Source organism: Streptomyces sp. NPDC001415 (assembly GCF_053597395.1).
In genome coordinates, this window is the sequence record NZ_JBSFIE010000013.1 from 1 (window position 1) to 111,246 (window position 111,246).

General features: G+C 70.4%; 104 protein-coding genes, 4 pseudogenes and 1 riboswitch (1 of these 109 only partly in view). Of the genes and pseudogenes, 56 read left to right on the forward strand and 52 right to left on the reverse strand.

The annotated features are described in order from the left end of the window. Positions 1–66: 66 nt before the first annotated feature. Complete coding sequence (locus ACWC2B_RS19090; protein ID WP_450717972.1) at positions 67–558, forward strand: winged helix-turn-helix transcriptional regulator; 492 nt, start codon at positions 67–69, stop codon at positions 556–558. A 39-nt stretch (positions 559–597) separates the two neighbouring features. Here ACWC2B_RS19090 and ACWC2B_RS19095 read toward each other — a convergent pair whose 3' ends face one another. After that, complete coding sequence (locus tag ACWC2B_RS19095; protein ID WP_450717974.1) at positions 598–1,743, reverse strand: FAD-dependent oxidoreductase; 1,146 nt, start codon at positions 1,741–1,743, stop codon at positions 598–600. A gap of 257 nt (positions 1,744–2,000) precedes the next feature. Between ACWC2B_RS19095 and ACWC2B_RS19100 the strand changes: the two genes are divergently transcribed. The 6 genes from ACWC2B_RS19100 (at position 2,001) to ACWC2B_RS19125 (ending at position 10,169) form a co-directional block, all read left to right on the forward strand. Continuing rightward, on the forward strand, positions 2,001–3,272 hold the full coding sequence (locus ACWC2B_RS19100) for a phenylacetate--CoA ligase family protein (RefSeq protein ID WP_450717976.1): 1,272 nt from the start codon (positions 2,001–2,003) through the stop codon (positions 3,270–3,272). Then, positions 3,269–4,573 carry an MFS transporter gene (locus tag ACWC2B_RS19105; RefSeq protein WP_450717978.1) on the forward strand — a complete coding sequence of 435 codons (1,305 nt, stop codon included), beginning with the start codon at positions 3,269–3,271 and terminating at the stop codon, positions 4,571–4,573. Before ACWC2B_RS19100 ends, ACWC2B_RS19105 begins: the two co-directional genes overlap by 4 nt. Continuing rightward, positions 4,570–5,706 (forward strand): N-acetyltransferase family protein, encoded by a 1,137-nt coding sequence (locus ACWC2B_RS19110; RefSeq protein ID WP_450717980.1) that lies wholly within the window; start codon positions 4,570–4,572, stop codon positions 5,704–5,706. Before ACWC2B_RS19105 ends, ACWC2B_RS19110 begins: the two co-directional genes overlap by 4 nt. Further along, a complete protein-coding gene (locus tag ACWC2B_RS19115) occupies positions 5,703–6,860 on the forward strand; it encodes a LuxE/PaaK family acyltransferase (protein WP_450717982.1) in 1,158 nt (385 codons plus the stop codon). The genes ACWC2B_RS19110 and ACWC2B_RS19115 overlap by 4 nt, the downstream gene beginning before the upstream one ends. After that, on the forward strand, positions 6,857–9,388 hold the full coding sequence (locus ACWC2B_RS19120) for an acyl-CoA reductase (protein ID WP_450717984.1): 2,532 nt from the start codon (positions 6,857–6,859) through the stop codon (positions 9,386–9,388). The genes ACWC2B_RS19115 and ACWC2B_RS19120 overlap by 4 nt, the downstream gene beginning before the upstream one ends. 475 nt (positions 9,389–9,863) lie before the next feature. Beyond that, entirely contained in the window at positions 9,864–10,169 is a 306-nt protein-coding gene (locus tag ACWC2B_RS19125; protein WP_450717986.1) for a hypothetical protein, read from the forward strand. Positions 10,170–10,671: 502 nt separating this feature from the next. Here the strand turns inward: ACWC2B_RS19125 and ACWC2B_RS19130 are convergent. Both ACWC2B_RS19130 and ACWC2B_RS19135 read right to left on the reverse strand, forming a co-directional pair. Beyond that, the gene (locus tag ACWC2B_RS19130; RefSeq protein ID WP_450717988.1) at positions 10,672–11,658 is read right to left on the reverse strand and encodes an MsnO8 family LLM class oxidoreductase; all 987 of its coding nucleotides are present in this window, start codon (positions 11,656–11,658) and stop codon (positions 10,672–10,674) included. Between the two features lie 314 nt (positions 11,659–11,972). Beyond that, positions 11,973–12,344, reverse strand: coding sequence for an STAS domain-containing protein (locus ACWC2B_RS19135; protein ID WP_450717990.1), 372 nt, complete (start codon positions 12,342–12,344; stop codon positions 11,973–11,975). Positions 12,345–13,026: 682 nt separating this feature from the next. On the opposite strand from ACWC2B_RS19135, the gene ACWC2B_RS19140 reads away from it, so the two are divergent. The 3 genes from ACWC2B_RS19140 to ACWC2B_RS19150 all read left to right on the forward strand — a co-directional run bounded on the left by ACWC2B_RS19140 (position 13,027) and on the right by ACWC2B_RS19150 (position 19,225). After that, entirely contained in the window at positions 13,027–16,971 is a 3,945-nt protein-coding gene (locus tag ACWC2B_RS19140; protein ID WP_450717992.1) for a type I polyketide synthase, read from the forward strand. Positions 16,972–17,039: 68 nt separating this feature from the next. Continuing rightward, positions 17,040–18,467 carry a coproporphyrinogen-III oxidase family protein gene (locus tag ACWC2B_RS19145; RefSeq protein ID WP_450717994.1) on the forward strand — a complete coding sequence of 476 codons (1,428 nt, stop codon included), beginning with the start codon at positions 17,040–17,042 and terminating at the stop codon, positions 18,465–18,467. Continuing rightward, positions 18,464–19,225 (forward strand): SDR family oxidoreductase, encoded by a 762-nt coding sequence (locus ACWC2B_RS19150; protein WP_450717996.1) that lies wholly within the window; start codon positions 18,464–18,466, stop codon positions 19,223–19,225. Before ACWC2B_RS19145 ends, ACWC2B_RS19150 begins: the two co-directional genes overlap by 4 nt. Before the next feature lie 36 nt (positions 19,226–19,261). Here ACWC2B_RS19150 and ACWC2B_RS19155 read toward each other — a convergent pair whose 3' ends face one another. Next, the gene (locus ACWC2B_RS19155; protein ID WP_450717998.1) at positions 19,262–20,161 is read right to left on the reverse strand and encodes an acyl-CoA thioesterase; all 900 of its coding nucleotides are present in this window, start codon (positions 20,159–20,161) and stop codon (positions 19,262–19,264) included. A 162-nt stretch (positions 20,162–20,323) separates the two neighbouring features. On the opposite strand from ACWC2B_RS19155, the gene ACWC2B_RS19160 reads away from it, so the two are divergent. Then, entirely contained in the window at positions 20,324–22,516 is a 2,193-nt protein-coding gene (locus ACWC2B_RS19160; RefSeq protein ID WP_450718000.1) for an MMPL family transporter, read from the forward strand. Between the two features lie 44 nt (positions 22,517–22,560). Here the strand turns inward: ACWC2B_RS19160 and ACWC2B_RS19165 are convergent, their stop codons facing one another. Further along, positions 22,561–22,917: a DUF3040 domain-containing protein gene (locus ACWC2B_RS19165; protein WP_450718002.1), complete on the reverse strand. Its 357-nt coding sequence runs from the start codon at positions 22,915–22,917 to the stop codon at positions 22,561–22,563. A gap of 115 nt (positions 22,918–23,032) precedes the next feature. After that, entirely contained in the window at positions 23,033–24,031 is a 999-nt protein-coding gene (locus ACWC2B_RS19170) for a zinc-dependent alcohol dehydrogenase family protein (protein WP_450718278.1), read from the reverse strand. Between the two features lie 128 nt (positions 24,032–24,159). Here ACWC2B_RS19170 and ACWC2B_RS19175 point away from each other — a divergent pair, with 128 nt between their 5' ends. Next, positions 24,160–24,477 (forward strand): hypothetical protein, encoded by a 318-nt coding sequence (locus tag ACWC2B_RS19175; RefSeq protein WP_450718004.1) that lies wholly within the window; start codon positions 24,160–24,162, stop codon positions 24,475–24,477. 524 nt (positions 24,478–25,001) lie between these two features. Here ACWC2B_RS19175 and ACWC2B_RS19180 read toward each other — a convergent pair. From ACWC2B_RS19180 to ACWC2B_RS19190, 3 genes and pseudogenes are all read right to left on the reverse strand, one after another. Next, positions 25,002–26,054, reverse strand: coding sequence for a bifunctional UDP-4-keto-pentose/UDP-xylose synthase (locus tag ACWC2B_RS19180; protein ID WP_450718006.1), 1,053 nt, complete (start codon positions 26,052–26,054; stop codon positions 25,002–25,004). Further along, positions 26,051–26,998, reverse strand: a complete 948-nt coding sequence (locus tag ACWC2B_RS19185) for a formyltransferase family protein (protein WP_450718008.1) — start codon at positions 26,996–26,998, stop codon at positions 26,051–26,053. The genes ACWC2B_RS19180 and ACWC2B_RS19185 overlap by 4 nt, the downstream gene beginning before the upstream one ends. Positions 26,999–27,102: 104 nt before the next feature. Then, a pseudogene (locus ACWC2B_RS19190) lies at positions 27,103–28,178 on the reverse strand (aminotransferase class I/II-fold pyridoxal phosphate-dependent enzyme); the annotation flags it as partial. Positions 28,179–28,223: 45 nt separating this feature from the next. On the opposite strand from ACWC2B_RS19190, the gene ACWC2B_RS19195 reads away from it, so the two are divergent. Genes ACWC2B_RS19195 through ACWC2B_RS19205 form a run of 3 tightly spaced genes read left to right on the forward strand, consistent with a single transcriptional unit; the run spans position 28,224 to position 28,930 of the window. Then, entirely contained in the window at positions 28,224–28,505 is a 282-nt protein-coding gene (locus tag ACWC2B_RS19195) for an alpha-hydroxy-acid oxidizing protein (RefSeq protein WP_450718280.1), read from the forward strand. After that, complete coding sequence (locus tag ACWC2B_RS19200) at positions 28,502–28,702, forward strand: hypothetical protein (protein ID WP_450718010.1); 201 nt, start codon at positions 28,502–28,504, stop codon at positions 28,700–28,702. The genes ACWC2B_RS19195 and ACWC2B_RS19200 overlap by 4 nt, the downstream gene beginning before the upstream one ends. 42 nt (positions 28,703–28,744) lie before the next feature. Beyond that, positions 28,745–28,930, forward strand: a complete 186-nt coding sequence (locus ACWC2B_RS19205) for a hypothetical protein (protein ID WP_450718012.1) — start codon at positions 28,745–28,747, stop codon at positions 28,928–28,930. A 154-nt stretch (positions 28,931–29,084) separates the two neighbouring features. Here the strand turns inward: ACWC2B_RS19205 and ACWC2B_RS19210 are convergent, their stop codons facing one another. From ACWC2B_RS19210 to ACWC2B_RS19225, 4 genes are all read right to left on the reverse strand, one after another. Continuing rightward, a complete protein-coding gene (locus ACWC2B_RS19210) occupies positions 29,085–29,396 on the reverse strand; it encodes a tetratricopeptide repeat protein (RefSeq protein ID WP_450718014.1) in 312 nt (103 codons plus the stop codon). Between the two features lie 43 nt (positions 29,397–29,439). Then, positions 29,440–30,939: an ATP-binding protein gene (locus tag ACWC2B_RS19215; protein WP_450718016.1), complete on the reverse strand. Its 1,500-nt coding sequence runs from the start codon at positions 30,937–30,939 to the stop codon at positions 29,440–29,442. Between the two features lie 1,009 nt (positions 30,940–31,948). Then, a complete protein-coding gene (locus ACWC2B_RS19220; RefSeq protein WP_450718018.1) occupies positions 31,949–32,632 on the reverse strand; it encodes a response regulator in 684 nt (227 codons plus the stop codon). Beyond that, positions 32,629–33,840 carry a sensor histidine kinase gene (locus ACWC2B_RS19225; RefSeq protein WP_450718020.1) on the reverse strand — a complete coding sequence of 404 codons (1,212 nt, stop codon included), beginning with the start codon at positions 33,838–33,840 and terminating at the stop codon, positions 32,629–32,631. The genes ACWC2B_RS19220 and ACWC2B_RS19225 overlap by 4 nt, the downstream gene beginning before the upstream one ends. Before the next feature lie 142 nt (positions 33,841–33,982). Here ACWC2B_RS19225 and ACWC2B_RS19230 point away from each other — a divergent pair, with 142 nt between their 5' ends. Continuing rightward, positions 33,983–35,176, forward strand: a complete 1,194-nt coding sequence (locus ACWC2B_RS19230; protein ID WP_450718022.1) for an alpha/beta hydrolase family protein — start codon at positions 33,983–33,985, stop codon at positions 35,174–35,176. An 18-nt stretch (positions 35,177–35,194) separates the two neighbouring features. Here ACWC2B_RS19230 and ACWC2B_RS19235 read toward each other — a convergent pair whose 3' ends face one another. From ACWC2B_RS19235 to ACWC2B_RS19245, 3 genes are all read right to left on the reverse strand, one after another. Then, entirely contained in the window at positions 35,195–35,407 is a 213-nt protein-coding gene (locus ACWC2B_RS19235; protein WP_450718024.1) for a hypothetical protein, read from the reverse strand. Positions 35,408–35,756: 349 nt separating this feature from the next. Continuing rightward, positions 35,757–36,845 carry a CU044_5270 family protein gene (locus ACWC2B_RS19240; RefSeq protein WP_450718026.1) on the reverse strand — a complete coding sequence of 363 codons (1,089 nt, stop codon included), beginning with the start codon at positions 36,843–36,845 and terminating at the stop codon, positions 35,757–35,759. Beyond that, on the reverse strand, positions 36,842–37,471 hold the full coding sequence (locus ACWC2B_RS19245; RefSeq protein WP_450718028.1) for an RNA polymerase sigma factor: 630 nt from the start codon (positions 37,469–37,471) through the stop codon (positions 36,842–36,844). The genes ACWC2B_RS19240 and ACWC2B_RS19245 overlap by 4 nt, the downstream gene beginning before the upstream one ends. Positions 37,472–37,969: 498 nt before the next feature. Between ACWC2B_RS19245 and ACWC2B_RS19250 the strand changes: the two genes are divergently transcribed. Continuing rightward, positions 37,970–38,665 (forward strand): DUF899 domain-containing protein, encoded by a 696-nt coding sequence (locus tag ACWC2B_RS19250; RefSeq protein ID WP_450718030.1) that lies wholly within the window; start codon positions 37,970–37,972, stop codon positions 38,663–38,665. A 35-nt stretch (positions 38,666–38,700) separates the two neighbouring features. Here the strand turns inward: ACWC2B_RS19250 and ACWC2B_RS19255 are convergent, their stop codons facing one another. Continuing rightward, positions 38,701–39,054, reverse strand: coding sequence for a VOC family protein (locus tag ACWC2B_RS19255; protein WP_450718032.1), 354 nt, complete (start codon positions 39,052–39,054; stop codon positions 38,701–38,703). A gap of 455 nt (positions 39,055–39,509) precedes the next feature. On the opposite strand from ACWC2B_RS19255, the gene ACWC2B_RS19260 reads away from it, so the two are divergent. Continuing rightward, positions 39,510–40,649 (forward strand): MFS transporter, encoded by a 1,140-nt coding sequence (locus tag ACWC2B_RS19260; RefSeq protein WP_450718282.1) that lies wholly within the window; start codon positions 39,510–39,512, stop codon positions 40,647–40,649. Positions 40,650–40,729: 80 nt separating this feature from the next. Here ACWC2B_RS19260 and ACWC2B_RS19265 read toward each other — a convergent pair whose 3' ends face one another. Further along, complete coding sequence (locus ACWC2B_RS19265; protein WP_450718034.1) at positions 40,730–42,304, reverse strand: nitrilase-related carbon-nitrogen hydrolase; 1,575 nt, start codon at positions 42,302–42,304, stop codon at positions 40,730–40,732. Positions 42,305–42,444: 140 nt separating this feature from the next. Between ACWC2B_RS19265 and ACWC2B_RS19270 the strand changes: the two genes are divergently transcribed. Beyond that, positions 42,445–43,701 carry a sensor histidine kinase gene (locus tag ACWC2B_RS19270; protein ID WP_450718036.1) on the forward strand — a complete coding sequence of 419 codons (1,257 nt, stop codon included), beginning with the start codon at positions 42,445–42,447 and terminating at the stop codon, positions 43,699–43,701. Beyond that, positions 43,698–44,441 (forward strand): response regulator, encoded by a 744-nt coding sequence (locus ACWC2B_RS19275; RefSeq protein WP_450718038.1) that lies wholly within the window; start codon positions 43,698–43,700, stop codon positions 44,439–44,441. Before ACWC2B_RS19270 ends, ACWC2B_RS19275 begins: the two co-directional genes overlap by 4 nt. Positions 44,442–44,576: 135 nt before the next feature. Here the strand turns inward: ACWC2B_RS19275 and ACWC2B_RS19280 are convergent, their stop codons facing one another. The 3 genes from ACWC2B_RS19280 to ACWC2B_RS19290 form a co-directional block, all read right to left on the reverse strand. Continuing rightward, positions 44,577–46,631, reverse strand: a complete 2,055-nt coding sequence (locus ACWC2B_RS19280; protein WP_450718040.1) for a HelD family protein — start codon at positions 46,629–46,631, stop codon at positions 44,577–44,579. Positions 46,632–46,707: 76 nt separating this feature from the next. Further along, on the reverse strand, positions 46,708–47,337 hold the full coding sequence (locus ACWC2B_RS19285; protein WP_450718042.1) for a TetR/AcrR family transcriptional regulator: 630 nt from the start codon (positions 47,335–47,337) through the stop codon (positions 46,708–46,710). Positions 47,338–47,576: 239 nt separating this feature from the next. Next, positions 47,577–47,807 (reverse strand): chaplin, encoded by a 231-nt coding sequence (locus ACWC2B_RS19290; protein WP_450718044.1) that lies wholly within the window; start codon positions 47,805–47,807, stop codon positions 47,577–47,579. Between the two features lie 309 nt (positions 47,808–48,116). Between ACWC2B_RS19290 and ACWC2B_RS19295 the strand changes: the two are divergent. After that, positions 48,117–48,315: pseudogene (locus ACWC2B_RS19295) on the forward strand (2-phosphosulfolactate phosphatase); the annotation flags it as partial. Between the two features lie 73 nt (positions 48,316–48,388). On the opposite strand, the pseudogene ACWC2B_RS19300 reads toward ACWC2B_RS19295, so the two are convergent. The 3 genes and pseudogenes from ACWC2B_RS19300 to ACWC2B_RS19310 form a co-directional block, all read right to left on the reverse strand. After that, a pseudogene (locus ACWC2B_RS19300) lies at positions 48,389–48,637 on the reverse strand (bifunctional 5,10-methylene-tetrahydrofolate dehydrogenase/5,10-methylene-tetrahydrofolate cyclohydrolase); the annotation flags it as partial. Beyond that, positions 48,608–48,698, reverse strand: a riboswitch (ZMP/ZTP riboswitch). Its footprint overlaps the pseudogene before it by 30 nt. Before the next feature lie 38 nt (positions 48,699–48,736). Next, positions 48,737–49,111: a toxin Doc gene (locus ACWC2B_RS19305; protein ID WP_114034648.1), complete on the reverse strand. Its 375-nt coding sequence runs from the start codon at positions 49,109–49,111 to the stop codon at positions 48,737–48,739. Beyond that, complete coding sequence (locus ACWC2B_RS19310) at positions 49,111–49,350, reverse strand: hypothetical protein (protein WP_450718047.1); 240 nt, start codon at positions 49,348–49,350, stop codon at positions 49,111–49,113. The genes ACWC2B_RS19305 and ACWC2B_RS19310 overlap by 1 nt, the downstream gene beginning before the upstream one ends. Positions 49,351–49,550: 200 nt before the next feature. On the opposite strand from ACWC2B_RS19310, the gene ACWC2B_RS19315 reads away from it, so the two are divergent. Continuing rightward, positions 49,551–50,057 carry a carboxymuconolactone decarboxylase family protein gene (locus tag ACWC2B_RS19315; RefSeq protein ID WP_450718049.1) on the forward strand — a complete coding sequence of 169 codons (507 nt, stop codon included), beginning with the start codon at positions 49,551–49,553 and terminating at the stop codon, positions 50,055–50,057. Here ACWC2B_RS19315 and ACWC2B_RS19320 read toward each other — a convergent pair. From ACWC2B_RS19320 to ACWC2B_RS19330, 3 genes are all read right to left on the reverse strand, one after another. Then, on the reverse strand, positions 50,038–50,571 hold the full coding sequence (locus tag ACWC2B_RS19320; RefSeq protein ID WP_450718284.1) for a PPOX class F420-dependent oxidoreductase: 534 nt from the start codon (positions 50,569–50,571) through the stop codon (positions 50,038–50,040). The two genes, ACWC2B_RS19315 and ACWC2B_RS19320, sit on opposite strands and share 20 nt — an antisense overlap. An 80-nt stretch (positions 50,572–50,651) precedes the next feature. Next, positions 50,652–52,139, reverse strand: a complete 1,488-nt coding sequence (locus tag ACWC2B_RS19325; RefSeq protein WP_450718051.1) for a DHA2 family efflux MFS transporter permease subunit — start codon at positions 52,137–52,139, stop codon at positions 50,652–50,654. A gap of 99 nt (positions 52,140–52,238) precedes the next feature. Continuing rightward, complete coding sequence (locus ACWC2B_RS19330) at positions 52,239–52,727, reverse strand: MarR family winged helix-turn-helix transcriptional regulator (protein ID WP_450718053.1); 489 nt, start codon at positions 52,725–52,727, stop codon at positions 52,239–52,241. 176 nt (positions 52,728–52,903) lie between these two features. Between ACWC2B_RS19330 and ACWC2B_RS19335 the strand changes: the two genes are divergently transcribed. Beyond that, complete coding sequence (locus ACWC2B_RS19335) at positions 52,904–53,464, forward strand: N-acetyltransferase family protein (protein WP_450718055.1); 561 nt, start codon at positions 52,904–52,906, stop codon at positions 53,462–53,464. On the opposite strand, the gene ACWC2B_RS19340 is transcribed toward ACWC2B_RS19335, so the two are convergent. Beyond that, the gene (locus tag ACWC2B_RS19340; RefSeq protein ID WP_450718057.1) at positions 53,456–54,055 is read right to left on the reverse strand and encodes a TetR/AcrR family transcriptional regulator; all 600 of its coding nucleotides are present in this window, start codon (positions 54,053–54,055) and stop codon (positions 53,456–53,458) included. The genes ACWC2B_RS19335 and ACWC2B_RS19340 overlap by 9 nt on opposite strands. Before the next feature lie 95 nt (positions 54,056–54,150). On the opposite strand from ACWC2B_RS19340, the gene ACWC2B_RS19345 reads away from it, so the two are divergent. The 7 genes from ACWC2B_RS19345 to ACWC2B_RS19375 all read left to right on the forward strand — a co-directional run bounded on the left by ACWC2B_RS19345 (position 54,151) and on the right by ACWC2B_RS19375 (position 60,905). Next, on the forward strand, positions 54,151–54,870 hold the full coding sequence (locus ACWC2B_RS19345) for an SDR family NAD(P)-dependent oxidoreductase (protein WP_450718059.1): 720 nt from the start codon (positions 54,151–54,153) through the stop codon (positions 54,868–54,870). Between the two features lie 131 nt (positions 54,871–55,001). Next, complete coding sequence (locus tag ACWC2B_RS19350) at positions 55,002–55,481, forward strand: diadenosine tetraphosphate hydrolase (RefSeq protein ID WP_450718061.1); 480 nt, start codon at positions 55,002–55,004, stop codon at positions 55,479–55,481. A 118-nt stretch (positions 55,482–55,599) separates the two neighbouring features. After that, a complete protein-coding gene (locus ACWC2B_RS19355; RefSeq protein WP_450718063.1) occupies positions 55,600–56,256 on the forward strand; it encodes a maleylpyruvate isomerase N-terminal domain-containing protein in 657 nt (218 codons plus the stop codon). Positions 56,257–56,916: 660 nt separating this feature from the next. Beyond that, positions 56,917–57,810 (forward strand): HalD/BesD family halogenase, encoded by an 894-nt coding sequence (locus ACWC2B_RS19360; RefSeq protein ID WP_450718065.1) that lies wholly within the window; start codon positions 56,917–56,919, stop codon positions 57,808–57,810. Further along, positions 57,750–59,114: an APC family permease gene (locus tag ACWC2B_RS19365; protein ID WP_450718067.1), complete on the forward strand. Its 1,365-nt coding sequence runs from the start codon at positions 57,750–57,752 to the stop codon at positions 59,112–59,114. Before ACWC2B_RS19360 ends, ACWC2B_RS19365 begins: the two co-directional genes overlap by 61 nt. A gap of 4 nt (positions 59,115–59,118) precedes the next feature. Continuing rightward, positions 59,119–60,126: an ornithine carbamoyltransferase gene (locus ACWC2B_RS19370; protein ID WP_450718069.1), complete on the forward strand. Its 1,008-nt coding sequence runs from the start codon at positions 59,119–59,121 to the stop codon at positions 60,124–60,126. Further along, positions 60,123–60,905 carry an SDR family NAD(P)-dependent oxidoreductase gene (locus tag ACWC2B_RS19375; RefSeq protein ID WP_450718071.1) on the forward strand — a complete coding sequence of 261 codons (783 nt, stop codon included), beginning with the start codon at positions 60,123–60,125 and terminating at the stop codon, positions 60,903–60,905. Before ACWC2B_RS19370 ends, ACWC2B_RS19375 begins: the two co-directional genes overlap by 4 nt. Before the next feature lie 84 nt (positions 60,906–60,989). On the opposite strand, the gene ACWC2B_RS19380 is transcribed toward ACWC2B_RS19375, so the two are convergent. Continuing rightward, entirely contained in the window at positions 60,990–61,868 is an 879-nt protein-coding gene (locus ACWC2B_RS19380; RefSeq protein WP_450718073.1) for an arylamine N-acetyltransferase family protein, read from the reverse strand. A gap of 167 nt (positions 61,869–62,035) precedes the next feature. Here ACWC2B_RS19380 and ACWC2B_RS19385 point away from each other — a divergent pair, with 167 nt between their 5' ends. The 3 genes from ACWC2B_RS19385 (at position 62,036) to ACWC2B_RS19395 (ending at position 64,703) form a co-directional block, all read left to right on the forward strand. Continuing rightward, entirely contained in the window at positions 62,036–62,680 is a 645-nt protein-coding gene (locus tag ACWC2B_RS19385; protein ID WP_450718075.1) for a hypothetical protein, read from the forward strand. A 297-nt stretch (positions 62,681–62,977) separates the two neighbouring features. Next, a complete protein-coding gene (locus ACWC2B_RS19390; RefSeq protein ID WP_450718077.1) occupies positions 62,978–64,315 on the forward strand; it encodes an efflux RND transporter periplasmic adaptor subunit in 1,338 nt (445 codons plus the stop codon). A gap of 91 nt (positions 64,316–64,406) precedes the next feature. Continuing rightward, entirely contained in the window at positions 64,407–64,703 is a 297-nt protein-coding gene (locus tag ACWC2B_RS19395; protein WP_450718079.1) for a hypothetical protein, read from the forward strand. Positions 64,704–64,785: 82 nt separating this feature from the next. Here the strand turns inward: ACWC2B_RS19395 and nadE are convergent, their stop codons facing one another. After that, the gene (gene nadE / locus ACWC2B_RS19400; protein ID WP_450718081.1) at positions 64,786–65,616 is read right to left on the reverse strand and encodes an ammonia-dependent NAD(+) synthetase; all 831 of its coding nucleotides are present in this window, start codon (positions 65,614–65,616) and stop codon (positions 64,786–64,788) included. Between the two features lie 123 nt (positions 65,617–65,739). Beyond that, the gene (locus ACWC2B_RS19405; RefSeq protein WP_450718083.1) at positions 65,740–66,309 is read right to left on the reverse strand and encodes a PadR family transcriptional regulator; all 570 of its coding nucleotides are present in this window, start codon (positions 66,307–66,309) and stop codon (positions 65,740–65,742) included. An 85-nt stretch (positions 66,310–66,394) separates the two neighbouring features. Here ACWC2B_RS19405 and ACWC2B_RS19410 point away from each other — a divergent pair, with 85 nt between their 5' ends. The 3 genes from ACWC2B_RS19410 to ACWC2B_RS19420 all read left to right on the forward strand — a co-directional run bounded on the left by ACWC2B_RS19410 (position 66,395) and on the right by ACWC2B_RS19420 (position 68,562). Continuing rightward, positions 66,395–66,832, forward strand: a complete 438-nt coding sequence (locus ACWC2B_RS19410) for a nuclear transport factor 2 family protein (protein ID WP_450718085.1) — start codon at positions 66,395–66,397, stop codon at positions 66,830–66,832. A 228-nt stretch (positions 66,833–67,060) separates the two neighbouring features. Continuing rightward, positions 67,061–67,570, forward strand: coding sequence for a (2Fe-2S)-binding protein (locus ACWC2B_RS19415; protein ID WP_450718087.1), 510 nt, complete (start codon positions 67,061–67,063; stop codon positions 67,568–67,570). Beyond that, complete coding sequence (locus ACWC2B_RS19420; RefSeq protein ID WP_450718089.1) at positions 67,567–68,562, forward strand: FAD binding domain-containing protein; 996 nt, start codon at positions 67,567–67,569, stop codon at positions 68,560–68,562. Before ACWC2B_RS19415 ends, ACWC2B_RS19420 begins: the two co-directional genes overlap by 4 nt. A gap of 156 nt (positions 68,563–68,718) precedes the next feature. Here ACWC2B_RS19420 and ACWC2B_RS19425 read toward each other — a convergent pair whose 3' ends face one another. The 4 genes from ACWC2B_RS19425 to ACWC2B_RS19440 form a co-directional block, all read right to left on the reverse strand. Continuing rightward, the gene (locus tag ACWC2B_RS19425) at positions 68,719–69,795 is read right to left on the reverse strand and encodes a hypothetical protein (RefSeq protein WP_450718091.1); all 1,077 of its coding nucleotides are present in this window, start codon (positions 69,793–69,795) and stop codon (positions 68,719–68,721) included. Positions 69,796–69,804: 9 nt separating this feature from the next. Next, positions 69,805–71,397 carry a M48 family metalloprotease gene (locus ACWC2B_RS19430; protein WP_450718093.1) on the reverse strand — a complete coding sequence of 531 codons (1,593 nt, stop codon included), beginning with the start codon at positions 71,395–71,397 and terminating at the stop codon, positions 69,805–69,807. A 140-nt stretch (positions 71,398–71,537) separates the two neighbouring features. Continuing rightward, entirely contained in the window at positions 71,538–72,116 is a 579-nt protein-coding gene (locus ACWC2B_RS19435) for a hypothetical protein (RefSeq protein WP_450718095.1), read from the reverse strand. 73 nt (positions 72,117–72,189) lie between these two features. Then, the gene (locus ACWC2B_RS19440) at positions 72,190–72,405 is read right to left on the reverse strand and encodes a hypothetical protein (protein ID WP_450718097.1); all 216 of its coding nucleotides are present in this window, start codon (positions 72,403–72,405) and stop codon (positions 72,190–72,192) included. Positions 72,406–72,791: 386 nt separating this feature from the next. On the opposite strand from ACWC2B_RS19440, the gene ACWC2B_RS19445 reads away from it, so the two are divergent. From ACWC2B_RS19445 to ACWC2B_RS19465, 5 genes are all read left to right on the forward strand, one after another. After that, positions 72,792–73,604, forward strand: coding sequence for a class I SAM-dependent methyltransferase (locus ACWC2B_RS19445; RefSeq protein WP_450718099.1), 813 nt, complete (start codon positions 72,792–72,794; stop codon positions 73,602–73,604). A gap of 149 nt (positions 73,605–73,753) precedes the next feature. Beyond that, positions 73,754–75,301: an MFS transporter gene (locus ACWC2B_RS19450; protein WP_450718101.1), complete on the forward strand. Its 1,548-nt coding sequence runs from the start codon at positions 73,754–73,756 to the stop codon at positions 75,299–75,301. Positions 75,302–75,563: 262 nt separating this feature from the next. Then, positions 75,564–76,922: a cytochrome P450 gene (locus ACWC2B_RS19455; protein ID WP_450718103.1), complete on the forward strand. Its 1,359-nt coding sequence runs from the start codon at positions 75,564–75,566 to the stop codon at positions 76,920–76,922. Positions 76,923–77,160: 238 nt separating this feature from the next. Further along, positions 77,161–78,534 (forward strand): FtsW/RodA/SpoVE family cell cycle protein, encoded by a 1,374-nt coding sequence (locus ACWC2B_RS19460; RefSeq protein WP_450718286.1) that lies wholly within the window; start codon positions 77,161–77,163, stop codon positions 78,532–78,534. A 133-nt stretch (positions 78,535–78,667) separates the two neighbouring features. Beyond that, the gene (locus ACWC2B_RS19465) at positions 78,668–79,330 is read left to right on the forward strand and encodes a hypothetical protein (protein ID WP_450718105.1); all 663 of its coding nucleotides are present in this window, start codon (positions 78,668–78,670) and stop codon (positions 79,328–79,330) included. A gap of 36 nt (positions 79,331–79,366) precedes the next feature. Here ACWC2B_RS19465 and ACWC2B_RS19470 read toward each other — a convergent pair whose 3' ends face one another. Both ACWC2B_RS19470 and ACWC2B_RS19475 read right to left on the reverse strand, forming a co-directional pair. Beyond that, complete coding sequence (locus ACWC2B_RS19470) at positions 79,367–80,566, reverse strand: cytochrome P450 family protein (protein ID WP_450718107.1); 1,200 nt, start codon at positions 80,564–80,566, stop codon at positions 79,367–79,369. Then, on the reverse strand, positions 80,559–81,617 hold the full coding sequence (locus ACWC2B_RS19475; RefSeq protein ID WP_450718109.1) for a cytochrome P450: 1,059 nt from the start codon (positions 81,615–81,617) through the stop codon (positions 80,559–80,561). The genes ACWC2B_RS19470 and ACWC2B_RS19475 overlap by 8 nt, the downstream gene beginning before the upstream one ends. A 704-nt stretch (positions 81,618–82,321) precedes the next feature. Between ACWC2B_RS19475 and ACWC2B_RS19480 the strand changes: the two genes are divergently transcribed. Together ACWC2B_RS19480 and ACWC2B_RS19485 are read left to right on the forward strand one after the other, a co-directional pair. After that, complete coding sequence (locus ACWC2B_RS19480) at positions 82,322–82,711, forward strand: nuclear transport factor 2 family protein (protein ID WP_450718113.1); 390 nt, start codon at positions 82,322–82,324, stop codon at positions 82,709–82,711. A gap of 43 nt (positions 82,712–82,754) precedes the next feature. Beyond that, on the forward strand, positions 82,755–83,186 hold the full coding sequence (locus ACWC2B_RS19485; protein WP_450718115.1) for a hypothetical protein: 432 nt from the start codon (positions 82,755–82,757) through the stop codon (positions 83,184–83,186). Positions 83,187–83,236: 50 nt separating this feature from the next. Here the strand turns inward: ACWC2B_RS19485 and ACWC2B_RS19490 are convergent, their stop codons facing one another. The 3 genes from ACWC2B_RS19490 to ACWC2B_RS19500 form a co-directional block, all read right to left on the reverse strand. Beyond that, the gene (locus ACWC2B_RS19490) at positions 83,237–84,226 is read right to left on the reverse strand and encodes an alpha/beta hydrolase (RefSeq protein ID WP_450718117.1); all 990 of its coding nucleotides are present in this window, start codon (positions 84,224–84,226) and stop codon (positions 83,237–83,239) included. Between the two features lie 209 nt (positions 84,227–84,435). Continuing rightward, the gene (locus ACWC2B_RS19495; protein WP_450718119.1) at positions 84,436–85,911 is read right to left on the reverse strand and encodes a condensation domain-containing protein; all 1,476 of its coding nucleotides are present in this window, start codon (positions 85,909–85,911) and stop codon (positions 84,436–84,438) included. Positions 85,912–86,431: 520 nt separating this feature from the next. Next, positions 86,432–86,821: a hypothetical protein gene (locus tag ACWC2B_RS19500; protein WP_450718121.1), complete on the reverse strand. Its 390-nt coding sequence runs from the start codon at positions 86,819–86,821 to the stop codon at positions 86,432–86,434. Between the two features lie 181 nt (positions 86,822–87,002). Here ACWC2B_RS19500 and ACWC2B_RS19505 point away from each other — a divergent pair, with 181 nt between their 5' ends. Continuing rightward, on the forward strand, positions 87,003–87,506 hold the full coding sequence (locus tag ACWC2B_RS19505) for an NUDIX hydrolase (protein WP_450718123.1): 504 nt from the start codon (positions 87,003–87,005) through the stop codon (positions 87,504–87,506). A 10-nt stretch (positions 87,507–87,516) separates the two neighbouring features. On the opposite strand, the gene ACWC2B_RS19510 is transcribed toward ACWC2B_RS19505, so the two are convergent. The 3 genes from ACWC2B_RS19510 to ACWC2B_RS19520 all read right to left on the reverse strand — a co-directional run bounded on the left by ACWC2B_RS19510 (position 87,517) and on the right by ACWC2B_RS19520 (position 89,054). Next, positions 87,517–87,804, reverse strand: coding sequence for a hypothetical protein (locus ACWC2B_RS19510; RefSeq protein WP_450718125.1), 288 nt, complete (start codon positions 87,802–87,804; stop codon positions 87,517–87,519). 120 nt (positions 87,805–87,924) lie between these two features. Continuing rightward, positions 87,925–88,422 carry a hypothetical protein gene (locus ACWC2B_RS19515; protein ID WP_450718127.1) on the reverse strand — a complete coding sequence of 166 codons (498 nt, stop codon included), beginning with the start codon at positions 88,420–88,422 and terminating at the stop codon, positions 87,925–87,927. Further along, positions 88,419–89,054 carry a hypothetical protein gene (locus ACWC2B_RS19520; protein ID WP_450718129.1) on the reverse strand — a complete coding sequence of 212 codons (636 nt, stop codon included), beginning with the start codon at positions 89,052–89,054 and terminating at the stop codon, positions 88,419–88,421. The genes ACWC2B_RS19515 and ACWC2B_RS19520 overlap by 4 nt, the downstream gene beginning before the upstream one ends. A 279-nt stretch (positions 89,055–89,333) precedes the next feature. On the opposite strand from ACWC2B_RS19520, the gene ACWC2B_RS19525 reads away from it, so the two are divergent. Next, the gene (locus ACWC2B_RS19525) at positions 89,334–89,588 is read left to right on the forward strand and encodes a chaplin (protein WP_450718288.1); all 255 of its coding nucleotides are present in this window, start codon (positions 89,334–89,336) and stop codon (positions 89,586–89,588) included. 178 nt (positions 89,589–89,766) lie between these two features. Further along, positions 89,767–89,906, forward strand: a pseudogene (locus ACWC2B_RS19530) (alpha/beta fold hydrolase); the annotation flags it as partial. 252 nt (positions 89,907–90,158) lie between these two features. Here ACWC2B_RS19530 and ACWC2B_RS19535 read toward each other — a convergent pair. Further along, positions 90,159–91,409, reverse strand: coding sequence for a lanthionine synthetase C family protein (locus ACWC2B_RS19535; RefSeq protein ID WP_450718131.1), 1,251 nt, complete (start codon positions 91,407–91,409; stop codon positions 90,159–90,161). Then, positions 91,406–94,363, reverse strand: a complete 2,958-nt coding sequence (locus ACWC2B_RS19540) for a lantibiotic dehydratase (protein WP_450718290.1) — start codon at positions 94,361–94,363, stop codon at positions 91,406–91,408. The genes ACWC2B_RS19535 and ACWC2B_RS19540 overlap by 4 nt, the downstream gene beginning before the upstream one ends. 367 nt (positions 94,364–94,730) lie before the next feature. On the opposite strand from ACWC2B_RS19540, the gene ACWC2B_RS19545 reads away from it, so the two are divergent. Beyond that, positions 94,731–94,862, forward strand: coding sequence for a hypothetical protein (locus tag ACWC2B_RS19545; RefSeq protein WP_264197750.1), 132 nt, complete (start codon positions 94,731–94,733; stop codon positions 94,860–94,862). Positions 94,863–94,972: 110 nt separating this feature from the next. Here the strand turns inward: ACWC2B_RS19545 and ACWC2B_RS19550 are convergent, their stop codons facing one another. Further along, positions 94,973–95,872 carry a JmjC domain-containing protein gene (locus ACWC2B_RS19550; protein WP_450718133.1) on the reverse strand — a complete coding sequence of 300 codons (900 nt, stop codon included), beginning with the start codon at positions 95,870–95,872 and terminating at the stop codon, positions 94,973–94,975. A 226-nt stretch (positions 95,873–96,098) separates the two neighbouring features. Between ACWC2B_RS19550 and ACWC2B_RS19555 the strand changes: the two genes are divergently transcribed. After that, the gene (locus ACWC2B_RS19555) at positions 96,099–97,982 is read left to right on the forward strand and encodes an ABC transporter ATP-binding protein (protein WP_450718135.1); all 1,884 of its coding nucleotides are present in this window, start codon (positions 96,099–96,101) and stop codon (positions 97,980–97,982) included. Between the two features lie 26 nt (positions 97,983–98,008). On the opposite strand, the gene ACWC2B_RS19560 is transcribed toward ACWC2B_RS19555, so the two are convergent. Then, positions 98,009–98,614 carry a TetR/AcrR family transcriptional regulator gene (locus ACWC2B_RS19560; protein WP_450718137.1) on the reverse strand — a complete coding sequence of 202 codons (606 nt, stop codon included), beginning with the start codon at positions 98,612–98,614 and terminating at the stop codon, positions 98,009–98,011. Positions 98,615–98,703: 89 nt separating this feature from the next. Here ACWC2B_RS19560 and ACWC2B_RS19565 point away from each other — a divergent pair, with 89 nt between their 5' ends. The 3 genes from ACWC2B_RS19565 (at position 98,704) to ACWC2B_RS19575 (ending at position 101,535) form a co-directional block, all read left to right on the forward strand. Further along, the gene (locus ACWC2B_RS19565; protein WP_450718139.1) at positions 98,704–99,141 is read left to right on the forward strand and encodes a DUF4345 domain-containing protein; all 438 of its coding nucleotides are present in this window, start codon (positions 98,704–98,706) and stop codon (positions 99,139–99,141) included. 204 nt (positions 99,142–99,345) lie between these two features. Next, entirely contained in the window at positions 99,346–100,458 is a 1,113-nt protein-coding gene (locus ACWC2B_RS19570; protein WP_450718141.1) for an alpha/beta hydrolase, read from the forward strand. A 111-nt stretch (positions 100,459–100,569) separates the two neighbouring features. Continuing rightward, on the forward strand, positions 100,570–101,535 hold the full coding sequence (locus ACWC2B_RS19575) for an aldo/keto reductase (protein WP_450718143.1): 966 nt from the start codon (positions 100,570–100,572) through the stop codon (positions 101,533–101,535). Positions 101,536–101,597: 62 nt separating this feature from the next. On the opposite strand, the gene ACWC2B_RS19580 is transcribed toward ACWC2B_RS19575, so the two are convergent. Both ACWC2B_RS19580 and ACWC2B_RS19585 read right to left on the reverse strand, forming a co-directional pair. Beyond that, positions 101,598–101,861: a DUF6225 family protein gene (locus ACWC2B_RS19580; RefSeq protein ID WP_450718145.1), complete on the reverse strand. Its 264-nt coding sequence runs from the start codon at positions 101,859–101,861 to the stop codon at positions 101,598–101,600. Positions 101,862–101,955: 94 nt separating this feature from the next. Continuing rightward, positions 101,956–102,642, reverse strand: coding sequence for a peptidylprolyl isomerase (locus ACWC2B_RS19585; RefSeq protein ID WP_450718147.1), 687 nt, complete (start codon positions 102,640–102,642; stop codon positions 101,956–101,958). A gap of 205 nt (positions 102,643–102,847) precedes the next feature. Between ACWC2B_RS19585 and ACWC2B_RS19590 the strand changes: the two genes are divergently transcribed. After that, the gene (locus ACWC2B_RS19590) at positions 102,848–103,243 is read left to right on the forward strand and encodes an SH3 domain-containing protein (protein ID WP_450718149.1); all 396 of its coding nucleotides are present in this window, start codon (positions 102,848–102,850) and stop codon (positions 103,241–103,243) included. A 316-nt stretch (positions 103,244–103,559) separates the two neighbouring features. Continuing rightward, positions 103,560–104,156 (forward strand): DUF2867 domain-containing protein, encoded by a 597-nt coding sequence (locus tag ACWC2B_RS19595; RefSeq protein ID WP_450718151.1) that lies wholly within the window; start codon positions 103,560–103,562, stop codon positions 104,154–104,156. Positions 104,157–104,183: 27 nt separating this feature from the next. On the opposite strand, the gene ACWC2B_RS19600 is transcribed toward ACWC2B_RS19595, so the two are convergent. Next, positions 104,184–105,029, reverse strand: coding sequence for a class I SAM-dependent methyltransferase (locus ACWC2B_RS19600; RefSeq protein ID WP_450718153.1), 846 nt, complete (start codon positions 105,027–105,029; stop codon positions 104,184–104,186). 245 nt (positions 105,030–105,274) lie between these two features. On the opposite strand from ACWC2B_RS19600, the gene ACWC2B_RS19605 reads away from it, so the two are divergent. From ACWC2B_RS19605 to ACWC2B_RS19615, 3 genes are all read left to right on the forward strand, one after another. Beyond that, on the forward strand, positions 105,275–105,928 hold the full coding sequence (locus tag ACWC2B_RS19605) for a TetR/AcrR family transcriptional regulator (RefSeq protein WP_450718155.1): 654 nt from the start codon (positions 105,275–105,277) through the stop codon (positions 105,926–105,928). Positions 105,929–106,112: 184 nt separating this feature from the next. Beyond that, on the forward strand, positions 106,113–107,840 hold the full coding sequence (locus ACWC2B_RS19610; protein WP_450718157.1) for a TIGR03767 family metallophosphoesterase: 1,728 nt from the start codon (positions 106,113–106,115) through the stop codon (positions 107,838–107,840). Between the two features lie 517 nt (positions 107,841–108,357). Continuing rightward, the gene (locus ACWC2B_RS19615; protein WP_450718159.1) at positions 108,358–109,128 is read left to right on the forward strand and encodes a polysaccharide deacetylase family protein; all 771 of its coding nucleotides are present in this window, start codon (positions 108,358–108,360) and stop codon (positions 109,126–109,128) included. Between the two features lie 38 nt (positions 109,129–109,166). On the opposite strand, the gene ACWC2B_RS19620 is transcribed toward ACWC2B_RS19615, so the two are convergent. Then, positions 109,167–110,504, reverse strand: a complete 1,338-nt coding sequence (locus ACWC2B_RS19620) for an RICIN domain-containing protein (protein ID WP_450718161.1) — start codon at positions 110,502–110,504, stop codon at positions 109,167–109,169. A gap of 34 nt (positions 110,505–110,538) precedes the next feature. Beyond that, on the reverse strand, positions 110,539–111,246 hold the 3' portion of the coding sequence (locus ACWC2B_RS19625) for an alpha-L-fucosidase (protein WP_450718163.1). The gene runs 1,272 nt beyond the window's last position; only the last 708 of its 1,980 coding nucleotides appear in the window; its start codon lies beyond the right edge, outside the window; the stop codon is at positions 110,539–110,541.

The window sequence follows — 111,246 nt, forward strand, 5'->3', positions numbered from 1 at the left end:
CCAAACGATAGGTAGCTGTCCGGCCGCTTCCTAGACGGCACTTTCAGGGAAGGTGGTGAGCCCCGGGTGACCACCCGAGGAGACCGGGACGCCGGTCGCGGGGTACGCGGCGATCTGTTCGATCCCTGGTGTCCGACGCGGCAGTTGCTGGACCGCATCGGTACGAAGTGGACGTCCATGGCCGTCAAGACGCTCGCCGATGCCGCACCGGACGAGGTGCGCTTCGCTGAGTTGAAACGCCGGATGCCCGGCGTCTCGCAGAAGATGCTGTCCGTGACGCTGCGAAGCCTGACCCGCGACGGGCTGGTGTCACGCCGGGTCGAACCGACCGTGCCGCCGCGGGTCTTCTACCGACTCACCGAACTCGGCCTGTCCCTGGAAGTCGCGCTTGCGGGGCTGCGGACCTGGGCGGAGGAACACATGGCCGAGATCGACCGCGCCCACCAAGCCGCCGACCACGAGATCCACGAGGGACAGGCAGCCGATTCCGCGCTCAGTACTGGTGGCTCGGATACACGAGGCGCGGCACGAGGTATGGGACCTTCATGCGGGGTCTGACGGCGCGCTTGCCCCCGCTGGATGAGGTCTCCGGGGCTGTCAGATTGCCGCCTGGTCCTGGTCGGTGAAGAAGTTGATCACGTCCTGGGGCGTGGGGTTGTGGGCCACTTCGGCGGCGGCCGCGGCGCTGCGGGGGAACAGCGCTTGTTCGTACGAGGCGAGGGCGGTCTCGATGTCATCGGGGTGTGTGGCGAGGGCTTTTGCGAGTTCGGCGCCGTCCTGCATGGCCAGGTTGGCGCCTTCACCGTTGGGGGTCGAAAGATGGGCGGCGTCGCCGAGCAGGGTCACTCCCCGTACCCGGTCCCAGCGGTGCCCGACCGGCAGGGCGTGGAGGGGGCGCAGGACCGGCGGGGTCTGGCCGGCGGTGATCAGGGCGGTGAGTTCCGGTGCCCAGCCGTCGTACTCCTCGGCGATCCGCTCGGCGGCTGCGGCGGCGTCGGTGAAATCGATGGTGGTGAACCAGTTCTGCGGTTTGGCCAGGGTGGTGTAGGTGCGGAGGAGCCCGCTCTTTTCTCGGTGCGCCACGAGCCACTTCCCGTTCGCGTCCGGGTCGAGCGCGATGAGTGTTCCGCCGCCGACGGCTTTCGCGGTGGCCGGGTGCCGGGTGTCGGCGTCGTGCAGGCAGGTCTCGACGAAGGACCGGCCGACGTATTCGGGTACGGCATCGGAGAGCAGCGGTCGGACGCGTGACCATGCGCCGTCCGCGCCGACCAGAAGGCTCGTGATGGCGGTGGCGCCGCCCGCGAAGGTCACCTCGTGGCGGCCCTCCGTGCGGGCGCGGATGCCAGTGGCCTTGTGGCCCCACCGGACGGTGCCGTCGGGGAGTGCGTTCAGCAGGATCTGTCGCAGCTCGCCGCGCTGTACCTCGGGGCTTTCGCCCGTGCCGTCGTCGGCCTTGTCCAACAGGACGGTTCCGTTGTGGTCCATGAGCCGTATCGCTTGGCGGCCCTCCAGAATGAGGCCGCGGAACTCCTCCGTCAGACCGGCTGTCCTGAGGGCGAGTTGGCCGTTGTGGTGGTGGATGTCGAGCATCCCGCCCTGCGAACGCGCGGTCGGGGAGGGATCGGCCTCGTAGACCGTGACCGGGATGCCGTGGAGGTGCAGGACGCGGGCCAGTGCCCTGCCCTGGGGCGCGGGGTCGTTGACAGGTGAACCTTCGGAAGCTTTCCGTACATGCGATTCCACCCGCGTATCGAAGGGCATAACTTCCGGCCACTAGGAGCACCAAAGGCCACACTCGATTTGATCCGGTGTCAACTGTGTTCCATGATGTGGACGAGCGTCCGGCGGGGGGCCTGCGCTGCCCGGGTGTGTGAAGTGTGCACACCCGGAGGGAAGTTGAACGGTGAAGCAGGTGGGTCCGGGGGAACCCCGGCCTGTTGGCTCGCCCACGCCTGCCCCGCCTCTCTTTTTTTCTTCACCTCTCTTTAGGAAAACGCCGCATGCCCGTCCATCAGGTTTCGGACCTCATACGTTTCGCCCGTGACCATTCCCCTTTCTACGCGGATCTCTACGCGGACCTGCCGCCCGAGGTCGACCACCTCACCGACCTTCCGGTGGTGGACCAGAGCGAGTTCTGGGCCGCCAACACCCTGCGCGACAACCGTGTCCTGACCGCTCCTCTCGGGGAGGCTGTCGTGTTCAAGACCGGTGGCACCACGGGCGCGCCGAAGTTCTCCTGCTACACCCGGGAGGAATGGCGGGAGTTCGTGACCGCGTTCGGCGCCGGGCTCGTCGACGCGGGTCTGCGTCCCGGACACCGGGTGGCTGATCTCTTCTACGCCGGTGAGCTCTACGCCAGCTTCCTGTTCATCCTGGACTCGCTCGCACACGCCCCCGTCGCCAACGTTCGGCTGCCCATCGGCGGCGGCGCTCCGCTGGAGTCGACGGTCCCCACCCTTGAGGACTTCGCCGCACAGGTCGTGGCGGGCACCCCGACCACCCTGTGCCGCCTCGCCGAGCACTTGATCTCGCTCGATCGTCAACTGCCCGCCGTGGAGCTGCTGTTCTTCGGTGGTGAAGCCCTCTTCGACGACCAGCGCCGCCTGCTCACGGCCGCCTTCCCCAACGCCGAACCCCGCTCGCTCGGCTACGCCAGCGTCGACGGCGGCCTCCTCGGCCGGCCGGTGCCCGGCCCGGACCCGCGCACCCACCGCACGTTCGCCCCGCACACCGTCGTCGAGATCCTCGACGAGACGACCGGCGAGCCGATCCGCGAGACCGGCCGGGCCGGACGCGTTGTCGTCACCCAGCTCTTCCGACGCCTCATGCCGGTCATCCGCTACCCCGCCGGCGACCGCGCTGAGTGGACCGACGTCGAAGGTGGCGTCTTCCGCATCCTCGGCCGCGCCGAGGAAGGCGTGCGCGTGGGCCCCGTGTCGCTGTACTCGCAGGACGCCCAGGCCGCCGTCGCCGAGGCCGACACCGAGGGCCGCGTCATGGGCATGCAGCTCGTCGTACGCCGCTGGGAAGGCCGCGACGGACTCGTGCTGCGCCTGGCCACCGCACCGGGCGACGACGACCCTGCCGGTCTCGAAGTCCTCGCCAAGGCAGTCGTCACCGAGCTCAACAACGCCCGCCCCCTCTACCCCGACAGCGTCGCCGCCGGATTCGTCCACCCGCTGTGCGTCGAATGGGCGCGCCACCGCGACCTGGTGGTCAACCCGCGCTCCGGCAAGCTCGTCCGCGTGATCGACGAGAGGCCGACCGCATGACCGCCCCCACGCCCTTCGACCGCCGCCTCCCGCTCGTCCTGCGCAACCGCACCTTCGGGGCCGTATGGCTGGGGCAGGTGTTCACCCAGGCCGCGGTGCGTATGTTCCAGGTGGGTATCTCCTGGTGGCTCATCGCCTACGCCGCGACCGGCGCCGGCGGCCTCGCGTCCGGGCTGTTCATGATGGTCAGCACGCTGCCCGCCGTGGCTCTCGCGCCCCTGGTCGCCCGCACCATCGCCCGCTTCGCCCACCGCTCGCTGCTGCGCGCGGCGGCAGGGGGTGCGGGAGCGGTCGCGACCGTCCTGGCCGTCTGGGCCTGCACGAGTGACCTGCCCGTCGCGGCGGCGTACGCGGCGACCCTCGCCCTCGCCACCTGCCAGGCGTTCTTCGACCCCTGCCTGACCACCTCCGTGCCCGAGCTCGTGGACGACGAGGACATCGAGGCCGCGACCGGCTTCGAACTCTCCACCCAGTCCCTGGCGAGCCTCGGCGGAGCACTGCTCGGCGCCCTCATCGTGGACAAGGCGGGCGTGGCCGGTCTCGCCGTCGGCTGCGCCGCCGCCTACGCGGCCGCCGCACTCCTCATCGCCGCCGCCCGCTTCCGTACGGCCGATGACACCGCCGACGCGGAAGGGGACGCGACCGAGGGAGAGGTGCCACAGCGGACGCTGCGTCAGATCCTGGGCGCGCTGCCCTACGTACGCGCCATCCTGCTCTGCTTCGCCGCCGCCAACCTCTTCACCACCGCCGTGTTCGTCGTGATGCCGCTGTACACCGCCTCGGTCCTGCGCGGCGACGGCAGCACGGTCGCGCTCCTGGAGGCGTCGCTCGGCGCGGGCACTCTCATCGGCTCGTTCACCGGCGCACGCGTGCCGGGCCGACCCACCGCGGTCGGCTCCGCCTGCCTCGCCACGATGGCCGTCGCGCTCGCCGTGCCGGGTCTGGTCGCCGCGCGGCCCGTCATCGCGGGCTCCCTGCTGGTGACCGGCTGGTGCGTGGGTGTGATCGGTGTCCGCTTCGTGGCCCTGTTCCAGCGGCTCGTTCCGGCCGCCGACAAGCCCGCGTTCTTCGCCGTCATGCAGGCCGTCCTCGGCGCGACCTTCCCGGTCGCCTCGCTGCTCTTCGGCCTCCTCGGCGACCATCTGTCCGCCCAGACGCTGTGCCTGATCCAGGCCGCCGGGCTTGTGCCCGCAGCCGCGTTCCTGGGTCTGCTGGGCGACCGGACGAAGGCGGCAGACGAATCTGACGACTCGTCAACTCCCGCCGCTTCGGAGCCCGTCACCGCCGGAGGCGCGCGATGACCGCCACGATCGAGCAGGCGACTCCCGCCGACGTCGCCGACCTGCGCCATCTCTACTACGCCGTGTACGGGCCGCACTACCCCACGGCCCTCGGCACCGATCCCGCCGAGATGTCCCGGCTCATCCAGGACCCGCACACCCTCTGGCTCGTCGCCCGCTGCGCCCGCACCGGGGCACTCGCCGGATCGGCCGCGGTCCACGGCGAGCCCGGCAGTCGCATCGGCCGGCTCGAAGGGCTCGCCGTCCACCCGGACCAGCGCGGCTCGGGGCTCGCCGGGCAGCTCACCGAAGCCCTGTGCGCCCGCACCCTGGGCGCGGGAAAGCTCGACTCGGTGTACGCCACGGTCCGTACGGTCAGCACCGGACCGCAGCGCGTCGTGACCCGCAACGGCTTCCGCCCGATGGGCATCCTGCCCAACGCCGTGGATCTCAACAGCCGCGAAAGCCTCGCACTCTACGCGCGTCACTCGTCTGGGGTCCTCGACCGCCGCGTCCCCGTCTCCGAGGTGCCCGCCTCACTCGCGCGCCTGCTGCGTACGGTCGGGGGGAGCCTCGGCATCAGCTACGCGGACACCCGGCCCACCGCGCCGCAGCCCGTGGCCGCCGGGGCCGCGCCGGCTCCGCTGGAGATCATCGAGGCACCGGCGTTCGTCCGCCGCCGCTTCCACGAGCGCTTCCCCGAACCCGGGCGCTGGTTCTACCCCCTGCACACCCCCAACGTCCTGCTCACCCCCGCCGACGGCGGCTTCGAGGTGTACGCGTACCTCAACCGCACCGGTGGGTATTGCGCGCTGGTCACCGCCCACCCCGACCCGGCGTTCGCCGCGGGCTGGCTGGAGTCGGTCACCCGAACCCTCACCCGGGCCGGCGCAGGCTACGTCGAGGCGCTGGTGCCGCTGGAACACCACGCCGCGCTCTCGACGTTCGGCGCCCAGGGCTTCATCGCCGGGGCGCTGTATCCCGCGATGCGCCGGGACGACGACGGCTTCCACGACTACGTGGTGATGTCCCGTACCACCGAGCACATCGACTTCCACGGTGTGGTCGTCGACGCACCGCTCCAGCCCTTCCTCGATTCCTATGTGTCGGCCTGGGCGTCGGCCCATCTGCCCTCCCGTGAGGTTGCCTCATGACCCCCTCGAACCCCCATCTCGCGCCCGTCGACGTGCCGGACGCCGCGGCCCTGGGCCAGGTGCAGCGGCTCTGCGACCTGACCGAGCCATACGTCCGCGGGCCCGCCGAGGACAAGCTGTTCGCCGCCGCCATGGCGGAGTCCAACGCCTGGCACCGCGAGCGGTCCCCGTTCTTCCGGAGCCTGTACGACGGTGAGCGCCAGGACACCCCGTACGACGCGCCCCTGGTGCACGCGAACTTCTTCAAGCGCCATGAGGTCCTGTCCATCCCCCGGGACGACGTCCATCTGCATCTGACCTCCTCCGGCACCACCGGGCAGAAGTCGCAGATGTTCTTCGACGAGTGGACCATCCGGTCCGCCCAGCGCATGGTCGCCCGCATCTTCGAGCGCAACGGCTGGATCACCCCGGACCGGCCGGTCAACTACCTGCTCTACAGCTACCAACCTGCCCGCGACCTCAAGCTGGGCACCGCGTTCACCGACAACTACCTGTGCGACTTCGCACCGGCCCGCCAGGTCGAATACGCTCTGCGCGCCACCGGCAACGGGCACGAGTTCGACCCCTTCGGCTGTGTCGCCGCGCTGCGCCGCTTCGCCGAGGACGACGCGCCCGTACGCATCCTCGGTTTCCCCGCGTTCCTCTGGTTCACGCTTGAGCGGATGCGCGCGATGGGTCTGCCGCCGCTCCAACTGCCCGAGGACTCCCTGGTCATCCTCGGCGGCGGCTGGAAGGGCCACACCGACCAGCAGATCGGCAAGGCCGAGCTGTACGCCCGGGTCACCGAGCAACTGGGCATTCCCTCCGAACGGATCCGCGACACCTTCGGCTCGGTCGAGCACTGCATCCCGTACATCGAGTGCTCGCACCACAACCTGCACGCGCCGGTCTGGTCGCGCGTCTTCATCCGCTCCACGCGCTCCCTCGAACCCCTCGGGTACGGCGAGCGCGGCTATCTGCACCTGGTGTCTCCGTACATCACGTCGGTACCGGCGCAGAGCGTCGTGATGGGCGACCTCGCTTCTCTGCACCCGGGTGAGGAGTGCGGCTGCGAGCTGGACACCGACTGGTTCACCATCCACGGCCGTGCCGGGGTGAGCCGCAACAAGAGCTGTGCCGTGGCCGCCGCCGAACTGATGAAGGGAATGTCATGACCGAGGCAGAGACCGTGATGGACCGCGTGATGAACCACCACTACTGGCAGGGCACCTTCATCGGCGACGACGAGGCCGCCCGGCGCCTGGCCGCGCTGCCCGCCACCGTCGAGGCCGCGCTCGCCACCCCGCTGGACACCGAGACCGTCCTGGCCGCCTGCGACGCGCTGGCGGGCGCCCTGCGCGACGCCGACCACCCCGTACAGGAGCGGCTGGCCCCGCACCTGCCCGGCGGCGACGCGGAGAGCACCGGGGAACTGCTCGCCGAGCTCGCCGCGTTCCTCGGCCGCGACGCGCTCACCCGCAAGCTCCGCCGCGAGCTCGGCGGCACCGCACCGCAGCGCCTCAGCCGCCCGGACGCCAAGGAGACGGTGTACGAGGCATGGGCGCCCGTCGGCCTGGTCGCCCACATAGCCCCCGGCAACGCCGCCACTGTCGCTCCGCTCAGCCTGATCGAGGGACTGCTCGCCGGCAACGTCAACATCCTCAAGACCAGCAGCACCGACACCCTCCTCGCCCAGCACCTGCTCGCCGAACTCGCGGCGTTCGACCCCAGCGGCGCCCTCGCCGAACGGGTCATCGTGCTGCGCTTCGCCTCGTCGCGCGCGGACTGGCTGCGCCTGATGTGCGCACCCGCCGACGCCGTCGCGGTCTGGGGCGGCGAAGCCGCCGTGGAGGGTGTGACCGCCCATGTCCCGGCGGGCTGCCGCCTGGTGGAGTGGGGACACAAGATCTCCTTCGCGTATCTGACCCGGGACGCGTGGGCGGACGAGGCGACGCTGACCGCCCTGGCCCAGGACATCTGCGTCTTCGAGCAGCAGGCGTGCTCCAGCCCCCAGGTCGTCTACCTCGACACCGAGGACACAGGCGAGCTGCACTCGTTCGCCGACCGCCTCGCCGCCGCTCTGGCCGTCCAGCCGGCGCCCGTCGAGGACGAGCTCGACCCGGCCGAGTACGCCGAACTCACCACCACCGAGCACCTCGCACGCCTGGAGGAACACCTCGGCCTGACCCGCGTCCTGGCCGGCACCGACGGCACCTGGCGCGTCATGGCCGACATACGCCCGGCACTCACCGCGTCGCCGCTGCACCGCAGCGTCTGGGTCAAGCCGCTCCCGCGCAAGAACGTGATCGCCACGCTCCGGCCCATGCGCCGCTATCTGCAGACCGCGGGCATCGCGGGCAGCCGCACCGACATCGCCGAGCTCTCCGCGGCGGTCCTGGCCGCCGGCGCCACCCGGGTCACCCCCGTGGGCGCCATGACCTCCGGGTATGTGGGCGAGCCGCACGACGGCGTGTACGCGCTCCAGCGCTACAGCCGCCGCGTCGCCGTCCAGGCCGACGCCCGCTTCGCCACCACCGCCCGCCTCGACGACCTGGTCCGCCGACCCGCGTTCCCGCGGCCCACCGGCCCGCTGCTCGACAAGGCCGCCGTCCAGGAACTCAACCGGGACGTCGAACGACGCGACGCCGAGCTGTACTTCCGCAGCGGTGGCAGCACCGGCACCCCCGCCCTGTCGCTGTTCAGCTACGACGACTACGACGCGCAGATGCACGCCGCGGCTCGTGGACTGCTCGCGGCGGGCTACGACCCGGCCCGCGACCGCACCGCCAACCTCTTCTACTGCGGCGGCATGTACGGCGGGTTCATCAGCTTCTTCTCCATCCTCGAACGCCTCGGCGGCGTGCAGATGCCGATGGCCGCCGGTGCCGACCACCGTGCCACTGCCGAGATGATCGTCGCGTACGAGGTCGACACCCTTTTCGGTATGCCCTCCTACCTGTGGCAGCTCCTGCACGAGGAAGCCGACCTGCTGCGCTCCTACGGCGGCATCCGCAAGATCTTCTACGGAGGTGAGCACTTCACGGAGGAACAGCGCCGCACCCTCACCGAGACGTTCGGCATCGAGACCGTCCGCTCCATCACCTACGGCAGCACCGACCTCGGCCCCCTCGGCTACCAGTGCGTCGAGAGCGGCGGCAGCGTCCACCACCTCCACGCCGACCTGCACACCCTGGAGATCGTCGCGGTCGACGCCGACCGTCCGGTGGCGCCGGGAGAGACCGGACGGCTCGTCTTCACCACCCGAGCCCGCCGGGGCCAGCATCTCGACCGTTACGTCATCGGCGACCTCGGCCGGTTCCTGCCCGGCGACTGCCCCTGCGGCAACCGCGCCCCGCGCTTCGAACTGCTCGGCCGCCTGGGCGAAGTCATGCGCGTGGCAACGTATTTCCTCAACTATCGCCGGTTCGTGGCCATCGCCGAGGAACACCTGCGCTACAGCGGAGAACTCCAGGCCGTCCTGACCAGCGGGCCCGCCCGCGAATGCCTCACCCTCCGGCTTGAGAGCTCCAAGGCCCCGGACGGGGACCGGGCGCGCGACGCTTTCCTCGACGCATACCCAGAGGTCCGCTCGGCCGTGGACGAGCGGCTCCTCGACTTCGCGGTCGAGGTGGTGGACGGAGCCGATCTGGACCGCACGGCGACGAGCGGGAAGCTGCGGGCGGTGGTGGACCGGCGGCGGTAAGAGGAGTCTGTGTCCAAACCCCGTCCGGATCAGGGCGCGGTGTCGGGACACTGCCCGGCCCGTGATTATCCGATTCTCAACGGGCTGATCGGGGTTCTCCGACTGGCCGAAAAAACAACGGAGTAGGCCCTCGTCGTGAACGTGACGTCGTCGAGGCGCGCCGTCATGGGACGAACTCGGCGACGTCGCAGGGAGTTTCGTCGGCGCCCTGGGGCAGTGACGAAGAGCCCGGGTGCCGCGCGCTCGCGACGCGGCCACACGGGTGGTTCTGTGCGGAGCGCTTACGCCCGCGGTCGGCTCCTTGATTCCTTTGCCGTAAAGGGGAGTTGAGCCGGCCGCGGGGCCGGCATCCCTGCTCGTTGGTCAGACGATCCGGCGCGCCGACAAACGGATATCAGGCACTTGCGAATTAACCTCTCGTCACCTTATGACGTGGCGGATCGCGTACGCGTCCGCTTCAACGCTCGGAGAAGATATGCGCAAGCCCCGAAAGACCGCTGTCGTAGCCGTCCTCGTCAGCGCCATCGGCTTCCTCGGCACCGGCACCGCCTACGCCCACGGAGACGGACACAAGCACGCAGACAAAGAGGTCAAGACGCTCGTCGTCAACCAGAGCAACACATGCAGCACGGTCGACGACAACGCCGACGTACAGGGCCAGTCCGGGTACCAGAACGGCCTGGCGGGCAACCGGTCCGGCGGCAAGGGTTCGCCCGGCACGCAGAACACCAACGTCGGCTCAAGCCAGAGCTGCGACAACACCGTCATCTTCGGCAAGTAGCTCATACGGGCCCCGGCTCCGGGCCGGCAGTGGGGAAGGCGGATCCGCAGCCGACATCGACGAAGTTCGGCTCGGACCGTACGATTCCGCCCTGAGCTGAGCTCGGGGCGCGCTGCGGTGGCCGTCTCACGGACTGGGCGGAACGGATTCAGAAGCCGTATCCCTATCGATCACGAGCGCGATGTGATCGACAACGGGAGTGGGGCGGGTGAATCCGGCCGTGGCGTGCATGAAGGCAGGGCCTCCAGTGCAGCACGAGGATTGCGAAGCCAACTCGTGAGCCTGGAGGCCTTGTTGATGCAGTTCTACGCGGTGTCGTCGTCCGCGTTCGACTCGGCTGCTCCGTCGTGTGATTGCCTCGCGCACCGGTTCGGGAACGCGGCCCACCGTCCCCACGGTGAAGGCGGCCCGGTCGGGATAGCAGCCGGGCCGGCAACGTCTCCACTGCGGTCACCGTCATAGGGCGCAGAGCCTGGTAGACGGGGCAGGCGGGGACGCTTGGTCAGGATGCTTTCGTGGCCTCGCAGTGTTTCTTGATGAGGTCGTAGGAGCGCACGCGGGCGTCGAGGTCGTAGACCGGTGTGGTCAGCATGAGTTCGTCTGCTCCGGTCTCGGCGGCCAGTTGCGCGAGCCGGCGTACGACGGCCTCGGGCGTCCCGCACGCCTGCTGTGCACGGAAACCGGCAAGCGCCTGTCGCTCCTCCGCCGTGAAGGGATGGGTGGCGGCATCCGCGGGCGTCGGGAAGGGAATCTCGCTCAGACCTTTGAGCAGCCCGGCCTTGACCACATCCATGGGCCCGGCCCGCCACGCCGCTTCCTCCTCCGTTTCCGCGCATATCGCCTCCACGCACACCACAACGCGGGGCTGCTCGCACCAGCGGGACGGGACGAACGCCGCCCGGTAGTGCTCCAGCACCGTGAAGGTGTTGTCGGGCCGGATGTGGTGTGCGACGGCGATCGGCAGGCCGAGTCGCGCGGCGAGGGCGGCACCTGCGGTACTGGAGCACAGCAGCCACGGCTCCGGCAACGGGCCGAGTGCCACTTCGTCGACCAGAAAGGACAGGATCGCGGCGACGTCGTCGTGGTACTGCGTGTCCGTCGCCGGTCCGGCTCCGCGGCGCAGTGCCCGCGCGGTGGCCTCGTCGAAGGTGCCGGGGCCGCGGCCGATACCCAGGTCGATCCGGTCCGGGTGCAACGCGGCCAGTGTTCCGAACTGCTCCGCCAGCGTGATGGGCGCGTGGTTGGGCGCCAGCACTCCGCCCGACCCGAGCCGGATGGCTGAGGTCGATGCCGCCGCATGAGCGATCAGCACCACGGGCGGGAACGCGCCGATCGCGGGCGAATGGTGGTGCTCGGCATACCAGATCCGGAGATACCCGAGCAGTTCGAGCCTGCGCGCGAAGGTGGCGGTGTCGCGCAGGGTCTCCACGCCACAGGTCCCTGATTCGACCATCGCGACTTCCAGCGCTGAAATCGGCACATCGATCATGCCGTCAGCATAGGGAAGGGATCGGTGTTCGCCTCAGACGGGCACACCTGGACGCCGGAAGGGACACGAGCCCCGTGAGGAAGTCGAGCAGGCTTCCTCTCCGCCGAACGCCTCTCGCCCGCCCGGCGGATGGTGTTCCGGACGCTCGGCGGGCACTACGGCGACCACCGTGACTGGAAGGAGATCGATCGGTGGGCCGAAGACATCGCCCACCGCCTGAACACCCGCCAGGCCCGGCTCTGGCCATGAACGTCCGCCCTCGCGCGGGCAGGAGCAGGCCCTTGGATCCGCACTGACTCGGTGGCGAACAGCGGTCAGGCCGACAGATCTTGGCCGGGATGTGCCGGGCCGGCGGGCAGGTCGTCGATGAGCGTGAAGAGGCGGTCCAGACGGGTGAGACGCAAGACGCGCAAGGGCTTCGGCCCCGGGCGCACCAGCCTCAGCCGCCCTCCCCGCACGGATACGAGATCGCGCACACGCAGCAGCAGCCGCAGACCGCAGGCATCAAGAAAGGACACCGGACGCAGGTCCACCACCACATCACGGCACGTCCCGTTGACGAGCTCCTCCAGGCGTCCGGACAGCGTCGTGCCGGCCCAGATGTCCAGTTCGCCGTGGAGCTCGATGACGAGCAGGTCGCCGACCACGTGATCGCGCAGAAAGAAGGTGATCTCTTCGACGCTCATTTCCCCGCTCTCCTTGTGCGTGAGGGGGCCGTCACTGCACCCGCCGCCCCCGGAGGAACGGGAACGGGAGGAGGTCACCAGGGTCCGGGGTGGCACGAAGAGGTTATGCCCAGCTGATGCCCCGGAGCCGCGTTTTCGCACCTCCCGGGCGAAGCCGCGCCGAGGTGCCGCGGTGCCCAGCACGCACCGCTTCGTCGGGGCGCCGGACCTCCCGCAGCTCGGCGCCCGAAAGGAGTGCGGACGGGGCCTCCACGGGAACACCCCGGCTCCGCGGACACCCGCATCATCCCTCTCCAGGAAGCGAGCAGAGCCGCCAAACCCGGCCAACTCCGCGCCACTTGGCACGCCCGGTGTACGCCCCCGTGAGACCAGCGGAGTCACCGCCGGGGCACCTCACGCGTCAGGGGCCCCTGTCGCCTCGGCCGAAACCGTGAGCCACCCCGCAGGCGCAGTGCCGCCCGTCGAAGGCGTCCTTGACCCCGCAACTGTCCCGCACCTAGCCTTGCAAGCCGCGCTAAGGGGCATTTCGGCTGACTCGTGCGTGGACCGGCAGTTCGCCGAAGTCCTGGATGCCGACAAGTGAACGCGCTTCGACCCTTCATGACTTGTGGCCGTCCTGGGCCTCCACCTCGTGTGGGCCCCGCCACGACAGCGCCGTCACCCCCAGCCGAAGGAGATCGGCATGGATGCTGAGCCCATTGCCTTAGTAGGGATCGGATGCACACTGCCCGGTAAGGTTCACGGGCTGGACGACATGCACACCGTCCTGTGGGAAGGACGGGACTGCGTCGAAGAAATACCGTCCAGCCGCTGGGACGTGGACGAGTTCTACGATCCCGACCCCCTGGCCCCGGGCAAGACCTACACCCGCCACGGCGGATTCGTCGACGACGTCGACCTCTTCGATGCGACGTTCTTCGGCATCTCGGACGCCGAGGCGGCTCGCATGGACCCGCAGCAGCGTCTGCTCCTGCAGACCGTGTGGCACGCCCTGGAGCACGCCGGGCAGAACGCCGATGAGATCAGGGGCAGCAACACGGGTGTCTTCCTGGCTCTCATGAACAGCAACAGCTACTTCATCCTCAAGCACGAGGCCGTGGGCCTCAAAGGCATCACGGCCTACGACTCGATGAGCGACTCGATGAGCATCAGCGCCGGCCGCGTCGCCCACTTCCTCGACCTCAAGGGCCCGTGTCTCACGGTGGACACCGCCTGCTCCGGTTCGTTGGTCGCCATGCACCTGGCCCGGCAGTCCATCCTCACCGGCGAGTGTGACTCGGCCATCGTGGCCGGGGTCAATCTGATCCTCAACCCGCAGGTCCACATCGCGTTCTGCAAGCTCGGCCTGTTCTCGCCCAGCGGGCAGTGCCGGTCGTTCGACGCGAAGGCGGACGGGTACGTCCGCAGCGAGGGCTGTGTGGCCGCCCTGTTGCGCCGCCAGTCGCTCGCCGAGGAGCGGGGCGATCCCGTCCTGGCCCACATCATCGGCACCGCGATCAACCACGACGGACGCACCCCCGCCCTGACCGCCCCCAACGGGCGGACCCAGGAGGAGGTCATGCGCGCCGTCCTCACCCGCAGCGGTGTCGACCCGGCGCAGGTCGACTACATCGAGGCGCACGGCACCGGGACCCCGGTCGGCGACCCCATCGAGATGGGCGCCATCGCCAACGCCTACGGACGGCCGCGCACCGCTGACCGGCCGCTGTACGTCGGCTCGGTGAAGAGCAACTTCGGACACACCGAAGCCGCCGCGGGACTCCTCGGCGTGCTCAAGGCCGCCCTGTCCCTGCACCGCGAGACCATCTACCCCAGCGTCCACCTCGACCGCCTGAACCCCAAGATCGATCTCAGTGGCGCCGCGGTGGAGATCCCCAACGAGCCGGTGCCCTGGCCCCGGGGGGACACGCCGCGCCTGGCCGCCGTCAACTCCTTCGGCTACAGCGGCACCAACGCCCATGTGCTGCTGCGCGAAGCCCCTCGGCCCCAACGGCACACCGACGTGGAGCGCCGGCGCCCCGCCGAACTCCTCGTGCTGTCCGCCAAGTCCTCGACGAGCCTGGACGCGTTGGCCGACAGCTGGGCGCAGTACCTCTCGCAGACCGACCGGGACGGTCTGTCGGCCGCCGTCTGCACCGCCGCCGCCGGGCGGGCCGCGCACCGCCACCGTCTCGCGGTGACCGGACGCAGCGGCACCGAGATCGCCAACGACCTGCGGTTGTGGCGGACCCGGCGCACTCCCCCGTCGGTCACCGGAGGACGCCCGGTCAAGGCCGCCAGGACGGCCTTCGTCTTCACCGGCCAGGGCGTTCAGTACCCCGGCATGGCCCGCGAACTGTACGGCCAGGAACCGGAGTTCACCGCCGCGATCGACCGGTGCGCCGAGGTGCTCGACGGTGAACTGCCCGTACCGCTGCGGCAGCTCCTGTTCGACGAGCAGTCACCGCAGGCGCTCGACGACACACGCCTGGCGCAGCCGGCGCTGTTCGCCGTCGAGTACGCGCTCGCGTCCCTGCTGCGTTCCTGGGGAGTGGTTCCGGACGCGGTGGTGGGGCACAGCATCGGCGAAGTCGTCGCCGCGTGTGTCGCGGGACTGCTCACGTTGGAGGACGCCGCCCACTTCAGCGCGGTGCGCGGCCGTCTCATGGGTGAGCTGCCGCGTGACGGAGTGATGCTCGCCGTCGAGGCCGACCCCGGCACGGTCGAGGGCTGGTTGTCCGGGCGCGAGGCCGATGTCTCCCTGGCCGCGGTCAACGGGCCGCGCGCCGTGGTCGTCTCCGGCCGGGCGGAGGCCGTGGACGAAGTGGCGCGCCTCGCCGGAGCGCAGGGCGTCCGCGTCACCCGGCTGCGCACCTCGCACGCGTTCCACTCGCCCCTGATCGACCCGGTCCTGCCCGAGCTGGGCAAGGCCGCCGCCATGCTCCGTCCGGCCGCGCCTGCCCTTCCGGTGTTCTCCGGCGTCACGGGCGAGGCACTGACCGGCGCGGAGGGGCCCGAGTACTGGAGCCAGCAGGCCCGTCGGCCGGTCCGGTTCCACGACGCCCTTCGTGCGGTGGCCGCCCGCGGCTGCACGGTGGTCGTCGAGATCGGTCCCCATCCCGCGCTGCGGACGTACGTGGCGGAGGCGTTCGGGACGCGCGACGTGACGGTGATCCCCACCCTCCAGCGCGACGGGCGCGACGGGCGCAACCTCCTCGCCGCCGCGGGCGCCCTGTTCACGGCGGGTGCCGCCATCGACCTGCCCGCGCTCTACCGGGGCCCGCACCACCGCCGTACCTCCGCCGCCCCGCAGTACCCCTTCCGCAGGGACCGGTACTGGGTGACACCCGAGGACGCCGGCCGCGCGGCGAGCGCGCCGGCGGCTCCGCGACGCCAGGCGCCTCCTGCGGCGGCACCCGAGCCGCGCCCCACCGCGCACCGCGTCCACCGGCAGGACGTGCGGCCCGGCACCCCCTGGGTGGACCACCGCATCCTGGGTGCCACCGTCTTCCCCGCCACCGGCTATCTGGAGCTGGCCGTGGACGCCCGCGCCTCGGTCGACGGCCACGGCGCCGCGCCCGTCGAGCTCACTGACGTCAGCTTCGTCCGGCCCCTCGTCCTGTCCCCCACCGCGCCCAGCGGCGTACGGGTGGACCTGGCAGGAGAGGGCGCCCCGGCGGACGGCCGCTTCCGGTTCACCGTGACGGGGGGCGACGGCGACGACGCGCCCCGGTACTGCCACGGGACGGTCGGACCCGTGGGGGAGCACCCCGGCGGCTCGGCCGAGCGCCTCGATGACCTGCGCGCACAGATGTCCACGGCCTTCCCGCCCGGACGGCTCTACGGACTGCTGCGCGAGGACGGCCTGGAGTACGGCGCGAGCTTCTCCACCGTCCGCGAGCTGTGGACCGACGAGGCGGGCGGTCAGGCGCTTGGCCGGATCACCGCCGCTCCCGACGGCGCGGCACGGGCCGGGCATTCCCACCGGTTCGCGACCATGCTCGACGGCTGTCTGCATCTGGCCGCGGCCGCGGCACGCGACGGTTCGGCCAAGGGCACCTACCTCCCGGTGGGAATCGGCCGGATGGTGCTGCACGCACCCCTGCCCGACCAGATCTGGGGCCATGTCCGGCTGGCCGATGCCACCGACACCGCGTTCACGGCGCGACTGCGCGTCCTGGACAACGCCGGGCGCCTCCTCGCGGACCTCGACGCCATCGAGTTCCGGCGTGTGGGCTCGCTGGCCGACCCTTCGGCGGTGCCCGCCGGGCCCGCCGAGAGCCGCTCCCGCGAGAGCGGCGAGTCGCGGCGCGAACTGCGCGAACGCGTCGAACCGCTCGCGGCCGAAGAGCGCCGGCAGGCGGTCATCGACTGGCTCATGGTGGAGATCGTCGACACCCTGGGCCGGATGTCGGCGGAACTGGAGATCGACATGAGCGATCTCGATCCCTCCCTGGCCCTGCTGGAGATCGGCCTCGACTCGCTGACCATCACCGAACTCCAGCGGCGCATCCAGGAGAAGCTCGACTTCCGCTTCAAGGCCATGGAGGCCCTGGAGTACCAGAGCATCGACGAACTGGCGGAGTACCTCCTCCACCAGGTGATCCTCGCGGACCCGGCCGGCGCCGACGCTCCGACGCACGCCTGAGCCCGGCCCTCCGCCGCGACCGGCAGACCACATCCGGCAGATCCCACCAGAGGGGAAGTGCCAGCACCGTGTTGAGCCCCGACTTCGTCAACAACTACCTCGACAGCCACCTAGGTGAACGCCAGGTCAACAAGATCCAGCACGGCTTCCCGTCGCCGCGCTTCTGGAACGAGACGTGCGTGCCCCTCGACGAGATCGCCGAGGACCGGATCCGCCTGCGGGAAGCGCACGGCACGTCACCGGTGTTCCTGTACGTCGGCGTCCCGTACTGCATCCAGACCGACCCCGGAAAGTGCGGGTACTGCCTCTTCCCCGTGGAGGAGTTCCAGGGCAACGCCGCGCTGGAGACCTACTACGGGTACGTGGAGCGGGAAGCGGAGATGTACCGGGAGCAGATGCAGGGCTCCGTCCTCGCCGGAGCGTACTTCGGCGGGGGCACCTCCAACCTGTACAAGGGCCCGATCTACCACCGGCTGATGGACATGGTCCGCCGCCTCTTCCCGGAGATCTCGGAGCAGGCCGACCTCACCCTGGAAGGCATTCCCCAGCTGTTCTCCCGGGAGAAGATGCAAGCCATCCACGACTCCGGGATGAACCGCATCAGCATGGGCGTGCAGCAGGTCAACGAACGCCTCAACAGCTTCAGCGGCCGCAAACAGACCACCAAGCACGTCATCCAGAGCCTGGAGTGGGCCCGCGAGTTGGGTCTGTCCGCCAACGTCGACCTGATCTTCGGCTGGCCGCAGCAGACCGTCGACACGATGCTGGAGGACCTGGAGACCCTGGTGTCGTGGGACGTCTACGACATCACCCACTACGAACTGAACGTCGGCGGTCCGACCGACTTCGCGCTCAACCGCTTCCACGAGCTGCCCAGCACCCTGGCCAACCTGGAGATGTACCGGGCGGGGCGCGACTTCCTGCTCGACCGCGGCTACCAGCAGCTCTCCACGTACAACTTCCGCCGCCCCGGCGATCCCGCGGCCCACGACTTCCGCGAGGGCTACACCACCCGCTTCGACCACCTGGACACGCTGGGGCTCGGCTACGCGGCGATCACCTTCTTCGGCAATCCCGCGCTCCCCTCGGGCCGCTCCTGGTCGTTCATCAACCATCGCAACCTGGCCCAGTACAAGGCGGCCGTCGACAACGGCAGGTTCCCCGTCGAACGCGGCTACCGGCACACCTCGGAGGACTGGCTGATGATGCTGCTCTTCCGCAGCCTCATCAGCACGGAGATCGCCAGGACCCAGTACGCCGCCGCGTTCGGCTTCGACGTCTACGACAAGTTCGCCACCGTCTGGGACGCCCTGGCCGAGCGTGGATACGCGCGGATCACGCCGGAGCGGATCACTCTGACCGGCGACGGCCCGTTCTACGCGCCGATGATCTCGGCGCTGCTCGCCGAGGACCGCTACCGCGAACTGCGCGAGGAGGCGGCACGACGCAAGAAGGAGTCCGTCAGGCCGGCGGCGGCCGCCCGGAGCGGACAGTGACGGACGATCTCCCCCTGGCGGGGCGCGGCTGCGTCGTCACCGGCGGATCGCGCGGCATCGGCGCCGCGGTGGTGCGCCTCGCACTGGCGCAGGGCGCCGATGTCGTCTTCGGCTACCACAGCGACAAGGACCGGGCCCGCGCCCTTGCCGACGAGCTCGGCGCCGCGCATCCCGACCAGCGCTGCGTCCCGCTGTACGCCCATGTCGCCGACACCGATGAGGCCGAGCGCTTCGCCGTCGCGGCGCTCGGCCACCTGGACCGGTTCGACGTCCTCGTCAACAACGCGGGCGTGACCCGGGACACCGCGTTCGCCCGGATGCTCCCGCAGCAGTGGCACGAGGTCATCGGCACCAATCTCGACAGCATGTACGCCGTCACCAGACCCCTGTTGATGCCGCTGGTCAAACAGCGCAGCGGCGCCATCATCAACATCGCGTCCTCCTCCGGGCTGCACGGCATCCCCGGCCAGACGGCCTACTCCGCCGCCAAAGCCGGGGTGATCGGCTTCACCAAGGCTCTGGCCAAGGAGATCGGCACCCGGGGCGTCACCGTCAACGTGGTCGCCCCGGGACTCATCGAGACCGATATGACGGCCGCGATACCGCCGGACAAGACCGAGTTCCTCAAGTCCCTCATCCCCGGCCACGCCTTCGGCTCGCCGCAGGACGTGGCGCACCTGGTGTGCTTCCTCGCCTCCGACCGGGCCCGCTACATCACCGGGCAGGCCATCGAAGTCTCCGGAGGCCTCGTCGTATAGGTGCCGTCGACGGTGACAGGTGCCGTACGGGGTGGCTCAACCGACCTGCCCATGGCCGCCGCTCACGCGCAGGAGTCCCTCCTGGGCGAGAGTGGCGGCCAGGATCCCGTCACGGGTGAAGACCCGGCCGAGGACGAGCCCCCGTCCGCCGGCGGCCACGGGGCTCTCGTGGTCGCAGAGCAGCCAGTCGTCCGCGCGGAAGGGGTGGTGGATCCACACCGTGTAGTCGATGCTGCGGCCGCTGGCGTGGAACCACGAGACGCCGTGCCGCACCAGCACGGTCTCCAGCATGGTGACATCGCAGATGTAGACCAGGAGACAGGCGTGGAGCAGCTGTTCTCGGTCACAGCCCGCCCCGGGGGGCAGTTCGCCCTTGGTACGCAGCCACACCTGCGTCCGGGCGGACGCCAGCGCCGGGTCCTTCTCCACGTCGAAGCTCAACGGCCCGACGAACCGCTGGTCATAGGGCTTGCCGAGGGGTGCCACCGGCGCGCCGAACGCCTTGGCCAGCCGCTCCTCGTAGGTGGGCAGGCCTTCCGGCGCCGGAGCCGGAGGCATGGGGGCCTGGTGGGCGAGGCCCGGCTCGGGCCGGTGGAAGGAGGAGGTCAGGGCGAACACCTCCCGGCCGCGTTGACTCGTACACACCCGTCGGGTCGCGAAGGCCCTGCTGTCCTTCACCGATTCGACCCGGTGCTCGAAGGGCGCGTCCGGCACGGCGGGCCGGGTGAACGAAGCGTGCACCGAGTGCACGGCAAGACCGTCGGACACCGTACGTCCGGCGGCGGCCAGCGCCTGGGCGGCGACATGTCCGCCGTATACGGGGGCGGATCGCTCCAGCGGGGCCGGCCCGCGGAAGTACTCGCGCTCGCCCCGGTCGTGCAGGGGGTCCAGATCGAGCAGGCCGAGCAGGTCGAGCAGTGCGCTTTGCTGATCCATGGGCCCCACTCACCTCGGCGTCGCCGTGCGTCAGTCAGTATCGCCAGGCCGGCCCGGCCCATCAACCGAACGGGCCCTGAAGGTGGCCGAGTTGTGCCGCTGACAGGGCGCCGGTCCGTACGGTACCCCGGAGTAACGTCCGGTTGACGATCGGAGGGCCCCATGTTCGACCGCGTCAGAGCTTCGCTGTACCGGCGACGCACGGTCGTGCTGTGGGTGAGCGCGGCTGTCGTCGTGGTGGCGGGAATCGGCGGCCTGGGGGTGGAAAACCGCCTGGTCCATGGCGGGTTCGCGAATCCCGGGGCGGAGTCCTCCCGTGCCGAGCGTCTGGTTGCCGAGCACTTCCCCACCACCGATGACGACCTGGTGCTGCTGCTGCGCGGCGCCGGTCCCGTCGACTCGGCGCGGATGACCTCGGTGGGTACGGAGCTGACCCGGCGCGCCGAGCGCACTCCCGGCGTACGCGCGGCCACCTCTTATTGGACAGCCGGGCACGCGCCCTCGCTTCGCTCCCGGGACGGCTCCATCGGGCTCGTCACCCTCTCCCTGCGCGGTGACGAGGACGACCGGGCGAAGACCGCCGAGCGACTGGTGCCCGACGTTCGGCGGCACGCGCAGGGGCTGACGGTGATGGCGGCCGGGTCCGCGCAGGTGCAGTCTGAGGTCGGCAAGCAGACCGCGCACGACCTGCTGCTCGCGGAGGCGATCGCCACGCCGATCACCCTCGTCCTCCTGCTGCTGATCTTCGGCAGCGCTGTGGCCGCCGCCCTGCCGCTGGTCATCGCCCTGCTGTCGATCCTGGTGAGCCGGGCGGTGCTCAACGCGCTGGCGGGCGCCGTACCGATCTCGGTGTACTCGATGAACTCCACCACCGCGCTCGGCCTCGGACTCGCCATCGACTACAGCCTGTTCATCCTCGCCCGCTTCCGCGAGGAGCTGCGCGGTGGCGCCACGGTCCGGGAGGCCCTGGTGCCCACGGTGCGCCGGGCCGGGCGGACCGTCGCGTTCTCCGCGCTCACCGTGGCCCTGTCCCTCGTCGCCCTCCTGGTCTTCCCCCAGTTCTTCCTGCGGTCCTTCGCCTACGGCGGGATCGCGGTGGTCCTCACGGCTGCCGCGGGGGCGGTCTTCGTGCTGCCCGCGCTGCTGGCCGTCCTGGGCCACCGGGTCAACCGCTACGACGTCTTCGCCCGGTGGCGCGGTGCCGCGCCACCGGCCGCGCCCGAGAAGGGGCGCTGGTACCGGTTCGCGATGGCGGTGATGCGCCGCCCGGCCCTCTGCGGCGGTGCCGTGATCGTGCTGCTGCTCCTCCTGGCGTCCCCCTTCATACGGGTCTCCTCCGGCCTCTTCGACGACCGCTCGCTGCCCGCCGGCTCGCAGGTCCACCGTGCCACACAGTTGCTGCGCGACGACTTCGACGCCGGTGTGCTTGGCACCGTCCCGGTGGTGGTCCAGGGCGCGGGGCCCGGCCTGGACCCCTATGCCCGCGCGCTGTCCGCGGTGCGGGGCGTCGGCCAGGTGACCGCGTCCACCGGCTCCTACGTGGCGGGCCGCCGGGTCCAGGAGCCGGGCCCGGTGACCACGGCCCTTGCGGACGGCGACATCACGCTGCTCTCCGTGGTCTCGACGGTGGAACAGGACTCATCCGCCGGCACCGAACTCGTAGGCCGCTTACGGCAGTTGGCGCCACCCGACGGGTCCGAGGGGGTGTGGGTAGGCGGCCGGGCCGCCGAGGTCGAGGACAGCACCGCGGCCATCACCCGGGCCACTCCGGCGGCGATCGGCATCGTAGTGGGCTTCTCCCTGGTGCTGCTGTTCCTGTTCACCGGGAGCGTGCTGATGCCGTTGAAGGCTCTGGTCCTCAACACCCTCAGTCTCAGCGCCACGTTCGGGGCGATGGTGTACGTCTTCCAGGAGGGCCATCTGTCGTTCCTGGTGGGCAGCCCGCTGCACACCGGCACCCTGGACGCGACCATCCCGATCCTGACCTTCTGCGTGGCCTTCGGACTCTCCATGGACTACGAGGTGTTCCTGCTGTCCCGGATCCGCGAGAGGTACCTGCTCACCGGCGACAACACGGAGTCGGTGGCCTTCGGCCTCCAGCACACCGGCCGGATCATCACCGCCGCGGCGGTCCTCGTGGCCGTGGTCCTGTTCGTCTTCGCGATCAGCGGGGTGACCCTCCTCAAGCTGCTCGGCGTCGGCCTCGCCCTGGCGGTGATCCTGGACGCGACACTGGTCCGCGCCGTACTGGTCCCCGCGTTCATGCGCCTGGCAGGCCGCGCCAACTGGTGGGCCCCCGGACCGTTGCGCCGCCTCCATGACCGGGCGGGGCTGCGGGAGGGTACCGACGGGTGACCGGCGTCCGGCGCGGCGGGGGCACCCGGGCCCGGACACACATCTCAGCCCCCGGCCCGCGGCTCCCGGCTCTCCGAGGCCGCCGCTACTGTGCGGCACCACCGGATTACGAGCCGGAGCAGGCAGACCAGCATGAGGACCCACACGGCGGCGAAGGCCCAGATCAGTGCGGGGGACGAGGTGGCTGCGGCGCGTACGAACAGCACCGCGCAGACGGTGCCGAGAAGCGCGGTGCACAAGCCGAGCCCGTGGGGGCCGTGCCGGCCCTTTGAGGATGCCCAGGGGCGGATACCACGGCGCAGGGTGCGCAGCCTGCGGTCCAGGAGCTGGTCGGCGCTCAGATCCTGCTCGATGTCGTGGAGGATCCGTTGTTCCTGTTGCGAGAGTTCAGGGCCATCCATCGCACAGCCCCTCTCCTGCTGTGTCGGCTTCGCCTGCGTTGTGCGTCTACCCGCGCCGTGGCTACACAAGCGTCGTGGCTGCTACTGAGCAGGGCGGGCCGGGGATGCCGGAAGGTCACGGGCCGGGCATGCGCAGTACCGCCGCTCCGCGCACCCTGCCCGCCGCGAGGTCGTCCAGGGCCGTGTCGGCGTGTGCGAAGGCGTACGGCGTGAGCGTGGGCCGAAGGCTGTGCTCGGCGGCCGCCGCGAGGAATGCGCGTCCGTCCTGGCGGGTGTTGGCGGTGACGCTGCGAACGGTTCGTTCGCGGAAGAGGTGGTGCTGGTAGTGCAGCGGCGGGATGTCGGAGAGGTGGATTCCGGCGATGCTCAGCGTTCCGCCGCTGTCCAGTGCCTCCAGAGCCACGGGGACGAGGGCGCCGTCGGGGGCGAAGAGGATGGCGGCGTCCAGCGGCTCGGGCGGCCCTGTACGCGCGTCGCCCGCTGAGGCGGCGCCGAGTTCCAAGGCGAGTGCCTGGGCGTCCGGGGAGCGGGTGAGCACGTGGACGGCGGCTCCCTCCGCGATGGCGAGCTGGGCGGTGAGGTGGGCGGAGGCGCCGAACCCGTAGATGCCGAGCCGGCCGCCCTCGGGCAGTTCGGCGCGGCGCAGGGCGCGGTAGCCGATGATCCCCGCGCACAGCAGCGGGGCCAGTTCTTCGGCTCCGTATCCGGCCGGCATCTCATAGGCGTACCGCGCGGGCACGGTCGCGTACTCGGCGTAGCCTCCGTGCGCGTCCCAGCCGGTGTAACGGGAAGAAGGGCACAGGTTCTCCTGGCCTCGCGCGCAGTACCGGCACTCACCGCACGTACTGCGCAGCCAGGCGATGCCGACCCGGGATCCGACCTCCGGCGCCGTGATCCCGCTGCCGACCGCGACGACGTCGCCCACGGCCTCGTGGCCGGGTACGACCTGCTTCCGGTGGGGCGGCAGGTCGCCGTCACGGACATGGAGATCGGTCCGGCACACCCCGCAGGCGCGGACCCGGACCAGCAGTTCGTCCGGGCCCGGCACCGGGACGGGCAGCTCCACGAGCGCGGTCGAGCCAGAGCGGGCAGCCGAGACGACCCAGGCCCGCATCGTCTCCGGAATCCGGTCATCCATGTCGAGCCTCCTCAACTCCCCCACGGACTTCGGACGGCCCTGTTCTTGGCTCCGGGCTCGCGTCGTCCATTCTGACGTTGCCACGGCCGGGGCATCCTCGGAACATGACCCAGAACGAGATCAAACTCAAGGCCATTGCCGCCCTGACAGCGTTGCGTGCCGGCGTCGAGGAGAGCCTCGTCTCGGACCTGCTGGGTGAGGTGATTCCCGGGCAGTTCACGGTCCCCGCCGGAGCCGGCCCCGAGGAAGTCGGCCTGGCCCTGCTGACTCAGCTCTCCGAACCGCTGAGCGCCCTGGTAAGTGGATTCATCACCACCTTCGAGGCCGTCGCGGACGCCTACGACGAGACCGGCGCCGAGCCGCACACCGACGGCATCCTCCAGGACCTGGCGCTGCGCCTGGCCCGCGACAACTTCGACTGACGGCAGCGGCGCGGTGTACTGGGCGGGGGTCCTCGGGGGCCCGTGACTCAGCTCCCGGACGTTGCCGCCGCGGCCGGAGCCCGGCCGAGCCCCCGGGCCCGCTCAGGCCCTGACGCTGTCGATGCCCAGGGCCGTCACTGCGTGACGGGTCAAGGGGTGGGGGGACTCTGGTCGAGGGTGAACAGGGCGCCGTCCGGGTCCCGCAGGGTGACCTGCTGCGGCCCGGCGGGCCGCGGCCCATTCCAGGGACTCCCCGTAGAAGACGGCGGCGCCGTCGATCGGCTCAGGTGTGTACTCGGCTGTTGGGGCCGTCCTGGCCATCAGCCGATTCCTCGTTGAACCAGTAGTCGCCCGCGGCCAGGTACCGGAAGGAGCGTCTGACCCTGCCCCCCCGACCTCAGACGTGGAGCGGCTCAGAAGGGTCAAGGGATGCTGAAGGGACAAGGTCGGGCCTCTGTCCGCGAGCGCCGCAGCAGGGGTACGCCCTGGCGGGGTCGGGGGCCCTGCACGCGCTCAGCGCTTGATCACGCAACGCTCTGGGGCCGATCGGTGCCCTCCTCAACCGCTGCGGGGCGGACGCAGTCGACCATGGACTTCAGGATTGCGTCGAAGCCCAGGACCGGGGCCCAGCCCAGGAGTTCCCGGGCGTGGTGGATCGCGGGGACCCTGCGGGCGACGTCCTCGTAGCCGGGGCCGTAGTAGTCGTGGCCGGATCGCTCAACCATCCGGGCGGTGGCGGCCAGGTCCTCGTAGCCGGGGATGTCTGCCAAGTGGCGGATCAGGCCCTCGGCCAGTTCACGGATCGAGCGCTCGTTGCCGGGGTGACCCAGGTTGAAGACCTGGCCGTCGGCCACGCCGCCAGGGTTCTCCAGAATGCGCAGCAGCGCGTCGATGCCGTCGTCGACGTGGGTGAAGCAGCGGCGCTGGGTCCCCCCGTCGACAAGGACGATCGGTTCGCGGCGGATGAGGTGGCCGAGCATCTGCGTGACGACGCGGGAGGAGCCGGGGGCGGCGTTGTGCGGGTCGTCGAGGCCGGGGCCGGTCCAGTTGAAGGGGCGGAAGAGGGTGTAGCGCAGGCCCTCGTGTTCGCCGAGGGCGTGGATGACGCGGTCCAGGAGCTGTTTGGACGCCGCGTAGATCCATCGGGATCGGTCGACGGGGCCGTACACCAGGCGGCTGGTGTTTTCGTCGAACTCCGCGTCCTCGCACATCCCGTAGACCTCGGAGGTGGACGGGAAGACGACGCGGGTGCCGGTCGCTGCGCACTGGCGGATCACGTCGAGGTTGTGGGTGAAGTCGAGGTCGAAGGTGCCCAGCGGGTCATTGACGTAGGAGGAAGGGGTGGCGGTGGCTGCCAGCGGGACACACACGTCGGCCCAGTCCAACTGCCGCCCGATCCAGTCGGCGTGGGTGAAGACGTCGCCGGTCCTCAGGTGCAGACGGGGGTGGTCCGCCACGGTCGAGAGGCGTTCGGTGTGCAGGTCCAGTGCCCGGACCTGCCAGTCGGTGCGGGCGAGTACGGCGCGGGTCAGGTGGTGGCCTATGAAGCCGCCCGCGCCGAGGACGAGTAGGTTCACGAGCGTTCCTCCGACGCGGTGAGAGGGGCGAGGACAGTGCCGTGCCGCAGGATGTGCTCCCCCGAGCGGGGGTCGCCGCGGTGGCCGTCGATCTCGATGTCGTCCAGGCGCAGGCGGCGGCCGTCCCCGCACACGACGAACGTCTCCGCCCCGTCGATCAGGACCTCGCCCGCCGTCGTGGTGGGTACGCGCGGACCGGGCGTCTCGGGGTGGGATGCCCGCCAGACGGTGACCCGGTGCGCACCGGCGTAGGTGAAGGCGCCGGGGTAGGGGCGGGTGACGGCGCGGATCAGGTTGCGGACGTCTTCACTGGCGTACCGGAAGTCGATGCGCCCGTCGGCGGGCCGACGGGCGCCGAACACCGTCGCCTTCGAGGCGACCTGCGGCCAACGCGGCGCATCTGCGGTGAGCAGGGCCGGAATGCTGCGGCGCACGACGGTGGCCGCGGCCGGGACGAGTTTGGCGTACACGTCCAATGGGGTGTCGTCGGAACTGATGGGGAACGGCTCCTGGTCGACGAGGTCGCCCGCGTCCGGCTCGGCGACCATGTGGTGCAGGCTCACCCCGCCCTGACGCTCACCGTGCAGGATCTGCCAGTTCACCGGAGCCCGGCCTCGGTAGCGCGGCAGCAGGCTGCCGTGCAGATTCACCGCGATGGGGGCGAGGGCGAGCACTGATTGCGACAGCAATCGCCGCCAGTACGCACTCACCAGGGCTGATGGCTTCAGGCCCCGGATGTGGAGCTGTTCGGCCTCGGTACGGGGGTCGGCCACGCGGACGGGCATGCCGAGTGAGGCGCCGACTTGGCGCACCGACCGAAACCAGCGGTTCTCATCACCATCGTCGCGGTGGGTGTAGACGCAGCCGACCCGTACGCCGAGTTCCGTGAGCACTTCCAGGGTGCGGCAGCCAACCTCCTGGTAGGCGAAGACCACCACGTTCATCGAACGTCACCCGGGACGGGCACGCGATGATGGCCGATGACCGTCCGCACCGCCGCCACCACGGTGTCCTGCTGCTCGTCGGTCATGCCCGGGAACAGCGGCAGCGAGACCAGGGCTCGTGCGGCGGCCTCGGTGACCGGCAGACGATGCCGGGGCTCGCTGCCGCGCAGGTAGTAGTGCTGCAGGTGGACGGGGGAGAAGTGCACACCCGCCCCCACACCGTGCTCCTTGAGCGCGGCGATGAAGCCGTCCCGGTCCACAGCGAGCCGCTGCGGCTCCAGGCGGATCGGGTACAGGTGCCAGGCGTGCGTGTGATCGTACGGAGGGACCTCGGGGAGCCGGATCGCGTCCAGGCCGAAGAGCAAGGTGCCGTAGCGCTCGGCCAGTTCGGCGCGTCGGGCGTGAAGCGCGCCAGCTTGGGCAGTTGTACCAGGCCCAGGGCCGCATGCAGATCGGGCATGGTGTACTTCCAGCCCGGCGAGAGCACTTCATAGGTTCCCGGCCCGCCACCGCGGTGCCGTGCCCACGAGTCCTTGGTGAGTCCGTGGAAACGTAACAGCCTTACCCGCTCCGCCAGTTCACCGTCGGCCAGCGTGATCATCCCGCCTTCCGCGGTGGTGATGTTCTTGACCGGGTGGAAGCTGAAGACCGCGGGCTCGCGCCCGCAGCCGATGGCCTCGTCGCCGTATCGCGTGCCCAGCGCGTGCGCCGCGTCATGTACCAGGGCGATTCCCCGTTCGGCCACCACCGCGCGCAGAGCCGTCAGATCGGCCGGCGCCCCGGCGTAGTGCACGGGGATGACCGCCTTGGTGCGGCCGGTGATCCGGCGTGCCACATCAGCGGGGTCGATCAGCAACGTCCCCGGCAGAACATCCGCGAACACCGCCCGGGCACCGAGGAGTTCGACGACATTGGCGGTGGCCGGCCACGTCAGCGAGGGGACGATCACCTCGTCACCGGGACGGACCCCCAGCGCGGCCAGCACCAGGTGCAGTCCGGCCGTGGCCGAGTCCACCGCGACCGCGTACGGCGCCCCCACCGACCGGGCGAACGCGCCCTCGAACTCCGCCGCCTGCGGCCCCGAGGCGAGCCACCCCGAGCGCAGCACGGCCACCACCGCGGCGATCTCGTCGTCCTCAATGGTCGGTGCGCACAGCGGCACACCCTTCCCGCTTTCCACTCCCCGCCCCCAAGCCGCCCGGACCTGCCCGCGTGACAGGTACGTATCACGCTAACACTGTCCGTGATCGCCAGGCGCATACGCCTGGCGCCGGTCCTGTTCGACTCGGGGTTGCACACCGGCGCCGACATCATCAAGGCACTGGCGCTGGGCGCCACCGCGGTGGGGATCGGGCGCCCGTACTGCTACGGGCTGGCGCTCGGCCGTGTCGGCGGCGTTGTACACGCGCTGCGCCCGCTGCCGGCCGAGGCTGGCCTGATCATGGCCGTCGACGGATATCCCGCTCTGAAGGACCTCACGCCCGAGGCACTGCGCCGCGTGGGGTGACTGTCCCCCGCGGACGGTGCGGCGAGGGCGGAGCTCGTCGCCCGGGAGGCCGGCTCAGCGCGGTCCTGCCGATCGCGGCCGCCGTTCCCGCCCGCTCCGCCTCCCCCGACGACTCGCAGATGCCCACTCCGAGCGGCACACGGGTCAACGGCCACGACGTACTGGCCAAAGTCGCCGCGCTCCCCGTCTACACCTGACGCTACGACACCGAACCCGAGCACGTGCGCCACCTCGGGCCCATGGCTCAGGAGTGGAAGGCCGCCTTCGGTCTGGGCGACAGCGACACCACGCTCTCCGTCGTCGATGCTTTCGGTGTCACCGTCGTCGCCCTCCAGGCCCTGCAGCGGCGCGTGGAGGACCTCGAAGCCGAACTCACCCGACACACCGGCCGGGATGCCGCGCCGCGAGTTCCGCCATCACCCTGACCAGCGGGTTATCGGCTGTCCCATGGCGCGGCCGGACGATCGAGCACGGACTGCTCCGTGCGGCTGGAACAGGGCGGGGTGGAGGTGGGTCACGGGCGCCCGGCCCGGTCTTCCCGCCGGGCCGGGGCCGGAACGGCCCCTGGATGAGTGGCTGTCAGTGGCCCGCGCCCGGGCCCCGGTCCAGGGCGTCGAGGAACGCGATGAGCTCAGTGGTTTCGGGGGCGCTCAGCTCGCCATGGATCGCGAGTGCCTGCTTGGCGTGGTCGCGGGCGGCGTCGGGGTCGTCAGGGGCCAGGGTGTGGGCGATGCCCTGGTGGGCGCGGGCGATCTGCGGGCTGCTGTCGATGGCGCGGGCGATGTACAGGGCCAACTGGTGTCGGCGGCGGGAGGCGTCACGGCGGCCGGCTGCGTGGTAGGTGGCACCGAGGTCGTTGAGGACCTCGCTCTCGGCGCGCCGGTCGCCCATCCGGCGGCTGAGGGAGAGCGCTTGTGCGTGGTGGCCGACGGCCTCACCGAAACCGCCAGACGTGCTCGTTCCTGTCCCGCGCGGCGGCGTGCGCGATCATCGCGACGAGGTTCGCGTGCTCGGCCTCGTACCAGGCCAGGGCCGAGGCCCGGTCGCTCACGTCCGGGGTGTCGGCGGGCGGGCAGGCGACCTCGAATGCGAGTAGCCGCTGTCCCGGCGCCACCAGGGGGCGGGCGTTGAGCGCCGTGTGCAGATAGTGGTCGAGGAGCCGGAGCTCCGCCTCTTCCCGCTGTGCGGCCGGCTCGGTCTCGCCCAGGATCTCCTGGGTGTGTCGGCGGAGCAGATCGTGCAGTTGATAGCGGTGGGGTTCATATTGCTCCAGCAGGTGTACGTCGACGAGGTGCTCCAGCCACTGTCGTGCCGTCGCGACGTCCGTGCCCGCCAGGGCCGCGGCCGCGTACGCGTCGAGATCGGCGCCGGGGTGCAGGCCGAGCAGCCGGAACAGCCGCTGGTGGCTGGGGCCGAGGCGCGCGTAGGAGAGGGCGAAGGCCGTGCTGACCGCCTGCTCGTTGCCGCTGCGGCCGGAGGGGCGGCGGCCCGCGCGAAGCTCGGCGGCGAGGTCTTGCGCCCTCCACGCGGGCCGGTGGGCGAGCCGGGCCGCCGCCATCCGGATGGCCAGCGGCAGGTAGCCGCAGAGTCCGGCGATCTCGGCGACCGCCTCGGGCGCGTCGGCGACCCGGTCGTGTCCCGCGATCCGGGCGACCAGCGCGCATGCCTCCGCCTCGGGCAGCACATCGAGCGAGAGCGGGACGGCACCCTCCAGGGACAGGAGCCGCCGCCGCGAGGTCACCAGCACCGCGCACGAGGCGGAGCCGGGCAGCAGCGGACGCACCTGCTCCGCGTCAGCGGCGTTGTCCAGCACCACCAGCGCCCGCCAGCCCGACAGCGTGGTACGCCACAAAGCCGACCGCTCATGAAGGGTGTGCGGGATGCGCGCGCCGTCGACACCGGCCATGCGCAGCAGTGCCTCCAGCGCCGACGCCGGCCCCATGGGGGCGTACCCCGGGGTGAAGCCATGGAGGTCGCAGTAGAACTGGCCGTCCGGGAACCTTCCGGCCATGAGATGGGCGGCGTGCACCGCCAGCGTGGTCTTGCCGACGCCTGCCATGCCGTCGATCGCCGAGACCACCACCGCGCTCGCGCCGCCGCTGACCAGCTCCGCGAGCCGGGCCACCTCGGCGGTGCGCCCGGTGAAGTCCGGTATGTCATACGGCAGATACCGGCGGCGCCCAAGGGGTCCGGGCCCCGCCCCCTCCGGCTCGTCGGCCGCGGCCGTGGAGAGCAGGCGCCGTTGGTCGTCCGCCCCCAGCCCGAGCGCCTTCGCGACCTCTCGCACTGAAGTCATACGGGGCACCCGTCCCTGCCCGGACTCCAGCGCGCGGATAGTCCTGGCCGACAACCCCGCCCGCTCCGCCAGCTCCTCCTGGGTCAGTCCGGCCCGCCGCCTGTAGGCGCGCAGCACCGTATCGAACCGTTCCGGCATGTCCTCCTCCTTGCCCCGCGGGCCCCTGATCGCGTGGCCACGGGCCCCACGGCTTCACTTCCCTGCGGGATCGTGGCCAACCCGGGAGAACGTCCGCCAAACGTCCGCCGGACGTCCTGTCGGAGGCAGGGGCCGGACGGCAGCATCGTATGCGCCCCGCCGACCAGGGGCACGCCGTCAACCGGCAACGCGGGAAGGCCCGTTGAAGCGCCGAGAGGCCGCTGCGTGGCCGACGCGTTCAGACATCTCGTCAACTTCTGGGGATACACATGTTCAAAGGTCGTATCGCAACGACAGTAGCCTCAACGGCGCTCGTCCTGGGGGGAGCGCTGTCCCTCGCGCCGAGCGCTGTAGCGGACAGCGGCTCGTCACTGACCGCTTCTCCTGCGTCCAGCGACTCCGCACTGAAGTCATGTTGGGGGCAGCGGGTGTTCGGCAGTGCGGGCCACCACGGGAACAAAACCTGGTGCGACTCGGGGCGATACCGTGAGGTGATCACGTGTGAAACTCTGGGGGGCTACCAGTACGTGCACTACGGCCCCTGGGTATGGGCGAGTGCGGAGAGCACCGCATGGTGCAACCTCGGCGACGAGATCATCGGAGACTGGACGCAGGTGGGGTGAGCCAGTGGCGCCTTCTGCCATGACCAGCGTTTCCGCAGTCAGGCCCGGTCTGCCAGCCGGTTCAGCTTCGCCCGCAGCGGCTCCAGCTTGCCGCGTACCTCGACCGGCAGGCCAAGCACCTCCCCGGCCGTCCGGACTGTGACCGGCCGGCCGCGTCGCGCACGATCGTCAGCAGCCGTCGGTAGTCCGTCGGCAGCGCGTCCGGACCGAGGGCGGTGGCACGGGCCGGGATCAGCAGCACCGACCGGCCGCCCACCCGGGCCTCCGGCGGCGCCGGCGCGAGCGACAGATACTCCCCGAAGCCCCATCCTGCTGCGACCAGGGGTGTGCCGGCGCAGCTGGAACGCGGCGGACTCGTCGTCGCGATCGTTCTTCTGATCCTGCCCCTACCGTCTACGCGGCACGAGTCCGGTTTCGAAGGCGATGATCGCCAGGTGGACGCGGTCCCGGGCTTCGAGCTTGGCGAACAGGCGCGCGACATGGGTCTTCGCGGTCGCCGCGCTGATCACCAGCCGCTCGGCTATCTCAGGGTTCGACAGTCCCTGTCCGACCAGTGCCAGCACCTCGCGCTCCCGGTCGGTGATCCCCGCGATGCGACTCGATTCCGCGGCGGGCCCGGCGTCCGATGCGGGGGCCGCGGGGCCGGACGTTCCGGCGAAGTCCGCGATCAGCCGTCGGGTCACGCTCGGCGCGATCAGCGCGTCGCCTGCGGCCACCACGCGGATCGCTTCCAGGATCGCGTCCAGGGCCATGCTCTTGAGCAGGAATCCGCTGGCCCCGGCGCGCAGTGCGCCGTAGACGTACTCGTCGTGGTCGAAGGTCGTCAGCGCCAAGACCTTGGGCGGGTCCGGCTCGGCGGTCGCCTGTCGGGTCGCCTCGATCCCGTCCATGCCCGGCATCCGGATGTCCATCACCACGACGTCCGGCCGCAGCTCACGGACCAGGCGTACCGCCTCCCGGCCGTCGCCGGCCTCGCCGACCACCTCCAAGTCGTCGGTGTCGCCGATCAGGATCCCGAGCCCGACCAGCATCAGGGGTTGGTCATCGACCAGCAGCACCCGCACGCTCATGCCGGGAGGCTCGCCGTCACCCGGAATCCGCCCTCCGGACGCCGGCCCGCGCTGAACTGGCCGGACAGCAACGTCACTCGCTCGCGCATGCCGAGCAGGCCGAAGCCGCTCGCGCCGGCCGCGGAGTGTCTCGGACGGCCCGGCCCGCCGAGACCGTCGTCCCCGTCGTCCACCACCTCGATCGTCACCCCTTTCGGCTCGTAACCCACCGCGACGCGGCACGTCCGCGCCCCGGAATGCCGCACCACGTTCGTCACCGACTCCTGGATGATCCGGAACGCCGACAGCTCGATCTCCGGCGGCAGCAGACGCTGCTCGCCCCGCCAGGCCACATGGACCCGCACCCCGGCGTCGGCCGTGCGTTCGGCGAGCCGCGGGACGTCGGCCAGGCTGCCGGCCGGCGCCAGCGGAGCGGCCGGCGGCATGGCATCGTCCGGCTCGGCGCGGCGGAGCGCCCCGAGCATGCGCTGCAGCCCGAGCAGCGTCTCCCGGCTGGTGGTCTCGATGCCGCCCAGCGCCTGCCTCGTCTGCTCGGGCTTGGTCTCCACGACCCGCGCCGCCGCTCCCGACAGCACTGTGATGATTCCGATGCTGTGCGCGACGCTGTCGTGCAGTTCACGGGCGATCCGCAGCCGCTCGGCCATGACGACGCGGGCCGCGGTCTGCTCCTGCAGGGCTTCGAGGTATTCACGGCGTTTGCGATACACACCCCCGAAGACCCACGCGACCGCGAACCACAACGCGAGCCCCCCGGCCCACTGGACCGCGTCGCCGAGGGTCTCCCCGGGGTAGACGTCGATGTTCGCGACGAACGCGACCGCGACGGCCGCGACGGAGGCGAAGGCGGCCGCCTTCGGCCGCCGGACGGCGATGTATCCGCCCAAGACGACGAGCAGGACGAACACGATCCAGGGCCGCACGCCGAAAACGTCGCCGAGGACCGATTCGCCCAGGACCACCGCGAAGACCGCCGCCGGCAGACGGCGCACCAGCAGAACCGGAAGGGCGAGCACGACGCACAGACCCATCATCTGGATCTGGAAGGGCCCGAGTCCGGGAAACCGGAACAGGCCTTCGTGGTGCGGAACCTGAGCGATCGACCAGCAGAGCATCACCGCGTAGAAGCAGGTGGTGGCCAGCACCACGGCCTGGTCCGTCAGCCAGGTCATGCGCTTCGATGTCGAGAGACGCTGGAGAAGCTCTTCCATACGGAGATCGTATTCAGCGGCGTCGGCTCCACGCGTCGGCCCGGGGATGTACGCGGGGTACATCCCCGGGCCGACGGCCTGGGGAACGGTGACATCCACCGGCCGACGCGACGGAGGAGCCGCGGAACCTAGCGTCGGTCCCATGAAACGCAATCGCCGTATCAACGCTGTCGCGGTGCTGACGCTCGCCGCCCTCGTCACCGGAACCGGCGCCGGGTTCGCCGCTACGACCACACCGTCGGCCACGCACGTGTTCGACACCGCACCGGCCACGGCCACCGCGCCCACGCGGTCCTTCCAAGGCGCGCTCCCCGCGCCGACCGGCCCCTACGCCGCCGGCGAGGACGTCATCCACCTCACCGACGCGAACCGTCCCGACCCGTGGGTGCCGTCGTCCGGCCCCCGCCAACTGGCCGTCACGATGGTCTACCCGGCCGTCCCGGGGACCGGGACTCCGGCCCCCTACATGACCCTCGCCGAGGCAGCCGGAATCCTCCGGCGCACGAAGCTGCCGGCCGGCTCCGGCATCACCCCGCAGAGCCTTTCCGGCGTCACCACCCACGCCTTCGACGGCGCGCGGCCGCAACGCGGCAAGCATCCGCTGGTGGTCCTCTCCCCTGCGTTCGAGGACCCGCGCATCACGCTCACCTCGCTCGCGACCGACCTGGCCAGTCACGGCTACGTCGTCGCGCTCGTCGGCGACACCTACGGGGACAGCGGCGAGACGCTGGCGAACGGCCAGACGCCGCCGTGCGCGATCTGCGATGACCCGGGGCTCGACTTCGACTCCGTCGCCGCCAACCGTGCGCGGGACGTGTCCTTCGTGATCGACCGGTTGACGCATGGCAATACCGCGTGGCCCCTGGCACACCTCATCGACAAGCACGAGATCGGCATGGCCGGACACTCCATCGGCGGAGCGGCGGCCGCCGCCACGATGATCGCCGACCCACGCGTACGGGCCGGAGTGAACATGGACGGCAGTTTCCACCCGGCCCCGATGCCCGGCCAGATCAACCGGCCGCTCCTCATGCTGGGCACGGCCGACAACCACCCGGTCGGCGGCCACGACACCACGTGGGGGCAGGCCTGGGCCGCCCTCGGCGGCTACAAGAAGTGGCTGACGGTCGCCGGCGCCGACCACTTCAGCTTCGCCGACCTGGACCTGCTTCACGAGCAGGCCGGGTTCCCGACGCCGCCCCTCGACCCCGAACGTGGAATCGTGATCACCCGCGAGTACGTGACAGCGTTCTTCGACCAGACGCTGAAGGGGATCCACAGTCCGCTGCTGGACGGCCCCTCGCCTAACAATCCGGAAGTACTCTTCCAGCCCTAGCGTTGATCCTTCGGGGGTTCATGCGGCTTTGAGTGGGCTGCCGTCGTAGGTCCAGCGGTAGGGCTTGGCGTCGTATTCGTCGTAGGCCAAGACGAAGGGGTCACGGTGCACGCCGACGCCACTCTCGCCCAGGCCGCCCGGACGATGCCCCAGATCGGCCGGCGGCTCTACCTGTCCGAGAAGACCGTGAAGAACCACACGGTAGCGGTGGGCTGGGCACAGCTCCTTCACACGGCGAGTACAGCCGGGAAACATCCAGGCCGTTCGGCCCGCGGTCGGGCCCGGTCCGCACATGTCGGACCCGGCCGCGGTGCACGAACGTGGAAGCAGAGGCTCTCCTCGTGGCAACAGGCCGCCGGCACCGGACCCACGCCCTGCCATCGGCCGAAGAACGGGGAGGGTCCCCCGGCGGTGACGGCGCCGCCGGGCGTGCGGCCTCCGCAGCGGGAGCACGGAGGCCGTATGTCCTTGCCGAGCTTCTCCACCATCGACATGGAGTCGATCAGCCGGTGGGAGGCCTATTCGCGGGCGAAGGCTGGTATGGCTGATTCCCAGGATGCTCGCGCCGGCCGTGAACGGCTCATAGCCGCTTGCCGTCCGGGAGTTCCTTCTTCGCGTCCGTGACGGCCCGTTCGACCACCGTCGTCTGCCCAACCACCGTGCCCGGCTTCAGGCCGTCCTCCTCCTTCACCAGGACTTCGCGCTGGCCCAGGTAGGTGTAGGTGTCCTTGTCGAAGATCCACTCGTGTCGGCTGGATCCCTGGGTGAAGGCGATGGCGATGCCCTGGCGGCCGTCCGCGTCGGTGGCCTTCGGGACGAGTTCGACCCCCGGGATCTGGGCCGCCACCTTGTAGAGGGCGGCGCTGGTGGCCGAGGGGGCGATCTGCTCGGACAGGAGACTGTTGATCTCCTTGAACGCCATCCAGTCGTCGTCGTGGTTGCCTCGCTTGCCTCCCTGGTAGAGCCGCTTCAACAGGGCGTCGGGGTCGGTGGGGAGGGCCTTCATGCTGTTGTAGGAGTGGCGCTTGTCGCCGGAAGTGTGCGGCCCGTCGTCGAGGTCCGTGCCGTTGGGGTCCACGTCGCTGAGGGCGCCGCCCGGTTCGTACAGGAATCCCTTCTTCCCGTCGGGGGACTTCCAGATCTGGCGGGTGTGCAGGGGGCTGATCCACGTCTCCACCTTCCCCGTGTCGACGTTCTTCTCGCCCCGGAGGAAGGACACCTTGCTCTTGATGTAGATGAACTGGTCCGGGCGTGGTGTGAGGGAGGGCTGGGCCGCCGCAGCCAGCACGATGCGGTCGACGGTCGCGGAGAGGTTCTCGGTGGTGCCGGGTACGAGTGGCATCCACGGGGGCTTCTCCCGCGAGCCGGCGTCCCGGTGACCGCCGGCCCCCGCCCCCTGGCCGGACGCCCCGCCCAGGTGCAGGGACCCGGGCACGATCACACCGGCGGCCAGCACGGCGGCCACCGGAACGCCGATCCAGACCGTGCGACGCAGGCCGGCGCGCCGCATGGCGGCAGGCGCGGAAGCGCGCCGGATTTCACTCTCCAGGTGCCCGGCGAGCGCGGTGTGCCGGTCCTCCGGCATCTGCGGGCCGCCCGGCGCCGGAATCAACAGGTCGAACTCGGAGGTATGGAGCGGCTCGTGCCGCCTCCAGGGCATGCGCGTCATCGGTTCCGCTCCTTCTTCGGCCGGGCTGTACGGGGGTCGTCGGAAGGCCCTGCGGGGCCCCGCGCCGCTGCTTCGGCGCCCTTCCACAGTTCACGTTCGGCGAGGTTGCGCAGCCGGGTCCGCGCCCGGGACAGCCGGGACCGCACGGTGCCCACCGGTACGCCCAGGGCCTCGGCTGCCTCTGGGTAGGTCAGCCCGGACCAGACGCACAGGGTGACCACCTCGCGTTCGCGGCGGCGGAGTTTGCCCAGGGCCCGCTGGGCCGCCGCGAGCTGCTCCGCGTCGGCCATGCGGCCCACCAACTCGTCCGTGAAGTCCGGCACGGTATTGCGCACTGGGACGCGAGCCATCGCCGCTCTATGCCGACGGGCCGCGCGCGAAACATTGCGCAGGACGTTCACGGCGATGCCCATCAGCCAGGGTCTGGGGCTCTCGCCCTCGTCGCGTAGGCGCTCACGCAGCCGCCACGCCTCCAGGAACGTCAGCGAGACGACGTCCTCCGCCAACGCCCAGTCGCCCGTGACACGCACGGCATGCCGGTAGACCAGCTGCGCGTGCTCGTCGAAGAGCTCCCGGAACGCCCCGGGGTCGCCGTCGCGTATGCGGTCGTATATCGAATGGTTCACGTCAAGAGTTGTCCGCTCACGCTCAGGCGTTCCCGTGACCTGCGTCATACATGGGGTGCCGGTCCCGAGGGGAGCGGTCATCGGGCAAGGGGCACCCCTGGTCGACAGCTCACTCGCGCCTGCCCGCACATGCCCACCGCGCCGGCCCGGGCCACACACCCCCTCAGCGGCTGGCTTGCCAGTTCCTGCGCACTATAGGCAGGTGGCCTTCCACGATCCTGTGCATCCCGGACCCCGAACTGCTGAACCGGATCGCCGTGTGGCGCACCGAACTGGACGAACGGGCGCCCTGCCGGCGGGACTTCGCCCCTGAGGCCGAGCGGGGCAGGCCGTGTTCGGCCGAGCCCTGTTCCAGGTGGTGCCGGTTCTCACACCGTCCCTCCCCGAAGCGTCGCCGAGTTGGCCGGGGAGCGATGAGTTTGGCCGGGGAGCGATGAGTTTCGCGTGTAGGAACGGTCCACCCCTACGAGCCCGATGTCACGAACCCCGGAGGAGCCCATGACCGCCCAGGCACTACCACCCGTCGTCGACGCCGAGACCTGGCAGCGCCGGCTCGACGAGCTGCGCGTGCAGGAGAAGGCCGCCACCCGGCAGCTCGATGCCATCGCCGCCCAGCGCCGCAGGATGCCGATGGTCGAGATGCCCGACTACACCCTCGAAGGCGAGGAAGGGCCGGTCCGACTGGCCGACGTCTTCGACGGAAAGGACCAGCTGATCGTCTACAACCACATGTGGTTCCCCGGCGAGAAGTGGCAGTGCGCGGGCTGTACGGGGTTCACATCGCAGTTCACCCGGCTGGAATTCCTGGATGCCTACGACGCCCGGTTCGTCATCGTCACCCAGGGTCCTCTCGACGAAGCCCTCGCGTACAAACGGCGGGTCGGCAACAGGATGACCTGGTACTCCACCGCGAACAGCCCGTTCGGCACCGACGTCGGCACACCGCCCGGCGGGGGGTTCGCCGTCAACGTGTTCCTGCGCGACGGCGACAGCGTCTACCGCACGTGGCACACCAACGGCCGGGGCACCGAGCAACTCAGCCACACCTTCGCCCTGATCGACCTGCTGCCCTACGGTCGCCAGGAGGAATGGCAGGACTCCCCCAAGGGCTGGCCGCAGTCACCCACCTACAGCCGGTGGACCAGCTCCGAGAACATCGCCGCCCTCTACGGCCCGGACGCACGGGGGAACTGAGCCGGGTCGGTCGCACCGCCCACAACGAACCAGCCTCAGGAGTGGCTGAGCACATTGACGACCCGGCCGTTGGGGTCCCGGACGAAGAACCGGCGGACGCCCCACTCCTCGTCCGTCAGGGGATGGACGATCTCGGCGCCGCGCTCCACCATCGCCCGGTGGACCGCGTCGACGTCCTCCACCTCGATGCTCACGTCCGGCGTGACCGGGGCCGTCCGGTCCTTGGTCATCAGACTCAGCTGCACGGCGGGGTTGTCCGTGGAGGCGAGCGTGACGATCCAGCCGTGGTTCATGACTTCCTCAAAGCCGAGCGCGCCATAGAAGTCGGAGCTCTCGGCGAGGGCCTGACCCTCGGACCGGAAGTTGGGAACGATCCGGCGAACGTACATGGGCCACTCCGTGGGACGCGGGAACGTGCGGAAGCTCCACGCTACCCAACCCGAGCCGGCTCGACCGGCCGAGCACGACGACGATCCCCTTCGCGTCCCGCACGGCCGATCAGCCGGGGGTCGGCCACGCATTGAGGGAAGTAACTCACGTCGCCCGCAGGTAACTTGATGATGCGTCAGGATCAACGTCCCAGCCCGCGGTCCCGTCACAACCTCCCCGCCCGCCGGTCCCGTCAGGTGAAGGGATCGCAGCATGGCAGGGAGGTCCCCATGGTCATGCGCGGCCGGCCTGAGCCGGGGGCTCGGCCGCGCACGGAGGTACCCCGTACGGCGCAGTCCGGCGCGCCCCGGATCCCCCGGGCGCATTGACTGGGGACGTGGACACCGTCGCGAAGCCCACCCCCTCCGCGCACAGCGATCTGAAGCCGACCGCCGCCGCTTACCGCAACCTGGTGATGGCGACCGTCGGGTTCACGCTGACGTTCTGGGCGTGGGACCTGATCGCGCCTCTGGCCGGTGACTACAAGGACCGGCTGCACCTCAGCTCGCTGCAGCAGTCGCTGCTCGTGGCCGTCCCGGTGCTCGTCGGCTCCCTGGGCCGGATTCCGGTGGGTGCGCTGACCGACCGGTACGGCGCGAAGCTGATGTTCCCGCTGATGTCCGCGCTGACCACCGTGCCGGTCCTCCTGCTGATCCCGGCGCGCGACAGCTACGGCCTGATGCTCGTGGTCGGCTTCCTGCTCGGACTGGGCGGCACGACGTTCGCGATCGGCATCCCCCTGGTCAACTCCTGGTTCCCGCCCAGCAGACGAGGCTTCGCGCTCGGCGTGTTCGGCATGGGCATGGGCGGCGTGGCCCTCTCCGGGTACCTGACGCCCCGGATCGCCAAGCACGGCTATCACCTGCCGTTCACCGTCGTGGCGGTGGCTCTCGCCGCGTACGCCGCGCTGGCCGCGCTGCTGATCACGGACCGGCCGGACCGGCCCGTGCCCACGGCGTCGCTCGGTTCGCGGCTCGGGCAGGCGGTGCGGCTGCGCGTGACATGGGAACTGTCCGCGCTGTACGCGATCGGGTTCGGCGGGATCGTCGCGTTCGGCGTGTACCTGCCCACGTATCTCAAGACCTGGTACGAACTGTCGCCCACCGACGCGGGCTCCAAAGCGGCCGGTTTCGCCCTGGCCACCGTCGTCTTCCGACCGATCGGCGGCTGGCTGTCGGACCGCGTCCACCCCGCTCTGGTCACGGCCACCGCACTCGGTCTGGTCGCCCTGCTCGCGATCGTGCAGGCCTTCGACCCCACGCTGTACCCGGGCGGCACCATCGCCCTGCTGTGCATGGGCGCCGGGCTCGGGACGGCCAGCGGCAGCGTCTTCGCCCTCGTCTCGCAGGTGACCCCACAACCCCAGGTGGGCAGCGTGACCGGCATCGTCGGAGCGATGGGCGGTCTCGGCGGCTTCGTACCGCCGCTGGTCATGGGCGCGATCTACAGCGCGAAGGACTCGTACTCGATCGGCTTCATGCTCCTGTCCGACCTGGCGCTCGCGGGATGTGTCTACGCGTACGCCCGCATGAGAACGAGTCGGCCTGTCGCCTGAGGTCTGCCTCGCCCCTGGCCGCCGGGCGATCGAGCCCGCCCTGCTGTGAGTTCGGGCCCTCTCGCCGCCCGCCACATTTCTCAGCCGTCGGTCGTACGACGCCGGGGCCGGGCGACCGCGATGACCATGAGCGCGGCGAGACCTGTCAGGCAGAGCCAGGCGAAGGTGTCGCCGATCCGGTCGTAGATCGTGGTGACGCCGCGCGTGGGCACATGGGCCACCATCGTCTGCCGATCCGTCGTGAAGTAGTCGGTGGTGGCGAGCACATGGCCTTGGTTGTCGTAGGCGGTCGAAACCCCCTGCGCGTCCTGCCGCACCAGTGAGTAGCCGCCCTCGATGGCCCGCAGGCTCGCCTTCGCGGTGTGCGCGGCGCCATACTCCTTCCAGTCGGCGGACGGGACGAGCATGATGTCGGCCCGCGTCCGCATCAGGGCGGGGAAGTCGGCGTCGTAGCAGATGACGTTCGCGATGCGGCCGTACGGGGTGTCCGCGACGGGCACGCGGCCGTCACCGGGCTCGTACCTCTCCGAGCCGGGGATCGGGTGTGCCTTCTGGTAGGTCCACAGCACCTTCCCGTGGGGGTCGATGAGCAGCGCCTCGTCGCGGCCGAAGGCGGGGCCGGTCGTGCTGTAGGTGCGGACGCCGATCTCCAGGTAGATCCCGGACCGGCGGGCCTCTTCCTGTGCGGCGGCGATAGCGGCGGGTGCGTGGGACTCCTGGACCCTGACGGCCTCCTCCGGCCAGATCACGATCTTCGCTCCGGCCGCGGCTTCACGCCGGGTCGCGGCGAGCAAATCGTTCTCGACGGCGGTCATCGCGGGCTCCACCTGCGAGGCGGGCGCGGAGGCGATGTCGGCCGGCCCGCCGTCGATCCGCCCGAGCACGGCCCGCAGGGTGTCGGTCACGGTCCTGCTGGGGCTCACCCCGGCGATCCGTACGGTGGCGCCCACCGGCGGGCTGAAGGCCATTCGGGCGCCGCCGGCCAGCACGACGGTCAGCAGTACCGTCCCGTAGACCAGGCCACTGCGCCATGCGGGCCGCTCCCAGATCCGGTTGGCGGTACTCGCGAAGTAGGCGATCAGGAACCCGATCCCCCACGGCCCGGTGACCGACACGACCTGCAGGAGCGGGAGGTCGCCGTACTGCGTGACGGCCAGGCAGCCGTACGCCGTGCCGAGCGGGGTCACCAGGGTGATCAGGAACTCGGCGCCGGCGAAAGCCGCGGGGAAGGCGAGGGCCGCCACCGCCGGGCGCAACCGGCTGACCAGCAGCCTGTCGGCCAGGAACGGCAGCGTCTGCAGGGCCGCGAGAGCGATCGCGCCCACGACGGCGACGGGGTTGAGGCCGAGTTCCGACTCCTGGATCCAGAAGACGGCGGCGGCGATGTGCGCCAGCCAGATCCACAAAGTTCCGGACCACACGCGGCTGAGCCGGGCGAAACGCAGCAGGAGCACGGGGAAGATCCACGCCGCGGCCGCGATGTCCCACCGGCCGCCCACCGCGAACAGCATCGCGCCCGTGCCGAGCACCAGCAGTCCGTATCGAAGCGCGCCCGAACTCCCCTGCCGCTTACGGGAGTTGATGGTGTGCGCAGGCTCCTGGGGAGGCGGTGCCGTCGAGGAGACGAGGGGATTCGTCAGGGGGAGGTTCGTCATGGCCAAAACGCTAGGCGGGCCCCTTCGCGTGGCACGTCCCTCTCCACGTCGATCTCGCGCGCGCCCACGCAACTATCGATGCGCGGCAACCAAATCCGCCGGACAGTGCCCTACCCTGACGGACCGAGATGGTCATCAATATGAAAGCCGCGCCACGAGAAGCGCGGCGATGGATAGCCGACCGGCCACGTCTGACGGACGTAGCGCTGGGCGGCGGCCTGACGTTGTTCGACGTGGCCACGGTGCTGGACCGCACGCCGGAGCCGAGTGGCTGGGGAGTGGCCCTTTGGGGAGCGCAGACGGTCCCACTGCTGTGGAGGCGGACGCGTCCCATCGCCGTCCTGGCGGCGATGACCTGCCTGTACGTGGCCTTCCAGGTGCTCAGTCCGATTCAGGGCCGCATACCGGGCCCGTTCCTGCTCATGATCGGCGTGTATGGCGCGGCCCGCTACGCCCCGGTCCCGGCGAGCCTGCCGGGGACGTTGCTGTGCCTCGCGTCCACCGCCGGCGCCGATGCGCTCACCGGGCACTGGGAGACCCCGCGTCTGGGGTCGCTGGAGCCGATCAGCACCACGACGTTCGTCTTCTTCTTCGCCCTGGCCTGGCTTCTGGGGTGTGGCAGGCGCAGGATCGACGCCGACGCGGAACGCCTGCGTGAGCTCAATCGGCGTCTTGAGGCCGAGCGGGAACTCAACGCCCGGCAGGCGGTGGTCACCGAGCGCGCCCGCATTGCCCGTGACCTGCACGACGTGGTGGCCCACCATGTGAGTGCCATCGCCGTCCAGGCGCGAGCCGCCGAGGACGTCATGACACCCGCATCCGCCCCCGCCGAAGCCGGCTCGTTCCCCGCCGCCCAGGCCGTGCAGTGCGTCGGTCTCATCGCGCGGACGGCGGACACCGCCCTCATCGAGATGCGGCGCGTCCTCGGACTGCTGTCCTTCCGGGAACGGGAGCTCGCGCCCGAACCGTCCCTCGACCATCTCGAACCGCTCATCGACGCGGCGACGGAAGCGGGCTGCCGAGTGACCTACGTGTCGGAGGTCGGGGCGCGGACCGCGCTTTCCGCGGGGGTGCGGATCTCGGCCTACCGGATCGTCCAGGAGGCGTTGACGAACGTCATCAAGCACGCCGGGCCCGTCGGCGTGCGGGTCACCGTGGGCGGTGACGACTCCCGCCTCACGATCGAGGTCGCGAACGATCCGGCGCCATCAGGGCGCGCGCCGGTCCCCGGGACCGGGCGCGGGCTCATCGGCATGCGGGAACGCGTCGCGGCCTTCGACGGCGTGCTGGAGGCCGGGCCGTGCGAGGACGGCGGCTGGCGGCTGCACGCGGTTCTCCTCGCGAAGGCGCCTCGGCCGACGGAGGCGGACGCCTGGCCGACGGAGGCGGACGTATGACCAGCGGTGACGGACGCACGACCATCCGCGTGCTGATCGTCGACGATCAGGAGATGGTCAGGACCGGGCTTCGCCTGGTCGTCGACCGCCGTGAGGACCTTTCGGTCGTCGGCGAGGCAGCCGACGGGAAGCAGGCTGTCGCCCGAGCCGTCGAGCTCCAGCCCGACGTCGTTCTGATGGACGTCCGCATGCCCGGCACGACCGGCGTGGAGGCCACGCGGCACATCACCACCTGCTGGCCCGGCCCGGGTGCGGCGCCGCGTGTCCTCGTGCTGACCACGTTCGACCTGGACGAGTACGTGCATGCCGCGTTGCGAGCCGGGGCCGCCGGCTTCCTGCTGAAGAACAGCCCTCCCGAACTGCTCGCCCAGGCCATTCGCTCAACCGCCAACGGGGAGGCGGTACTTGCTCCGAGCGTGACGCGCCGTCTCATCGACACCGTCACCGCTCTCCCGGCCGCCTTGATGCCCAACACCCCGGCCCCCGCCCCGCGCGAAGGCGAGCTCGCGGATCTGCTGACCGAGCGCGAACTCCAGGTCCTCGTGCTGGTCGCCCGAGGTCTGTCCAACGCGCAGATCGCCTCAGCCCTCGGCCTCAGCGAAGGGAACGTGAAGAGCCGCGTCAACCGCATCCTCACCCGGCTCGGCCTGGAGAACCGCGTTCAGGCCGCCGTGCTCGCCCACCAGGAAGGCCTTGCCGGAATCGTCCGGATGCCGCCAGGAACCCCAAATGCCTTGTAGAAAAGGCTGGTTCCGCTTGAACAAGGCCGGCCGCACCTCGCGAACACGGCCCGACCCCGCCCGCCTCACCTCGGCGAGCACCTCCCCGGAACCGGTCCTCCACCACACCCGATCCGCTGCCCGGCACCGCCAAACTCAGCCGACGACGGCCGGCTCCAGCTCCCTCGGCAGCGGCCTGCTGTGGACGATCTCCAGGCCCGACACCGCCCGGGTCAGGACCACGTAGAGCCGGTGCGGGCCGCGCTCCTCGGCCGCCGCGATCTCGGCCGGTTCGACGGCCACCACGTGGTCGTATTCGAGGCCCTTGGCGAGCGTCGCGGGGAGCAGCGTGACCCGCGCCGCGTCCGCCGCGTCGAGGCCGGCCGACTCGATGGCGGCAGCCAGCGCGGGCACGTCGCGGTCGGCCGCGATCACGCCCACCGAGCCCTCACGGCCCAGCGCCGCCCGCACCGCGTCGACCGCCGCCTCGGCAAGCCCCTGCGGCGAAGCAGCGCGGCGATAGCTCAACTCACCGTCCTTGCGCAGGGATTGACCGGTCGGCACGTCCACGTCGAGCGCGGGGAGCAGCCGGTTAGCCAGTTCCACGATCGCGGCCGGCACCCGGAAGCCCGTCGTCAGCGGCACCACCTCGGCGCCCGGCTTGCCCAGATGGGCGAGCTGCCCGGACCAGCCGCGGGCCGCCCATGGGGTGGTGCCCTGGGCCAGGTCGCCGAGCACCGTCAGCGAGCCGAACACCGCGCGCCGGGCGATCGCCCGGCACTGCATCGGGGACAGGTCCTGCGCCTCGTCGACGACGATGTGCCCGTACCCCTCGGGGTGCTCGATCAGGCCCGCCACCTCGTCGAGCAGCACGAGATCGGCCGCCGACCACTTGGCGGACTTCCACGAGCGCGGCCGCTTCGACCACAGGAGGGTCTTCTGTTCGTCCGGATCGAGGCTGCCGTCGGCCGCCGCGGCCAGTGCGTCAGGGTCCGCGAACAGCTCGGCCAGCACCTCTTCCGGCTTCACCTTCGGCCACACCGTGTCGACGAATTCGGTCACCGGGCGCGCCCTGGTGATCTTCTGGACCCAGGTGTTGTTCATGGGCCCGGCCCGCCGTTCCGCCTGGAGCTGGATCGCCCGGACCGCCCGGCTGCGCACCCGCTCCCGCCCGATGGCGTACGGCGGCGCCTCGGCCCGTACCGCGGCGACGATCGACGCGAGCTCCCCCTTGGCGACCCGCCAGGTATACGAACCCTCGCGCAGCGCAAGGGAGTTGACGGGGTGGGCGACACGTCCGTACAGGGCACGACGCAGCACTCCGGCCATCCGCACGTCGTGCTTGACGATCGCCGCCTCCGGTTCGTCGATGGCTCGCACCTCGCGGCCGCGGGTGTCCCGCACGATCTCCTCGTCGACGGTCGACTGGCGGATGTCGTACTCGCCGAGCGCGGGGAGGACTTCGCGGATGTAGGAGAGGAAGGTGCGGTTGGGGCCGAGCACCAGGAGGCCGCGACGCTGGACGCGTTGCGGATAGGTGTAGAGGAGGTACGCCGCGCGGTGCAGGCCGACTGCGGTCTTGCCGGTCCCGGGGGCGCCCTGCACGCAGACGGACTCGGCCAGTTCGGAGCGTACGAGGTCGTCCTGCTCGGGCTGGATGGTCGCCGCGATGTCCCGCATGGGGCCGACGCGGGGGCGCTCGATCTCCCCGGTGAGGATCGCGCCGGGGCCCCGCGCCTCCCCCGCCACCAGGCGCTCGTCCTCAAGACCTGTCAGGTCCTCGGCGGCCCCAGAGCTTCCCTGCGCCCAGCCGAACCGTCGGCGGACGGCGACACCCTGGGGGTCACGGGCGCTGGCCTGGTAGAAGCGGCGCGAGACGGGCGCCCTCCAGTCGACGACGAGGGGCGGGGCGGAGGGGTGCTCGCTGATGCGGCGACGGCCGATGTGATAGCTCTGGCCGGCGTGGTCGCCATCGGCCGCCGCGTCGAAGTCGAGCCGCCCGAAGAACAGCGGGCCCTGCGGCATCTCCCTCAACTCCTTGGCCCAGCTTCGGAGTTGATAACCGAGCACCTCGGCGTCGGCGCCGGACGCGAAGGCGTTCTCGCCGATGACGACGCGATGTCCGGCACCCTCGGTCATGGCGGACAGGGCCGCCCGGCAGGCGTCGTGGTAGGTCCGCTCGTGGTCGAGTTCCCGGTCGAGTGGCTTCATGCCGACCAGGATAACGCAACCCGGTTACATTTTTTACTCAGTAACGAATGGAGGGCAGGGGGCACAGGGTGGTGAGTCACCCCTCCCCGTACTCGGTTCCCAGCCCCTGCGCCAACTGCGCGAACGCCCGGTCCGCCGCCCGCACGGCCTCCGGGTACAGCGCCCCCTCGCTCTCCCCCGCCTCGATGCGGCGCCAGTTCTCCTCCGCGAGGATCCGGCGTACGGCGATGATCTGGCCGGCCGCGATCCGCGCGCCGAGCCCTTCGCCGAGCTCGGCGGCCAGCGCCTGCTCCGACCGCTCCTGGTACCCGTACAGCCGGGCCACCAGGCTCGGGGTTCCGTAGAGCAGGCTGTAATAGGCGCGCACGTGCGGGTTGTCGCAGAGCCCGGTCACCGGGTCGCGGCGTTCCAGTCCCTCGCGGAAGTGGGCGCGCAGGGCGGGCAGCGGCGCGATCCCCTCGGCCCGGCCGGCCGCGACGACTCGAGCCGCCTCGTCTTCGTGGTCGGCGAACCGGTGCAGTACGAGGTCCTCCTTGGCGGGGAAGTACCGGAACAGGGTGGGCTTGGAAATCCCGGCGGCCGCGGCGACCTCCGCGACGGAAACCTTGTCGAAGCCACGCTCCAGGAACAGCGCGATGGCCGTCTCCGACACCGCTTCGTACGTCTGCCGCCTCTTGCGCTCCCGCAATCCCATCTCACTACCCATGGGACGAGCGTACGTGGCCCGACAGTGACGGCGGCCCGGGCGCCGGCCGCCCTGTGTTCCGTACCTGTCCAGTACAGCCGGTCGGTAAGCTCACGCGGATGGGCGGGTCGGGGGCCACGCAATCCGATCTTTGCGACCTCTACGCCGACCCGACCGGCCCAGACCGAACCCATGCGGGTGCGGACGCTGCGCTGTGGTGCTGCCGAAGGAACGGAACAGCACCACAGCAGGTCAGCCTGTCAGTCGTTGACGCACGTGTTGCCGAACGTCGGATTCAGCAGCCCCACGATGTTGATGCTGTTGCCGCACGCGTTGACTGGGACGTGGATCGGAACCTGGATCACGTTGCCCGATACAACCCCCGGCGAGTTGACAGCGGCTCCTTGGGCTCCGTCATCAGCGATGGCAGGAGTAGCGAGGGCTCCGAGAAGGGCGGCGGTTCCGAGGAGGACAGCAGCGGTACGGCGCACTTGAACTCACTTTCATTTAACGGTGGTTGCTATGACTCGGCGGCTGGTTCGAGTCGCCGCATGGCTCCCCCGCCCCCATTCCATACATGCGCCGATCACCCGAACGAGGGGCGCCGAAACGATCCCCCACTCCTTAGGAGGTGATCCCCCCATACCCCGAAGACCCCGCCCCCCGTGCCCTGTCCCCGGGTGCCCCGAACCGACCAGACCCGGACGTGGCTCCGCCCCGATGCGTCAACGATCCGGAGAGCAGCAGGCCCAGGTAGAGCGGCCAGGAGACTTCCGCACGCACCCCACCCCGGCCCCCTGCATCCGGACTGGCTCGCGCTCAAGGACGGCGTGCGCCGTGTTTCGATGCCGTCAACTCCCCTGGATTTGTAAGGGAGATGACGCTCGCTGGCCGGACCGTGGTGCAGAAGACCACGGCCGGGACCATGGGCGCGCCGACGGTCGCCGACGGCTCGCTCGTGCTGGCGGCGGCTTCACCGTGGCGGAGGCAACGGCCCGGCACGCCGGGCTCTCGACGCGGCACAGGTCGACGTCGGCGACCCATCGGCCCCGCCGCCGGCCAGAACCGACGATCAGCTCACGCCCAGTTGACGCCCGGCCGCCTCCACCGTCTGAGCGAGGAGTACGGCGATGGTCATGGGCCCCACCCCGCCCGGTACCGGGGTGATCAAGGCGGCCCGGTCTCTGGCGGAGGTGAAATCCACGTCCCCGACGTTGCCCGGGTTGTACCCCGCATCGATCACCACCGCCCCAGGCTTGATGTCCGCGCCGGCGATGAAGCGGGGCCGTCCCACGGCCGCCACCAGGATGTCGCGCCATCGACAGAAGCGTCAGGCCGCTCCCCGGTGGTACTCCACCTCAGCGCCAGTCACGGCCCAACCCCAGGCCAACTCAGAGCAGTTCAGTCGGCCCCTCCCCCGTCAGATGCGCCACGCCCGGATGCGGTCCGCGGCCTGATACACGCTCACCTTCCCCGCCTGGATGTCGCGGACGAGATCCACCATCGCGCCGTACGGCGGATCGATGCCCTCACCCGAGGCGTACATGTAGGCGGCCGTCACCTGGCAGGCGTAGAGGCTGTTGCGGTGCGGCAGCGGTTGCAGGCGTACCAGGGTGTGCAGCAGAGCCGCCGCCCGCCAGGAGGGTTCGGGGTCGGCGGTGGCGGGGCGGGGGATGCGGGTCTTGTGGCGGGCGACCGCGGCGACCAGGGCCGAGTAGTCGGCGACGCTCACGTCTTCCGGGACAGCCTGCTCCTGGACGTCCAGGAGCCACGGGACGTCGATGTAGAGGACCATCAGGCGGCGTCCGCCCCCTCGCTGCGCGAGCTCGGCGGCGCCTCGTCGGGAAAGGCCTCGTCGAACTCGGCGCGCTGCTGCTCCCCCCAGGAGAGCGCGTACCGGACGAACTGCAGGCGCTGCTGTTCCCGCAGGGGCAGGTCGTGGACGTACTGCTTGAGCGATTTCCCGTCGGCGGCCGCGGCGGCCCGTACCGCTTCGAGTTCCTCGTCGGTGAAGGTGATGTTCAAGGACGGCATGACTCGATGGTACCTAGTTGGTACCTGCTCGGCTACGGGGCGGGACAAAGTGCCCGTTCTCCCAGGTCAGAGGACCATGCGGGCAGAACGCGGGCGGAACGCGGAAGGAATTTCCATCCGTCGGCCCGCCTCTTGTCACATTTCTCCGCCGCGATCTGTCAGAGCAGTGACAGCAACGCGAAAGCCTTGAGGAGATGGTCATGGAGACTCGCTCGATCACCACGGAAGTACCGATGGCTCCCCGGATGTCCGAGGACCCCGCACAGCTCGTCCCCGAGCTGGCGCAGGTGTCGGCTGCCCTGTTCAAGGTCACCGGCAACGGCTCGGTGCCCCGTGCCACCATCAGCCTCCTCCAACTGCGTGCGGGGCAGATCGTCGGCAGCACCTACCTGACCGTTCTGCACACCGGCTTCCTGCGCAAGGCCGGCGAGTCGGAGGAGCGGATCACATCGGTGGCGTCCTGGCAGGACTCGCCCTACTTCACGAGCGCCGAACGTGCCGCGCTGGCGCTCGTCGAGGCCGCGCTCCAGCCGGCCGCACACGGCGAGCGGGTCTCGGACGAGCTCTACGCCCAGGCCGCCGAACACTATGAGCCGAAGGCGCTGGCCACCTTGATGTTCGCCATCGGGCAGGTCAACTTCTTCATCGCGGTGGCCCTCATCGCCAAGCCGGTGCCCGGACGGTCCTTCACCGACCCCTGGAACTGAGAGCCTGTGCCGCAGCCTCGACCGGGTCCGCGCCAGGGATGTCGAGGGCCGTTCCGTACAGGCGCGAGACCGGGATCCGGATCACCACACGCCGGTCGGCGACCAACTGCTCAAGGAAGGCCGCCTCCTCGGCCGGGTCCTCGAACCCGGGGGTGAGCGCGAGGAGTTCGCGGCCGGTCGCGTCGCCGGGGACCTTCGCCTCCGGCGACACTTCGGCCTCGCCCTCGGCGACGGCGAACGACCAGACATCCGGGCCCGTGACGTGCAGAGCCACATGTGGATCGCGGCGCAGATGCCGGACTTTGAGACGGTCGGCCGTGGTGGAGATCCGGATGACGCGCTCTTCGGGGTTCCAGTGGTGGAGCACGGTCGACAGGTGAGGGTGCCCGCTGCCCTTGACGGTGGCGAGCACCCCGAACCGCTGCGCCTGGAGCAGCCGCGAGAGTGCCTCATCGGACAGGGCGCGGGGCAAGGGCCCGCTACCGGGCCGATCGGTCCCGGTCTCTTCCTGGATGGGAGTTGCGGCCGGGTTCTCGTACGTGTTCACGGTGCTGCCTTTCGGTGGGCGTGCGCGCGGTGGATAGGAGCGGAGGTTCAGACGGCGGTGAGGCTGGTGCCGTCCGGCGCGGCGTCGCGTGTCCGCGTCACGGTCGTACGCGGCTGCTGCCCGGGCCGGCGCAGCAGCACGGCCGCGACGACGAAAGCCGCCACGAGGAGCCCCGCACCGACGGCGAAGGCAAGGTGGTAGCCGCCGGTCAACGCCTCCGTCCGGCTTCTTCCGTGGGCGAGCAGGTTGTTGGTGCGGGACGCGGCCAGCGTGGAGAGCACCGCGACGCCGAGGGCCATGCCGATCTGCTGGGTCGTGTTGAAGAGGCCGGAGGCGAGCCCCGAGTCCTCCTCACCCGCGCCGGACATGCCGAGCGTGGTCAGCGCGGGCAGAGCGAGCCCGAAGCCGGCGGCGAGCAGCATCACCGGCAGGAGGTCGGTGACGTAGTCGGCATGCACGGGGACACGGGCGAGCAGTCCGAGAACACCGATCAGAAGCGCGATTCCCGTGAGCAGGACCGGGCGTTCGCCGAAGCGGGCGTTGAGGCGGGCGGAGACACCGAGGGAGACCGCGCCGATGATGCCCGCGGCGGGGAGCATGGCAAGACCGGTCCGGGTGGCGTCGTATGCGAGAACTCCCTGCAGGTAGAAGGCGACGAGGATCTGGAAGGAGAACAGCGCGGCCACCATGAGCATCTGGACCAGGTTGGCGCCCGAGACGTTCCGTGAGCGGAAGATCCGCAACGGCATGAGCGGGGTCCTGGCGGTGGCCTGCCGAACGAGGAACGCGGCGAGCAGAACGACGGCGAGCGCGCCCAGGCCGAGCGTATGCGCCGAAGTCCAGCCGTACTCACCGGCCTTGACGATGGTGTAGATCCCGAGCATCAGTCCTGTCGTGACGAGCAGCGCCCCGACGGCGTCGGCGCCGGCCTTCAGGCCGATGCCCCGGTCGGCGGGCAGCACGGGCAGGGCGAGTCCCAGGACGGCGAGCCCGAACGGCAGGTTGATGAAGAAGATCCAGTGCCAGCTCAGGGCATCGGTGAGTACTCCGCCGAGCACCTGCCCGATCGAGGCGCCGGCCGCGCCGGTGAAGCTGAACACGGCGATCGCCCTGGCGCGTTGCCCTGGTTCGGTGAACAGCGTCACGAGGATGCCAAGGCCGACGGCGGAGGCCATCGCGCTGCCTATGCCCTGGAGGAATCGGGCCACGATCAGCGCCGCGGGGGAGGTGGCCACGCCCGCGAGGAGCGAGGCCGCGGTGAATACCGCCGTGCCGGACAGGAACATCCGCTTGCGGCCCACGAGGTCGCCGAGCCGGCCGGAGAGCAGCAGCAGACCGCCGAACGCGATCAGATAGGCGTTGACGACCCAGCCGAGTCCCGTGGGGGTGAAGCCGAGGTCGTTCTGGATGGCCGGCATGGCCACGGTCACGATGCTGCCGTCGAGGACGACCATCAGCAGGCTCGTGGCGATGACTCCGAGGGCCAACCACTGCGAGCGGGGGGTTCTGGGATCAGGGGCGGAAGTGGCAAACATGCGATCTCTCCTGTCCGTTGGGCGACAGGAGAGACACTAACAGATGGTTTTGTTGCAGACTATTTGTTTCGGTCGAACTTCCTTCCCCTCCCCCTCGCTCTACTTCCCGCTCTGACGGGCGCGGCGAGCCGGACGGGGAGACTCCGCCGGAACCGCCAAGTGCCCTTCGGCGAGGCCGTTCAGGGCACGCAGGAGCGCCTCCCGGTCGCCTTCGGAGAGGCTGGCGAGGGCTTCCGCATGGACGCCGTCGACGATCTTCTGGCTCCGGCGCGCGACCCGGGCGCCCTCTTCGGTCACGGCGATGATGCGCGCCCGCCGGTCCGTACTGGACGGCCGGCGCTCGGCGAGGCCCGCCGCCTCCAGGGCGTCGACCGTCACCACCATCGTGGTCTTGTCCATGCCTCCGAGCTCGGCCAGCTGCGCCTGCGTCCGCTCCTCCCCCAGAGCATGGACCAGCACGCAGTGCATGCGCGCCGTCAGCCCGATCTCACCGAGGACGGCGGCCATGCGGGTGCGCAGGACGTGGCTGGTGTGGTCCAGAAGGAAGGAGAGGTCGGGGGCGGTGCGAGCGGGCGCCATGGCAGTCATGTCCATCAGGGTAGCAATTTCGATCCGTGACAGATCATCCGGAAGTGACTAATTCGGCGGCGGAGCGCCCTGAGGGCACCTGCCGGGTCGCGCGGCGCGCACACCCTCCCAGAGGCACACCGCAGGTGAACCATCCCCCGCGCGGGGTCGCCGGGGGCCGTTGAGATACTCCGGGCATGGATACGAGTACGGGGGCGGGCGGTTCGCGGCAGGCCCGGGCGCTGCCTGGGTATGGGGCGCGCCGTCCGGTGGAATGGGCGCTGCGGTCCGCGGTGCCGGCGGATGTCGAGCCGATCGTGGAGCTGCGGGCGGTGGCGATGCGTCCGGATCTGGTGCGGCTCGGACGGTTCGACGAGCATCGGGTCCGGCAGCGGTTCCGGGACGCCTTCGTCCCGCGGCACACGTCGATCATCCTGGCGCACGGCGCCTTCGCGGGCTGCGTCGCCGTGCGCCCGGCCGAGGACGGGCAGTGGCTGGAGCACTTCTATCTCGCGCCGGACCTTCAGGGGCAAGGGCTGGGGTCGGCCGTCCTGCGAAGAATGCTGGAGCGGGCCGACGCCGATGGCCTGGTCGTCCGCCTCAACGTCCTACGGGGCAGCGCCGCGCGACGCTTGTACGAGCGGCACGGATTCACCATGGAGACCGAGGACGCCGTCGACGTCTTCATGGTGCGACAGCCCGGAGCGGGCGCCCTCGGGAGGAGAACAGGCGCCCAGCCGAGCGGACACTCAGCTTGAGCAGGGCCTGAGCAGGTCCTCGACCAGGGTGTCCACCAAACCGCGGGGGATGCTCGAACCCGTCAGGGCGCAATAGACGATCGGGCCGACGAGAGCGTCCATCGTGGCGTCGGGACCGAACTTGGGCGAGACCTCGCCGGCGCCGATCGCGCACGCGAGCATGGCGCGCTCCTGGGTGCGGCGCGGACCGAGATAGCGCTTGTGGAAGCTCTCGGCCGTGCCGCGATCGTGCTGCGCCTGGGCGATGAGTGCGAGCAGGACCTTGCCGGCGGGGTCGCGGGTGAGGAACCGCGCGAAGCTCCGCAGGTAACCACGGATGCTCTCCGCCGTGACCTTCTCCGTCGGGACGGGAAGGTGTTTACCGCTGTCCTCGATGAGCGTGTCGAGAAGGATCTCCACCTTCGAGGGCCACCAGCGGTAGATCGTCTGCTTGGCGACGCCGGCACGCCGCGCGATGGCTTCGACGGTCAGGCCCCCGAAGCCGTGCTCGACGAGCAGGTCGTCCGCGGCATGAAGCACCGCCAGACGTGCGGCCTCGTCGCGCCGGGGGCCGGAGCGAGGCCTGGGGGGTTGAGAGCTCGTGGCGGGCATGCGGAACACAGTACCCGGCAACGATCTCCACGCCCTTGTCTAGACGCACCGTCCAGTCTAGGTTGAATGCACCCACCCACCGCGAAGGAGTACGTGTGTCCACCACACCCCACCGTCAAGCCCTGGTCGTCGGAGCCTCTCAAGGGCTGGGGCTCGTCCTTGCCGACGAGCTCGCCCGGCGCGGCTGGCGAGTCATCGCCACGACGCGCCGGGCCGGCGGCGAGCTGCGAGCACGCGCCGATGCCCGCAAGGGACAGCTGGAGATCGAATCGTTGGAGATGACCAGCTCCGAGCAACTGGCCGCTCTGCGCGAGCGTCTGGAAGGCCGCCCGGACGGGGGTCCGGAGGGCCGCCGACTCGATCTGCTCTTCGTCAACGCCGCGATCGACCGGGGCAACCTGCCCATCGGCGAGGTCCCGACCGACATGTTCACCGAGGTGATGGTCACCAACGCGTTGAGCCCGCTGCGCACACTTGAGGCCCTGCGCGGACTCGTCCCACCCGGCGGAACCGTCGCGGTCATGTCCTCCGAACAGGGCAGCATCTCGCGCAACACCGAGGACGGGTACGAGCTCTACAAGGCCAGCAAGGCCGCGCTCAACCAGCTGATGCGCAGTTACGCCACCCGCCATGCCGGCGACGGCCACACCAAGCTGCTCATCGACCCGGGCCACAACCGGACCCAACTCGGCGGCCCCGACGCGCCGTTGAGCCCCGCGGAGAGCATCCCGGCTGTCGTCGACGTCCTCGAAGCTCAGTCCGGAGCTCCCGGCCTGCAGTTCCTGGACCGCCATGGCGAGACCGTCCCGTGGTAGAGCTCCCGGCCAGGCGCGCCCGGTACGCCCGTCGTCCACGAGGTTGAGCAGCGTCGACCCGATGTCCGGCCGACCCCGGTTTCCCGGAGGGTGCCCGGCGCCCGCTGATCGCGCTCGCATAGGTTTCCGTCATGACGAGCGATTGGCGCAAGGACCGGATCGGAAGTGCCCTGCGCGGTGAAAACCCCACCGTGCTGAGGCGGTTGAGGGCAGGGTTCGCCGCGATCGGAGACGTGCAGTTCCTACCGGGCTACTCGGTTCTCCTGGTGGATGATCCCGAGGTGGAACGGCTGTCGGAGCTTCCGCGGGCGAAGCGATTGGCTTTCCTCTCCGACATGGACGCGCTCGGCGAAGCCGTCGAGCACGCCTGCCGTCGGCTCGACCCGGCGTTTCGTCGGGTGAACCTGGAGATCCTGGGCAACACCGACGGGTTCCTGCACGCTCATGTGTGGCCGCGCTTCGACTGGGAACCGGCCGACCTCGTCCGTATGCCGGTCTGGCTCTACCCCCACGAGAACTGGCGGGACAAGCGGCATGCCCTGGCGCCCCGGCACGACCCTCTGCGGGAGGAGATCGCCGAGGAGCTGGACAGGCTGACCGCGCAGAGCTGACGAGCAGGACCGACGAGGGGCGGCCGGGTCGGCACGTGAGCGTCGGCAGCAGCGCCCGGCCGCCCGCCCCGCTCACATGCGCTTGTCCGCCCTCCCCTCCCCGCACTACCTTGCCGATGTGGATCTCTTCTCGCGCTCCTGGACGGCATTGCGCACCGCGGTCGCCGGGCTCAGGGACCAGGACTTCGCGCAGCCGTCCGGCTGCGGCGGATGGCTTGTGCGCGACCTCGTGTGCCACCTCGTCATCGACGCGCAGGACGTCCTGATCACTCTCGTCACCCCCGCCGAGGGCGAACCGACCGTCGATGCGGTGACCTACTGGAGCGTTGGGGACCAACCCCCGACCGGCGACGACCCGCTCGACGCGCTGATCGTCCGGCTGGCCGCCGCGTACGAGGAGCCGGGGCTGCTCAAGTTCCACCTGGACGATGTCGGCTCCGCCGCGGGACGTGCCGCCGAACTCGCCGACCCCGGCGCGCGGGTCAGCACTCAGGACCAGGTCCTCACCGTGGGCGACTACCTCTCCGCGTACGTCCTGGAATGGACGCTGCACCACCTCGACCTGATCGCCCGTCTCCCCGACGTCGCGGGGCCGCCCGCCGAAGGCCTGGCCCGGTCCCGCACGATGCTGGAGGCGATCGCCGACGCCCCGTTCCCCGCCTCGTTCACCGACACGGACGCGTTGCTGATCGGTACCGGCCGCCGAGCACCCATTGATACGGAGAAGGCCGAACTCGGCCCGCTGGTCGCGAAGTTGCCGCTCGTACTCGGCTGATAAGCCACTCGGCGAGGGACGGCTCGCGGCACCTCCAGCATGCTCACACTGCGCCAAGTACAGGGCACCGGTCGCGGCCGGGACCTTCCCCCTTCCACGCGACGAATGGCTCAACCTCACCGCCTGACGCCACACATCGCGCAGGATAAGCGCCGGTTGGCTATCTTGTGGCCCAATTCCACTTGGCTGTCCGGAATTTCGCGACACAATGGATCCCCGTGTCAACGGCGCGGAGTGGCCATCCGTTCCCCCGGGCCGGCATCCCATGGGATCTGAGCCATCCCGGCCTGGCGCGAATACCCCCCGTCGCCCGCATGGCTCAAGTACGGCACTGTTCACTGGTAAGAGCCTGTGTCTGAACTCCGTCCGGATCAGACTGCGGCGTCTGGTGCGTGCGATCGCAAGGCGGCTGGAAGTCCTTGATGGGGGTCCCCCCTGGCCTTTAAGGCCTTGGGGGAGGAGCTACCAGGGCTTTCGGCCAACGCGGCATGGGGGTCCCCCCTGGCCCTTAAGGCCTTGGGGGAGTGCGTGCCAGACGCCGCAGGCCCGGGCGGGGTTCAGACACAGGCTCTAAATGACCAAAGGCCCCGGAAGCATGCGAGCCTTCGGGCCGGAACCTGATGGCGGCAGCGCCGGGAAGATCGGGGAACGGACATTGCCATGATCGAAGAAAGTGCAGCACGCGCCGACAGCGTCGTCGACGCGCTGGAACGCCACCTTGTCCACGAGGTGCCCCCACTCCGTATGCATCGGGCCCGTCGGGAATTCCTCACCCAGGGTTTCGTGAAGACCGGTTTCCTGGCTCCGTACGACGTCAAGAAGCTCGTAGCGGAGGAGACGGAATCGCTGATCAGCCGTCATGCCGTGCGGCGGGACGACGCGTTCGCCGAGACCGGTGGCACGCCGCGGCGGATGCACAACGTACGCCGTGCCGAGATCGCCGAGTACGGCCGGATCCTTCCGCGGCTGTATTCCTCCCCGGGGCTCAGGGAATCTCTGGCCGTCGTCGCGGGAGAGGAAGTTCTTGAATGCCCCTATCCTCCCGAGCAATTCGTCATTACCGAGCTCACACAGAGCGGCGACACCCACGGCTGGCATTGGGACGACTACAGTTTCGCCCTCGTGTGGGTGATCGACTGCCCGCCGGTGGAACAGGGCGGGTTCGTGCAGTGCGTACCGCGCACCGAGTGGGACAAGGAAAACCCCCAGCTGCACCGGCACTTCGTATCGCGGCCGATTCACTCCGTCGAACTCCGGCCGGGCGACCTCTATTTCCTGCGGTCCGACACCACCCTGCACCGGGTTTATCCGGTCACGGGCGGCAGGCGCCTCATCGTGAACATGGGTTATGCCGCGCGCCGTGATCTGGCCAAGTCCCTGTCCCACGAGACCATGGACGCATTGTGGGCGGACCCGGCGGATTCCGGCCCCACCGCTTTCGACCCGGCAGCTCGGGACACAGCCTCCCGCGGAACGGAACAGGAGAGTTCCCAGTGGCGGCCAACGTCCTGCGGCGGCACATCACAGTCCCCGGGCTCGTCGTCCACTACCTGACCTCCGTTCTCGGCGTCGGTCTGCTGGTCATTCCGGTGCTCGCCTGGACCACGGCGGGGCCGCTGTCGCTGCTTGCCTGGGGCATTCTGATCCTGTACAGCTACCCGTTCGCGCTCGTCTTCGCCAAGCTCTCGACGCTGCACCCGACGAGCAAGGGCGTCGCGCAGTTCGTCGAGGTGGCCTTCGGCAGACGGGCGGGCCGGGTCGCCGCGCTCTACCTCCTGATGACGCTGCTCCTGGCCAACCCCGTACTCGGTCTCATCGCCGGACGCTACCTCCTGGCCGCGCTCGCCCCGGGCGGCTCCAACCGGGCCTCGCTCGCGGCGGGGGCCGTGGTCATCCTCGGTTGCATCGCGCTGAACCTGCTCGGCGTCAAGGTCAGCGGGCGCGTGCAGCTCGCCGTGCTCGTGGTCGTCACCGGCGTGCTCTGCGCCATCATCGTCCTGGCGCTCCCCCAAGGCAGTCCGGCGCAGCTCAGCCCGTTCGCCCCGCACGGCTGGGGCGTGCTCGGCGATTGCCTGCTGATCTGCTTCTTCGGCTTCATCGGGTGGGAGAACGCCGCCCCCATCGCCGAAGAGGTACGCGATCCCGGGCGCACCTTCCCCCGCGGCATCCTGTGCGCCGTCTGCGTCGTGGGGGTCCTGTACTTCGCCATGGCGCTGACCGTCGCCCTCACGCTGCCATCGGACCGGAACACCGAGGAGGGACTCACCGGATTCACCCGGCTGTTGAGGACGGCCACCGGTGCCGACCACAGCACCGTCGGCTACCTGGTGGCGTCCGTCCTGCTCGTGCTCACCACCAACGCCTGGTGCCTGGGGACCTCCAGGGTCGTCTTCGCGCTGGCCCGCGAAGGGATCATCCCCCGTGGTCTGAGCCGGATCTCGCCCCGCACCGGCACACCGTCACGGGCGGTGCTCGCCCTGGTCCCGGGCTACAGCCTCACCCTCGGCCTCCTCGCGGCGACCGACTCCAACGAGTCGGTGCTCATCAAGGCGTCCTCCGCCGCCTACCTCCTCGTCTTCCTCCTCGCTTTCCTGTCCGCCGTACGTCTCGTACGGACCGGCCCGATGCGCTGGACGAACTACCTGGTCACCGCCGTGACCGTGGTGATGCTGCCCTTCATGGGCCTCAGCATCGGCTATGCGGCCGCCATGTTCAGCGCGGCGGTGCTCGCCGAGCGGTGGCCGGCCCGCCGCGAGCGGTCCGGGCCTCGCGCGGCGACCGCACTCCCGTCTTCTCACGAACTTCCCGCCACCGCACCGCACCACCACCATCCAGAGCACGACCAACGAGAGAGGTGACGCCTTGCTCGGCCGCCACATACTCGGAATGACCGACTTCTCCGCCGACGAGTTACGCACTCTGCTCGCCCTCGCCGAACGTATGAAGCGCCGCGAGGACACCCACCCCTACCTCACCGGAACGGACCTCGGGCTCCTGTTCCACGTGCCGTCCACCCGAACCCGGGTCTCCTTCCAGGTGGCCGCCGCCCAACTCGGCGGGCGCAGCTACACCTACGGCCCGGAGGAGCTGCGCCTCGCCAACAACGAGACCATCGAGGACACGGCCGGAGTGCTGAGCCGCTATCTCAGCGCCCTGGTGGTCCGCTGGTACGACATGGCCGACTACGGCGCGGGGCACCGCCGGCTGCACACCATGGCCGAGCACTCCTCCATCCCGATCATCAACGCCCTGGACGACGAGGAGCACCCCTGTCAGGTCCTCGCCGATCTGCTGACCCTGCGCGAACGGTTCGGCGACGGGCTGCCGCGGCGGCGGGTCGTCTACACCTGGGCGTACTCCTCCCGCCAGAAGACGCCGGGTGTTCTGCACTCCTCGCTCCTCGCCGCGGCCCTGCTCGGCCATCACGTCACGTTCGCGCACCCGCCCGGCTTCGACCTCGACGAGCGGTACGTCAAGGAGGCGCACGCGCTGGCGGCCTCGTCCGGGGCGCGGCTCGACTTCTGCGAGGACATGGAGGAGGCGGTGCGGGGCGCGGACGCGGTGTACGTACAGAGCTGGAAGTCCCTCCAGTTGACCGGGCAGCACGAATGGCAGGCGCGGACCCGGCTCGCCGACCGGTGGCGGGTGACCGAGCCGCTCATGGCGCTTGCCGCGCCGGGCGCGCCGTTCCTGGACTGCATGCCGAGCAACCGGGGCGAGGAGATGGACGCCGAGGTCAAGGACGGGCCCCGCTCGCTGATCTTCGACCAGGCCGAGAACCGCCTGCACGCCCAGAAGGCGCTGCTCGCCATGGTGCTCGGCACCTCCGCGCCGGGGGCGAGCGCGTCCGGCGAGGGGAGCCCGCGATGAAGGAGCCGGAGAGTGCGGGTGGCCCGGAGGCGGACCGCGTCGTGCTCGTCACCGGGGGCGCCGGCGGGATCGGATCGGCCGTCTGCCGACGCCTCGCCGACCATCGCACCGCGCTCGCCGTGGCGGACCGCGACGTCGAGTCCGCCCGGGAGATCGCCCTGGAGGTGCGGTCGGCGGGCGGCCGTGCCGAGCCGTTCGGCTGCGACCTGTCCCGGCCCGAGGAGGTCGAGGCCCTGGTCGAAGCCGTCGTGGCACGCTTCGGCGCGCTGCACGGCGTGTGTACGGTCGCGGGCAGCATCCGGCGGGGTGACATCACGGAGCTGACCCCGGCCGACTGGCGGGCCACCTTCGAGGACAACCTGGACTCGGTCTTCCTGACCTGCCGGACCGCGATTCCCCATCTCGCGAAGGCGGGCGGGGGCTCGATCGTCACCGTCGCCTCGGGCTGGGGCCTGCGGGCGGGTCGGCGGGCCGCCGCCTACTGTGCGGCCAAGGCGGGCGTGGTGATGCTGACCCGGGCCATGGCCCTGGACCACGCGTCGGCGGGCATCCGAGCCAACTGCGTGGCGCCGGGAGACGTACGGACCTCCATGCTCGAACGCGAAGCACGCCAACTCGGCCGCCCGCTGGCCGAGTTCTACGAGGAGGCGGCCGACCGTCCGCTGGGGCGGGTCGGCGAGCCGCGGGAGATCGCCGACGCCGTGCGCTTCCTGCTCGGCGAGGAATCGTCGTTCGTGACCGGAGCGGTTCTGACGGTGGACGGCGGGGGCACGCTGTAGCCGTCCACCGCTGCGAGCGAAGGAGCGGCCGCCCGCGGGCAGTGCGGCCGCCACCCCTCGAACTCGCCTCAGGTTTCCGGGAGTTCAGCGCAGCTTGGGCAGCAGCAGCTCGATGTCCTGGGCGGACAGTTCGATCCCGAAGACGTCGGCGAGGACCTTGGGCACCTCGTTCGCCTCCAGCTCCCGCGACTCCGGCGGGCCCGGCACCCCCGGCCGTACGGTGGTGAGCCGGCGGTTGTCCAGGATGTGCACGCGGTCGGGGTGCAGGCGCTGCACGAAGACGCGGTCGCTGAAGGCCGAGTTGGGGCTGGAGGCGCCGAAGTGGTTGGCGACCTGGAGGTCGACGGGGTACTGCCGGTGGAGGGTGAAGGTGTGCCTCACCATCCACCCGTCGCTGGTCTTCTCGACCCCCTCGCGCTGGCCCGCGGGCTGGTAGAGCGCCCACCCCTGTTCGCCCGGTGAGACCTCCTGGCGCCGCAGCCGGTACTCCCACACCCCGTCCGACACGTCCGTCGCGTCGGTCAGCTCGATGAGCTCCAGCGGGCTCGATCCGAAGCCGACGTCGCTCAGCCAGCGCCTGCCCTCCAGCTCGACGATCGCCATGGCGTGCGTCTCGGGCCTGATCTTGGCCGACCCCAACTGCACCCGGCCCTGTACCACGAAGAACGGGAAGCCGAGGCGTTCCAGGGCCGCCGCGTACAGGGTGACGTGCTCGAAGCAGGTGCCGCCGCGCGGATTGCCGATCATCTTGGCCTGGACGGAGGGGACGTCGAGCGGGCGGCTCTTGCGGAGCACCGCCTCCAGGTTCTCCCAGCGTACGGAGAGCACATGCGCCCGGTGCAGCGCGCGCAACGTCGCCAGGGAGGGGCTGCGGTCCCCCTCGTAACCGAGGTGCGCCAGATAGGCATCGAGATCGAGGGCGTCGCCGTTCCACATACGGAGCGTCTCCTTGTGTGTCGTCATGCCAAATGGCTGGTCATGTATGCCCTTTCAAGCGATCTTCCTCGCGGAGCTATTCCGTCCCGGCCCTCGGTCCTTGGTCCGGGGCCTCCGGTCCTAGGTCCGGGTCCGATGCGGTCACAGCGGCGTGTGCGAGACTTCCGGCCACTTCGTGAAGGGCGGGCGGGGCGATGAACGGCGGGAAGAAGGGTGGCCGGAGGCATCAGCCGGCCGCGGCGATACGCGGGCTCGGCCCGCGGGCCATGGCGGTGGCGTGGGCCGTGATCATCCTCGTGGCCACGGTGAGCACCCTCGGCCCGGCGCTGCTCGACCTCGGCGTGGGGATCGTCTTCGGGCTCATCGTTCTGATCACGCTCTACGCATGGGTGCTGCGCCGGATCGTGTACGGCAGCCGAGCCGTACCGCGCTGGGCCAAGGCGGCCTACTGGGTCGGCGGCGCCCTGATGGTCGTCGGCGGGGTGCACGCGCCGGACGCCTTCCTGGCCCTCACCGGCGAGCAGGGCACGGCCACCATCGCGTACGCCGACAAGGAGACCGGGTCGCACGGCACGCAGTACACCCAGTGCTGGGTCGACCTGCCGGACGGCAACACCGAGCAACTCCCCAGGACCGGGCCCTGCCCCGGGCCCCGTGGCACGCATCGGACCGTCGTCTACTCTCCGGGCGGCGTCGTCGGCCCGGTCCTCGCGGCCAGGGGCGACCTGATGTGGTGGTGGGCGGCGGGCTTCCAGCTCGCGGGGATCGGACTGCTGGCCACCACGGCGGTGCTGACCGTCCGCGACCCCGTCCTGGAGCGGCGGTTGTGGCGTCGTTGACAGGGCGAGCCGGCCACACCAGGGAGGGGAAGCCCGGCGCGGCCGATCTCGCACGTTCAGCGTGCACCTCAATTCCGGTACTGCCAAGGGGTGTTGACGACAATGCGTAGTGGAAATACTTCGATTTGGGAGCCCGGTGGGGCACTCTGAAGGGTGAGGCGCGTGTGACCACGGACCGTGACCGGCCTCGGGTGCCCGAACGGCCCACAACTCGTGATCATTCATCAAAACGCCTGGTCCACAAGCTTGGCCAGGGGGTCATGGCGGACGAGGGGAAGCGCTGACAGGCTCCCGGGTATGAAGGTCCTTCCGCGGCTGCATAAAGCCGTCCTGTTGAACTCGGCGCTCGGTGTAGTGCTCATCGCGGCCGTGGGCGGCGCTTACGCGGTGGTGGTGAACTCCGACAGCTCCTCGCCCAAGCGCACGGACACCCGTACGGCCGCCGTCTCCACGGGGAAGGTGCAGGCGACCGTCTCCGGGGCCGGGTTGCTGACCTCGCCGAGCGACGCCGGGGTCAACTTCACCACCGGTGGGCAGCTGACCAAGGTCGAGGTCAAGCCGGGTGACAAGGTCACCAAGGGCCAGGAGCTCGCGAAGGTCGACGACACCGCGGCGCGCCAGGCGCTCGCCCAGGCCAAGACGTCGCTGGTGGCCGCCAAGGCGAACCTCGCCAAGGTGCAGGAGGGGCAGCCGGCCAGCCCGCCGGCCAGTTCCGGCGCCACCCCGCCGGGTGGTGCGAGCCACCCCGCGACACCGCCCTCCTCCCCCTCACCCACCCCCACCAAGACGCCCTCGCCCACCCCGCCCGCCTCAACGAGTCCCACCCCCACGCCGCTGACCGGTGCCGTCGCCGAACTGTCCGTGCGGAACGCCGCGTTCGTCGACGTGGTTCCCGTCGCCAACCCGTCCGTCGATCCCAACGCGCTCATTCAGGCCCAGGCGCAGGTGTCCCAGGCGCAGAGCGCGGTGGACACGGCGCAGCGCACGCTCGACGGGACCGTACTGACCGCGCCGGTCGACGGCACGGTCGCCTCGGTGGGCGCCACGGTCGGCCAGACGGTGATCGGCACGACCTACACCGCGGGCGCGGGCGCCGCTCCGGGTACGGCACCGGCTCCCGGCACCACGGCCGGCACCGGGACGGGCGGCGCCCCGGCCGCGCCGAGCGGTTTCATCGTCCTCACCAACCCCACCGGGATGCAGGTGAAGGCCAACGTCTCGGAGGCCGACTCGCTCCGGCTCAAGCCCGGCCAGTCGGCCACGGTCACCCTGACCGCCCAGTCCACCACCGTCCTCAACGCGAGGGTCCTGTCGGTCAGCACGCTCGCCGTGAACGGCGCCGGCACCGCCGCGCAGTACCCCGTGACGCTCGACATCATGGGCCCCACCAAGGACCTCCACACCGGGCAGGGCGTCAGCGTCCAGATCGTCGCGGGCGAGGCGTCCGACGCCCTGTTCGTGCCGACGGCGGCATTGAGCGGCACCGGCACCCAGCGCACGGTCACCGTGGTCGCGGCGGACGGGACGGCACACTCCGCACCGGTGACGGTGGGCGTCGAGAGCGACACCAACACCCAGATCACCAGCGGTCTGACGCAGGGTCAGAAAGTGCGGATCACCACCGTCGCACCGTAAGACCATGGTGACGCCACGAGCGGGCCACGCGGGCCCGCTCGTAGTGTTCCCCGCGATCGCACCCACATCAGGACAAGGGAGTACCGAAGACATGGTCCGAGACGGTGACGCGTTCACCAAGGCCGACGGCCAGGCCCCCGAGCCGGCGACCGTCGGCGCACCCGCCCTCAGCGCGGTCCACACCGTGGCCGAGGAGCAGGGCATCGGCGCAGCGGCGGCGTCCGCCGCCGGGGACGCCATCGCTGCGCCGGCGCCGAGCGCGGCCGAGGAGACGCGCACCGTGCCGTGGCGCGAACTGCCGTGGCTGACCCTGCTCCTGGCCGCCGGCATCGTGGCGGCACTGGCCTTCATCGCCGGCGTACTGGTGGAGAACCACCACCTTCAGTAGGACGCGGCCGGTTGAACCACACCCCTGACGGCCGCCGCCCAAGGGGCCCACTCCTGGAACGAACCAGCGGGCGCGCCGTCGGTCAGGGGGAGATCGGCAGCTGACGCTTGTGGTCGGTGAGGCGGTAGCGGTTGACGATCGTCTCGTAGGCCCGCTCGTCCACCGGCTTGCCCTCCAGGAAGTCGTCGATGTCGTCGTAGGTGACACCGAGCGCGTCCTCGTCGGCCTTGCCCGGGTCGAGGGTCTCCAGGTCGGCGGTCGGGGTCTTCCACACCAGTTCGGCGGGCGCGCCCAGGGCGTCCGCGACGGCGCGCACCCGGCGCTTGGTCAGGCCGGTCAGCGGGACCAGGTCGGCGGCGCCGTCGCCGAACTTCGTGAAGAAGCCGGAGACCGCCTCGGCGGCGTGGTCGGTGCCGACGACCAGGCCGTTGTGGGCCCCGGCCACCGCGTACTGGGCGATCATGCGCTGGCGGGCCTTGATGTTGCCGTGCACGAAGTCCTGGTGGGCCTCGTCGCGGAAGGCGACACCGGCGGTCAGCGAGGCCTGGAGCGCGGCGTCGCTGGCGGGCTTGATGTCCACGGTCAGGACGTGGTCGGCCCGGATGAAGGAGAGCGCCACCTGGGCGTCGTGCTCGTCGGCCTGGACGCCGTAGGGCAGCCGCATCGCGTAGAACCGCGCCTCGTGCCCGGCGGCCCGGGCCCGCTCGACGGCGAGCTGGCACAGCCGGCCCGCCGTGGTGGAGTCGACACCGCCGCTGATGCCGAGGACGAGGGACCGCAGACCGGTGGAAGTCAGCCGCTCGGCGAGGAAGGCAACCCGGCGCTCGATCTCCCGCTCGGCCTCGAAGATCTCGGCGACCTCCAGCTCCCGGGCTATCTCCTGCTGCAGGGCGATGGACGCCGGCTCGCTCACGTCTGCTCCTTGTTCCGGTTCACGCTGGTCATGGGGTGATGTCGCACCCACCCTAACCAAGCCGGCCGTCGGCCGGTCAGGCGCGGGGATCACCTTGCCGCCGGCCCCCGCGTGCGTACGTACTCACCGCTCGGCCTTGATCGTCAGCCGCCTGTTCAGGACGGCCGCGATCCGCCGGCACCAGTCGCGGTGCTCCTCCTCGAAGGCCAGACCGCGCAGGCACGTCAGATACGGGCCGATGCGCTCGCCGTGCAGCAGGAACGCGTCCTCGTCCGCCTCGCCCCTCAACTGCCGTAGCAGCGCGCCGAGCAGCTCGATCTTGGCGTCGGCGGCCGAGGCCCGCTCTTCGAGCTGCTCGATCACCGATGCGGTGCCGACGCGGTCGGCGGTCTGGACCTTGACGAGCAGGTCGTCGCGGATGAAGGAGGGCTTCGAGGGGGCTGCGGCGAACCTCTCCAGCTCGGCGCGGCCCGCGTCGGTGACCCGGAACAGGCGCTTGTTGGGCCGGGTCTCCTGGACCACCTGGCGCCCCGCGACGAGACCGTCCTTCTCCAGCTTGGCGAGCTCGGCGTACAGCTGCTGGGGCAGGGCGTGCCAGAAGTTCGCGACGCCGATGTCGAACGCCTTGGCCAGCTGGTAGCCGCTGTACTCGCCGTCCAGCAGCGCCGCGAGCACGGCATGTCGCAAGGCCATCGAAGTGCCCCTTCCCTTTCCTCACCGGTCGCTGCATCATACTCAAGAAACTGACTAGTCACTTTGTTGAGTATCAGGAGGGGTCATGGAGACGCAGACCGCCGAACGCTTCCGCACCGCCGTGGAGAAGCGCGATCTCACGGCGCTGGACGACCTGTTCACCGAGGACGTCCGGCTCTACAGCCCGGTGAAGTTCGCCCCCTTCGAGGGCAGGGCGATGGTGCTCGGGCTCTTCGGGGTCCTGGTGCGCACCTTCGAGGACCTGCGCTACATCGGGCACTTCGAGGGCACGGCCGAGACCAGTGCCGACGGCGAACAGGCCCCTTCGGTGATCCTGCCGTTCCGGGCCACCGTGGACGGCAGGCAGATCCACGGCATCGACCTGCTCCAGTTCGACGAGGAGGGCCGGATCAAGGAGTTCACCGTGATGGTCCGTCCCCAGTCCGCCGTGCACACCCTGGGCCAGGCGGTCCTGGCCGGTCTGGTCGCCGACGGCCTCGTGCCTGCGCCCGCCGAGCGATAGAAGGGCCGGCGCCCCCTCCCGCAAGAGGGCCCGCTCCCCTGATGGACCACCCGTGCGCCGGTCGTGGAGATGCCATGGCAGGTGAGCTGTACGAGGGTGGGTACGCGGTCAGGCTGCTGGCCGTCCGGACCGAGGAGCGCGTGAACGATGGAAGCACTGCACGGCAGAAGTGAAGGCGGACCGGGGCCTCGCGCCCGGGGCGCCCGCCCGGGCGCGACCGAATCACGTGTGACCCTGCGGGTCAACGACGCCACGCACAAGGTCGAACTGGAGCACTGCAGCACCCTTCTGGAGGTTCTGCGCGACAGGCTGGGCCTGACGGGCTCGAAGAAGAGGTGTGACGACGGCCGGTGTGGGGCCTGCACGGTGCTGCTCGACGGGCGCCGGGTCGTCAGCTGTCTCCTCCTCGCCGTGGCACAGGAGGGCCGCGAGGTCGTCACCGTGGAGGGACTCGCGGCCACGTCGGGCGCACACGACAGCCTCCACCCGCTGCGGCGGCCCTCCGCCGAGCGGGATGCGTTCCAGTGCGGCCACTGCGCACCGGACCACCACTGTTCACCCGGAGGCACGCGGGCCGGGCAGCCGGAGGAACCCTCCGTCGTCACCGACATGGAGCTGCCGGCGAACGTCCCGGTGCTGTTGACCGCCGCCGAGGTCCAGGAGCAGCTGAGCGGCAATCTGTGCCGCTGCGGCGCCTATCCCAGCATGGCCGGAGCCGTACAGGATGTGATCACGTGAAGCCGGTCTCCTATGTCTGCGCACAGAACGTGGCGGAGGCGGCCGCCGCCCACGGTGGCCGTCCGGAGGCCCGCTATCTGGGCGGTGGCACCAACCTCATCGATCTGATGAAGCAGGGCGTCGAGCGGCCCGACATCCTGGTCGACATCACCCGGCTGCCCTTCGACCGGATCGAGGAGCAGGAGGACGGTTCGGTGCGGGTCGGGGCGACCGTACGCAACAGTGATCTCGCCACCCATCCGGCCGTCCTTGAGCGGTATCCGGTCCTGTCGCAGGCGGTGCTCAGCGGGGCTTCGGGGCCATTGCGCAACATGGCGACCACGGCGGGGAATCTCCTTCAGCGCACTCGGTGCGGCTATTTCCAGGACCTGTCGAGGCCCTGCAACAAGAGGGTGCCGGGGAGCGGGTGCGGTGCGCTGGACGGCGTCAACCGTGATCACGCCGTCTTCGGACACTCGCCGCACTGCGTGGCGACCCACCCGTCCGACCTGGCCGTGGCGCTCGCGGCGCTCGACGCGCTGGTCGAGTTGGTGGGCCCCGCGGGGGTACGGACCGTGCCGGCGACCGACTTCCACCGGCTACCGCAGGACCGGCCCGACCAGGACACCGTGATCCGGCCGGGTGAGCTCATCACTAGCGTGCTGCTACCGCCCCTGCCCAGGGGTGCCGCCTCCCGCTACCGCAAGGCGCGGGACCGGGCGTCGGACACGTTCATGCTGGCCTCGGTCGCGGCCGTGGTGCGCCTGGAGCACGGGGTGGTGCGGCACATCGCCGTCGCTTTCGGCGGCCTGGCCCACCGGCCGTGGCGGGCCCGGCAGACGGAGGCCGCGCTGCTCGGGACCAAGCCCACGGCCGAGGCTGTCGAGCAGGCGGTGGAGGCGGAGCTGGTCACAGCGGTCCCGCTGCGGCACAACGCGTACAAGGTGGAGCTCGCCCGGGGTCTGGCCCGGGAGGTGCTGGGGTCGATGGCCGTCGGGCGTCGTAGGCCCTGAGTCCTTCAGACACAGGCTCTTACGCGGTCTGCGCCCTGCGCCACTCCACTTCGGCGTCGCTCATCGGGGCCGTGATGCAGTACACGTCGCCGACGCGCAGGTCGTCCGGTCCGTCCCGCATCCCACGGGCAGCTCCCCACCCCGTGGGCGTGAGGGTCACACCTGTGTCGGGACACTCCGGAACGCTTCGTCGCGTACCTCGATGTAGCGGTTCCCGCCCAAGTATGACCAGGGAAAGGAGCCCGCCCAGCCGTCGACGGCCCGGAAATGTTCGAGCGCTTCAGCGGTGCGCCCCTGGAGCGGCAGGAAATAGGCGAGCACGTGGCGTGCGGCCACGAGGTGGGGGTGATCCGCGGACGCGGCTGCCGTGTCGTCCACCAGAGCCTGGACCCGAGCCTCGATCTCCGGCTCCCGGAACAGCCCCCTGCCGCCTTGGTGTTCGTACCAACTGACGACCGGCAGCACCCGGAGCAGGCTCCCCGCGGTTGCGGATGCGGCGGCCGACGTGGCGAACTCTTCGGCAAGCTCCTGCGACCCGCGCCATTTCGCGCACCAGTACTGGAGCGCGGCGAAGTGCGCGTCGTAGTGGTGCGGGGCACGTGAGACGACTTCCGCCCACAGGGAGCGGAAGTCCTCGTGCTCGTACATCAGGCCGCGGGCGACCGGCAATTCGGCGATGTAAGGGCTGGGGTCGGTGGGGTCGGCGAGCGTGGCGGCCTCCGCGCAGGCTTCCCTGGCCTCACGCAGAACCCGGTGGAAACCCTCGAATTGTTCGCGGGTGGTGCGGTCCCCCCTCGCATCGCCCCTGATCAACCAGGCCAGTCGGACCAAGGCGTGCGCGTGGACCAGTGCCGCGTCCGCGTCGCGCGGCTTGTGCGCCCGCCAGGCCAGGAGCCATCCGTCGTCCTGTGCGGCGTGCGCCCCGAGCGCTTTCGCCCGCATCGCGCGAAGCTCCCAGTCCTGCCCGGTGCGGGTGAGCAGGTCGGCCGCCTCCTGCCACGAGCCCGCGTCGGCCGCGCGCAGGGCGTCCTCGGCATCGGGGTCGGGCCCGGCCCAGTCGGTACGCAGATCGCGAGGCGCGACCAGGCCGGGCTCGGGAAGCGCGTACGGAGCCGGCGGGGGCGGTGCGAGGTCGACCCGGCTCAGCTTCCATTTGAACCAGCACCACCCGACGACGCTCAGGGCGGCACCGCCGACGAGGAGCAGGACGGCCGCCGCGTGAGAGTTGTTCATGTACGGATCTCAGTTCTTCGCGGAAGCGGGAGCGGAGGCCGGGGCTTCGGAGGCCGGGGCTTCGGGCGCAGGGCCGGAGGTGAGCAGTGCTCGCAGCGGCGCCGTGTCGGGCAGGTCGGCGACGGCCGAGTCGAGGGCCGGGCCGATCGCCTCGGCGAGATCCTCGGGAAGCGGCTGCCTGGGCATGTCCGACCAGGACAGCTCCCATCGGCCCCGCCCGGTGTCCGCGAGTTCGAGGCGTACGAGGGCGGCAAGGCCGTCGCGTACCGCGGGACGGGCGAACTCGCGGGCCGCCCGGCCGGTGGCCCGCGCGGCCTCGGCGCTCTTGGGGAGGCGGTCGGCGAGCGTGGTCCACAGGTGCCCCGCGTCGATCGCGTCGAGCACTCCGGGCAGGTCCGCGGTCATGCCTTCGGCGGCCGCCGCGCGCCGCAGCGGCTCCGTCGCCTGCTCGCAGGCCGTGCGCGCGGCGGTGTGCACGAGTTCTTCCCACTCCAGGTGCCGCATGGCCGCCGACTCCTCGACGAGCGTGGCGGGTTCCAGTGCGGCGAGTACGGCAGCCGGATCGCGCAGCAGGGTCAGCGCCCCCGGCGCATCGGGGTCGTCCCGGATTCCGTCCTCGGGCAGCGCCTCGATCCGCCGGACGCGTTCGGCGATGGGCGGATGGGAGTCGTAGAGGGAGTGCTCCTCCTCGGGCAACTCGGCCCGCAGTTCGGCGAGTTCATGCTCGCGGCCCGGGTCGGCGAGCAGGTGGCGGAAGCCGCCGTAGAACTCTCCGACCGGCGGCAGCAGCGCCGCGTCCCAGCCCACGCACGCGTAGCGCTCGACGTAGAACCCGAAGGCCGAGTGCAGCACCGGGATCTCGCGCAGCGCGCCGGCCGTCGTGTCGCGGCCTGCGGTGCGGGCCGCCGCGAGGTCGGCGGCGATCTCCTGGCGGCGGGCGACGGACTGCGAGACCCGCATGTAGAGCTTGGCGTAGCCGAAGTACACCCTGGCCATGAAGGCCTGCGAGGCGCTGCCGCCCTCGGCTCCCTTGCGCAGCGCCTCGATGGTGCGCAGCACGGCGTCCCGGCCGCGCATGGTGAGTCCGGCGAGGCGGGTGTCCCGGTTGCTGTAGTGCCCCAGCTCGTGGGCCAGTACGGCCCGGAGTCTGGGGCGGGTCAGCCCGACGAGCAGCGGTACGCCGATGTACATGCGGCGCCGCCCGGGGATGAGCCCGAGCATCCAGGTGCGCTCGGCGACGGCCGCGTTCACGTCACCGGTGAGGACGACGCGGTGCGGCGGCCGGGTGCCGGTCCGCTCGGCCAACTCCCGTATTTCCGCCCAGAGTTCAGGTTGCTCCTGCTCGGCGACCACGAGTCCCGACTCGGTCTTCCTGCCGCGTCCGCCCACGCGCAGGGCGAACATCCCTCGCACGATCGGGATGGTCAGGGCCAGCGAGAACACCAGCAGCTTCACCAGCGCCCAGGCGGCGTGGCCGCCTTCGAAGACCCCGGTCACCACCAGGACGTCGATGCCGATGAGCAGCGCGAGTACGGCGCCGCTGATCAGATAGAACCCGGCGAGGAGTGCCAGGGCGCGCAGAGCACGCAGAGTCGGAGCCATGAGAAAAGTCCCCCCACAGGACAAAACGAAGAGCAGCCGGCCCCGGACGTGAGCCGTCAGGCGCCGCATCGGCCGGGTGTTACGGGCCGAGGAGCGGATCCTAAGGCACCTCCGGGGGCGGTGACCAGCCCTTTCGGGCGTCAGTGGCCGCCTCTGGGCTGGTCGCAGCCGAAGTGGTCGGGGTAGCCGCCGAAGGCGTCCGCCTTGGTGTCGCGGCTGCTCATCGTGCCCTCCAGGCACATGGGTGAAGCGTCGATGAGGAAGCCGACCCCGGTGGGGCCGTCCTGATATGACCTCACCTTGCCGGTGGCGTAACCGAGGTGGGTGAGGGCGTTGCGGGTGCTCGCCGGGTCGAAGTCGCCGCGCTTGCGCAGCGGTTCGAGTGCGTGCCGGATGCGTGCGACGGCCGCGAGCCCGTCGCACCGCTTCTGGCCGTGCAGCGGGATGGGCTCCATGAAGCCGTGGTTCTCGGCGTAGTGGTCGCCGGGCTGGACGGACGGGCCCGAAGCGCCTGGAGCCTTGGGCTGCGCGTGGGTGGGGCTCTCGCCGGGACACGGAAGGTCCACCGGCGTGCTGGGCGTCGCCGCCGCACTCGCGCTCCGTGAGGGCGTGCCCGGCCCCGCGGCCTCCCCCGCCCGCTGCGTCCCGCACCCCGCCGCGAGGATGCCGAGCACCGCCATCGGCAGCATGCCGAACCGGACTGCCCTTGCCTTGATCATCGCCGTCCCCCGATCCTCCCCCGCGCCACGGCAGGGGACATGAGTCTTGCCCGAGAAAGTCGAGCCGCGCTGGTCAGCGCCGGTGCTGGTCCGTCATGGTCGGTGGTGCGTTGTGCACCGAGAACGTGCCGAAGGAGACCCGGTCGCTATGTGCCTGGATCCGGCTCCGCTGCTCGATGAGGAGGCCCTCCGCGTTCTCGGTACGGGACTTCGCGCGCCGCAGCAGAGTCACGGTCAGGAGGACTGCCGCCCCGGCGAGCAGGCCGAGGAATACATAGGCGGTGACCACAGGTGTTCGTCCCTCCGTTGGCCACGGCAGCGGAGTGCGTGCTGGTGCCCGTGGTGTTCGCATGGTGAGCGGGAGCCGCATGACGGTGTGTCGCCCCGACTCCGCCGGATCCTATGCGAGCACCCCGGTCATCCACCATTGATCCACCATTGATCAGCACCACGCCGCAGCGGCAACCGGCCGACGGACCAGCAGGGTTCTTACCTGGCCCGATCAACCGCCGGTTCCGCCCACCACGTTCCGGCAGTCTGCCGGCGTCGGCTCCCAGAGCGGCGGGCACCCCAGGGGTGAACAAGACCCAGCAGGTCCTGGCCGCGGCCGGAGTGGTGCGTAGGGTGCCTGGATGGCGCCCGCAGGGGGCGCGAGGTCGGAGAGGGGCGGAAGCGGTGGAGTCGACGGCTTTCGATGCGAGCGAGCGGCGGATCTGGGCGGGGCGGGCCGAGGCGTACGCGGACAGCTTCGGCAAGTTGTGTGCCCACCCGGTACCTCAGCTGCTCGACGCGGCTCGGGTCAGGGCCGGGGTGCGGGTGCTTGATGTGGGGACGGGGACGGGCACCGTCGCCGCGGCCGCCTGCGCGCGGGGCGCGAGGGTGACGGGCGTCGACGCGGAGATCAGCATGGTGGAACTTGCCGCCGCGGCCGTACCCTCGGCGGAGCTGCATCTGGCCGCACTGCCCCAACTCCCTTTCTCCGACGGCATGTTCGACGCGGTGACGGGCAACTTCGTCCTCAACCACGTGGGCCGGCCCAGGGCCGCGCTGGCCGAACTCCGTCGTGTGGTGCGCCCGGGCGGGTGGATCGCGGTGACGATCTGGGCCGTACCCACCGCGCCCGGGCAGGCCCTGCTCGGCCGGGCCGTCCAGGCCGCGGGCGCGGTCCGGCCGTCCCACATCCCGGCGCTCGCCGCCGAGGACGACTTCCCCCGCACCGAGACCGGACTGGCCGAGCTCCTCACATCCGTAGGACTCAAAGAGGTGGCGTGCGAGTCGATCCAGTGGGACCACCACACAGATGCCGAGGAATGGTGGAGTGGGGCGGCCGATGGTGTGAGCGCCATCGGGCAGACCGTGGCGAGCCAGCCGGATCACACCCGAGCGGAGATCAAGCGCCACTTCGACCTCCTCTGCACCGAATTCGCCGGACCCGCGGGACACCTGGTCCTCCCCCACACCGCCCTCCTGGCCCGCGCCCGCCGCTGACGAAGACCGAGCGGCTCCAGGGCTCACCGCTCCGGCGAGCCGCTCGCAGCGCCGGGGCCTTGATCGACTGGCCGCTTGCCATACCCGGGCATAAGGTCGATTAGTGGACGTCAGCGTCCACGGTCCCTCTCGCGAGGGCAAGGTCCGCCATGACGAGTTCGCAGCCGACACCCACGACCGAGACCGCAGCCCCCGGCGAGCGAGGCGGCGGTAAGGGGATCGCGCTCCTGGTCATCGCCTCCTGTCAGCTGATGGTGGTGCTCGACATCACCATCGTGAACATCGCCCTTCCGCACATCCAGAGCGCTCTGCACTTCTCGACCACCGGCCTCGCCTGGGTGGTCAGCGCCTATACGCTCGCCTTCGGCGGGCTGCTCCTGCTCGGCGGGCGCACCGGTGACATCCTCGGCAGGCGCAGGGTCTTCATGTGCGGCGTGCTGCTCTTCGCGATCGCCTCCCTGCTCGGCGGACTGTCGCAGAACTCCGGCCAGTTGCTCGCGGCGCGCGCGGTCCAGGGCGTCGGCGGCGCCATCGCCTCGCCGACCGCGCTCGCGCTGATCACGACCACGTTCACCGAGGGTCCGGAGCGCAACAGGGCGTTCGGTGTCTTCGCGGCGGTGTCCGCGGGCGGCGGCGCGATCGGCCTGCTCGCGGGCGGCATCCTCGTCGAATGGCTCGACTGGCGCTGGGTCTTGTTCGTCAACGTCCCGATCGCCGCGTTGATCCTGCTGGCCACCCCGCGGCACATCAAGGAGTCCGAACGTCATTCCGGCCACTTCGACCTGGCCGGAGCCCTGACCTCCACCCTCGGTATGGTCGCGCTGGTCTACGGCTTCATCCGGGCCGCCCAGGAGGGCTGGCGCGACCCGTTCACGCTGGGGTCGTTCGGTGCCGCGGTGGTGCTGCTCTTCGCCTTCGTCTTGGTGGAGCGGCGCTCGCAGCAGCCGATCACCCCGCTGCACATGTTCACCGACCGCAACCGTGCGGGCACGTACGGCATCATGCTGAGCCTCGCTGCCGCGATCTTCGGCATGTTCTTCTTCCTCACCCTGTTCGTGCAGAACGTGCTCGGTTTCACCCCGCTCCGGGCCGGTCTCGCCTTCCTGCCCATCAGCGCGATCATCGCGGTGGGTGCGGGCATCGCCTCCCAACTGCTGCCGAAGTACGGCCCCAAGCCCTTCATGGTGACGGGCGCGATTCTGGCCGCGGCCGGATTGTCCTGGCTCACGCAGACGGACATCCACTCCACCTATCCGGGCAGCATCCTCGGCCCGCTCCTCGTCTTCGGCCTGGGAATGGGCTTCAACTTCGTGTCCCTGACGCTCATGGCCGTCTCCGGTGTTCCGCCGCACGAGGCGGGCGCGGCCTCCGGCATGCTCAACGCCACGCAGCAGGTGGGCGGCTCGCTGGGCCTGTCCATCCTGGTCACGGTGTTCGGCACGGCCAGCCGGAACGAGGCGACCGACCAGGTTGCCAAGTTCCTGCGCCAGGCCGATCCGGCGCAGCGCCTGATGTTCCAGCGCACGGGCCGGCTGCCGCGCCCGTGGAGCGACCAGGTGCTCACCTCCGGGGTGTCCACGGCCTTCATCGTGGCCGCGATCTTCGCGGTGGTGGCCGCGCTGATCGCCCTCCTGGCCATTCAGGTACGCCCGTCGGACCTCGCAAACCTTCAGGGCGCGAGGCCAACCGGTCCATGACGAGACCCATCGGCCCATGAGGTGTCCCGCGACCTCCAACTCCTCTTCTTGAAGCGGGACTTCACGGCACAACACAGCCACTGACCACAACCAGCACAGTCCACACCCAGCACAGGGGCACAACACAGCGCCGGGGAGCGCGGCGGTGCGCCCTCCGTGCTGCTTCGCGCCGGGTTCCGCGCCGCGTGGGTGGGGAGGACAGTCGGGATCCGGGGACGACCCGAGCCCCGCGTCAGCCGACTCCTTCCGGAGGTGCCCCACCGTGAGCACGACGATTCCCTCGCGTACGGGAAAGGCTCCGGGCGGGTGGCCGTTACTCGGCCACGCATGGCAACTGCACTCGCGCCCCCTGGAGTTCCTGTCCTCGCTCCCCTCCCACGGGGACCTCGTACGCATCGGGATGGGCCCTTGGCCGGCGTACGTCGTCTGCGAGCCGGACGCGGCACACCGCATGCTCACCGACTCCCGCACCTTCGACAAGGGCGGCCCCTTCTTCGACAAGGCGCGCGTACTGTTCGGCAGCAGTCTGCCCATGGCGGGCTGGCAGGAGCACCGATGGCAGCGCCGTCAGATGCAGCCCGCCTTCCACGCCGAGCGGATCGAGAAGTACGCCCGGGTGATGGGCGAGGAGGTCGACCGCATGACCTCCCGTTGGCGGACCGGCACGCGCCTGGACGTCACCGACCAGCTGACCACCCTGACCCTGCGCATCGTCACCCGCAGCGTGCTCGGCGCCGAGGCACAGGACGAGGCCGTCGCCGAGGTACAGGAGAGTCTGCACACCGTGATCGACGGCATCTACCAGCGGGTGATGCTGCCGCTCGGCCCGCTCTACCGGCTGCCCACCCCCGCCAACCGCCGCTACCGCCGCGCCTGCGACCGGCTGCACCGCGCCATCGACGGCATCATCGCCGAGCGTCGGGCATCCCCGGGCGGCGACGACCTGGTCTCCATGCTGCTGGCCGCGCGCAACGACGACACCGGCGAGCCGATGACCGACGTGGACATCCGTGACCAGCTCATGGTGATGATCGGCGCCGGGTTCGAAACCACCGCCAACAGCCTGGCGTTCGCCCTGTGGCTGCTCAGCCGGCATCCCGAGGCCGAAGCGCAGGTACACGCCGAGGTCGACCGGACGCTGGCCGGGCGCACCGCCACCACGGAGGATCTCGACGGCCTGGCCTACACCCGGCGCGTCATCAACGAGGTCCTGCGCATGTACCCGGCGGGCTGGTTCTTCACCCGGGTCACCACCACCGACACCACGCTCGCCGGACGCCACCTCCCCAAGGGCACGGCCCTCCTCTACAGCGCCTATCTCCTCCAACACCGTCCCGAGCTGTTTCCCAACCCCGACCGTTTCGACCCCGACCGCTGGATCGGCCAGAGCACCGAGTCCCTGCCCCGGGGATCCTTCGTCTCCTTCGGCGGCGGCAACCGCAAATGCATCGGCGACCAGTTCGCCCTCATCGAGATGACCCTGGCCCTGGCCACGGTCTGCGCCCGGTGGAGCCTGCGCCCCGACCCCGGCAGCACCATGACCATCCAGGTCCGCGGCACCCTCGGCCCCGGCCGCCTGACCATGACCTGCCAAGCCCGGGGCAAGTCCGAGGAAGGCTGACCTTCCACAACCGAACCGCCCCGCCCTGTCTGCCTGCCTGCCTGCCTGCCTGCCTGCCGCGAACCGGAATCGGAACCACCGCCAGTCCCTCGCCGTCCTTCAGCGCGTGATCGTCGCGAGCAGCGGCGGCCCGAGGCTCCCGGACCTGCGGCTCTCCGGGTTGGAGGTTGTGCGCGTGCGGGGACCTACGAACGCGGCCCGGTTGCGGCTCGGCGCGTCCGAAGACGCTTTCCACACGATGTCGATCGCGGCGCTGGCACAGGCGCCGAACAGGCGGCGTACCGAAGCATGGCTGCTGGGTTTCGTCGTCGTGATCACCCTCGGCGGCTACGCCTGCACAGGCCTGTCGATGCAGGGCCGGCTGCCCGCCGGGTTCACCGAATTCGCCATCGCCGTCTTCCTGCTCGCGCTGGTCCCGCACCTGGCTGTACGGCGCTGGGCGGCGCGGGCCGATCCGCTGCTCCTGCCGCTCGCCCTGCTGCTCACGGGCCTCGGCCTGATCCTCCTGCACCGCCTGGACATCACGTACGCGGCCAAGCCCCAACTGAAGATCGCCCAGGCGGGCAGCGGGCAGTTGATGTGGACGGTCATCGGCGTTGCCGTCTGTGTCGGCCTGCTGATCGTCCTGCGTGATCACCGCCGCCTCCAGCGGTACCTCTACCTGATGATGGCTGTCGCCCTGGTGCTCCTGATGGCCCCCGCGTTCTCCAGCGCCGACCAGTTCGGCGCCAAGCGCTGGATCATGATGGGGCCGCTGTCCGTGCAGCCCGGCGAGTTCGTGAAGATCATGATCGCGGTGTTCTTCGCGGGCTACCTCACCGTCAACCGCGATGCGCTGGCCCTTTCCGGCCGCCGCTTCCTGGGCCTGCGGCTGCCGCCCGGCCGCCAACTCGGCCCGATCGTCACGATCTGGGTGCTCAGCCTCCTGGTGCTGGTCTTCGAGCGCGACCTCGGTACGTCCCTGATCTTCTTCGGCCTCTTCGTGATCATGCTGTACATGGCCACGGAGCGGACCAGTTGGGTGGTGTGCGGTCTGCTGATGGCCGTGGTCGGCGCGGCGGTGGTCGGTTCGCTGGAGCCACACGTACACGGCCGGGTCGAGGCATGGCTGAACCCGATGGCCGCCTTCACCCCGGCGGGCAAGAAGGCCGGCATCTCCGAGCAGTTGGGCCAGGCCCTCTTCAGCTTCGGCAGCGGCGGCATCACCGGGACCGGGCTTGGCCAGGGCCACCCGGAACTCATCCGCTTCGCCGGCAACAGCGACTTCATCCTGACCACCGTCGGCGAAGAGCTGGGCCTGGCCGGGGTGATGGCCGTCCTGCTCCTCTACGGTCTGCTCGCCCAGCGCGGCCTCCACATCGGGCTATTGGCCCGCGACCCGTTCGGCAAGCTGCTCGCCACCGGCATGGCCAGCGCCCTGGTGCTCCAGGTGTTCGTGGTGACGGGTGGCGTCATGGGGCTGATCCCGCTCACCGGCAAGGCGCTGCCGTTCCTCGCGAAGGGCGGCTCATCCATGGTGGCCAACTGGCTGATGGTGGGCCTGCTGATCCGCATCAGCGACAGCGCGCAGCGCCGCCTGGAGCCGACTTCGGGACAGCTCACGTCACCTTGATCCCGGCGGTGCGGGGCGCTCACCCCGCCTTCGATCCGGCCGGTGCGGGGCAGCCGACTCGGAACCGTGAGGTGTTCATGCCGCGTCCACACCTGTGGTCACGTCACTCGTCATTCCCAGGAGGGGAAACACCATGGTCGACCCGGGCAGCACGTTCCCGCCCAACCAGCGCCGCAGGCAAGGGGGATGTCTCCCTGCCCTGGTGGTCCTCGCGGTGATCCTGGGCCTCGGCTACGGTGCGTCCAAGCTGTTCGGGGACGACAGCAAGAAGTCGTCCTCCTCGTCATCGTCATCCTCGTCCGGCTCCCATGACAGCGGGGAGTGGAAGGTGGGTGACTGCGGAGGCCCCGACCCCGATGACAAGCCGAACGGCTACAAGGCGTTCGGCTGCGGCGATTCGGGCGCGACCTTCAAGGCCCTCGACATCCAGGCCGCCAGTTTCATGCCCGACTCCATCCAGTGCCCGGCCGGTACGGACCTCATCATTCAGGTGAGTGTCAGTTACGGCTCTTCGAAGAGCAAGGGCGGCGGCATCCCCAGCAAGACGGTGTGCGGGCGCAACCTCTCCGCCGACCATCCTGGCGATGCCGGCGCCGGTGGCGGCCAGTTGGTCAAGGGCGACTGCGTCACGTCGACGGCGAAGGAGGTCCCGTGCGCCTCCGGGGGTTCGGACGCGTACAAGGTGCTCGCCCTCACCAAGGAGACGTCGCAGTGCCCGTCGGGCACCACTGAGCCGATGCGGCTGACGATGGCCATCGGCCGGCCCTACGACGTGATCTGCGCGGCCAAGCAGTAGCAGTCGATCAGTAGCCGTCCGGCCGGGTGACCGCGCCTACTTCAGCCGCAGGGGTACGGAGAGGAGTCCGCGGTGGCGGGGGTTGGCCTGCCACCGCGCCTCGTGGTCCTCGCTCAGGCGCAGGTCGGGGTGGCGGGTGAGCAGTTGGGTGAAGGCGATCTCGGCCTGCAGGCGGGCGAGCGGGGCGCCCAGGCAGTGGTGGATTCCGTGGCCGAACGCGATGTGCTTGGCGGCGTCCGCACGGCTGATGTCGAACCGGTCGGGGTCGGCGAACACGCTTGGATCGCGATTGGCGCCGAGCAGCGATATCTGCACGAACTCACCTTCGTCCACGGTCACTCCCCCGGCCGTGACCGGCTCGGTGGTGTAGCGGAACGAGGCGAGCCCCGAAGGGGATTCGTACCGCAGGATCTCCTCGACGGCGCCCGGGATGAGCGTCAAGTCGGCCTGGAGCACGGTGAGTTGGTCGGGATGGGCCAGCAGGGTGTGGATGCCGTTGGCGATCAGGTTGACCGTGGTCTGGTGGCCGGCGACGACCAGGAGGAAGGCCATCGAGGTGACCTCGTCCTCGGTCAGCGCGTCCTCGCCCTCCTCGCGGGCCTGGAGCAGCGCGGACAGCAGCCCGTCGTCGGGGTGTTCGCGTTTGAGGGCGATGAGCGCCCGCAGGTAGGCGAGCATCGATTCGGCGGTGAACACCGACACCTCGCCGTCGCCCTGGCCCCCGTCGAGGGTGTTGCCGCGCACCTGGAGGGTCTCGTGGTCGGCGTCGGAGGCGCCGAAGAGATCGAAGACGACGGCCACCGGCAGCGGAAGCGCGAACTCGCTGATCAGCTCGACCTCGTCCCGCCCTTCCCACGCGTCGATCAGTGCGGTGACATGGGCTTCGATCATGGGGCGCAGAGCCGCGGTGCGACGGGCGGTGAACGCCTTCTGTACGAGTTTGCGCAGGCGGGTGTGGTCCGGCGGGTCCGAGTTGAGCATGTGGGTGAACAGGCCGCTGCCCGGGCCCTGGGTGAGTCCGATGTGGCGGCCGAACCTCTCCACCGCCCCGTCCTTGGAGAGCCTCCGGTCGGCGAGCAGCGACTTCGCCTCGGCGTAGGAGGTGACGACCCATCCCTCGACCGGGGTCGGCCCCGGATAGCGGGCGTGGCGCACACCGCCTTCTTCGCGCCATCGCCGGTAGGTGGCGTGGGCGTGCTCGAAGAACGACGGATCGAGAATCTCGATGTCAGACATGGCGCACCTTGCTCCGGTGACCGACGTGCACGGTCTTCACACCGAGGAGTCCCACCAGCGGTACGTCGGCGGACCGCTGGCCCGGGGCGACGACGAGGCCGGTGCGGCGGATGTGGTCGAGGAGGAGTTCGGCGAGTGGCATGACCATGTGCCGCCCCCAGCACCGTTCGGATACGTGCCCGAACGGCATGTATCCGGGCGTGTTGTCCGGGTCGAGGCCCTCCCACCGCTCCGGCCGGAACTCGTTCGGCGCCTCCCACAGGGCGGGGTCGCGGTGGGTGAGGAGCGGCAGCATCAGGAGGTCGTCGTCGTGCCCGATGCGCTCGTCGACGGCCGGGTATTCGGGCGACCGGTTGCGCAGCAGGTTCCACGACGGAGGGAGCAGGCGCATCGCCTCGTACAGGATGTCGCGGTTGGAGACGTCGTCGCCGAAGGGCGAGCCGAGCCAGAGGGCGTTCGCGACGAGGGTGGAGACGGTGAAGCAGACCGGGGCGGCCGCGCGTCGGTAGATGCCCATCGCGTAACGCCGGTCGTGGTAGCCCCGCGCCTCGGCGAACAGGTTGGCCAGATGGGTCAGTCGGGGGCCGGGCGCGGGTCGCCGGGGCAGGGCGGCGCCCGCGACGATGGTGGTCCAGGTGAGTCTGGGGTCGATCTCCAGGGTGCGGGACATGAGGATCCGCAGCCGGTAGGGGTCGTCGCGCAGGACGAGGTCGCTCAGGAACCGGTGCCCGGTGATCGGCCAGGGCCCGGAGAGGTCCGTCCACTCCGGCAGCGGATTCGGCTGCTCAAGCGCGGCGCGTACGTCCTTGCCGACCGTACGCATCACCGACGAGGCCTCCGCCTTGGAGATGGACCGGCCGTGCAGGGGCTTGAAGGTGGGACGTTCGGTCTCCGTCGCCCGCCGTGCGGCCAGGATGCGGTCGGAGAGTTCCGCCCCGGCGATGCCGATGGTGTCGGGTTCGAGGCGTACGAGATCCTTGCCGAGGTGCTCGTCCAGCAAAGCCTGCAGGCGCGGGGCGAATACCGTGGTGCGGCGGCTCGGGCGGGTCATGACGGATGGCATGGGAAGAGCTCCGGAAATGAAATGCGGAGGGCCCGCACACGATGCTGACCGAAATTCAGTCGGCCTGCGTTGTGTGCGGGCCCGGGGTTGGCCTTCGGCTTAGTACCAGAAGTACCAGGCAGCCTGCTTCAGGCTCGGCTCGCTCTTCTTGACCTGGGGCAGGCAGACCGGTCCACGGGCACGCAGGGCAGCAATAATCTTGGCCATCGTCAATCCCTTCCTCTCATGCATTATCCGGACGTGAACTGCAGGACCGGGGACGCCAATTCACTCACCTGGGGGGAAGTTGAATTGCCGTCACCGACCGTTGAGGGGAAGTGAAGCGGGCTGCGGCAAGCGTTGTCAACGCTTCCGCATTTCTTTGTTCCTGTGAGTCTCCGTTTTCGCGTGGGGCCTCTCGAAACATTTATTCCGACGACGCGGGAAACAGTGCCCGAACGGCCATTGGCGATTGCCCGTGAATACCTTTCGACGCCCGTACTCGGGCTGCTAGTTCCCTTCTCGCCCGGACCGTGCTCGTCCGGGTTGTCCTGGTCCTCTTCCTGGTGTGACGCATCCAGGTAGCGCCTCCACCGGCCTCCGGGTGCGTGTGCGCCGGTCGGACCCTCTATCGTCGGGGCGGACCACGGATGCCCGCGGCCGCCGGGCGATCAGCGGCATGCGGCGGGCCTGACTCAGGAGTGTGCGACGACATGGCGAGCAACAGAGCGGACGTGACGGTGGCCGAGCGATTCCTCGGCGCGTTCGGCGCGCACGACTGGGAAGCCATGCGCACCGTCCTCGCCCCCGACCTGGCCTGGAGCATGCCCGGCACCGGAACCATCTCCGGCACGATCCACGGCGTCGACGCCGCCATCAACCGGCTCCAGGAGATCGTCGGCCGAGGCCTCAACACCGAGCTGCTGCACATCCTGACCGGCGTGAACGGCGTCACCCTGTCCCTGCACAACACCGCGAAGGACCCCGACGGCCGCAAGCTCGACGAGCACCTGGCGACCGTGCTCACCATCCGCGACGGCAGGGTCGCCGCGATCGACAGCTACCTGTCCGACGTGGACGGCATGAGCGCCTTCTTCAACTAGTCGGTGCGCGCACTCCGACTCGGCCGACGTCTCCGGGGGAATCATGAACGTCAGCTCTGAACAGCCCGGCACCGGACGAAAGTTGGATGCCGGGCACGTGGTGGCGATCGGGTGGGTACTGTGTGCCGTCGCCCTGGTCGAGCGTGTTCCGAGACTCACCTCGGGGCACCGATACCTCCTGTGTCACGCCTCGCCGGCGCTCGACCATCTGACGCTCACGGCCCTCGCGCTGGTGACGGCGGCGGGGGTGGCGGCGCTGGGCGGCGCGATCATGATGCAGTCGAAGGATTCGTATCGGCCCGCGCTTCCTGTTGTGTGGCTCGTCGTCGTGGTCGTCCTCCTCATCGCGGCGGACGGGGTCGACGCCCATGGCGAGGCGCTGGCCGCACAGTTGTCGGCCACACCGTTCACGGAAGCCGCGTGTGACTACGCCCCGCAGGACTACATCGCCACACCGGGCTGGTTCTTCTGGTAGGGCGCGGCCACATGGGCCTGGGCCACACAATTGGCGTCCCAGTTGTGGTGTCAAGCGCCGAGCGCGGCCAGGAGCATCGGCAGGGAGCGGCGCAACTCCCTTTGCCAGTACGGCCATTCATGGATCCCGGGGCCGTAGAAGTCGGTGACGGCCGGGCTGCCGAGGCCGCGCAGCCGGGCGGCGAGGGCCCGGTTCTGCTGCTCGAAGTAGGCCTCGTTCGGGTCCTTCGTGCCGGGCGGATCGTAGGGGCCGCCGGGCTTGCCGTTGCCGCAGGACAGGAAGATGGGCAGCCCGCGCAGCGAGCTCGCCTGGACCGTGGGGTCGTGCGCGGCCCACACGGCGCGCTGGCGTACCGGGTCACCCCAGATCACGTACGGGTCGACGCCCAGCTGCCGGTCGAGGTTCAGGAACCAGTCGGGGCCGAACCCGCCGGGCACCTGGAGCAGCGGGTGCACGGTGCCGCTGTACGACGCGACGGCCCGGAAGAGCCCCGGGTGGTGGGCGGCGTACGACAGGGCGCCGAAGCCCCCCATCGACAGACCCGCGGCGACCCGGCGAGTGCCCGCGCCATAGCCACGTTCGATGATCTGCTTGACCTCGGCGAGGTGGAAGGTCTCCCAGCGGGGCGCGCCACCCTTGCCGTAGTTCCACCAGTTGCTGTACCAGCCCGCGGCACCGGCCTCCGGCATCACGACCAACACGCGGTGAAGCTCAGGGAGTTGGGCCACATCGGTGTACTTCGTCCAGTCCTCGTAGCCGCCGCAGCAGCCGTGCAGCAGCCACAGCGCCGGCCAGTCGTGTCTCCCCGGCGACCAGCCGTCGGGGGTGAGCAGCCGTACGTGGGCCGTCGTGCCCAGGGCCGGGGAGTCGATGGTGAGATCCAACTGGCGGGGCCCGACGCGCTGCTCGGCGACGACCCGTGCTCCGTCGTCGGCGCGTACGGGCCGTTCCCGCGCGTTGACCGTGCCCGCCGTGAAAGCGCCGGCCAGAACGGCGAGCAGAACCGTGACGACGACTGTGATGACCGGTACGCGACGCATCCCGACCCCTTTGTGTGAGCCCCAGGCTCTCTTGGAAGCACCGAGCCGTCCGGCGACCGACGGCTTCAACGGTTTACCAGCCGCACCCCTCCGTGCGCGAGAGGCGCTCCCGGCCCACATGTGGGTTCACCACGTGTGGGCCGCACCCGTAGAGCGCCTTCCCGCAGGTGGGTGCACCGTCGAAAGGGCGCTCCGGGCTCACTCGGAACTCAGAGCGACAGCCGGGATGCCGCGCTGCTCAGCCTCGGTGCGGCACGCGGGTGCTCACCGCGGGGCCTCGGGGGCGCGGGCCGGCTCGGCGCGTTGCGAGCGACCGAGGTGATGAGCTCCCGGAGTTGTTCCACATAGCGATGGATGTTCTTGTGGGCGATCGCCGTGTCCGGGTAGCGGATGGCCAGTTGCAGCCCGCCGTGCAGGCGGGTGAACCACGCACACACCTGGTCGCCGTAGGACACCCGGAGCATGGCGTACGCCTTCTGCTCGTCCCACTGGCGGGCCCCCGGGATGTCCCGCGCGTCGACGAACGACACGATCGAGTAGAGGTCGGGGGACGTGGGGCGGAAGTCCGAGCCGAGCAGACGGAGCACGCGGGCGATCGGCAGGTGGGCGAGGGACTTGTTGGCCCGCAGCGCGGCATGGACCATCGTCAGCGCGTCGTCGAAGCCCAGGGCCTGCGCGACCGGAATCTCGACGGGCGCACCGCCGACGTACCACCCCACGGAGTCCGCCCACCGGGACTTCGCCCGGGTGTGGAGCGGCACCACAGTGCGGTAGACGGGTTCGCCGCCGATGTCGTGGACGATGAGTCCGGTGGCCGCGAGGATGCCCACCTGCCCGCCGCCGAACGGCCGGCAGTACGTCGAGAAGGCCGCGGCGTCCGCGTCGTCCACGAGCATCTTGTACAGGAGCTTCTGCTCCGGCAGTCTGCCGCCGGGTTCGAGGCCCAGGTCCACCGGGAAGGCCGGCAGCGTGCCGTCGCAACGGGCGATGAACTCCCGCCAGCGCGCCACGATCGCGTGGGTGTCGTCGACCTGGTCCGCGCTGGCCCGCTCGATCTCGCAGAAGTCGACATAGCTGCCGACCGGGGCCGCCTCCTGGCGGTGCCCCTCGGCCCGCGCCGAGTACAGCTCGTGGATCTCGGCGGGGATGCGCTGGATCGAGTAGGCGTCGACGTTGCTGTGGTCGAAGGCCATATACACGCTGGTGGACTCGTCCCTGACCACCGCCGTGTACAGGAAGTTCGGCCAGGACAGCGCGTCCGCCGCCACATCGAAACGGTCCTGGAGGTGGTGGCTCAGCTCCTCCCCGTCGGCGAAGTCGCCCACGACTTCCCGCCGAAGTGCCACGGCCTCGGGCGTCGCGGTGAACCGGCGCATCTCGTCGCCGACCCAGCGGAAGCCGCTGCGCAGCGTTTCGTGCCGGAGCGTCCAGGTCCGCAGGGCCTCTTCGAGGACGTCGAGGTCGACGGGCCCCAGGATGTCGAACGCGGCACCCAGCCAGGTCGGCACGAACAGACCGTCCCGGCGCACCGACCGGGCCGTCCGGATATGTGATTCCTGCACATAGGCAGGGGGCCTGGCGTCATCGGGCTGGCTCGTCGCGGCCTCGACCATGACGGGGTCCAGACTCCACTCGACCAGCCGTCCGGGACGGACCTCGCAGCCGTGAATGTCGGTAATACGCAAGGGAGTCTTCCATTCACAAACTGTCGGGGAACACGGGCGGGCAGCAGGCCGGAGGGGCTGGATCCGCCGCGCGGGAACGCCCGCCGGGGCCGATCTCGTGGAGCACCTCCAGACCACCGGCCGGGCACGGGGAGCGGCCCGGGCAGGCACGAGCGGCCGGATGTTGCGCCGGATGTTCCCGGGGACGTCCCGTAGTGGACCGGTTCGCCCCAACGTCCGGGGCCAGGGCGCCCGTTCGCGGGGTTCTCGGGCGAAGAGCGGGGGTCGCATACCGCAGCTCAGGAAATACGGTCATGCGGTGACCAACGCGGGACGAGCGCTCCCGGGCACGCAGAACCACCCCATCGAGTCGCACGCGCCACCCCGCGCGCCATCACGCCCCGGACGTCGACGCGCCCCCTCCCTGCCAACTGGACCTGTCCCGCCTCTGAACTGCCCACAGAAGCACAGAAGCGCGGAGATCGAGACCAGCGGTTGCGAGGGCAACGGCGGCGGTTCGGAAGGACTGCCGGCGGACGGGTCAGCCGGTCACCGGTGAGGCCGGCTTCGGCATCGTCCTGGTCTGCGGCACCGCGTCCTTGCCCGTGGCGGCGATGCCCTTCACCAGCTCCGTCACCTCCTTCTTGATGTCGGCGACGTCCTTCTCGGCTTCCTTCTTCACGTGCGCCGCGTCCTTCGCCGCATCCTTCTTCTCACCGGCGACCAGCTGGTCGACCTCCTTCTTCATCGCCGCCAGCTCGGTCTTTATCCCGTCCTTGTCATCGGCACCAACCCGGGGGCCCTTCACCGCGCGCGCCGCCTCGGCAGCGGACACAACAGGCGTACGGGCAGCGGCGAAGGCAGGTGCGGCGGTACTCGCGGCGAGAGCGCCGCACAGGGCGATGGCGGCGACGGTGGCGCAACGGCGCATGAAGGGCTCCTCATCAGATCGACGGCACAGATGTCCCCCGCTCTTGGTCCACGGACCCACGGATCCACTCTTCGACGCCCTCGGCCGTAGAGCCAGCCGGCCTTGCCGAAAGAGTGAGCGCCCGGGCGCCACATGTGGGGGCGCCACATGTCGGCGGAGGCCGGTCATGGAGGATCTATCCATGAGTGAACGGGTGGAGCGGGTGGACGAGCAGGACCACGTCATCGGCGTGGTCGAGCGGGGCGAGGCCGTACGAGAGGGATGGCTGTATCGGATGGCCATGGTGCTGTGCCGCGATGCCGACGGCCGCTATCTGGTGCACCGGCGCCCCGAGGACAGCTCGCGGTTCCCGGGCGAGTACAGCTGGCTGGTGGCCGGAGCCGTGGGTGTGGGCGAGCCCTATGAGGACGCGGCACGCCGGGAGCTCCTCGAAGAGCTGGGCGTGGAGGCCGCGGTGCGTCCGCTGTTCAAGTTCCTGTGCGACGGCGAACTCAGCCCGTACTGGTTCTCCGTGTACGAGACCGTCGTCGAAGAGGAGGACGTCTCACCGGACGCGGCGGAAGTCGCCTGGCACGGCTGGCTGACCGGCGACGAATTGAAGGCGGCCATGGCGAGCTGGAAGTTCGTCTCGGACAGCCGGGACGCCTACGACCGCTATCTCGCCATGGGCCCGGGCGGGGTTTAGACACAGGCTCTCAGGATCGGTTGACCCGGCCCGCGACCGCGTGGCCGATCAGCAGGTAGACGGCTGCGGGCAGACCGTAGTTGACCACCGTGCGCCAGTTGTCGGACTTGATGTTGAACATGTCCCGCGACCAGCCCGAGAGCCAGTTCGCCGCGTTCCGGACCCACGAGACGACGTCGTTGGCCGTGTTGGCGTTGACCAGGAAGAAGGCGATCCAGAGGATCAGGATCAGTGCCGTGATGTCCGCGATGATGAGGATGCCGGTCGCCGCGGGATTACCGCCATAGCGCCTGGACATGTCCAACTCCTTGTTTCTACAGGTGGGTTGACCGGATGAACCGTCTGCCTGCGTCCCCGGATGACTCCCCCGGCGCGCCTGGGACCGGGCGTTCGCCGGGGGCCGGGCGCGCGTCGGGATTCATAGGCTGAGCAGGCGCTCCGCGAGTCGGCGGTACTCACGCAGAGCCATGCGCAGGTCCTCCGTCGCCGTCCCTCCGGACGCGTCCTGCCAGGACGCACGCAGCGTGCCGCGCCGCTGTCCGAGGATCTCGGTGACCCGCTCGGTCAGGGCGTCGACCGCCGAGGCGGCCTCCTCGACCGCCGCACGCGGCTCGTCGACAAAGCCGCCGACGGCGTGCTGGATCCTGAGCTGCAGCTTGTCCCGCTCCTCCGACGGCAGCACACCGCCTGCTTCGGCGGAAGCGCTGGGCGCGGCCTCCCGTGGAGCCGGGTCGGAGGCGGGTGCCCCGACCATGGACCGGCTCCCGTCGGGCACCGAATGGTCGGGCACGGACTGGTCAGGTGTGGGCTGGTCCGGTGCGGGTCGGCCGGTTACGGACTGTTCGGGTACGGACTGGTCAGGCGTGGGCCGGCTGGTTGCGGACTGGTCGGGTACGGGCCCCTCGGCCTGGGTCATGACTGGCTCCCTCGGGCGATGTCGTGGTGTCGCGTGCCGCCTCGGGATGCGTGCCGACCGCCCCGCGCCGCCGGGCGTCCGGCCTTGTTCCCGCGGCGTTCCCCGGCCAGAACCGCGAAGAACTCATGGGCCTGTACGAGGGTCTCGCGCAGCTCTTCCGTACTGGCACGGCGCCCATCATCGCCCTGGGCCGCGCCCCGGATCCGGCGGTAGCTGTCGAGGTGCTGGGGGTGGTGCACGGAGAGGGCGGCAAGCTGCTCCTCGGACGAGCCGTCCGGGAAGCCGCGCTCCTGTGCGAGACGGCCGAGCAGCGCCTCGGCGTCGGCGACCGCGCGCGTCGGCGAGTCCACGAACTCCCTCTGGACTCGGGCCCATTCGGCCGCGTACCGGCCGCGTGCCTCGGCCGTCGGAGGCTGGACCTTCAGGTCGCCGTACCGGCGGACCCGCTCGTCCAGGTCCTTCTCGGCGGCCTTCACGTCGCCGTTGTGCTGGGCGACGGTCCGCTCGTACTCGGGTCCGAACCGGCGACGCAGGCCGTGGCCGCCCCTGCGTGCGACGACCATGCCGAGAACCACCGCCACGACAACGACCACCGCGACCGCTGTCAGGATGATGACGACACCACTGGACATGGGCTGCCTTCCCGTCGGTGAACGGCCCCGCACTACGGGCTGTCACCGTGCGAGTAGGCGCGGCGCGGCCGAATAAACACGGCATCGGGTGAGCGCCCTGCGGCGCGGGCAGGCCGACCCCGGCACGGGCGGGTCCGGCCGCGACGGGACCTGGAGCCGAGCACCCGCAGGCCCTCACCTCCGGACCGCCGTTTTCACTCCATTGGATCACGCGGCTTTCCCATGAGCCCGAGCGCGGAGACGCTTCGAAAGAGAACCCCCCTCACCTGTAGGAGGAAAATCGTGCGTATTCGTATAGCACTCGCCACAACCGTTCTGGCCGCCACCGCCGTGATGGGCGCGGCCGGCGCCGCAGCCGCCGCCAACCCGAGCCCGCCGACCGGCCCGATCGGTGTGACCGGGAACTCCCCCGGCGTCCTGTCCGGCGACGTCATCCAGGTCCCTATCCACATCCCGGTCAACGTGTGCGGCAACAGCATCGACGTCATCGGGCTGCTCAACCCGGCTTCCGGCAACACCTGCACGAACAACTGATCCGCCGGTCCCGCCGAGCGGCTTCGCCCCGGAACCGCACCGCGCTTCCGGGGCGATTCGCCGGCCCGACCCGCGTCGGGCGTCCATCCGCCCCCGGCACCCCGTACGACTGGCGCTCTCCCCGCAGGTCAGGGTAATGCGGTTGCCCTGGCAGCACCCCGCTGCCAGGGTCTCGGCCATGCCTGCCTTCTCCGCGTACGACGGGACCCAGCTCGCCTACCACGTATTCGGGGAAGCCCTCCCCTGGTCTGTCTGCCCGGAGGTCCGATGCAGGCATCCGCCTACCTCGGCGAGCTCGGCGGCCTCTCGGCGCACCGAGCTCCGGCGCGAGACGGCCCGGCTCCGAAGGGACGAGCCGTGGTTCCCGGCGGCGTTCGTGGCGCTGCGGGACGTCACGGTCCCCGGCTGTTCCCGAACGCCGAGCCGGCCGTCCAGAGCGGCGCGGGACACTTCCCCTGGCTCGACGACCCGGACCGGTTCGTGGCCACCGTCGCGACCTTCCTCGCCCCGTTCGGACAGGCGGCGCGCCCGCCTCCAAAACAGGCGCGCCTCCACCGGGCCCGGCACCCGCTATCCGATGAGCAACGCCGCATCCCAGGCCAGTAGCTGGGGATCCGAAGGGCCGGCCCCCGCGAGCCGGGCGCCCTCCGCGTACGTGTGGAGGGCCAGGGCCGCTCCGCTCTCCCCCTCCAGGAAGCCGAAACCGTCCCCCTCCCCCATCCCCTCGACCAACTGCCCGGCCAGGAACGGCAGTTGGGCGTTCAGCTCGGCGTCACCCATGTCGTACGCCATCCGCGCGGCGATCTGCAGCAGCCCGCCGGTGCCGTGGCAGAGGCCCGGCCCCTCCAAGCCCCGCGAGTCGACGGGCCGCGCCAGCGCCGCGTGCGTCGAACGGCCGGCCAACTCCCGCCACGCCTTCTCGTCCAGCGCCCGCCCCGCCAGGAACAGGGCGCGGGCCACGCCGGGGGTTCCGTAGCACCAGGCGGCCCGGGTCGGCGGGTTCGGGGGCCGCTCGCCGCTGAGTTCGTCCTCGGCGCGTACGGTCAGCGGCCAGTACGGTCCGTACCCGTCCTCGTGCGCCCGCCCGGCCAGCCACCCGGCGAACCGGCCGATCGCCATCTCGTGGCCCTGCACACTTACGCCCTGCTCATGCGCGAGTGACAGCAGCGCGAGCGGGCCCGGAATCCCGTGCGCCAGGCCCAAGTTGAGGTGGCCGCGCGGGAAGTCCGGGTTCGGCTCTTGGCGCCCGGGGCCGTGCGGCGTCCACCAGCCGGGCAGGGTTCCGTGCGGGGTCACGGCCGGTTCGGCGAGGTCGACCAGGGCCTCCAGGCACGCGCGCAGTGCGGGGCCGTGCGGGTCGAGGGCAAGGAGCAGCCGGGCGAGGCCCGACACGCCGGACACCGCGTCGTACAGGTGTGACGGCGCGCCCGTGCCCTCGGCGCGGCCGGCTCGCAGGGCGCGTGCCCGCTCCACGGCGGCTTCGGCCACGCGCGGCGTGACGGCGTCGAGGAGCGAGCGGTAGGAGTCGGGGCCGGTCGCGGCGACGCGGGCGGCGAAGGCGACGGCCGCCGCCCCGCCGTACAGCCCGGAGGCCCGCAGTCCGCCCGCCGGCCGGATCGCGGCGGCGAGGTGGGCGTGGGCGACCGAGCGGGCCTCGGTGTCCCCGCCCGCCGCGAGCGTCGTGAAGAGCAGGGCGATGCCCGGGTGCCCGACGGCGAGCGAGTCGACCCGGGCCGGCCGGAGCGCCTGCGGTGTGCGGAGCCGGGCGGCCGCGGAGTCGAGCACGTCGCGGGCGCGCTCCTTGGAAAGACCCTCCCTCATCTGGACTCCTGGGCTCGGGCTCGGGCGCTGTGCGCTTCGAAGGCGCCCCTGGCCAGGGCGTGGGCGCGGCGTTCCGCTTCGGGGTCGATCCCGATGAGCCGGTTGTGGCTCATGTGGATCAGGCTGGCGGCGATGGAGGCGGGCGGGCGCCGGTCCGGGTCGCGCGTATACAGGTCGGCGAGGAGCCCGCCGTAGTCGGCGAGGCGGGCGGCGCGCTCTTCCCGCGCCTGCCGCAGGGCGGAGTCGGCCGCGTCCGGTGCGGGGCCGTCCGGCCCGATCGCGCGCAGGACGGCGGCGCGGTTGGCGCGGAAGGCGCGGTGGTCGCGCTCGGACTTGGCGAACGCGGCCGGGAACCAGACTGCGGGCCGAGGTCCGCCCGCACCGTCGAGGAAGTGCCGCGCCAGGTCTGCCGAGTTGACCGCGGCGAGCAGATCGCGCTCGGCGCCGGTGCGCCCGCGCAGCGCCCCGATACCGGCGAGCGCGGCGAGGCTGTCCGCCTGGAAGACCCGCTCGGCCGCGGCCATCGCCTCCGGGCCGCCGTAGCGCTCCAGTTCCGGCTCGTACGCTTCGAGGCGCAGCCCGGCCGCGAGGTTCGCCCGGCGCAGGTCGGCGGCCCAGTCGTGGACGAGTGGCAGCAGGGCCGCGACCGGCCCCGGTTCGGCGCCGTGGAAGCGGATCCTGAGGTGGGGCGCGGGGTCGCGGTACCGGACGAAGAACCAGCGGTCCACATCGCCGGGGAGCACGGCGAGCAGGTGGGGCAGATGCTCTTCGAGGAGGGTGTCGTGGCGGATCTCCGCCGCGTCCAGCCGGGCGTACAGCCAGTTGCCGCCCGGCAGGACGGCCCGTCCCGTCGACCGATGGACCGACGCGGGCGGGGGGACGCGGCGTCGGCTGTCCGGCTGCCGGGTGGCGTGCAGGGCGACGACGAGTTCGGCGGTGCGGAAACCGCCGGGCCCGCACAGCCACCCGCCCGCTCCGGTCGCTGGTTCCTCCTGGAGGATCGCGTGCTCAGCACCGCGCGCATGTGCGTACAACAGCCTTTGATGCCAGGGGAGTTCGAGGTCGAGGCTGATGCGCTGGTCTCCGGTGACGAGTCGAACCCGGCTCGGCACGCTCCAGCGCCGCCGCCAGCTCGTCAGCCCGGCGCGCCACTGCTCGAAGCCGTCCGCCGGTACCGTCAGCCGCCATGTGGCGGGAGCCAGAACCGTGCGGCCGCGCCGCACTCGGGGCAGGGCGGGCAGCGCGTTGGCCGCGCCCCAGTCCCAGGGCTGCCAGGGCCGGTGCCCGGTCAGGGACACCTCGTGGAGGAAGCGGGCGGTGTTCGGGGCGCCGGTGCGCTGGTTGAGCACGTGATGGGCCCTGACCTCGACCGGTCGGCCGAGACTGCGGGAGTGCACTGTCAGCCGCTCCAGGTCGGAGGTGACCAACAGGTCATCCAGCGGCAGGACTTGGGGGCCGGCCACGTCCGGGAACGCGCTGACGACGACCCGGTGGTCCAGCCAGCGCGGGGTGCGGGTGATGTTGGCGTACCGGGGTCGCGCCGGGCTGAACTCCAGATGCACGGGAACGGCCCCGGGCCCCGCCGCCCCGGCCACTTCCGACATGAGCCCGGCCCCGCCGAGGAGGCCGGCGAACCGGCCGAAGGTCGCGCCGGCCACATCACTGCCCACGACCGGAGAGAGCACCACCCTCAACTCATCACCCTCGCCTACGAGTTCGCCGTAGAGCTCCAGCGATTCGGGAACACGGTGGGCCGCCCCTTCCCCATCCGAATCCGACGAGAGGCCCGCTCCGGTCAGCCGGTCGAGCAGTGCGTCGTCGAGCACCACTTCGGGCAGCGGCTGTCCGGGCTCGCGGTCGGCGAGGGCTCCGGCGGCCAGCTCGGCGAGCAGCCTGCCGCGCCCCGCGTCGTCTTCCTCGGACCGGGCCGAGGGGGCCGGGACCACGCCGCCCCTCGGGTATTCGTACCCGTCCGGCGACCCCAACCCCGTTTCCACGTCGAGCAGTTCGGCGACGGGCACGGCGCGCTCGGTGCCGTAGCGCTCCACGAACGCCTGATGGTAGGCGCGCAGATGCGCGGGTGCGGTGCGCGGCGGCGAGAGGCGCCACAGCACGGTGGCCGCCCGCTCGAACTCCTCGCGCACGTCCGGCGGCAGCACCACATCCGCATCCAGGGAGAGGTCCACCTGGAGGACGTGGTCGGCGGGGCACACGGCGGTCATCCGCTCCCGCACCGCACGCAGGGCCTTCAGCCTCTCTCCCCCCGCGGGCAGTTCCTCGCACCGCCGCAAGTCACCTCGTACGGAGTCGAGTTCGGCCCGCAGGGGCGAGTCGCCGGGAAGCCGCGCGACGACATGGCCGAGCGGATCATCGGCGTCCGGTGGCGGCATCAGGTCCGTGTGCAGGAAGCCCCGCAGCACGAGGGTGTGGACGAGGTGGGTCACGGCTGCGCCGGGTGCGGTCGGGAAGGCGGCGCTCACCCGCCGGGTCAGCTCGGGGAAGGAGACGGGTTCGCTCGCCTGCTCCAACGCCTCGGCCACAACTGGTGTATGACGGAGACTCACCTCCCGTCTGGCATCGCCCGAGCTCGTGGGAACGTAGGGCAGCGTCACGCGCGAGCCGCGGACGACGTGCTGCTGGTCGGCGACGAGGAGCAGGCCGGGCAGAACCGCGGGGTCCTCGTGCAGGCGGCCCACGGCCGAGGCGAGCCAGCCGAGGTCGGGGCGTACGGCGGCGCGGTGCCGCTCGCCCCAGCGGACCGAGGCGCTGTCGCCGAAGCGGGCGAGCGCGACCCCGGCGAGCAGCCCGAAGGGGGTCGGCCGGGTCGTCATGCGCAGCCGGTACCGGCCCACCGCGGTCGCGGCGCGGCGCAGCGCGTCTCCTGTCGGCGGCGTGTCCCGGTCCAGTACCTGGGCCAGCGAGGGGCTGGACACCTCGATCGCCTCCCGGAACAGCGGGTCGGCCGCGGCCTCGGCGACCTAGGCGGCCAACTCGGCGTCGGTCGGGCCCGCTGGGCCGTCGGGGTGCTCGGGTACGGGTAGGGCGGGGGCCCGCAGAAGCACCGGTTCAGCGGCCGTGAACAGCTTTTCCTGTCGTGCCGCGTGCTGTCCGCCCACAGTTCCCCTTCGCCGTACGAATGCCGTAATCCGCCTCTGTCTAGCGGAGGTTCGGGGAATTGTGACCAGGTCGCGCAGGCAATGTGCCCGATGATGCAGAACCCCCTTCCCTTTCGTTCACAGTCATTGACGCGGCCAGTCGTCACCGGCCTACCGTCCATTCGTTCCGCTGCGAGATCCGCGGCCGAAACGAGAGGAGTTCCTCATGACCAACGAGACGACTCAGGACCTGTTCGACCTGGACGTGCGCGAGGTTCTGGCCGAGGGTGAGGCTCAGAACAGCGCCGGCATCAGCATCTCCTGCGAGGGTTCCTGCCACCGTCCTTACTGCATCTGATTTCTGACACTGCGTCTATTTCTGACATGGCATCAATTATTGACGATGCGTCAGTGGCGGCTGCGGAGAACTACAGGGTTCTCCGCAGCCGCGGTGTTCCCCGGACTCCGTCAATCGGCCGTCGGCCAGTCGACCGGCTGGGCGGCCGGCACTGAGGGCAGCGGCCCACGCGCCCGCGCGAGCAGCTCCTCGGGGGACACCGAATCCAGCTTTTTTCCTGCCGCCTCGATCAACTCCCGTACACAATCCAGAAGCTGAGCCTCCGTCAATGGACGGGGTGCGATGCTGTCGGTCGCCTCCGTCAGGAGGTCGGCGAGCGTCTGGCGCAGGCGGTTCGTGGTCGCTTCGCGAATGGTGAGGGCGAGGTGGACGGAGAGGCCTTCGTTGCCGGTCGCGGTGTGCGGGGCGCCGCGCGGCACGTACAGGACGTCGCCCGCGCCGATGACCGTACGCAGCGCGGGTTCGCCCGGGTGCGCCACCGGGCCCGGGTGCCAGTGCCCGTCGGCCGGGGCGTCGTACACCGTCCACTCCTTGCGGCCCGCGAGCTGCACGACGAGGACGTCGGCGTCGTCCCGGTGCACGTCGAGGCCGCGACGGCCGGCCATGGTCGCGAAGCAGAACGCCTCCGTCGCACGCCCCAGGTCCCGCGAGAGCAGGGCGGTCAGGGTGCCCACCGAGGCGTTCCACTGGTCGAGTTGGGGCAACAGCAGCGTCGCCCCTTCGGCGAGCAGGTGCATGATCCGTTCCGGGTCGGCGAAGCCCTCCTCGTGCCGCCCGGCGACGACTCTGGCGGTGCTGAACTCCGAGGCCGGCACGACCTCGCCCTCCCGCACCATCTCGACGTACGGCGTGCGCAGCAGTCCGCCGCTCAGCGCTGCCGCCAACTCCCTTGGCCCGGGCGCCTCTTGGGGCAGGCTCGGCGGCGTGAACACATGCGGTCGGCCGCCTCGGCACCGGTCGAAGAACAGCTCGGGTTCCCCCACCAGCCGGTCAAGCACTCCCCAGCCCATCGTCTCTCCCCAGGTACGGGGGCGGTCCGGCGCCGCCCGGAGCCGAACCTACGGGACGCCCCCGGGCGGGCGCCCCCGGACGGTCGGGCACCGTCGGTGCCGACGAAGCTGCCCGGGAGATCATTGACCCGTGGGCGGTCCCCGGCGGCCGTGTTTCCGTTGAATCCTTGACCTCAAGCTCGGGAATCGTTGACCTCAAGCGCGGTAGAGGTCGTACGTTCCTCGCATGAGTATGGAAGCCACCGCGTGGACGCAGCTCCACAACGTCATGACCGCCCAGCAGGACAAGCGGCCCTTCAACCGGGCCACCCTGCGCCGCATCGCCGTCTTCGCCCGCCCGCACCGACGGCGAATCGCCCTCTTTCTGGTCCTGAGCGTCGCCACGGCGCTCCTCGCGGTGGCCACGCCCCTGCTCGCAGGGCGGGTCGTGGACGCGATCGTCGGCGGGAAGGAGAGCGGGACGGTCACGCGGCTGGCGCTGCTCATCGCCGTGATCGCCGTCGCCGAAGCGGCACTCGGCATCGTGAGCCGGTGGCTGTCGGCGACGCTGGGCGAAGGACTGATCCTCGATCTGCGCACGGCCGTCTTCGACCACGTGCAGCGGATGCCGGTCGCGTTCTTCACCCGGACCCGCACCGGCGCGCTCGTGAGCCGCCTCAACAACGACGTCATCGGCGCCCAGCGGGCCTTCAGCAACACGCTGTCCGGCGTGGTCAGCAACCTGGTGACGCTGCTGCTCACCCTTGGAGTGATGCTCAGCATCTCCTGGCAGATCACACTGCTCGCCCTCGTCCTGCTGCCCGTGTTCGTGCTGCCCGCGCGCCGCATGGGCACCCGCATGGCACGACTTCAGCGGGAGGCCGCCGAGCACAACGCGGCGATGGGCACCCGGATGACCGAGCGGTTCTCGGCCCCCGGCGCGACCCTGATCAAGCTGTTCGGACGGCCCGCCGACGAGTCCGCCGAGTTCGCCGCCAGAGCGGGCCGGGTGCGCGACATCGGCGTCCGTACGGCGATGGCGCAGTCCGCGTTCATCACCGCCCTCACCCTCGTGTCGGCCCTCGCGCTCGCCCTCGTCTACGGACTCGGCGGCTACTACGCGCTGCACGGCACCCTCGAAGCGGGCTCGGTCGTCTCACTGGCTCTGCTCCTGACCCGCCTGTACGCGCCGCTCACCTCGCTGGCCGGGGCACGCGTGGAGGTCATGAGCGCGCTGGTCAGCTTCGAGCGGGTCTTCGAGGTGCTCGACCTGAAGCCGCTCATCGCGGAGAAGCCCGAAGCCCGGGAGGTGCCGTCGGGCCCGGTGTCGGTCGAGTTCCACGACGTACGGTTCGGCTACCCGTCCGCCGACAAGGTCTCCCTCGCCTCGCTCGAAGAGGTCTCCAGCCTGGACACCCGGGGCGGCACCGAGGTGCTGCACGGCGTCTCGTTCCGGGCCGAGCCGGGGCAGATGGTGGCCCTGGTCGGGTCGTCCGGCGCGGGCAAGTCGACGGTCGCCCAACTGCTTCCGCGGCTGTACGACGCGGACGAGGGCACGGTGCGGCTCGGCGGCATCGACGTACGGGACCTGACCGCCGACTCGATCCGGGACACGATCGGCATGGTCACTCAGGACGGCCACCTCTTCCACGAGTCGGTCCGCGCCAACCTGCTGCTCGCCCGCCCGGACGCCGATGAGGAGCACTTGTGGGAGGCGCTGCGCCGGGCCCGCCTGGACGGCCTGGTCGCCTCGCTGCCCGACGGCCTCGACACGGTGGTCGGCGAGCGCGGCTACCGGCTCTCGGGTGGTGAGCGCCAGCGCCTGACGATCGCCCGCCTGCTCCTGGCCCGCCAGCGGGTGGTCATCCTCGACGAGGCCACCGCCCACCTCGACAACACGTCCGAGGCCGCGGTGCAGGAGGCCCTCGGCGAGGCACTGGAGGGCCGCACCGCGGTGGTGATCGCGCACCGGCTCTCCACGGTGCGCTCCGCCGATCTGATCCTGGTCGTGGAGGACGGCCGGATCGTGGAGCGCGGCACGCACGACGAACTCCTCGAACTCGGCGGCCGCTACGAGGAGTTGTACCGCACCCAGTTCGAGCGCCCCGGCGGCGCGCCCGCGCTCGGCTGACCTGAGGGCCGTCGGCGCCGGGGCGGTCAGCCGTCGGCGCCGAGGAGCCGGTCGACGTCGGTGACGGCGCCCAGCGCTCCGAGGAGGGCGCCCAACGACATGTCGTGCAGCTCGGTCCGGGAGAACGCCTCGTTGGTCAGCCAGTCCACACACAGCGCGCGGACGAAGACCAGCCAGCTCGTCAGGACGGCGGAGACCGTGTCCCGGGCAGGGCCTTCGAGTCCGGTCGCATCCAGTACGCGCCGGCTCAGTTCGGCCAGCTCGTCGTTGATGATCGCCTGGATCACCGGGTCGCCCGCGAGCACCCTGTTCGCGGCGAGCACCGTGTTCCTGTTCGCGGCGAAGTAGTCGAAGTGGACGTCGAGCCCGGCGGACAGCTGGTCTAGGAGCGACTTCGCGGGGTCGATCGGCGTGCCGTCGAGCAGCCGGTCGGCCGCCTGCCGGTAGATGGCGGCGAACAGGGCGCTCTTGTTGGGGAAGTAGCGGTAGAGCAACGCCCTTGAGATACCGGCCTGTTCGGCCACATCCTCCATCAGCACGTCGTGGTAGGGCTTCGCCGCGAACAGGTGGGCTCCGACGTCGAGCAACTCCTTGCGGCGCTCGTCGGGGCTCAGCCTGCGGCGCGCGGTCATGACACCCAGACTACTTGACGCGTGTCTACTAACAAACCTATCGTCGACTTAGTAGACACCTGCCCAGTAAGGCGAAGGGGGACCACACCATGGCCAGGCTCCTCAAGTGGCTTTCATGGGCGATGGGCGTCGCCGATGTGCTGATCGGCGCCGCACACCTCGCCACGGGCATGGACTCGGTGCCCGGCGCGGGCTCGCCGGGACCCACCGTCGACAGCCTCATGCGGTTCTTCGGCGCGATCTTCCTCGGGTACGGGCTCGCCTGGATCTGGGTGGCGCGGCAGTCGCCGATTCCGTCCAGGGCCGTGCGCCTGCTGGCCGGGATCTTCTTCCTGGGCGGCGCCGCCAGGCTCCTGTCATGGGCCTCGCTCGGCCGCCCGAACTGGTTCCAGCTGGTCCTGATGGGCATCGAACTCGCGCTGCCCCCGGTCTACTTCTGGCTGTCGGCCGCCGACGAGCGGGAGGTGGCGGCCCCCCGCCGGCAGGCCGAGGAGTCGTCCCGCACCGCGGCCCGCTCGACGCCCTAGAGGCGGCGCGGGGCGACCGGACACCTGAAGGGCGCGCCGATTTCGCCACATACCGCACCCCGGCCGAAAGGTTGGCAATCCCGAGGCAACGGATCACGCCGGATCCCTGTCTAGTTCGGTGCGCACCCCTGAGTCGGTGCGGCTGGAGGTGGGCCGCCGGGCGCCGCGTCCAGGACGATCTCGTGCAGAGAGTGTTCTTGATCCATGGGGCTGACAAGTACCTCCACTCTGGCATTGGCCGTGCTCTGCACGGTGCTGCTGTCCCTCGTCGTCGTGTGGCTGTGGCCCAGGCTGGCGAGGCAGGGGTGGCGGCCGATCGTGGCGCGGGTGGGGCTGATGTGCGCGGTTCAGCTGCTGCTCTTCTCCTCCGTGGGTCTCGCGGCCAACAAGTCGTTCCTCTTCTACGGCTCGTGGGCGGACCTGTTCGGCCGTCAGGACGGTGTGGGGGTCCTGGACGCGCAGGCGGCCGCCAGTCCGGGAGTGAAGGTCGAAGGGAAGCAGAAGGTCGATGTGCCGGGCGCCGGAAAGCCGAGCATCGGCGGCGAGGTGCAGCGGGTCATGGTGCAGGGGGCACGGTCCCGGATAGTCACCCCGGCCTATGTGTATCTGCCGCCGGAGTACTTCCAGAAGGGGTACGAGAAGAAGTCGTTCCCCGCCACCGTGGTGCTGACCGGCTTCCCCGGGACCGCCGAGAACCTCATAAAGGGGCTGCACTACCCCAAGACGGCGTGGACGCTGTCCAAGGAGAAGAAGACGCAACCGATGATCCTGGTGATGATGCGGCCCACCGTCGCCCCGCCGCGCAACACCCAGTGCATCGACATCCCGGGCGGCCCCCAGACGGAGACGTTCTTCGCCGACGACGTGCGCAAGGCGATCTCCGGTACGTATCGCGTCGGGACGAAGCCGAAGAACTGGGGCTTCGTCGGCGACTCGACGGGCGGGTACTGCGCGCTGAAGATCGCCCTGCACCACCCCGAGGCGTACGCGGCGGGTGTCGGCCTGTCCGCGGACTACCAGCCGGAGGTGGACACGGACTCCGGTGACCTCTTCCACGGGAACAAGCACGAGCAGAAGCGGTCCGATCTCCTGTGGAGCCTCGACCATCTGCCCCAGGGCAACTCGTCGTTCCTGGTCACCACCTCGAAGCAGGGCGAGAGCAACCTCAAGGACACTCAGAAGTTCATCGCGAAGGTCAAGAAGCCCGCGCACGTCTCCTCGATCACGCTCGATTCCGGCGGCCACAACTTCAACACATGGCTCCGGGAGATCCCGCCCTCCCTGGAATGGCTGAGCAACCGCCTCACCGCGGACTGAGGTCCGGCAAAAACTCACCTGCCCCACGCGCCCAACTCGCCTATCGTCAACGTGATTTCCGGCCCGGGCCACGGCTCGGCCGGAACGGGAACGACGACGTGGAGGACGATTGTGCGCTACCGCGAACTGGGACGCAGCGGGCTGTCCGTGTCCGAGATCGGTTACGGCGCGTGGGGCATCGGGGCGTCCAGTTGGGTGGGTGCCACCGAGGACGATTCCGTACGCGCCCTGCACCGGGCCATCGACCTGGGTGTGAACTTCATCGACACCGCCCGCGGCTACGGCGAGAGCGAGCGGATCGTCGGCCGGGTCGTGCGCGAGCGGGCCGGTGACGAGGTGGGCGTGGCCACCAAGGTGCCGCCGATGAACGGCATGTGGCCCCCGCCCTACGGCACGGACCCGGCCGAGGCGTTCCCCGGCAGCCACATCCGCGCGAGCCTGGAGACCAGTCTGCGCGCGAGCGGCCTGGACCACTTCGACGTCCTGCAGTTCCACGTGTGGAACGACGACTGGATCGGCCGTGGCGACTGGCTGGAGACCGTCGCCGAGCTGAAGCGGGAAGGCAAGATCCGCCTGTTCGGCGTCTCCGTCAACGACCACCGGCCCGACACTGCGACGGCCCTGGTCCGCAGCGGCGCCGTGGACAGTGTGCAGGTCATCTACAACGTCTTCGACCAGTCGCCCACCGACGAACTCTTCCCGGCCTGCGAGGAGCACGGCGTCGGCGTCATCGTGCGGGTGGCGCTCGACGAGGGCGGTCTCACCGGCCGGATCACCGCCGACACGACGTTCCCCGAGGGTGACTGGCGCAACCGCTACTTCAAGGGTGATCGTCCCGCCCGGGTCGAGCGGCGGGTCGCCGCGATCGTCGCCGACCTCGGCATCGCCCCGGACGAGATCGCCGAGACCGCGCTGCGCTTCGTGTTGAGTTCACCGGCCGTCTCCACGGTCATCCCGGGCATGCGCAGCATCCGCAACGTGGAGCGCAACACGGCGCTGAGCGACGGGCGCGCGCTGAGCGCCGACCAGCTCGCCGTGCTGGCCAAGCACCGGTGGGAGCGCAACTTCTACGCCTGAGCGGCACTGGGGCCGGGCGGCAGGGAAACCACCTGCACCCGGCCCGTGCGCGGTGAGGCACGTCAGACGAGGTCGACGTGGTACTGGCCGGCCTTGTAGTCGGCGAACAGCGTGTACTCGACCTCGGTCCTGGCCGCCGCGTCTTCGCCGAAGTCCTTCTCGACGGGCTCCAGGTCGACGAGGGCGTACTCGCTGTAGCCCTCGAAGTCGCCGGGCCCGTCCGCGACGGCGATGTGGATGGGGGTGTCGTCGGACAGGCCGGCGAGAGCTTCCCGCAAGCGGCCTGCGGTCCATACCTGCGGGGCATGGTCAAAGGTGTCCGTCATGGGCGGAGAGTAGCCGCGCCCCCGCCCCACCCCGCGCTCCCCCGCCAGCCGGACCGCAACAGCAATCGCTTGGCCTACCGGTCGGGGGCCCTGGTCAGTGGTTGCCCCGCTTGATCTCGACACGCTTGATGTTCACCGGCAGCGTGGGGTATCCGTCGCCCGGCCCGTTCTGGTCGTCCTCGCCGCCTGCCGCGATCTTCTGCAGGACGTCGAGCCCGGAGGTGACCTGGCCGAACGGCGTGTAGGCGGGCGAGAGCTTGGTGTCCTTCCAGACGAAGAAGAACTGGCTGCCGTTGGTGTTCGGCCCGGCGTTGGCCATCGCCACCGTGCCCGCCGGATAGGTGGCACCGGTGAGGTTCTCGTCCGGGAAGGAGTATCCGGGACCGCCGCTGCCCGTGCCGGTCGGGTCGCCGCACTGCAACACGTACAGCCGCGCGGTGGTGAGCCGGTGGCAGTGCGTGCCGTTGAAGTAGCGCTTCTCGGCAAGGAACCGGAAGGAGTTGGTGGTGCAGGGGGCCTTGTCGGTCAGCGCCTTGAAGGTGATGGCGCCCTGGCTGGTGCGCAGGGTGGCGTTGAATGGGCGGGCGGCCTTGACCGGGTCGAAGTCCGGTATCCCCTTGTAGTTGTCGGCGGGGACGGCCGGGGTGTAGGTGCAGGCGGCGGCCGGCTGCGCCGGGGTGGCGGTATCGGTCCGTGTTGCCGTGGCGGCACCGGCCTGCGTTGCCGTGGCAAGCGGAATCAGGACGACTGCGGCAAGCAACGCGCCTTGTCTGCGGAGCACTTGAGGGGCTTCCTTCCGAAGGGATGAGCGTGACATGGCCGCATCATCCCTTCCACCCCGGGGGACCACGGGAAACGCCTTTCGGCACCTCAACTGCCCCATACATGACGGAAGTTCTTCGATCCCAGTGGAACGGATCGGCACCATTGGCTGTCTTACAGGGCGCACAACCCAAAGGCCATGAAGGGAACGAAAGGGGAACAGCGTGTACGTATCTGGCATACGCAGAATCGTCGCCGCGGGCGCGGTGGCGGCACTCGCCGGATCGGGAATCCTGCTCAGCGCGGGCGGGGCTTCGGCGGCGACTGCGAAGCCGCAGCCCGTCGGTGCCTCGGCGCAGCAGACCCCCGCCGCCGCACCGGCGGCTCAGCCCAAGGGCAAGGTCGTCGCCAACGGCGGCCTGTGGGTCCACCAGGAGACGAACACCGCCTCCAAGCGGCTCACCCTGCTGCCGCAGGGCACGATCACCGCGCTGGAGTGCAAGAAGACCGGCCAGAACGTGGACGGCAACAAGCTCTGGTACAAGCTCGGAGCGGACAAGCCGGGCTGGGTCTCCGCACGCTACGTGCAGAACCTCAACGCCGTGCCGTACTGCAAGTGAGCTGAAGCGGAGCGCCAACAGCCGTATGACCAGCGGCCGTTGGCGCTCCCACCGTCCAGCGGGCGGCTACCTCAGCAGCCATCCCCGGCGGCCTCCAGCACCTCCGCACGGCTGCCGCCGGCACGCCCGAGGCGATGAAGCGCTCGCCGACACCCGGCAAGAAGGCACGAGCGTCGAGGAGGTCTCAGCCTCGCCTCACACCTCGCCCGCCGCGCTCCATGATGTGCCGCCCCTCACCTCGGCCTTCATCTATACGGTGCCGTATGACCAGTGTTAGGCTCCAGTTATACGGCATCGTATAGATAGGGGTCAGGCCATGAAACTCCCCGCAACCGCGCACACGTCCCGCCCCTGGCGGATCCATGAGATCGCGGGCGACTTCACCCTGGAGGACGTGTGGGCGCTGCCGACGCCGGGCGGCCCGGACGAACTCGACCGCCTGGTACGCCAGTTCACGAGCGACGACGAGGCGCGCGCCTCCTCCCCCGTGCAGCGCTTCCTCTTCGCGGTTCGCCGGAAGCTCGGCAAACTGCTCGGCTGGGACAAGCTCGACGAGGGCGTGGGCGCCCGCGTGCCCACGCTCCGCGATCGCCTTCCGGCAGACCTCCGCGAGGGGCCGCAGGGGCCCGCATTCCGGTCGGGCACGTTCACCTCCGTCTACCAGACGCACGACGAGTGGGCGGCCGAGATGGCCAACAAGACGGTACACGGGGTACTGCACATCGGCTGGGTCCCGGACGAGTCCGGCGGCTACCACGGCCAGATGGCCATCCTGGTGAAGCCGAACGGACTCTTCGGCACCCTGTACATGGCGGCCATCAAGCCTTTCCGGTATCTCGGGGTGTACCCGGCGCTGATCCGGTCGACCGGAAAGGAATGGGAGTCGAACTCCCGCGAAACTACGGCCAGTTGATGCCGTGAGTGACGATCGGCAGCCCGACTAGTTCGAACGTTGAGCGGTGACGAGCCAGGCGCCGGTACGCAGGCGTACCGCTCCGTCGCTCTCGTGAGTGCGCAGGAGGCCCGTCAGCTTCCGGCGGGTGCGCGCCCGGGCCTCCTCGTCGACCTGACCCAGCAGGTGGTGCGCCGGGCCCGATCCGAGCAGGAAATCGGCCGCCTCCTCGGCGTCGCGGCCCCAGATCCCGTACGCCTGCACGGGCACCACCTCGACGTGCTCGAATCCGGCGGACACGAGGAGGGCGCGGGTGCTGTCCGGGTCGGCCAGGGAGAACATGCCGGGGCCGCCCGGCGCGCCGAAGTCGCCGATGGGCAGGATGTCGCGCAGCTCCCCGAGGACCTGGAGCCATTCGTTGACTCCGGCCTCTCCGGCGCACACGAAGGCCACGCGGCCCCCGGGGCGCAGCGCGCGGGCGATGTTGGCGAAGGCCGCGACGGGGTCGGCGAAGAACATCACCCCGAAGCGGCTGATCGCGACGTCGTACGCGTCCGGGGCGAAGGCGTGGACCTGCGCGTCGGCCTGCTCGAAGGTCACGTTGCCCACGCCTTCGCGCCGCGCGGACTCCCGGGCCCGCGCCAGCATCGGCGCCGACAGGTCGAGGCCCAACGCCCCGCCACGGACGGCCTGTTGGGCGGCCAGGCGCGTCGTGCACCCCGACCCGCAGCCGATGTCCAGAACCCGGTCGCGCTCCGTGAGCGCGGCGGCCGTGAGGAGGACGTGGTTGAAGCCCCCGTTGACCGCGTCCCAGCGGCCCTGATTCCGGGCCCAGTGGTCGCCTTCGTAACCGTTCCAAGCCTGCGCCTGCGCAGTGTTGGCCACGTGCCGCATATGGATACCCCCCCTACTGGATGCGGCGCCCGACGGACTAGAATGGGCGCTCGCCCAAAGAGTATGGGCGAACGCCCATACCTGCAACTCCCTTGTGGTAAACGTTGGTTGGCGGTGGCGTTCCGCAGGCCTCGCAAGCCCGTACACCTCGCACAGCCCATACATCTACGTCTCGCCCAACCCATGCATCTCGTTCAACCCACGCATCTGGTTCAACTCATGCATCTCGTCCAAGGAGAGGTCCCATGTCACCGCGCGGAGTCGCGATTCCCGATGTTCGTGAGCGGCTCTTCGATGCCGCGGTACGGGTTCTGTCCCGCGAAGGCCCGGCCGCCCTCACCAGCAGGGCGATCACCAGTGAGGCGGGCTGCGCCAAGGGCATGCTGCACGCGCACTTCGACGGGCTGGACGAGTTCGTCGCGGAGCTGGTCCTGGACCGGTTCGCCCGCTGTGCGCGACAGGCCGCGGAGCTGCCCGGGCAGGCCGGCCGGGCCACCGTCGCCGACAACCTCGGCGAGCTGGCGCTCGCCCTGCTCACGTCCCTCGACCCCACGATGGCGGGCCTGGCGATGACGCGCCCCGCCACCTCTCTGCGCATCCGCCAGGCGCTGGAGGCGGGCGCACCCGGCTTCGGGGCGATCCAGGATTCGATCACCGCCTATCTGGAGGCCGAAGTCCACCTGGACCGCCTCGCGAACGCCACGGACACGGCCTCGATCGCCCTCGCCCTGGTAGGCACGCTCCACCACCTGGTGATGACCGGCTGGATCGGCGCACCGGACCCCCGCGATCAGGTGGTGCGACTGATCGGCCTGCTCGTCGGAGAGCGCCCTGACGGCGCCGGATCAGAGGATGCCGATCAGTCGCGCCAGGGTTCCGCCGAGGGCGAGGTCGCATAGCCTTCCGGGCCTCGCGGTGCACCCGAGGCCTGACGGCCCGCTCCAGAGCACGTTCCTCTTTTTGTTTCCCTCAAGTTTCCTCCCGGCACCTGTACATACGGCTACCCGCCAGTAGTGTGTGGCCGCACGGTCGTGGCCGAATGCTGCCGTGCCCTCAACTGCCAGTGCCACCAGGGGGATACCCATGCGCGGGATGAGCCGCCGTCAGTTCGTTTCCAGGATGTCCGCCGCTGCCGCAGGGGCCGCCCTGTGGTCGGCGACGGCGCAGGACCGGGCGCTGGCGGCCACGGCCGCGCGTGCGGTACGGATCGGCGGAACCACGCTGGAACAGGCCGCGATGCCGATCGGCAGCGGCTCGTACAAGCGCCTCGTGGCCGGCCCGGGCTGGCCGCTCGTGGTCCGCGGTGACCTGGCCGCGGGCAGTGCCGGCCGGGACGACCGCAGGACCGGGCTCGCCTCCTTCGTCCAGTTCACCGACCTGCACCTGGCGGACACCGAGTCGCCGGTGCGGTTCGAGTACCTGGCCAAGTACAACGACAGCGCACACCGCCCGCAGGAAGCGCTGACGGTGCGCGGCGCGTCCTCACTGGTCGAGCGGGTCAACGCGGTGCGCCAAGGCCCGTACACCGGGCTGCCGTTCGGCATGGTGATGGCCACCGGCGACAACACCGACAACCACGAGCTCATCGAGCTCGACTGGTACCTGTCCGTCATGAGCGGCGGCCGGATCACCCCGAGCAGCGGCGACCCCTCACGCTACGAGGGCGTGCAGAACTCCAACAACGCGGACTACTGGAACCCGGAGTCGTCGTTCCAGGACAGCTACAAGGCCAAGGGGCTCCCGCAGATCCCCGGCTTCCTGTCGGGCGCGGCCCGTCCCTTCAGCGCGCCCGGCCTGAGCGTGCCCTGGTACACGACCGTCGGCAACCACGACGACAGCATCGAGGGCAGCCTGCCCGACCTCGGGCTGCTGAACGACCTGTACACCGGCGACCGGAAGATCGAGGGCATCGACGACGCCACCGCCGCGAAGCTCGCCTACGCCCTGCAGCACGACCCGGCCCAAGCGGTGCTCCTGCTGGGGAGGTTGCTCGGCGACGGCGGCGCGATACGCAAGGTCACCCCGGACGAGCGCCGTCGCCCGTTCACCCCGGCCGAGTTCGCCAAGGCGCACCTGAACCCGGCGTACACCGGTGCCGGGCCGGTCGGCCACGGCTTCACCTCGGACGCGGCGAACAGCGGCCACCTGTACTACACGTTCCCGCTCGCGGGCGGCGTGCTCGGCATCAGCCTGGACACCACCAACAGGGCCGGTTTCGCGGACGGTTCACTCGGCACGGCTCAGCTCAAATGGCTGGAGTCGGTACTGAAGTCGCACAGCAGCCGCTGGTACGACACCGACGGGCACGTGGTGCGCGGCGGATCGAGTGACTCGCTCATCGTCCTGTTCAGCCACCACACCAGCGCCACGATGGGCAACCTGCTGCCCGACCCGTACCACCCGTTCGAGGGCCGCCACGACGGCAACGCCCTGGTCTCGCTGCTCCAGCGCTATCCGAACGTGGTGGCCTGGGTCAACGGCCACACCCACGAGAACCGCATCACCCCGCACGGCCACGCGGTCCCCGAGCGCGCCTTCTGGGAGATCAACACCGCGTCCCACGTCGACTATCCGCAGCACGCCCGGATCATCGAGATAGCCGACAACGGCGACGGCACCCTGTCGCTGTTCACCACCCTCATCGAGTCCGCCGCGCCGTACGCGACGGACTTCGCCGACACCTCCGACCGGGGCCTGGCGGCCCTCTACCGCGAGCTGTCCTACAACGACCCCTACGCCACTCCGTCCGCCAAGCTCGGCTCCTCCGCCGACCACAACACCGAGCTGATCCTGGCCCACCCCGGCAAGTAGCGGCACACCCACCCCTCCCCGTCCGGAATCGACCTGTACAGGGCCCCTGTCCGCTGCGATGGTGAGGGCAGAGACGAGAGACCGGTCTTCCTGGCGGCGAACACGGCCCCGGCCGCCCGGCCCCGAACGCACCACCACCCGCTCCCGGTGCGCACGATCACTGGCAGGGCAGCCGTCGCGGGAGTTCCAGGCGACCGCCTGTGCCGCCACCGGGAAGGCGCCCGGCGAGTGGGACGGCGGCTCCCTGGTACTCCCCCCACCAGGCGAGCCCCTCACTCGCCGGGCCCGCCTTGCGACCGCCCACGCACGCCGACGGTACGGGCGACGCGGCGGGTGCGGGCCAGTCCCGAAGGCAGGATCGGGTCAACCGGCATCGTTCCGGTCGCCGTTCGCGTGGAGTTGTCCGCGAAATCTCTCGGAATTGTCCGTGATCGGTAACGGAGGCATCCCCTGGCCGCCGCGCCTCGTCCTGCCAGGTGACCTGGGATCGACGGGGGAATGCGCGAAAGGGGCGGACATGACACGGCACGGCGGGCGGGGCTGGTACGGCAAGGCAGTCGGGGCGGCACTCGGGGTGACGATGCTCGCCACCGGAGCCTCGGTGTGGACCGCGCAGGCCGGCACCTCGGGCGACTCGTCTCTCAAGGCGAACGCGCCGGCCACGCCGGGCAGTGACGTCACGCCGGTCGAAGACACCATCGCGCACGCCTCCGATGCGGGGGCACGCGGCGTCAACATCACCATCGACGACGGCCCCGACCCCGTCTGGACCCCTCAAGTCCTCGATCTGCTGCGGGAGTTCGGGGTGAAGGCCACGTTCTGCATGGTGGGGACGCAGGCCCAGGCCCACCCGGACCTCGTGAAGAAGGTGGTCGCGGCCGGACACCGGCTGTGCGACCACTCGGTGTCGCACAACACCTCCATGGACAAGAAGCCCCAGAGCTACCAGTCGCAGCAGATACTCGACGCGGAACGCATGATCACCGAGGCGTCGGGGGGCGTACGGCCGATGTACTACCGGGCGCCCGGCGGAGCCTTCACTCCCTACAGCCGCCAGCTCGCCGCGTCCCGGGGCATGCGCCCGCTGGGCTGGAACGTGGACTCCAAGGACTTCGAGCGCCCGGGTACGAACGTCATCGTCGCCACCGTCGAACGAGAGCTGCACAACGGACCGACACTCCTCTTCCACGACGCGGGCGGAAACCGCACGCAGACGGTTCAGGCCCTGCGCAGGCTCCTCCCCCGGCTCAAGGAGCAGGGCTACTCCTTCGGCTTCCCGGAGCACTGAGCCCCGGCCGGCGAACCAACCGGTGGCCCGCAGCGGTCTCAGTTCTCCCGGCGCCAGTGCTGGTTCGCGCCGCCCGTGCAACTCCACAGCTGGACCTTCGTGCCGTTGGCGGTTCCCTTGCCGTCGGCGTCCAGGCAGAGCCCCGACCGCACGGCTGTGATCGTGCCGTCGGTACCGAGGTTCCACTGCTGATCTGCCTGCCCGCTGCAGTCCCAGATCGCCGCCGGGGTGCCGTTGCCCGCTGTCCGGCCGGAGACGCCCAGGCACTTGTTGCCGTACACCATCAACTGCTTTGAGGCGGTGTAGGCCCACCGTTGGTTGGAGCCGCCGTTGCAGTCCCACAGTTGTGCCTGTGTGCCGTCGGCCGTGGTCGAGTTGTTGATGTCGAGGCAGCGCCCCGACTGCTGGCCGACGATCTCCTGGTTGCCGGTGGGCGGCGACGGATTCGAGCCGAACTGTGTGAAGAACTGCCACACCGCTGCCGACGTCCAGGTGTGCCAGCCGTCACCGGTGGAACCGTCTATGGGACCGGGGTCGTGGCCCGCTCCGTCGAACGCGGCCCAGACGACGGGGTGTCCGGACTTGCATCCGGAGTAGGTCGTGATGATGTGCGTCAGACTTCCGTTGGCCGGCTCGGGCGGGTTCTGCGGGGCGCAGCCGTTCGTCCGGACGAAGGTGTCGCGCAGTTCCCGTCCCGAGGAGATGGGCAGCACGTTGTCCCTCAGGCCGTGCAGACCCATGTAGGCGATGGGCTGGTTGCCGCCGTTGCACCCGCTGAGGTTCGCGCCGGAGTAGACCGCGACCGCGCGGAACACCGTCGCCCGGGAGCAGGCGAGGGCGTACGACATCGCGCCGCCGTAGCTGAAGCCGGCGGAGAACAACTGCGTGGTGTCGACGCACAGACCTCCTTCGAGCTGGCTGACCATGGCGTCGACGAAGGCCACGTCCTGGCCGCCGGGGTTGGCCCAGCCGTTGCCGTTGCCCTGGGGGGCTACGAAGATCGTCTTGTTGTTGGCGTTGTCCGCCAGGCGTCGCAGGCCGTAGTAGGACCAGTTGTACCCGTCCGTTCCGCCCGAGTCGACGTCGCCCGCCGTGCCGCCCCGCCAGTGGAAACCGAAGACCAGCCGGTAGGGATGGTTGCTGTCGTAGCCGGCAGGAATCCGCAGTATGTAACTGCGCGTCTGACCGCCGCTCTGGATCGTGTGTGTGCCACTCGTCAGCGTTGGGGCCTTGCCGCAGCCGGCGGTCGCCCGGACGGCGCCGGTGGTCGTGGCCGGCGCGGGCGTGCCGAGGCCGCTGCTGAACGAGGTGCCCGCGGCTGTCAGGACGAGAAGTACCGCTGCCATGAGGGACGTCAAGAGGGATGTGCGTTTCATGCATTCCTTCTTCCGTGGTCGAGGGACGGGCGGCTCAGACCCCGGTGATGGTCCACTCGTTGTTGGTGCTGGAATTCGGTGTCCACATCACCGTGGTCGAGCCGGCTGTCGTGCTGCCGCTGCCGTCAAGGGCGGTGCCGGTGCCCCGATTGACGATCTGGTAGCGGTTGCCGCCGAGGCTGTGGAGCGACCACTGCTGGTTGTTGCCGCCGTTCCACGCCGCCTGGCGGGCGGGGGCGCCGTTGGCGGTGTCGCCCCAACTGTCGGCGGCCATGCCGTTGGTGCGATTCATGATGCGGCAGTAGCCGTTGCCGAGGTCGATCACCTGCCACTGCAGATTGGTACTCCCGTCGTAGTTCCACTGCTTGAGGTTGGAGCCGGAGGCCGCGCTGCCACCGCTGTCGAGCACCAGCCCGCTCGTCACGTTGGCGATCTTCACCCAGGCTGTGGAGCCGCCCGGCGGGCCCAGGACGGGGATCTCACCGGAGAAGGTGAGCTTGACCGTGTAGGCCAGGGCACTGAACGGCGGGTTGGACGAGGGCATGGTGAGGTGCAGACCGGTGGCGTCCTGGGTCGGTGCGGGCAGGTTGATGTAGGTGCCGGCCGTGTTGTTCAGCAGTTGCGCGCCGGTCAGGCTGCTGAGGTTGATCTGGTTCGAGTTCAGCGTCGTGACGGTCATGGTCGCGCCCTGCCAGCCCAGCGCGGTGGCGTAGAGGACCTTGTTGTCCTGGCTGCGGGTGAA

Excerpts from the sequence above, each read along its gene's own strand:
- ACWC2B_RS19165 (WP_450718002.1), bottom strand. The coding sequence starts at position 22,917 with ATGGATGGCCCTGAACTCTCGCAACAGGAACAACGGATCCTCCACGAC.
- ACWC2B_RS19610 (WP_450718157.1), top strand. The coding sequence starts at position 106,113 with ATGCGCGGGATGAGCCGCCGTCAGTTCGTTTCCAGGATGTCCGCCGCT.
- ACWC2B_RS19360 (WP_450718065.1), top strand. The coding sequence starts at position 56,917 with ATGATCGAAGAAAGTGCAGCACGCGCCGACAGCGTCGTCGACGCGCTG.
- ACWC2B_RS19535 (WP_450718131.1), bottom strand. The coding sequence starts at position 91,409 with ATGAGGGAGGGTCTTTCCAAGGAGCGCGCCCGCGACGTGCTCGACTCC.
- ACWC2B_RS19480 (WP_450718113.1), top strand. The coding sequence starts at position 82,322 with ATGGCGAGCAACAGAGCGGACGTGACGGTGGCCGAGCGATTCCTCGGC.
- ACWC2B_RS19450 (WP_450718101.1), top strand. The coding sequence starts at position 73,754 with ATGACGAGTTCGCAGCCGACACCCACGACCGAGACCGCAGCCCCCGGC.
- ACWC2B_RS19100 (WP_450717976.1), top strand. The coding sequence starts at position 2,001 with ATGCCCGTCCATCAGGTTTCGGACCTCATACGTTTCGCCCGTGACCAT.
- ACWC2B_RS19485 (WP_450718115.1), top strand. The coding sequence starts at position 82,755 with ATGAACGTCAGCTCTGAACAGCCCGGCACCGGACGAAAGTTGGATGCC.
- ACWC2B_RS19395 (WP_450718079.1), top strand. The coding sequence starts at position 64,407 with ATGGTCCGAGACGGTGACGCGTTCACCAAGGCCGACGGCCAGGCCCCC.
- ACWC2B_RS19435 (WP_450718095.1), bottom strand. The coding sequence starts at position 72,116 with ATGATCAAGGCAAGGGCAGTCCGGTTCGGCATGCTGCCGATGGCGGTG.
- ACWC2B_RS19125 (WP_450717986.1), top strand. The coding sequence starts at position 9,864 with ATGCGCAAGCCCCGAAAGACCGCTGTCGTAGCCGTCCTCGTCAGCGCC.
- ACWC2B_RS19275 (WP_450718038.1), top strand. The coding sequence starts at position 43,698 with ATGACCAGCGGTGACGGACGCACGACCATCCGCGTGCTGATCGTCGAC.
- ACWC2B_RS19515 (WP_450718127.1), bottom strand. The coding sequence starts at position 88,422 with ATGACCCAGGCCGAGGGGCCCGTACCCGACCAGTCCGCAACCAGCCGG.
- ACWC2B_RS19500 (WP_450718121.1), bottom strand. The coding sequence starts at position 86,821 with ATGCGCCGTTGCGCCACCGTCGCCGCCATCGCCCTGTGCGGCGCTCTC.
- ACWC2B_RS19330 (WP_450718053.1), bottom strand. The coding sequence starts at position 52,727 with ATGACTGCCATGGCGCCCGCTCGCACCGCCCCCGACCTCTCCTTCCTT.
- ACWC2B_RS19225 (WP_450718020.1), bottom strand. The coding sequence starts at position 33,840 with ATGGAAGAGCTTCTCCAGCGTCTCTCGACATCGAAGCGCATGACCTGG.
- ACWC2B_RS19600 (WP_450718153.1), bottom strand. The coding sequence starts at position 105,029 with ATGCGGCACGTGGCCAACACTGCGCAGGCGCAGGCTTGGAACGGTTAC.
- ACWC2B_RS19130 (WP_450717988.1), bottom strand. The coding sequence starts at position 11,658 with ATGATCGATGTGCCGATTTCAGCGCTGGAAGTCGCGATGGTCGAATCA.
- ACWC2B_RS19550 (WP_450718133.1), bottom strand. The coding sequence starts at position 95,872 with ATGGGCTGGGGAGTGCTTGACCGGCTGGTGGGGGAACCCGAGCTGTTC.
- ACWC2B_RS19390 (WP_450718077.1), top strand. The coding sequence starts at position 62,978 with ATGAAGGTCCTTCCGCGGCTGCATAAAGCCGTCCTGTTGAACTCGGCG.
- ACWC2B_RS19260 (WP_450718282.1), top strand. The coding sequence starts at position 39,510 with ATGGCGACCGTCGGGTTCACGCTGACGTTCTGGGCGTGGGACCTGATC.
- ACWC2B_RS19220 (WP_450718018.1), bottom strand. The coding sequence starts at position 32,632 with ATGAGCGTGCGGGTGCTGCTGGTCGATGACCAACCCCTGATGCTGGTC.
- ACWC2B_RS19410 (WP_450718085.1), top strand. The coding sequence starts at position 66,395 with ATGGAGACGCAGACCGCCGAACGCTTCCGCACCGCCGTGGAGAAGCGC.
- ACWC2B_RS19565 (WP_450718139.1), top strand. The coding sequence starts at position 98,704 with ATGGCCAGGCTCCTCAAGTGGCTTTCATGGGCGATGGGCGTCGCCGAT.
- ACWC2B_RS19520 (WP_450718129.1), bottom strand. The coding sequence starts at position 89,054 with ATGTCCAGTGGTGTCGTCATCATCCTGACAGCGGTCGCGGTGGTCGTT.
- ACWC2B_RS19215 (WP_450718016.1), bottom strand. The coding sequence starts at position 30,939 with ATGCCGGAACGGTTCGATACGGTGCTGCGCGCCTACAGGCGGCGGGCC.
- ACWC2B_RS19280 (WP_450718040.1), bottom strand. The coding sequence starts at position 46,631 with ATGAAGCCACTCGACCGGGAACTCGACCACGAGCGGACCTACCACGAC.
- ACWC2B_RS19340 (WP_450718057.1), bottom strand. The coding sequence starts at position 54,055 with ATGCCCGCCACGAGCTCTCAACCCCCCAGGCCTCGCTCCGGCCCCCGG.
- ACWC2B_RS19555 (WP_450718135.1), top strand. The coding sequence starts at position 96,099 with ATGAGTATGGAAGCCACCGCGTGGACGCAGCTCCACAACGTCATGACC.
- ACWC2B_RS19470 (WP_450718107.1), bottom strand. The coding sequence starts at position 80,566 with ATGTCTGACATCGAGATTCTCGATCCGTCGTTCTTCGAGCACGCCCAC.
- ACWC2B_RS19615 (WP_450718159.1), top strand. The coding sequence starts at position 108,358 with ATGACACGGCACGGCGGGCGGGGCTGGTACGGCAAGGCAGTCGGGGCG.
- ACWC2B_RS19305 (WP_114034648.1), bottom strand. The coding sequence starts at position 49,111 with ATGGTCCTCTACATCGACGTCCCGTGGCTCCTGGACGTCCAGGAGCAG.
- ACWC2B_RS19205 (WP_450718012.1), top strand. The coding sequence starts at position 28,745 with ATGGCTCAGGAGTGGAAGGCCGCCTTCGGTCTGGGCGACAGCGACACC.
- ACWC2B_RS19155 (WP_450717998.1), bottom strand. The coding sequence starts at position 20,161 with ATGGATCAGCAAAGCGCACTGCTCGACCTGCTCGGCCTGCTCGATCTG.
- ACWC2B_RS19560 (WP_450718137.1), bottom strand. The coding sequence starts at position 98,614 with ATGACCGCGCGCCGCAGGCTGAGCCCCGACGAGCGCCGCAAGGAGTTG.
- ACWC2B_RS19210 (WP_450718014.1), bottom strand. The coding sequence starts at position 29,396 with ATGGGCGACCGGCGCGCCGAGAGCGAGGTCCTCAACGACCTCGGTGCC.
- ACWC2B_RS19270 (WP_450718036.1), top strand. The coding sequence starts at position 42,445 with ATGAAAGCCGCGCCACGAGAAGCGCGGCGATGGATAGCCGACCGGCCA.
- ACWC2B_RS19505 (WP_450718123.1), top strand. The coding sequence starts at position 87,003 with ATGAGTGAACGGGTGGAGCGGGTGGACGAGCAGGACCACGTCATCGGC.
- ACWC2B_RS19285 (WP_450718042.1), bottom strand. The coding sequence starts at position 47,337 with ATGGGTAGTGAGATGGGATTGCGGGAGCGCAAGAGGCGGCAGACGTAC.
- ACWC2B_RS19160 (WP_450718000.1), top strand. The coding sequence starts at position 20,324 with ATGTTCGACCGCGTCAGAGCTTCGCTGTACCGGCGACGCACGGTCGTG.
- ACWC2B_RS19570 (WP_450718141.1), top strand. The coding sequence starts at position 99,346 with ATGGGGCTGACAAGTACCTCCACTCTGGCATTGGCCGTGCTCTGCACG.
- ACWC2B_RS19430 (WP_450718093.1), bottom strand. The coding sequence starts at position 71,397 with ATGGCTCCGACTCTGCGTGCTCTGCGCGCCCTGGCACTCCTCGCCGGG.
- ACWC2B_RS19620 (WP_450718161.1), bottom strand. The coding sequence starts at position 110,504 with ATGAAACGCACATCCCTCTTGACGTCCCTCATGGCAGCGGTACTTCTC.
- ACWC2B_RS19120 (WP_450717984.1), top strand. The coding sequence starts at position 6,857 with ATGACCGAGGCAGAGACCGTGATGGACCGCGTGATGAACCACCACTAC.
- ACWC2B_RS19110 (WP_450717980.1), top strand. The coding sequence starts at position 4,570 with ATGACCGCCACGATCGAGCAGGCGACTCCCGCCGACGTCGCCGACCTG.
- ACWC2B_RS19185 (WP_450718008.1), bottom strand. The coding sequence starts at position 26,998 with ATGAACGTGGTGGTCTTCGCCTACCAGGAGGTTGGCTGCCGCACCCTG.
- ACWC2B_RS19335 (WP_450718055.1), top strand. The coding sequence starts at position 52,904 with ATGGATACGAGTACGGGGGCGGGCGGTTCGCGGCAGGCCCGGGCGCTG.
- ACWC2B_RS19265 (WP_450718034.1), bottom strand. The coding sequence starts at position 42,304 with ATGACGAACCTCCCCCTGACGAATCCCCTCGTCTCCTCGACGGCACCG.
- ACWC2B_RS19105 (WP_450717978.1), top strand. The coding sequence starts at position 3,269 with ATGACCGCCCCCACGCCCTTCGACCGCCGCCTCCCGCTCGTCCTGCGC.
- ACWC2B_RS19140 (WP_450717992.1), top strand. The coding sequence starts at position 13,027 with ATGGATGCTGAGCCCATTGCCTTAGTAGGGATCGGATGCACACTGCCC.
- ACWC2B_RS19240 (WP_450718026.1), bottom strand. The coding sequence starts at position 36,845 with ATGACGCGCATGCCCTGGAGGCGGCACGAGCCGCTCCATACCTCCGAG.
- ACWC2B_RS19380 (WP_450718073.1), bottom strand. The coding sequence starts at position 61,868 with ATGACGACACACAAGGAGACGCTCCGTATGTGGAACGGCGACGCCCTC.
- ACWC2B_RS19475 (WP_450718109.1), bottom strand. The coding sequence starts at position 81,617 with ATGACCCGCCCGAGCCGCCGCACCACGGTATTCGCCCCGCGCCTGCAG.
- ACWC2B_RS19545 (WP_264197750.1), top strand. The coding sequence starts at position 94,731 with ATGACCAACGAGACGACTCAGGACCTGTTCGACCTGGACGTGCGCGAG.
- ACWC2B_RS19490 (WP_450718117.1), bottom strand. The coding sequence starts at position 84,226 with ATGCGTCGCGTACCGGTCATCACAGTCGTCGTCACGGTTCTGCTCGCC.
- ACWC2B_RS19385 (WP_450718075.1), top strand. The coding sequence starts at position 62,036 with ATGAACGGCGGGAAGAAGGGTGGCCGGAGGCATCAGCCGGCCGCGGCG.
- ACWC2B_RS19325 (WP_450718051.1), bottom strand. The coding sequence starts at position 52,139 with ATGTTTGCCACTTCCGCCCCTGATCCCAGAACCCCCCGCTCGCAGTGG.
- ACWC2B_RS19255 (WP_450718032.1), bottom strand. The coding sequence starts at position 39,054 with ATGTACGTTCGCCGGATCGTTCCCAACTTCCGGTCCGAGGGTCAGGCC.
- ACWC2B_RS19175 (WP_450718004.1), top strand. The coding sequence starts at position 24,160 with ATGACCCAGAACGAGATCAAACTCAAGGCCATTGCCGCCCTGACAGCG.
- ACWC2B_RS19595 (WP_450718151.1), top strand. The coding sequence starts at position 103,560 with ATGAAACTCCCCGCAACCGCGCACACGTCCCGCCCCTGGCGGATCCAT.
- ACWC2B_RS19460 (WP_450718286.1), top strand. The coding sequence starts at position 77,161 with ATGTCGATCGCGGCGCTGGCACAGGCGCCGAACAGGCGGCGTACCGAA.
- ACWC2B_RS19315 (WP_450718049.1), top strand. The coding sequence starts at position 49,551 with ATGGAGACTCGCTCGATCACCACGGAAGTACCGATGGCTCCCCGGATG.
- ACWC2B_RS19405 (WP_450718083.1), bottom strand. The coding sequence starts at position 66,309 with ATGGCCTTGCGACATGCCGTGCTCGCGGCGCTGCTGGACGGCGAGTAC.
- ACWC2B_RS19250 (WP_450718030.1), top strand. The coding sequence starts at position 37,970 with ATGACCGCCCAGGCACTACCACCCGTCGTCGACGCCGAGACCTGGCAG.
- ACWC2B_RS19310 (WP_450718047.1), bottom strand. The coding sequence starts at position 49,350 with ATGCCGTCCTTGAACATCACCTTCACCGACGAGGAACTCGAAGCGGTA.
- ACWC2B_RS19425 (WP_450718091.1), bottom strand. The coding sequence starts at position 69,795 with ATGAACAACTCTCACGCGGCGGCCGTCCTGCTCCTCGTCGGCGGTGCC.
- ACWC2B_RS19135 (WP_450717990.1), bottom strand. The coding sequence starts at position 12,344 with ATGAGCGTCGAAGAGATCACCTTCTTTCTGCGCGATCACGTGGTCGGC.
- ACWC2B_RS19115 (WP_450717982.1), top strand. The coding sequence starts at position 5,703 with ATGACCCCCTCGAACCCCCATCTCGCGCCCGTCGACGTGCCGGACGCC.
- ACWC2B_RS19350 (WP_450718061.1), top strand. The coding sequence starts at position 55,002 with ATGACGAGCGATTGGCGCAAGGACCGGATCGGAAGTGCCCTGCGCGGT.
- ACWC2B_RS19605 (WP_450718155.1), top strand. The coding sequence starts at position 105,275 with ATGTCACCGCGCGGAGTCGCGATTCCCGATGTTCGTGAGCGGCTCTTC.
- ACWC2B_RS19465 (WP_450718105.1), top strand. The coding sequence starts at position 78,668 with ATGGTCGACCCGGGCAGCACGTTCCCGCCCAACCAGCGCCGCAGGCAA.
- ACWC2B_RS19375 (WP_450718071.1), top strand. The coding sequence starts at position 60,123 with ATGAAGGAGCCGGAGAGTGCGGGTGGCCCGGAGGCGGACCGCGTCGTG.
- ACWC2B_RS19230 (WP_450718022.1), top strand. The coding sequence starts at position 33,983 with ATGAAACGCAATCGCCGTATCAACGCTGTCGCGGTGCTGACGCTCGCC.
- ACWC2B_RS19580 (WP_450718145.1), bottom strand. The coding sequence starts at position 101,861 with ATGACGGACACCTTTGACCATGCCCCGCAGGTATGGACCGCAGGCCGC.
- ACWC2B_RS19170 (WP_450718278.1), bottom strand. The coding sequence starts at position 24,031 with ATGCGGGCCTGGGTCGTCTCGGCTGCCCGCTCTGGCTCGACCGCGCTC.
- ACWC2B_RS19510 (WP_450718125.1), bottom strand. The coding sequence starts at position 87,804 with ATGTCCAGGCGCTATGGCGGTAATCCCGCGGCGACCGGCATCCTCATC.